Here is a 110488-nt window from a genome sequence, read left to right as displayed (position 1 = left end):
CTGAACAACCTCAGCAACCAAACGATTCGAGAACTTCACCACGGCAATCGACACCCTTCAATAATCAGGTGTTGCGATCACCGCATGATTCGAAGGGCTCAGAACAACCACAAATGCGAGTCAGTTGGGGGAGGAGCCGGGGCTGGCCAGGGTTACCCGGTTCCTGCCCGAGGCTTTCGCCGCATACAGCGCCAGGTCCGCTTCCTTGAGGAGTTGTTCCGTTCCGGCAGGGTGTTCATGGCTGTGCGCGGCGACCCCCGCGCTGATGGTCAGCACGCCGTCCGGATCACCCGAGTGTTCGATGTCCAGCGCGTGCACGGCCGAGCGGACACGCTCCATGACACCTTCGGCACCGGAAGCGCTCTGCCGGCGCAGGACCAGCAGGAACTCTTCCCCGCCGAACCGGTACACGCCATCGCTCTCCCGCACCTCCGCGGCAAGCGTGGCCGCGATGGCCACCAGTGCGGCGTCTCCAGCCTGGTGACCGTAAATGTCGTTGTAGCTCTTGAAGTTGTCCACGTCCACCATGGCCAGGCAGTACTCCTGCCCGTAGCGGTCGCTGAGGCTGTGAAGCTCTGCCAGGTCCTCAGTGAGCTTCAGCCTGTTGTGAAGCTTGGTGAGCGGATCGGTGCGGGCCTGCTCGGTCAACGCGGAGCGGTACCGGGCCAGATCGGCGTGCAGGGTAGTGATCCGTTGCGCAGCGAGCAGGCGGATGCGCAGGTTGAACGGGTCCAGCGGTTTGGTGACGTAATCGTCCGCGCCCGCTTCCATGCCTGCCAGCACATCGTCCCGGGAACCATGGGAAGTGACCAGAATCAGGTACGTGTACGAGTCGCCTTCGGAGGAACGGATGGTCCTGCACAGGTCCAGTCCGTTCATGCCCGGCATCATGAGGTCCGTGACCACCGCTTCGGGACGGTGCAGTTGGTACAGCTCCCAGGCTTGGTCCCCGTCCAGCGCCACGATGCACTCATGGCCGGATTGCTCCACCGCGGCTTTGGTGATGAGGCGGGAAATCTGGTCGTCATCGGCGATCAGGACTTTCATGGGGCTCCCAACAAGGTCCGCTCGAGTGCGTGGTCAACCCGGGCGAGTTCGTCTTTCAACTGTTCAATCAGCGGCGTGGCATCGGCTTTCAACCCCGGGCGGTCCTCCCGGCCCAGCCGCTCCAGGTCCTTGGCCAGACCGGCGGCGCCAACAGCTCCAATGTTGCCCGCCGCTCCCGACAGCTTGTGCGCCGCCAGTTGCAGGGCCTTGCCGTCGCCAGTGGACAGTGCATTGCTGAGGTGGGCAAGGGAGCGTTCGGCTTCGTCGCGGAAGGCCGTGACGGCTGCCGGCAGCAGGCTGGGGCCGAGTTCGCGCAGCAGTTGCAGCCGCTCGGCGTCCAAGGGCGCGGGACCGTCCAGTAGCGCGGAAACGTCCGACGTCGGTGCTGCCGCAGTCGAGGGTGGTTCGCCCGCCGATTGCTGCGGCGCGGCATCCGGAAGGTGTCCGGCACGCACGGCCGGTTGCACGGGGTCCCGACCATCCGGCGTCGTACGTTCTCCTGAAGCGGCGCTGGCAGGCGCGGCCGGGACCCACTTCGCCAGGACCGCGCCCAGCTTGTCCACATCCACCGGCTTGCTGACGTAATCGTCCATGCCGGCGGCGAAGCAGCGCTCGCGGTCTTCGTCCAAGGCCCCAGCGGTCATGGCGATGATCGGGATCCTGTAAGCGCCTGCGTCGCGGGCCCGGATGGTGCGGGTTGCTTCGAAGCCGTCCATCACGGGCATGTGGCAGTCCATCAACACCGCAGCGTATTTTCCGGTGAGGGTGGCAGCGACAGCTTGCGAGCCGTCGTCCACGATTTCCACGTCATAGCCCAGACGGTTCGCCATGCCCCGGGCCACCAACTGGTTCACTTCGTTGTCCTCGGCTACCAGGAGCGTGCCGAGCCGTGGGAGGGCTGGCACGGGGATTTGGGGTGCGACTGGTTCGGCAGCCGTGCGTGGACTCGTCTTAGTGGCCATGAGCCTCAACAACCGGTTGTAGAACTCGGAGCTGCGCACAGGCTTGGTGAGGTACTCCCGGATCCCGGCGGAAGTGAGGTCTGCCTTGTCAACGGCCATGGTGGAGGTGAGGAGGATGATCCCCGGCGACGGTGTTCCGTTGCTTTCGGCCTTGATCCGGCGGGCGAGCTCCAGGCCATCGGTGTCCGGCATGCACATGTCCACCACGGCGAGGTCATAGGGGGTGTGCGCGGTGGCGGCTGCGTGGTATTCGTCCAGCGCGCTCCGGGCATCGGGGAAGGCGACCGGCACCATGCCCCAACTGGCGAGCTGGTTCTCCAGGACCAGCCGGTTGGTGGCGTTGTCGTCCACTACCAGGACCTTCCGGCCGGAGAGCGATGCAGGGAGGGCTACGGTGTCCGGGGAAACCGGACCGACGGGCAGGTCCAGCACAAACCAGAACCTGCTTCCCACGCCGACGCGGCTGTCGAGCCCGATGTCGCCGCCCATGGCTTCGGTGAGCTTTCGGGAAATGGCGAGGCCCAGTCCGGTCCCGCCGTAGCGCCGCGTGGTGGACGCGTCTGCCTGGGCGAAGGAGTCGAAGAGACGCCGGTGGTCTTCCGGCCGGATGCCGATCCCCGTATCACGCACCTCGAAGCGCAGTTTGGCGTCTTCACCATCCTGTTCAAGGACCGCCACCTGGATTTCCACCTCTCCGCTGGAGGTGAACTTGACCGCGTTGGAGGACAGGTTCAGCAGGATCTGGCGAATGCGTCCGGAGTCGCCCATGAGCCGCGCTGGAACGTCAGGGTGGCAATAGGAAATGAGTTCGAGGTCCTTGCTCTGCGCTGCCTCGGCCACCAGTCCGGCGACTTCGTCCACCAAGGCACGCGGATCGAAGGAGGCGATGTCCAGGTCCACTTTCCCGGCCTCCAGCTTGGAGAAGTCCAGGATGTCGTTGATCAGGGTCAGGAGCACTTCGCCGGCGCCCTTCACGCCCTGGGCGTATTGGCGCTGGGCCTCGCTGAGCTCCGTGTCCATCATGAGGGAGGTCAGGCCGATCACGGCGTTGAGCGGAGTACGGATCTCGTGGCTCATGGTGGCCAGGAACTCCGACTTGAGCCGGCTGGCCTCGAGCGCGGCTTCGCGGGCGTCCAGGAGTTCGGCCTCTGCCGCCCTGCGCTCGGTGATGTCCCTGGAAATGGTTGCTACACCGCGGATCCCATCTGGGCCGCGGACGGGGGACATGGTGATGGAGACGGGGATGGTTTTACCGTCCCGGCGAGTGCGCTTGGTTTCGTAATTCTGGATGGTGCCGGAGGCTGCGGTGAGGGCGATGGCGTCGCGTTCCTCCACCAGCAGTTCTCCGGGGATGAAGAAGGTGCTGTTCCGGCCGATGGCCTCCGACGACGGGTAGCCGTAGATCCGTTCGGCGCCCGGATTCCAGCTGGTGATGATCCCATCGGTGGTCTTGCCAACAATCGCATCGCCCGAGGAATTGACGATCGCACCCAGGCCCTCGAGTTCGGCCGTGCGTTCGGCGACTTTCGTCTCCAGCTCGCGGGTCAGCGTGACATTTTCGACGACGATCAGCACCTGCCGCACGATGACGAACGCGACCACCACCAAGCCTGTCACCAGCAGGATCGGGTCGGTGCCGATGGGGCGGCTGCGCGAGAAGAACACAGCGCTGAAGACGGGGAGGTAGGGGAGGAGTTCCAGCATCGCAGCATAGGCCCGGCCGTCCTTGCGCTGCCGGTCTGCTTCCGGGACCAGCGGGCTCAGTGCTACCAAGAGGAACGCAATCACCCAGCCAAACGCCAAAGGAGAACCGGTGACCCCCGTAATGCCTTCAAGGGTGAAGCGGACGTAGGTCAGGTCGGTGATGGCAAGGATCCAGAAGCCGATACCCAGGCACAACCACGGCAGGCGGCGGCCCCGGGCGGCGCGCATGGTCAGGACAATGACCACCGACACCATCAACACGTCAGCCATCGGGTACGCCATCTGCGTCATGTGGGCAAAGGCGTCCTGGTTCGATTCCTGTGCAAGGGGGCCCAGCACCGAACTCCACGCAATGAAGAACGTGGCGCTGGCAACCACGCCCGCGTCCAGGACGGTCCGCCGCAAGGACAGCCTCAGTCCTTGCCCCCGGAGCAGCAGGACCAGCCCGATGGCCGTTGGCACGGCGTACCAGACGAACCCGATGTCCGCGAAGGAGGGGAAAGGGTACTGGTGGTCGAGGGTGATCCCATTGACCGTCCATACGGCTTGTCCCGCGCTCCACACAGCAAGCCCGGCCACCACGAACCAGCGGCCCACTGCGTTGCCCCGCCGCTTGAAGGCGGCCCGCGCGTGCGTGGCGAGTGCGGTGAGCACAGCCAAAAGGATGGCCAGATCGCCGGCGAGTTGCGCCGTCGTGCTTCCAATTCCGCTTCCCAGACCGACGGCGAGCAACACGGCGCAGACGCCCGCAGCCATCAGGAACAGCGGCAAACCATGCCAACCGGTTGGGCGTGCCGGACCAACCCCAAGCTTCACTTCTGCCACTGAACCCCTGCCTTCAACCGTGGCCCCACCAAAAGCGAACAGCGCCTCTTGCCCTCGCGCTGATGCGAGCATACGTGAAACCAACCTGAGTATCAGCACCTATCGGCATCAGTCGTCATGCCGATAGGTGCTCAACACTATTTAGGTGAAGCGGTGGCGAGAAGTTTCGCCAGTTCCTCGTTGGAGAGCTTCGTCCAGGCCGTGTCCGAGGAGCCCTGCAGGGCGGCCTCCGGGCTCTGGGCCTGGACCCACCACTTGGCCTCGAAGACCTTCTGGTCGAACATGACCCGGTCGCCCTTCCGGTAAACCGTGGCGGACGACCATTCCGGATAGGTCCCAGCCGGGGCAGTTACTTCCGGTTGGGGCTTGTCTCCGGGAAGGACCGGGCCGATCAACGTCCATGGTGCAGCTGCCCCGTTGGCCACGGGGTTGTTGGGCACATCGTTCTTGGTCCACCACTTGGCCTCGTAGACATTGCCTTGCCAGACGATGCGGTCCGATTTGGAGTACGTGGCGATGGGCGACCAGATCGGGTACGGGCTCGTGGCGGGATCGTCAACCACTGCGCTCGCCGTGCCGGTGTCCGTATGAACCGCTGCGGAGGCCGGGGCACCCTTCTCCGAAATGTCGGCACCAAGGACGGCGGAGAAGAGGGCGCCACCTTGGGAGACACCGCTGCACGCATCGGAGACCACGGAGATGGTGGGGTAGTTGGGGCCGCACTCGGCGTCGCGGTTCAGGGACCACATGGACATGCGGCCCACGCCCTTGTTCTCGGCGAAGTCGTGCAGGCCCTGGGCATCGGCCAGGGTGAAGACGTCGGCTACAACATCGTTCTGGCCGATCATGGGGGTCAGGCCGATCTTCCGCCACAGGGTCTGGGCGCCGAGGTCCTGGTTGGCGGCCTTGAACACGTCGCTCAACTGGGCGTGCGTTGCCTCGGCCGCGGCAATGGAAGCCTGGAGCATCGACTGGCCGGGAACGCGGCTGTCTCCGTAGTCCATGGTCATGATGTTCACGCCGGCCAGGTCAACGCCGGCATCCAGCATCTGCTTCACTGCGGCCGTTCCTTCGGCGGTCAGTCCGCTGGGTGCCACGGGAAGGGTGAGCCACACGGCCAGGCCCTTGTCCGAGGCCTTCTCCTTCTGCAGCTCCCCCACGGACTTGGCCAGCCGCGCCAACGCCGCCTTGTCTGACAGGGCGGCACCCTCGATGTCCAGGTCGATCGAGGTCAGTTCGTACCGGTCCACCACGCTGGCGTAGGCAGCTTTGAGCTTGATCTCGTCGGTGCAGGCAGTGGAAAGTTCCTTATTGGTCAAGCCGCCGAAAGAGACGCTGACGTTGCCGCCGGACTGGCGCAGCCTGGCGATGCGGCGGTCCAGGTCCAACTGTGAAGCTGCCGCGTCCAGGCTGTAGAAGGTGCCCCACGACGGGGTGCAACCGTCCTTGGCGTCGGCCACGATGAAGGACAGGACCACGGATTTGGCGTTGGCATTGACAGGCTGTTCAAACGCGTACCGCGGGGTGGCCGTGACGTCCACGTATCCGGCGAATACAGAGGGTGAGGCTGCCGCTGCCCGGGTGTCCGTGTAACTGCGCCATGAAACAACTCCAGCAGTTACGAGTCCTCCCAGGAGGAGCAACAGAACGGAAAGCCTCACAATGGAGAGCTTCCGCCCCGGGAAATATTTCGACATGGAACACCCAAACGTTGAGGGGAATTTTGAGGTGGAGCAGGTACAAACGTGGTGCGGAGCTGCCGAATAAGACCGGCACTGTCAACCCTTAGAGACAGGAAATAACAGATGCCCAACGTCGATTACTATAAGGGCAATCGACGTGACTTGGGGCATAGAAGGCGCACGTCGAACCGGACAACGGGCCCAACGTCCCGTAATGCAGTCTGATGGGGAAACATGACAGACCAGCTGGTTGATTCACCTGATCTTGCGCGAAATTCGGCGGAAACGCCGGAAGAAGCAGCGGAAGGCAAGGGACGCAAGAGGCAGTGGGGATCCGAACGCAGGTCGGAGCCGCTCGCTATCGTGCACCCGACGCCGTCGTCACGGAAGATCGTCCTGGGCCGTTTGGCTATTTTGGTTACGATCGCCTCGTGGATTTATTACGTGGTTTCCACCATCATCCGGCAGTTCGTGGATAACCCGAACTCCGGATTCCGTTTTGGTCTGGAATCGGTTTCTTACCTTGTTGTAGTTACTTTCTTGACCTTTTCTGCCCTCATGTACCTCCTGGCGCGCCAAGGGGCACTTTACCGATTCAAGGAGCACCGCCGGGTACCGCGGGGTGAATTGGATAATCATTTCACCGACTATTCGGAGGGCATTACCGTTCTGGTGCCTTCTTACGCCGAAGAGCCGGGGGTGGTCCGTGGAACTCTCTGGTCCGCGGCATTGCAGGAATTCCCCGATCTGAGCGTTGTCCTGCTCCTGGACGATCCCCCCAGCCCCACGGACCCGGCAAAGATCCAGCGGCTGGATCAGACGCGGGCCCTGGCAGGCCAGATCCAGAAAGCCATGTCCGGGCCGGCGCAACGCGCAAACAAGGGTTTGGAAGGTTTCCGTGCGGCCTACGGCCACTCACCCGCCACCTCCGACGCCCCGTCTGCCACCACCAAAGAACTCCAGTTGCTGATCGCCGAGTACGAGGCCGCCGTGGAGTGGCTGGAGGCCATGGCGGAAGCAGAGTCCGTCCAGGACCACGTGGACGAATTCTTTGTTGATCTGGTGATCATGGGCCTGGCCCGGGAACTCCGGCTCGTGTTGCTGGCGCTGGAGGCGGCGAAGGCCCAAAAGACGGCGCCGAGCCCGGAGCGCATGGAGCAGTTGTACCTGCGCCTTACCTGGATCTTCAACGTCCGCATGGACACGTTCGAGCGGAAGGCCTACGCCAGCCTGTCGCACGAGGCCAACAAGGCCATGAACCTGAACGCGTACATCTCCCTCATGGGCAAGCGGTGGCGGAAGGACCAGACGGACGGAAGCGTGGTGCTGCGGCCCACCACCACCGAGCGCGAAGATGACCTGGTGGTGCCGGACAGCACTTACCTGTTGACCCTCGACGCCGATTCCCTCCTTCTCCGCGACTACTGCCTGCGGTTGGTGTACTTCCTGGAATCGGCCGGCAACGAGCGCGTAGCGGTTACCCAGACCCCGTACTCCTCGTTCCGCGGCGCACCTACCCGCATCGAGCGCATCGCCGGAGCCACCACGGACATTCAGCACATCCTGCACCAGGGCATGTCCTACTACGGAGCCACTTTCTGGGTGGGAGCCAACGCGATCATCCGCAAGTGTGCCTTGGAAGACATCGTTGAAGTGGAAACCGTGGGCGGGTTCGAGGTCCGGACCTACATCCAGGACCGGACGGTCATTGAGGACACCGAGTCCAGCATCGACCTGGGAACCCATGGCTGGACCCTGGTGAACTACCCCGAACGCCTGAGCTACAGCGCCACCCCACCGGATTTCGGTTCGTTGGTGGTGCAGCGGCGGCGGTGGGCCAACGGCGGCCTCCTGATTCTGCCCAAGTTGTGGAACCAGCTGTCCCAGCGACGCATGCAGCGCCAAAGGATCCTCATCCGCGAGGTGCTCCTGCGCGTGAACTACATGGCCTCCATCACCTGGGCCAGCTTCGGACTTTTGTTCCTGCTCGCATACCCCTACGACAGCAGGCTCCTGAGCCCGGCCGTGTTCATCGCGGCCTTGCCCTACTTCCTGTGCATGGGTTCGGACCTGCGGGACTGTGGCCACCGGTTCAGTGACATTTTCCGGATCTACGGCTTCAACCTCATCCTCCTTCCGGTGAACCTGGCCGGCGTCCTCAAGTCCCTCCAGCAGGGCCTGACCGGTGACAAGATTCCGTTCGTCCGCACCCCCAAGGTCAAGGACCGGACCGCCGCACCGGCCATTTATGTGCTGATTCCGTACGCAATCGTCGCATTCTCCGTACTCACCATCTGGCGGGACGTGCAGCAGCAAAACTGGGGCAACGTGGCGTTCGCCACCCTGAATGCCGTGCTGGCCATGAGCTGCATCCAGGCCTACATCGGCATTTGGAACTCCGTGGTGGACATCGCCCTGGGCGCCGTCAACTGGCTCTACGTCACGCCCAAGACCAAGGCGCCGCAGGTGTCCCTCGTGGTTCCCAAGACCGCGGAGGAAGTGGACTGGAAGTCGATCCTGTACCACGGTGACCGCAGGCTCAACCGGGACCTGCGCGGCGGCACCGACCGCCGTCGTCGAATCTCGCTCCGCTAGAGCACTCTGCTGAGGCGCCTAACCCAGGCGCTCCGCTGAAGCACCGTAAACCCGGGTCCGGCACACTGCCGGGCCCGGGTTCTTGCGTATCTGGCTCGAGATTTTGCTGCATCATTCCGCAGGGCGAACCTCGCAGGCCGGGAATGGCGGGCCCGGCCCGCGGCGTGCCGGGAATGATCCAGCAGAATGTCCTGCCCGCGCTGAATCGAAGCCAAAAGGTTGACTGCAATCACCCGCTCCGCATATTCTGAACGAACGGTCGGTAATTTATTAGGAGCAACCATGGCATCGCAGAATCTGCAGTCTGTGCCCGCTGAGCTGTCCCCGGAGGAACAGGAGCGGGAGGCAGCCGGTCAGGCGTACTTTGATCGCATCATCTCGGAAGACTCGCGCATCGAGCCGCGCGACTGGATGCCGGCGGCTTACCGCAAGACTTTGCTGCGCCAGATCTCGCAGCACGCGCACTCGGAAATCATCGGCATGCAGCCGGAAGCCAACTGGATCACCAGGGCACCGAGTCTGAAGCGCAAGTCCATCCTCATGGCGAAGGTCCAGGACGAGGCGGGCCACGGCCTGTACTTGTACTCCGCAGCAGAGACGCTGGGGCAGTCCCGGGACCAGATGATGGAAGACCTCATCGCCGGCAAGGCCCGGTACTCGTCCATCTTCAACTACCCCACCATTTCCTGGGCGGACATGGGGGCCATCGGCTGGCTGGTTGATGGCGCGGCCATCTGCAACCAGGTGCCCTTGTGCCGTGCCTCGTACGGTCCTTACGGCCGCGCAATGGTGCGCATCTGCAAGGAAGAGTCCTTCCATCAGCGGCAGGGCTTCGAGATCCTGCTGGAACTGTCCAACGGCACGCCTGCGCAGAAGCAGATGGCCCAGGACGCCGTGAACCGCTGGTACGCGCCGTCGCTCATGATGTTCGGCCCGCCGGATGACGATTCACCCAACTCCAAGCAGTCCATGGCGTGGAACATCAAGCGGTTCAGCAACGACGAGCTGCGCAGCCGGTTCGTCGGCATGATGGTGGAGCAGGTGAAGGTCCTGGGCCTTACCCTCCCGGACAAGGACGTCCGCTTCAACGAAGAGACCAAGAAGTGGGAGCACGGACCCCTGGACTGGAACGAGTTCAAGGAAGTCCTGGCCGGCCGCGGTCCCTGCAACTCGCAGCGCATCGAGCGCCGCCGTGAAGCACACGAAGACGGTGCCTGGGTTCGGGAAGCCGCCGCAGCCTACGCCCGCAAGCAAGCAGAGAAAGTGAACGCAGCATAATGGCTCCTCACGGAAACCCCGAAGCACCGGCCAGCGCCGCCGGCGAAGTCGCCAGCGAGGCGCCCAAGGTTGCAACAAGCACGACGGCGGCACCGGCCACCTCCGGCGCGGCGCACGAAACACCGTGGTCCCTGTGGGAGGTCTTTGTCCGCTCCAGCCGTGGCTTGTCCCACGTCCACGCCGGCTCCTTGCACGCCCCGGATGCGGCCATGGCCCTCCGGAATGCCCGTGACCTGTACACCCGACGCAACGAAGGCGTGTCCATCTGGGTTGTCCCGGCCGAGGCCATCGCTTCCAGTGATCCGGACTCCAAGGGCGCGTTCTTCGAGTCGCCCCAGGGCAAGGATTACCGCCACGCGACGTATTACACCAAGAGCGAAGGCGTGAAGCACCTGTGACTTCCCACGAAACGAACACTGACTTCGCGATCGACGGCCACGGCGACATTTCCGTGGGCGTGCACGGCGCCGGTGCCTCCGGTGACGGCTCGGCCAGCGCCACCCGCATCACGCCGGGAAATGCGCTGCGCCCCGAGGACATCGCCCTTGAAATCCGCCGCGGCGAGGTGAAGCCCAGCGAAGACGTTGCCGAGTTCGCCCTGCGGATCGGCGACGACGGACTGATCCTCGCCCAGCGCCTGGGCCACTGGATTTCCCGTGCCCCTGAGCTGGAGGAGGACATTGCCCTTGGCAACATCGCGCTGGACCAGTTGGGGCATGCCCGCTCCTTCCTGACCTACGCCGGTGCAGCCTGGGACAAGTCCGAGGACGACCTCGCCTACTTCCGCCGCGAGCACGAGTTCCGTTCGGCGCACCTGTTCGAGCAGCCCAACGGCGACTTCGCTGTGACCATTGCGCGGCAATTCATTGTCAGCTTCTACCAGTTCGAGCTGTACACCGCGCTTATGGCGTCCACGGATCCCACCATCGCAGCCATCGCGGCGAAGGCCGTGAAGGAAGTGGATTACCACCGCGACCACAGTGCCCAGTGGGTGCTGCGCCTGGCCGGCGGTACGGACGAGTCCCGTGCACGCATGATCCAGGGCTTCAAGCTCGTGTGGCCGTACGTGGACGAACTTTTCGAGGACGACGAGCTCACCACCCGCCTGGCCGAGGCCGGGGTAACGGTGCAGCCGTCCAGCCTGCGCGAGGCCTTCGATCGGCTCACCGGCGAAATCATGGCCGAAGCCGGGCTCGAGGTTCCCGGCACACCGCAGTCCCTGGGCGGCGGACGTCGCGGCAAGCACTCAGAACACTTGGGCTACGTCCTTGCCGAAATGCAGGTCCTGGCCCGTGAACACCCCGGCGCGAGCTGGTGACCAGCATGATGACGCCGTCACGAACACAGTCAAGGACTGAAGAGCAGCGGGCCTGGGATATCGCGTCCACGGTCTGCGACCCGGAAATCCCCGTGCTCACCATCGAGGACCTGGGGATCCTGCGCGGCGTACGGGTCACCGAAGCACCTCACGCTGAAGGCAACCACGACGGCGGGACCGCACGTCCCGCCGTCGAGGTCACCATCACGCCCACCTACTCGGGTTGCCCGGCGATGGACGCGATCGGCGATGACTTGCGGACCGCGTTCCGCAACGCCGGGTATGCGAGCGTGCACGTGAACCTGGTGCTCTCGCCGGCGTGGACCACGGACTGGATGACAGAATCCGGCAAGGCCAAGCTGGAGGAGTACGGCATCGCCCCGCCTTCCGGCCGCGCCGCTGCTGGTGGCCACTCCGGCCCCGTCCGGTTGAGCCTCGCCGTGAAATGCCCGCAGTGTTCGTCGCTGAACACCAAGGAGCTCACCCGTTTTGGTTCCACGTCCTGCAAGGCGCTGTTCGTCTGCCAGGACTGCAAGGAACCGTTCGACTACTTCAAAGTCCTCTAAGGAATTCCATGACCACCGAAACCCAGACGGCCAGCCGCCGTCGTGCGTCTTTCCACAACCTGACCGTCGCGGAAGTCCGGCGCCTCACGGACGATGCCATCGAGGTCACGTTCGGTGTGCCCGCGGAGCTGGCCGGGCAGTACGACTACCTTCCGGGCCAGTACGTTGCCTTGCGCACCACGCTGCCGGATGAGAACGGGGAGCCGCACGAGGTCCGCCGCAGCTACTCGATCTGCGCAGAGCCGCGCAGCTTTGAGGACGGCAGCAGCGAGATCCGGGTGGCCATCAAGAAGGACCTGGGCGGCATCTTCTCCACGTGGGCCAATGCCGAGCTGAAGGCCGGTGACGTGCTGGATGTCATGAGCCCGCAGGGTGCGTTCATCTCCCGGCACGGCAAGGATGGTGCGGCCGTGCAGCACAACGTGATGAACTCCATGAACCACCCTGAGGAGCTTGCCGGTGACGCCGGGAGCTTCGTGGCCATTGCCGCTGGATCCGGCATTACCCCGGTTATCGCGATCGCCCGGACGCTGCTTGCCGCTAACCCGGAGACCCGCTTCGACCTGATCTACGCCAACAAGGCCGCCATGGACGTGATGTTCCTGGAGGAGCTCGCGGACCTGAAGGACAAGTACCCGTCGCGCCTGGCCCTGCACCATGTGTTGTCCCGCGAGCAGCGGATTGCCCCGCTCATGACCGGCCGCATTGACGCGGAGAAACTGCAGTCGCTGCTCTCTTCCGCCATTCACGCGGAGGACGTGGACGAATGGTTCCTGTGCGGTCCGTTCGAGCTGGTGCAGCTGTGCCGTGACACGCTCGCTGCCCGTGGCGTTGAGCCGGAGCACGTGCGGTTTGAGCTGTTTACCACCGGCCGCCCGGACCGTCCCGAGGGCCACGCCGGCCGTCCCGTGGTGGAGGACGAGACGCAGGAAACGTTCAAGATCACGTTCAAACTGGACGGCCTCACCGGCGACGTCGCGAGCCCGACGCACGCGCGCGAATCGATCCTCAACGCCGCCCTCCGGGTCCGCCCCGACGTGCCGTTCGCGTGTGCCGGCGGCGTGTGCGGCACCTGCCGCGCCAAGCTGGTCACCGGTACCGTGACCATGGACGAGAACTATGCCCTGGAACAGGACGAGCTGGACAAGGGCTACGTCCTCACCTGCCAGGCCCACCCCACCAGCGAAGAAGTGACCGTCGACTTCGACGTCTAAGGAGTCCCCATGATCGAGCTCTCCCTTGAAAACGGCATTGCCGAAATTGTCCTCAATGCCCCGGAAAAGCTGAACTCGCTCAACGAGGACGCACTGGTTGAGTTGGGCAAGGCGTACGACGACGCTGCTGCCGCCGCCTCCCGCGGTGACGTGCGGGCGCTGCTCCTTCGCGGAGAAGGGCGTGCGTTCTGCGCCGGCCGCGACATTGCCGGAGTCACGCCCGAAACGGACGATGCCCAGGCGTACCTGGGGGGACTGGTTGAGCCGATGCTGAAGAAGATGGCGGCGTTCCCCGCGCCCACGTTTGCCGCTGCACACGGTGCCTGCCTGGGTGTTGGCCTCGGCCTTCTGTTGGCTACCGACGTGGTGTACGTGGCGGAAAATGCCAAGTTCGGCTCGCCGTTTGCCAAGCTCGGGGCCACGCTCGATTCCGGTGGGCACTGGTACTTCACGGAGCGCCTGGGCATGCACCGCACGCTGGACCTGATCTACACGGCGGACCTCATCTCGGGCTCGGAAGCCGTGGCGCAGGGGCTGTTCAGCCGGGCGATGCCGGCTGAATCCTTGCTTTCGGAGACCCGCGCGATCGTTTCACGGGTAGCTTCCGGAGCTACCCAGGCTTTCGTTGCCTCCAAGGAGCTCGTGGCACACATCCGCGACCAGCGGCTGGGACTGTGGGAGTCCATGGCCGAGGAGAATACCGAGCAAGCACGCCTGTGCAAGACCGACGACTACGCCGAGGGTTTCCGGGCGTTCCAGGAGAAGCGGGCCCCGATTTTCAAGGGATAGCCCGCTGGGGCCTAGGTGAATTCCTTCAGGAGCTTGTAGCCGGCCACTTTGCCCTCCAGGGAAATGACGGCGATCCCGTTGTCAGTGGTGTCGACGTCGGTGAGGGCGCCGTAAGTGAATGATGGGACGGCGGTTCCGCCCTTCGTGCAGGGGAAAGCGGTAAAGCCGCCCGCGGCGGTGGCGCTCTTATAGGGCGCGTTCGGAGGCACGTCGAAGTCAGTTTCCTTCAGGCAGACAAAGACGTCCTCGAACGTAGTCTTGCTTCGGAATTTTCCCGTGCGGGTGTCTATAAGGTTCGAATCCCAGAAAGTGCCTGCCATTACCTGGTCGCCGCGGTTTACCGATGGAAGCATGCCGTGGCTGTACCAGTTAACGTCCACAGGTTTCGACTCCCACTTTGAATCACCTGTTTGGGGGTCGTAGCCAACTACCTTGCCGCGGGAGCCGCGGTAATTGCCGGAGGGGTAGTCCACGAACCCTTCTGTGTACTCGCAACGAATAGGGAACGCATCGCCTCCTTCGAACTTGGTGGCCGCCGTTCCCATGGACCTGGCACACATGACATGCGATCCGGGCGAACTCCAGAGGACACGGCCGCTGGATGCACGGAACCCGACAGTCTTGAAGGCATCGCGCAGGTCGATGCTAAGAGTGGTCTCCCAGAGTTTGGCTGCATCTTTGTCCGTGGGGTTGTAGCCCAGGGAACCAACATAGAGGTCCAACTTTTCCGAGTAGGTGAAGTACCAGCCCAGATCCGTGGTGGCACCTTTTCCGAAGATTTTCTCAACGTCCAGTTGCCACAAGACTTCGCCGTAGGAAACGCGGGCCAGCGATTCGGTTGCGCCTGTCACCACCGAGTACAACCCCTTGCCCACTGGACGGAAGTTGCCCGTAAGTGGATTGATGTCAGGACCGGAGAGGTCCTCGCCCGATGTGAGATCGATCCAATGCTCCACTGACAGCGACGCATCATCCAAGGAGATAAAGCACAAATCCACGTGGTCATCGCAGGCAAACGGGGGTGTGGTAGCCAGTTCTGCCCGACCACGGAAAAGCTCCTTGCCCGTCTTCAGGTCCACGGCCACTGGAGTTGTCCACCAGGAGGTGCCGCCGTTATCAGCAGGGGGAGTTGCAGCTTGGAGAAAAATCGCTGCGGTTTGTCCTGCCTCGGTTTTGGTGAGGGCAGGTTCCAGAGGGATGGCAGGTGCCCCGATACCGGGATGCACGGGTTGTTTCCAGAGCTCCTTGCCAGTGGAAACAGCGATGGCGTGCGCCTCCACTCCACCGGAAACCTTGGCGTAAACCAATGCGACGCCATCGGAAACCACAGGCTGCCCGAGAGGTTCGAGCGGAAGCTCCCAGGCCGCCGTCGTGGTTTCGGTGTTCCGCGCATCAGGCGCCTTGGTTGGGGCCGGTGAGGTGGGTGTTGCCTTCGGCATTCCCGGCAAGGGGAGGGCAACGCAGGAGGACAGCAACAGTGCTCCCACAGCGGCCAGACCCACGCCGAGGAGCTTAAAACGCTTACGCCCACGGGCGGTGGAGGCGGATGACATCATGGTTCCCCCAAGGAACGTTTGAGGTTCAGCACCTGTTGGGTGTTTGTTCCAAACCAGAGAGTGCCAACTGGACGTGGCTGAGATAGAGGATAGCTGACATCGGCGGCGGTGTTACTGTTGCGACGGCGCGGAGTCGCGTCCGGAACATTCATGGGGGTTCAGTGACCAACGAGACGAGCGATTCGGTCCACGGCCGGCAACCAACGCAACCCGTGGGAGCGCCGCCGCTCCAGGCCCAAGGTTTCGCGCCGCCGTCGTACCCGCCGCCGATGCCGCAGTACTACCAGCCGCAGCAGCCCTTTCCCTACCAGGCGTATCCGGCGCCTGTACCGCCGTCGTACGCTGTGCCAGGCCCAGGCCCAGGCCCAGGCCCCGGCCCTGTGCCCGCACCGGCGCCTTACCCTTCGAGAGCGCGCGGGGCGTTTGGCCCGTCATTCTGGTTTACGGGCTCACTCCTGGCCATTGTTGCTTTGGTCGGCGCAGTGCTGGGCAGCGGCGAGGCCATCCTGGTTTTGCTAGGCGTGGCGGCGGTGATCACCGGACTCTACGCGCTCGTGTTCAAGAGGGCTTCCTGGGCCGGGCTCCCCGGCAGGAGAGCCGCAGCCGCTGTCGCCATAGCCGGTGCAGTGTCGCTAGTCCTGGGCGGCATCGCCGCTGGTGTTGAAACGTGGAAGGGCTCGACGCCGGTCGCCGCACCCGCCGCTGCGGGCACCATTGTGGAGGGCGTGTGGCTGGTAGGAGAAGACGTGGCGCCAGGCGAGTACAAGACGGTCAACGAAGTCACGGATGGGTGCTACTGGCGGATTACCAGGCCCGGCGGAGGAAGTGACGGCACCATGGGCGCCGTCACCAGTGGACACCCTGTGGTGAAACTGAGCAAGGGGCAGAGGTTCACCACCCACGGCTGCGGTACCTGGGCCAGGCAGTAGGCCGTCCAGCCAGTACGCAGGGTTCTCCCAGGTGGGGCCACCTACCATGGACCACATGACTTCTGCCCGTGACGTACGCTCTGCTGCCTTGGTGATCAATGCGGCGTCACGTCGTGGCGCCGCTGCCACTGACGCCGCCGTCGCTGCGATGCGGCAGGCAGGCTTGCCGCTTTCCTCGGTGCACGCGGTGACCTCCGGCGCGGAGCTGGGGGCAGCACTTGAACGGGTGATCGCGGAGCAGCACGACCTTGTGGTGGTCGGTGGCGGGGATGGCACGGTCAGCTTCGCGGCGGGGCTCTTGGCCGGCACGGAGATCGCCCTCGGTGTCCTTCCGCTCGGCACGGCGAACGACCTTGCCCGGACGCTCGAGATTCCCAGCGGCCTTGCCGAGGCGTGCGCCGTGGTGGCCGAAGGCAAGGTGGTGGACATCGACCTGGGCAGGGCCAACGGCAAGGTGGTGGACATCGACCTGGGCAGGGCCAACGGCAAGCCGTTTCTCAACGTCGCCTCAGTGGGCCTCTCTGTGGGTGTTACCGAGGCCCTGAGCCCACGCTTGAAGAAACACATTGGCCCTCTCGCCTATGGCGTCGCCACAGTACAGGCGTACGCCCGCCACCAACCGTTCCAGGCGCGCCTGGAGTTCCCGGACGGGGACCACCAAACCCTGGAGCTTGAGGACCTGCTCCAGGTGGCCGTGGGAAACGGCCGGCACTACGGGGGCGGGAACACCGTCTCGCCCATGGCCGGAATCGACGACCACACCCTGGACATCTACGCAATCCTCGCCGCGCCGCTCCGGGAGCACGTCAAGATCGCGCGCCTGCTGAAGGATGGGAGTTTCATTGAGCACGATCGCGTGTACCACCTGGAAACCCGAAACGTCCGGCTGGTCACCGAGCCGGCGTTGTCAGTGAACCTCGACGGCGAGATCGCCACCGAAACGCCCACGGACTTCAGTGTGCAGCGGAACGCAGTCCACGTCGTGGTGCCGCAGGGGAGCACGAGTGCCACGTTCGATGGTCCTGTGAAGTGACTCGCCGCGGATCGGAGAGCCCCGACGGAGTCTACGAGGCACTCATACTCATCGACATCAGCTCGGATGCGAACTCACTTCCGGACACCGTGAATGGCTTGCCTTGCCCGAAGACATCAATTGCTAAGAGCCATTCCTCAACTGTCATGCCACCGGTGACGTCAACAGTGTCTTGGGTCTTTCCTTCAGCGGGAATCGCGGATGGTGGAGACTTTCGGTTGACTCGAAAGGACGTTACGTTGACCCGGTCGTCCAGGATGGTCACGAGCGTGAGCGCCTGTTCGTGCAGTTGCTCCATGCGATGAATGGTGACGACTGCGGACTCGGAGGGGTCGGCGACAACCACGGAGTACTCACCTTGGGAGTCAACAGGCATGACTTCGCTGGCGGCGTCGTAAAACTTCGGGGTGCGCATCAGGGCAGAAAACCGGGCCGCGATGTGTGCGCGACTCTTCAGTATTTCCTTGCTCGCCATGCTTCTCTCCACAGTTCCCATCCAACGAGGACAAATCCATTCGCAGACAACATTGTCGGCCAAAGCCCGCGATCGAGAGTCACAGTGCTTCTTGGCTATCCAATGGGTTCGCTGGCCCGCGGACAGAAGTTCACGACCATGGCTGCGGTCTGGATCAAGCAGTAGCCCTGCCTCGACAAACTAGGCTGGTCGACTGACCGCAATCGAAGAATATCCGCTGGGTGGTTCAGAGGATCGAGGTCATCACGTTCCAGCCTGTGCCGACCTTGGTTGCAGTTGGCCACGAGCGGGTTCCATCTCCCCTGTAAAGCCAAAGCTCACCTGCGGCATTTCGCGCGAGGATATCGGCGCGGCCGTCGCCGTTGAAATCTCCGGGTCCCACCAAGGAGTTCATCGTGTTCCAGCCCTGGCCTATTTGCGTTCTGGGCTGCCAATCGGACCCGCTTCGAAGGTACAGCCACAGCGCGCTGTTGCCGTCCCGAGCTACAAGTTCCGGGGTGCCGTCTTTGTTGAAGTCGCCGACAGCACTAATCTCGGACATCGCATTCCAGCCGAACCCGACGTACTTGCGGGCGAGCCAGCCGCCCTTGCCGTCTCCGGGGTAAATCCAAAGCCAGCCTTCACTTGAGCGGGCTAGAACGTCGGAGAATCCATCGCCTGTGAAGTCCTCAACACCTTCGATGGCCGTCATACCCTGCCACCCGCTGCCTACCTGCACACGGGGAAGCCAACCCCCTGAGCCATTCCCGGGGTAGAGCCACAATCTCCCGGCCTCGTCGCGTGCCATGAGGTCGGGATCGCCATCGCCGTTGAAATCACCGGGAGACGTCAAGAGGTTCATGACGTTCCAGCCCTGACCCACCTGAAGCCGGGCAAGCCATCCACTGGAACCATCTCCAGGGTAGAGCCAGAGGATTCCTGTGTTCTCCCGGGCCAGGACGTCCGCGTTACCGTCGCCGTTGAAGTCGTTCCGGGAGGGGATGTGTCTATTTCCCTCAATCACCTTCACTTGGTGAGATTGGGATGCCAAGGTGTACACCTTGCCGTTTGTGGGGTTGACTAAGGCTGAATCCCATTGCGGGGTGTAGATCGCAACGGTGCTGTTGTCCCGGCCATTGATGACAACGGTCCCCCACCCGGTCAAGGAAGCATAGATTTTGTTGTTGGCCGGATTCACTACGATCTTCTTCACCTGAGAAGCCGTGCTCATTTGGGCTGACTCCGTCAATGTTGCACCGTCCAACACGCGGATCAAACCGTCGGCGCCGTTCCCGGTTGAACCGATGTACAGCTTGTCGGTGGCGGGGTCGAGCGCGAATGCGTCTATGCGGCCGACCCAGGGTACCGAAGTGGTAATCACGTCCCGTGCGCCATCGATCACCTTGATGGTGGCAGAGCTGTCGCTCGTTGTGACAGCGTAGACCTTGTTCTTTGTGGGGTTCACAGCCAGGTCAAGAGTGCCCGCACCGACAGGAACGATAGCCTTTACGTTGCCGCTGGAGTCTATGACTTCGACTGAATCGTCGGACAACGCGTACGCCTTATTTGTGGTCGCATTGATGGCGATGTCCTTGACCGAAGACGACTTCGGCACGATAACCGCGGTGTTGGTGGCGCCGTCGATAATCCTAATTCCGTCGTTGGTGCTGACGTAAACCTTATTGGTTGTCTCGTTGACAACCAGCTTTGACGCTGCCGCGTCGAACGGGATTTCGTTGACGGTGCCTGAAACAGCATCTACCACGGACACGGAATTCACTTCCATGGTCTTATCGTGTCCTGAAACAAAGATCTTGTTCGTAGCGGAGCTGACGGCCAGGTTACCTGGAATTTGACGAATGCCCAGCGTGGTTTGTGTGCCGTCCGGGCCGATGCCTATGACGGTGCCATTTGAGTTGACATAGAGCGTGTCCGTCGCTGTGTTCAATGCCATTGCGTGAACGTCACCGTCGAAGGGAAACTGGCCAACCACGGCGTCTGCGTTTGCCGGTCCTGTATTTCCCAGCCCTAAAGCCAGCGACAGCCCGGTAACGGCGACACCGGCCATGGTCCTGCGTCGCCCTCGCCCTTGGAAGCCGCCAAGCGCGCGAGAAGCGGACGAAAAAGTGATCATTGAGTCCCCCAGAAGTTGTGACGCCTAGTACGCCTGTATCGGGCAGTCTATAGCGGAAACGCCAACGGCCAGCCCCCGAGTTTAGATCCAGACTGGCCGCCGTCGGTCGTGCAGTGGCGCTCAGAGGATAGCGGTCATTCCGTTCCAGCCCGAGCCCACCTTTGCAGCCCTTGGCCAGGCCCATCCACCGTTGCCAGCGTAAAGCCAGAGTTCGCCTGCGGCGTTGCGGGCAAGGATGTCCGCCCGCCCGTCGCCGTTGAAATCACCTGGTCCCACCAGGGAATCCATGACGTTCCACCCTTGGCCGATCATCTGTCGGGGGAGCCAGCTGCCGTACCCGTTGGATGGGTACAGCCACAGCGTGCCCGCACTGTCGCGGGCCACGAGGTCTGTGACGCCGTCATTGTTGAAGTCACCGGCACCGGTGATCTCGGACATCCCGTTCCAGCCGGAACCCACCCACGTTCGGGGCAGCCAGCCGCCCTTGCCATCACCGTGGTAAACCCATAGGGCACCGTCCCGGGCCCGCGCGATGACGTCCGGGAATCCGTCGCCACGGAAATCGATGGCTTCGATTGCGCTCATGCCTTCCCAGCCACTGCCCACTTGCACGCGAGGCAGCCAGCCGCCCGAACCATTTCCGGGATACAGCCACAAGACGCCCGCACCATCGCGAGCCAGGACATCGGCCTTGCCGTCGCCGTTGAAGTCACCCGGAGCAACAAGTGCTGTCATGATGTTCCAGCCCTGACCTACTTGTGTGCGGGGCAGCCAGCCGCCCGAGCCGTTGCCCGGGTACAGCCAGAGCACCCCGGAAGCATCTCTGGCCAGGATGTCGGTCTTACGATCCCCGTTGAAGTCATTCTTGAGAGGCTGGTCGAGTTGCCCGTCAATGACGGCCACCGAATCAGATGCCACGTTGACCACGTAGACCTTATTAGTGGACGGGTTGACAGCTGCCGCGTTGGGGTCCATCCCGGTGTAGACAGCCGTGCTGCTGTTGTCACTGCCGTCGATCACGGCAGTTCCCCTGCCATTCATGGTTGCGTAGACCTTGTTCTTCGATGGGTTGACCACGATGGTCCGAACACTGGTTGCAGTGGCCACGTTGGCGTCTCGCTCATGCTGGCGCCGTCCACAACCCTGATGGATCCTTCCAAGGACCGTGTGTCAGCCTGGACGTAGATCTTGTCGGTGGACGGATTGACGGCCAACTGGCTGATCAGGCTGTTGAACCCCACGGATCCCGATAGCGTATCGCTGCTGCCATCGATGGACAGCACGCTGTTTTTGCTGGCAGCTTAGATCTTGTTGAGTTTGGCATTGACCGCGATGGAAAGAATTCCGCTGGTGCCTGTGGGCGAGGTGACTTTGCCGCTGCCATCTATGACCTTTACGGTTCCGGCAGAGCGCACATAAGCCTTGTTCGTTGTGGTGTTGACGTCAATTTCCTGGACGCCTGCCGTTATTGGGACAGCGGTGCTTGTGTTGCTGGCGCCGTCGATAATGGTGAGCCCGTTATCAGTACCGACGAAAACTTTATTGGTCTTATCGTTGACGGCGATGGCGGATGTGCTGCCACCAATCGGGACCACGGTAGTGGCTTGCGAAACGCCGTCGATGACCACGACTGAATCTGCGTCGCTGGCGTAGATCTTGTTTGTCACTGAGTTGACGGCCAGACGCGAGGAATAGTCTCCGGGACTGTAGACCTTGCCGCCTCCAACTCCGCCGCCACGGACACTGAAAATGCCCTCCACCGTGGACACATACGCCGTGTCTGTAGCGGTGTTGACGGCTATCGACCCAGGATTCTCACCAACAGGGGAGGTTTTTATCACAGAGTCCGCCGTTGCCGGAGCAGAGGTGCTTCCCAATATCACCGTCAGCGCCAACCCGGCGGTGACTGAAGCGGCCGCTGCCGGTCGTCGTCGTATTTTTACTGCGCCAAGCGCGCGCGGACGAGTGTTGTGCGAACTCATTGAATCCCCCAAAAGAAGTGGCGTTTGCTACGCCCGTGGAAGCAGTCTACAGCGGGCAGCGTGGCAGCTAGGCTGGTCGAATGACCACCGCCGAGGACTCCGCCACCCGCCGCGCGCAGAGGTGGCTGCAGGCAGCCTTCGCCGCCTACCTGGTGGCTTTGGCCTTCGTGGTCTTCCTGCCGTCGAAGGAAGCCAGTACGGTCACGGGTTTCGTCGGGATCATCGCCGGTTGGCTTGCGGCGGTGGGACTGCCCCTCAAGGAAGCGGCTGTCGCCGTCGAGTTCGTCTCCAACATCGTCATGTTCGTCCCGTTCGGAGGACTGGTCCGGCTCCTCTGGCCAAGGCGTTGGAACTGGTGGCGCATCCTGCTGCTGGGAGCCGCGACGTCCACGTTTATCGAGCTCACGCAGCTGTTGGTTCCGGGGCGGGTGACGGCGTTGTCGGACGTCATCGCCAACACGGCCGGCGCAGTGATCGGCGCTGCTGTGGCGGGCTGGTGGCTGCGCCGGAGCGCCTAGAGGTGCTTGCCCAGGATCGCCACAACGTCGTCGCAGTACCCTGCGATGCGGTGGCCCACCTCGCGGTGCACTGCCTCGGTGGCGTTGATGGGGTCCGGGATATCGTCGGCGACGACCAGCACGGCGGCTGACCGGACGGCCGCGGTTCGCCGCACCAAAAGCGCGACGGCGGAATCGGCACCGCTGCCGGTCACGGCCGCCCAACTGGGCGCCGCGGGCTGGCTCATGGTGACAGGCAGCGTCTGCGCCGCCCTCACGAATTCGGCCATGGTGAAGGTCCGCTGGGCTGCGCCGGGGAACCTTTTGACCAGTTCGTCACGCTGCTTCCGGGTCATGGTCAGGACCAGGTTGGCGGCCGCTACGGATTCGTCCGTGATCTGTTCTCCCACCGAGCCGTCGGGGTTGCCGCCGTACTCCCTGGACAGGTCAGCGGGCAAAGGCTCCATGGGGGCGCCGACCGCAGCGTGCAGGCCTGCGCTGGCCACGGAGAAGTTCCCGATTCCGGCCTTGGCCAGCCGGGCACGGATCAGCTGTTCTGCGAGCGGTGAGCGGCAAATGTTGCCGGTGCAGACTGTCAGGATTGACGACGGCGGCTGGGCACCGGCGTTGGACGGCATCACAGTGCGGGGGTGCTTTCGCGACGGCGGCCGCGGCGCTGGCCTTCGAGGGGCACATGATCCGTTGGAGCCACCGGCTGTGACTCGGAGGCCGGAACGTGGGTGGTATTGGGGGACTCGCTGCCTGTTTCTTTGCGGTTGTAGTACGTGTAGTACTGGTAGCCGTAGTCTTCGCCCTTTGAGGACTTCCGGGAGACGCCGTTGATGATGAGGCCCAGCGGGCGTCCTTTGACGCGATCCAGGTTCTGCAGCGCCCTCTTGAGCTGGTCGTAGGTGGTCTTGCCCGCCCGGCTGACCACAATGGCACCATCTGTCCGGGCTGTGAGGATCGCAGCGTCCGTAACCGGCAGGAGCGGCGGGGCGTCCACCAGGACAATGGCGTGCTTGGCGATGTCCTCAAGCAGGGTGTGCATGACGTTGGACCCGAGCAGTTCGCTGGGGTTGGGCGGGACGGAGCCGGCGCCGAGCACGAACAAGTCACCGCTCTCGCCCCACGGCTGCAGGACGTCGTTGAGCGTTGCGCGTCCAATGAGCACGTCGGTGAGGCCGACGTTGGTGAGGAGTCCGAAAGTCTTGGCCAACTTGGGCCGGCGGAGATCACCGTCCACCACAACCACGCGTTGGCCGGACGCCGCGATGGTCTGCGCAAGGTTGGCGATGACGGTGGTCTTTCCTTCGCCGGGAAGCGCGGAGGTGACCACAATGATGCGCGGGGGATTGTCCACGTCCATGAACTGCAGGTTGGTTCGCAGTTCACGGATGGCCTCGGCTACGGCGTAGTCCTGGTGGTTCTTATTCTCCAGGTCGTTGCCACCCTGGGACAACACGATGCGGTTGGAACCGTCGAAGTTCTTGTGGAAGGGGACCGTGCCGATCACGGCAACGCCGGTTTCGGATTCCAAGCGCACGGCCGAGCGGACGCGGCGGTCGAAAACGTTCCGCAGCAGCGCGTAGCCGATGGCCAGGAGCAGGCCGGCGACCAGGCCGATAGCCAAGGCCAACCTTGTATTCGGGGAGGACGGCGAGGTAGGAAGCTGCGCGGCATCCAGCGAACGGAAACTCACTATGGACGTTTCGGTGCTGTTGGTGCCGCCCTTTTCGAGCTGGTCCACCTGCTTGCCCACGGCGCTGACCCAGGCTTCGGCGAGGTCGCGGGCTGCCGTGGGGCTGTTGGCTTGGGCTGTGAACTTCAGGGTGGCGGTGTCTTGGGGGTTTTGCGCGGAAACCCGGGCGATCAACTTTTCCGGAGTGGTGTCCTGGAGGTTGAGATCCTGGATGACAGTCTCGGCTACTGACCGCGACTTCGCTACGTCGAGGTAGGACTTGGCGCGGGACTTGGAGTACGTTTCGCCTGCCATGGCCGTTCCGAGGTCCTTATTGACGCCTACCGAAATGATTCCGCTGGCGTCAGCGCTGTAGACCTTGGCTTGGGTCAGGGTCCAGCCGAAGGCAGCAATTCCACCCAGGATGGTGATCGCGATAACGGAAATCCAATGCGCCCGGAGGACCTTCCAATAGTCCGTCAGCTCCATGAAAAATGTCCCCCTGATGTTGTGTGCCCTCGACACAATAAAGAACGCGGTTCTTGAACTGCGCCACGGATATCGTAACGTGCAGTTCTATAGGGGCGACTCACCAGTGGGTGGGATGGGGGATTTATGACAATGCAGGATACTGACTTTCTCGAACGGGACGCAGCGGATACCGGACTCAATCGGGTAACGTCAAGGGACCATCAAGAGTGCATATTCGGTGCCGTTTCCCTTGGCTGGATTTCCGGCGATCTGGAGCTGCTTGATCCAAGCGATTCGCCGGACAACGTGAATATCTATTTCGTCACTTCCGGGGTTGTCCGCGATCCAAACGACGGCACCATGATCCCGGGTGAAGGAACGGTGGTCATAGTGCCCGGCGGTCTGGAATTGGCGTCGCCCTTCGTGGGGGAGGGCGAGGTCAAACGGATCTCCATCCAGCGGGCTGCGGCTGAAACATTCGTGCCGCATGCGTTGGACGGCCTGACCGTTGCCCGGGTGAAGTCCAGGCTGGATGCCGCGGCCGAGGCTTTCGTTGGTGCCATCCTGGAGCAGCCGTCCCGGGAAAGTTCGGCCATCGAGTCTTATGCAACCGAGCAGATCCTGTTGGAACTGACGGGAAGCCTGCTGCTGGACCACTGCGGGGTCAGATGGAGTTCCACGTCAGTGACGTCGGTGTTGAGGGACCAGGCCATGGCCGTTATCGCCCAGCGCTGCGCGGACAGGGAGTTCAATCCGGACGCCGTGGCCAGGGCGGTGCAGTCTTCGTTGCGGCGGGTGCAGGCCGCCTTTGCTGAGGTAGGAAACTCCATTGCTGCTGAGATCCGGAGGCAACGCGGCAGGCTGGCCCGCACCCTGCTCACCGACACCCGGTATGACGTTCTCAGCGTCCAACAGATCGCAGAGCAGACCGGTTTCGGAACCACCGCGGCCCTGCGCAGGGCTTTGGACGAGCTTTACGGCTGTGGACCGAAGGACTTGCGGGACAAACGCGGCGCCGAGGAAATTGCGGTCGCAAAATGACGTGTTTCGGTCCGCGTCAGGGGACGTTCCGTGCATACCTTAAGCCATTTAGCGCCAATCTCTTCAGCAATGCCCGATCTGTCATTTGGCACGAAAATGCCTCGGTAGTCTCTATGCCTGATGGGGGAACTCGGCACTCGCTGAATTCCAACCGATGGTTTTCATCCCGAGTTGAAAGAAGAACTGATGAGCGACGAAGTTACCGTTTCCAAGCCGCATAGCCGGCGTGCTGTCGTTAAGGGTGCAGCATGGTCTGTTCCGGTAATTGCGGCCGCTGTTGCAGCACCGGCCGCGGTGGCTTCCGTGAATGACCTGACCCTGGCATTTACGGCTTCCTCAACATCCCTGCTCAGCCTCAACCTGCTCGACGGCGGCGGTACGCTGACGGCGACAGCGTTGGTCACTGTTCCCACCCAGGTTTCGGTGAGCAACGGTCCGGGTGCTGTCACCGGTGAAACCGCCACAGTTACTGTCGCGGTGGGTCGTCCCGCCGGCATCAACATCCCTGTTGGCCGGGCGCGTGGCTTCGGTGTTGCCGCCTTCAACGGAACGGCTACCACTGCCGGCCAGCGTACAGCCACGTACCAGAGCGCACCGATCATCGGTCAGTACGGTTTCCCCGCCACCACATGGACTGGCACCACCACGGTTACCGTTGCCAGCAATGGCACCCTGAACCTCCCGATCGTGTGGGGCCTGGCAGGTGTCAGTACCGGCGTCTCCATCAGCGCTCTTGCTTCGTTCCCGGTGACCATTACCGTCGTCGTGGCCGGACGCACCCTCACCGCCACCAGCACCATCTCCGTTCCGGTTGGGGCGGGCATTCTCTAAAGCCACCGCACGGAACATTCTTCTGGCAAAACGCGTCAGCCGCTCCGGCTGACGCGTTTTGCGCGTTGTTGAGTCGAATAATGTATTTGAGGGCCCGGGATGTGGAAGCGCTCCCTTGAAGGGCCCGGCGAGGACAGGTGGGGGACATGCAGGGCAGTGACATTCTGGTGGATGCCTTGGGCGGACTGGTCAGGATCCGTCTTGACTTCGCCGACCATGAATTCGACGAGGACCGGTTCCGGGAGTTCACCGGGCCATGGCGGGACGCTGCGCCCAGCAGCAGCGAGCCGGCAGGCGACGTCGTGCGTCCCGTCGCGGAGATGGTGTGGCGTTTCCCTGACGAAAACGGTCTAGCGGGCTCCATTGCGGAACTGTCCACTTACGCCACCCTTGCCGCGATTGAGGCCAGGCGCGGCACGTTGTTGATGCTGCACGCTGCCGGGATCGCCGATGAATCCGGAAGGGTTGCCGCATTCATTGGACCGTCGGGGCGGGGTAAGACCACGTTGGCCCGTGCATTGGGCGCCGCTTACGGATACGTGACCGACGAAACCGTGGGAATTGAAGCCAACGGAACGGTGCATCCTTACCGGAAGCCTTTGTCCGTGATCCGGCCGGAGCGGGATTACAAGGAGCAGATTGCGCCGTCAGTCCTCGGACTCATGGACCTCCCCGCCGGGATGTTGAACCTTGGCGCCCTGGTCCTGGTGTCCCGTGTCGAGGACCTGGAGGGGCCTCCCGTGATCAGCTCGCTGGGGCTTTGCCATGCACTCGCGGCGATAGTCCCGGAAGTCAGTTATCTGGCTGACCTGGATAGGCCATTGCAAATGGTGGCGGGTCTCGTGGACAGGTGCGGTGCGTTCAAGCAGGTCACTTACAAGGATGCTGCGCAGGTGCTCCCACTGGTTCCCGAACTTCTGGCCAGGGAAGAGCCAGAGTTTTGGGATGTGGTCCTTCCCAGCAATGCGCTGGACGGCGTCCGGAGCCCCTACGGTGATGAAGTTTTCGTTCCCGCCTTGGTGGTTGACGCGGTGGAAACAGGGGGACAGACTGCCATTTTGGATATTAACCGCATGGTTCATGTCCTTGATGGAGTAGGGCCTGTTGTCTGGCGGTCGGTGTGCGATGGCCTCGATTTCGCGGGCTTGGTCCGGGAAATCGACGAGCTTTTCGGTGCGCCACCGGAGCAGCCGCTGGAGGACGCCATTGTGGGGATTCTGGGAGAGCTGGCGGATGTGGGGCTCTTGGTCCGCACATCTGCAGCACGCTCATGACCACCGAAACTTCCCTACCCGCCCGCCGTCGTCGTTTGTTCCGCTCGCCTTGGGTACACGCCATACTGGCTCTTCTGCTCGTGGCACTGGTCCAGGGCTTCTTCGTCAAGATTTACCAAGTGCCCTCTGGATCCATGGAACAAACCCTCAACATCGGAGACCGGGTGGTAGTGAACCGTTTGGCGCCCGAGCCGCAGCGGGGGGATGTGGTGATCTTTCGCCAGCCCGCATCGTGGGGACCGGCACCTGAGCGAGGGGTCCTCCGATCGGCCGTAGGCTGGTTTGGTGAACTGACAGGGATTGGGCCAAGCAACACTGAGTACCTCGTCAAACGGGTCATCGGGCTCCCAGGAGACACCGTCGAGTGCTGCGATGCCAGCGGCCGGTTAAAGGTTAATGGCGATGCCATTGACGAGCCCTACGTCTTCCAGGACTTTGCCTTCGACGCCGGGACCTTGGATTGTTCGACGGCGGTGGCTTCACCGCGATGCTTCGCGACGATACGCCTGGGCCAGGACCAATACCTTGTCCTGGGTGATCATCGATCGCAGTCGGCGGATTCCCTGGCGGCCTGCCGTGGCCTGGCTGCCGCCGAGGAGTGTGTCCGGACGGTACGCCGGGAAGACATTACGGGACGCGTGGAGTGGTTCTTGTTCCCCTTCGACAAGTGGTCGCGCAATGGATCCCTGTCCAGCAGTTCGTCCCGCTGACGCTAAGACGCTGCGAGGGAGCGCGCCACTGATCTGTACTTGGCGTACAGCAGGAGCCCAGTGGTGGTTTCAACCAAGGTAAGGCCGAGGAACAGCACCACCAGCGAGTCACTTGCCAGCAGGAGGACAACGCTGACTGCGAGATACAACAGGGAAGAAACCACCCGGATCCAGAACACCTGCCCCACCATGCCCGCCCGGCGCAAATACGTAAACGGCAGCGTGCCCGGGATGCTCACAAGCTTCCAAAGGCAAGCAAGCGCCAATGCGCTGAACGTGACCACAGCCCATGAGGAACCGAACAGGGCCTGGAACAAGCCCAGTAAATCCAGAACCAGAATTAAGCCGATCGCCAGGACGCTTAGCCCGGACATGCCCAGGGTCAGATTCCTCGAGTGCGCTCCCAGGAGCCTCGTTCGCATGTAGCCAAGGATGGGCTGGAGCGCTCCCAACACGGTAATGGTCGCTTTGAGCGCAACGGCCTCTTCTTGTCGCTGGAGTAGGTATACCGTGGCCACGATGCCCAGGGGGACAAGGGCTACCATGGCTGTTTCCAGGGTGATCCATGCGGTGGGGGCGAAGCGCGGCCGTCCGGATACTTTCCAAGGAGTCCTGAACGCACGGACCAGGATGGCTACCATAATCGCTGCACCCAACACTGGGATAGCCGCAGCGGATCCCTGCTGGGATAGCAGCAGTGCGGCGCCAGAGCCTAGAACAAGGGCGCTTGCCGTCGAGGCTTCCATGGCCCACCCCGCAGTGAAGGCCGCATGCATCCTGCCGATCTGGAGAGCCACCATGGCTGCCGGCAACGCCACCGCGAGAACCAGGATGTAACCCGGGAAGACGATCATTGCTGCACACCCGGCCACGCCCAACACTGTGGCCCACAGAGGGATATATGTCTTGTCTGTCAGGTTGGCATCTGCCATTCGCGGCTCCAGCAACCCGGCTGCCACCACTCCCGCACAAAAGGAACCCACGCTCAGAATCACTGCGAGGTTGGCTTGTGCATCGAGGTCCAGCAACCGTGCCGCCACAGCCTGGAAGGCCGCGGGGACTATTGCTGTGACGGCGCCGGAAGCCACCATGACGAGCGACTGCCACGCGGAGTGCCGAGTTGCAGCCTTGGTGGCGGTTGCAGTCATACCCGAACGCTCCGGGCTGCGACCTTAAGGCTTTCGCTTAGCGCGGCATATACACCGCTCGTCGAGGCGGCCGCGCTGTTCACAGCGGCATCGTAGGCTTGGCGGGTATGCGCGCTGTTCAGCAGCCTCTGGAGCTGTAGGTGTACTGCGTCCGGTTCAAAGCTAAATGCATTGTGGACGTACTCCCGCAGGCCCAGGTCTTCGAAAGCGGCGAAACCCTTGCGCTCGTAGGACAGATGGATAACGTAGTGTCCGGCCTGCAATGCCATCAGCGCGGCATGCAGGCGGACGGCCACCACAACCCGCTTCGGTGTCCCGGCTTCCAAAAGGTCTTCGCGGCGCAGAATCTCCCGGGGATGCAGGCTCTGCATGGGCACGAGGTCCTGATTGCCGCCCGTTTGGCTCTGTACGTAACCGTCGAACGTACCGATCAGCCCGGCGAGTTCTGTGATGGGGGTGGGGAGGCCACCGCGGAGGTTGCGTACCGAATACACGGGTGTGGCTTCCACGGAATGGCTGTTCCGTGCGGGGACGCGGAGCACAGCCATGTCCGGCGCGCGTTGGATCACCGGGGTAAGTCCCAGTTCGGCGACCGTGCGATCGTCCCGTGCCCACACCCGGCTTATCTTGCCGAGATGGCGCCGGAACCACGGAGCACTGCCGAGCCGCAGGGGACCGATGCTTTGCGGAAGGTACACCACCTTGTGGCCATGGCGGCTGGCCGCGCGCAGCTGGACACCGTGGACCAAAAGCGCCTTGGCGAGTTCGATGCAGTTCCCGCCGCGGAGATATCCGCCACCCACACCCACAACCAGGTCGAAGTCCCTCATGCTGCGCAAAGTAGCAAGGTAATCGCGATCATAGCCGCGTCGGGCGGGTTTGCTCCCACGCAGCGTCACACCGGGAAGATCGAAGCTGTCCGGATCGGAGGCGCAGAGCGTGAGCTGCAATTCCTCGCCAGGGAAGGTCTCGGTGAGGAGCTCGATCGCCTCGGTAACCAGCATCCCGTCGCCGATATTGTGGGCGCTGTACGCATGGAGAATCAGGACTTTCACTGCTGCAACACCCTTTCGTAAACCGCGGTGTGGGCGTCGACGCTCGCATCCCAGGTGAATTGACGGACCCATTCCAGGCCAGTGCGGCGAACGTCATCCAGGGCAGTAGAGCTTCCCAGTGCATCGGCGATGCCCCGGGCAATCGATTCGGCGTCGGTGCCCTCGAACAGGAGGGAAGGCCCGGCTACTTCCTTCAACGATCCGCGGTCCGAACAAATGACCGGGGTGCCGGCGGCTAGGGCCTCGAGGACCGGGAACCCGAATCCTTCATACAGGCTTGGAAAGGCGAACAGCGCGGCGTGCTGCATGAGTGCCACCCTTTCGTCGTCGTCAACGAAACCGAGGTGTTCCACGCCTGCCGCAGCGATCGCAGCCATGGACTCTTCAGCGTTCCACGCGGGCTTTCCCGCGATGACCAGTTTCGCCCCGAGTGCCTTCAGCGGCGACAGGGAGAATGCCTCAACCAGTGCCACCAGGTTCTTTCGAGGCTCGACATTTCCCAGATACAGCACGTACGGAGTGTTGCGAAGGTGCTGGAGTCTGTCACCCAGCTCGCGGGGCGCGGAGAAGTAGTCCGTGTCGATACCGTGCGGGATGGTGGTGATCCGCAACGGGTCGACGCCAAATACCTCGGCCACATCATTTGCGCTGGAGTTGGAAACAGTAATCACTGCATCCGTGGAGGCGATGGCCCGCTGCACCCGCGTGCGCCAGATTTTCTCTTGCCGGGGTGATCGTGCGGTGGTGATCCAACGGCTGGCGACGCCATGGACAGTTACCACCGAAGGTGCACGGGTGGGAAGGAGCGGACCGGTGTCTGCGCTGTAGTGCAGCACGGAACCAGGAACTGCCGGCAAGGTCAGTCCTTCCCAAGTCTCACTGATGGCGGTCAGCGCGGCCCGCTTGCTGGAGCGAAGCTGCCCGATATGGATCCCCCGAAGTTCCAGGCCTTTGGCAATCTCACGCGCATAGGTGGTGTTGCCACCCACGTGGCGGGACAAGATGCGGGAAGGGAATGACACCCTTTTCAGTGTGCTCAACGGTCGGAGCCTTTCAGGTCATACAAGTCGCGCAGGGCTGTGTGCAGGGTTGTCCGGTTCATGCGTGCCAGAAGTTGACGGTTGGCATCATGGGCGCGGTCACGTGTTTCGGCATCACCCAGGATGGCGTCCACCAGGTCGGCCACTCCGCGCGGATCGCTTGCCTGCAGCAGTCCGGAGCCCTCCAGGGCATTGATGGACCGTGCTGCCACGGGTACGCCCTGGGCGGCAGCATCGAGGATGCTGAGCGGAAAGCCTTCATATGCGGCCGTGTGGACGTACACATCACTGGATGCGAGGGCCTCGGCAACTCCGGTGGAATCGAGCCATCCAGTCACTTCAATCCCGGAGTCCTCCAGCGGTTTGCGCATTTCCGGCTCGCCGTCGCCGATCCACCGCATCCGTATCCCTGGTCTACGTGAGCCCAGCAGTGCCGCAACGTCCTGGAAGAAGGCGGGGTCCTTTTGTCGCGCAATCCTTCCCACCATGGAGACGGTGGGTATGCCCGCAGAGGTCTTGTCGGGTGCAGACACGGCCACGGTAGGCAGATTCGGAATAGCGATGCACGTAGCATCGGGGTCCAGCGCGCGCACCAAGCGTTCCTCGTGGGCAGTGAGCGTGCCGAACTTCCAGGTCCGACGGGAAAGATATCGCTCCACGCCCTGGTAAAGAATGCGCTGAAAGGATGAGGTGTGGGGGTCGTCATGCTTGAAGCAATGCGGTTCGTAGACCACCGGCGCCGCCAGACGCTTGATGCGCGCATAGAGGCCGGAAAAGCTTGAGTGGGCGTGGACCACGTGCGGCGAAGCGGAATCAACTGTTGCCCGGACCTTGGCGATTCTCCTCAACAGTCCCGTCCCAAGGTCATGATGCGCGACGGCCAACCCGGACCAGACCGGAGCAGGAATCCCCGCTTGGAAAGGAGACAAAACGTGGTGATCGAATTCTGCGGGGCTGTTCTCAATGTAACTTCGGACGGCTTTGGGAACTCCGCCGTCAACCCGGTCAACCACGTGCAGGACTCTGGTCAGCCTCAAGCCCCAATCACCCGCCTGCTAAATCCGCCTTCATTAAGGGAGCATGAACGGTGTGGCACAAGCATAAAGAAGCTGATCGCCATGTTCCCCCATTCATTGGCGCGTCAGTTGAACACTGCCTGGCACAACCCAATGTTGAGCAAATTGTTTACTTGCTACGAGCCGTGGCGGCGTGAGTCCGATTTCAGACTAAGATCAAGAGTAACTGATCTTCCTGCCTCTGAGGTTTTGTGTGGATTGTTTACTCGTAAGGCAACTGTCAATTATTTGCTGTAGCTTCTTATGGGAGAATTTTTAGGCCGGTTAGGCATTCGTCCGCCTGAGAGGCCATTTCTGCGGATGTCCAAGGGGAGGGCAGCAAATGACAAGCTGGGTGGCTACTTCCTATGGCGCCTTGGACCTCCGAAGTTGGCATGAAAACCAAACGGACGTGGAAATAATGCTGTTGGCCACCCAGCCCTCCGAGCCCATGGGGCTTGCCGGCGGGCCCGCTGGATTGTGGCACCGGCTGGTGGCGGCGGCTGTTCCAGACTCTGACTTGAATGCCGATGACCGGGCCTTGGTTCGTGAGTTTGAGGCCGCGGGTATCGCCTCCCGTGATGTGGCACATCCGGCGCGGGTCCATCAACTGAACGTTCCGTGGTTGTCCTCACCGGTCCACGAAATGGTTTATTCGCTGGTGGGCAGCATTGCCCGCGACCACGGAATCGACGCCGTCTGCATCAAAGGACCCATGCTCCACAGACAGGGCCTGCGGGAGCGGGAACACTCCAGCGACGTGGATGTGTGGGTTGATCCGGCACGATTGGAGCAGTTGTGCAGTGTGCTGGAATCGTGGGGTTGGAACGGTAAAGCAGACCAATGGACCGGCCTGACGTTCAACCACTCCGTGGCGTTGGAACCCAGACCATGGGGCTGCGAAATTGATGTCCATCGACACGTACCCGGATGCTCTGAATCTGACCCCGTTGTGTTCGCACGGCTATTGCGAGGCAGCGTGAAAACTGACTTCGCGGGGGTTCCGGTCCTGACGCCGGACCTCCCAACGCACGCGGTCATCTTTGCACTGCACGACTTGCGGCCTGAATCCAGGCACAGCAAAGCGTCGGGTCATGCAGAGGAATTGGCTGAAATCCTGCGACTGGGTGGCAGGCCGGCCCTTGAATTTTCCCAGGACGTCAGGGCTACTGCTGTCTTGGAACCCAGCCTGCGCCTGGCCTTTCCCGAGGTCTCCTTTGCAGTGGATCATGAGCCCCCTTTGAATTGGAGGTGGCGCGAAAGCAAGGGCTGGTGGCGGGCTTACATGATGATTTTCAGGTCCCTTCAGCCACGGGAACGCCTACGGTTCATCAAACGGGCGGTCTGGCCCCAAGCCGACGTCCTGGCGGCGTCGGAGGCGCGCGCCGGGCGTTCCACCATGAGTCTTGTTGGGGCTCGGTTCAGACGGTTTGGCAAGCTGCTTCGCAGGTAGTCTGCGGGCGCTGACGTTGTGGGAGCTGAAACAGAATGTTGAAGGGGGAGCAAGTGTTCGGGAGCAGTAGGCCATGAGCGCGCTGAAGATGACCGAGAAGCCGACGGCGGGCATGGCTCGGCCTGCCCTGCTGTCAGGCCGGTGGTTCGAGCGGTTCATGCTGCTCAGCGTGGTCTTCATGCCATTCCAGTACGCGCTGACATTGCCTGTGGGCTTTCCCCTGAAGATCAGCGAGATCCTGGGCGTTCTGGGGATAGCGGTGTTTGTCCTGGGTCCCCGGAAGACCGCACGACGGCGGGACCTGGCGAGCGTCGCCGTCGCACTTTTGGCTCTTGCCACCCTGTTCTCGGCGCTGGTCAACTTCACGCCCGACGCCGGTGGTCTCCGCGAGGTTGGGTACGAACGTGGCTTTGCGACGGACCTTCTCCTGTACACGGGTTACGCCCTGCTCGCGCTCTCTTATTGGTCTGTGCTTCGCCGCATTGACCGGACAAAAATCGTCAGGGCTATCACGTTGTCGATCTGGCTCTGCGGTGTGGCCGTCCTGCTCCAGTGGGTCTCCTCCATCACAGGTTCCACGGACCTCATCCGGGTGCTGGGGTTCCGTACCTTCGGCGTGGACGGGTCGGTGGAGACGCTCCGTTCGGGACCGTTCCTGGAGGGCCAGCATCTGGGCTTCTTCGCGGGTACGGCAATTTTGGTTGCATTGTATAACCGCAGTTATGCTGCGGCAGTTGTTGCCGGCCTATCAATTTTGTATTCGCAGTCCACTACGGCGTATGCCGGAATTGCGGTAGGTCTGGCTGTGATCGTAGTGATCAAATTCTCCAAGGTCGCCATTCCTTTGATGGCGGTGGGTTTGGTGGGCGTCCTTGCCCTGCTCTTTTCCGAAAGTTTACGTACCACCTTTGGACGTCAGCTGGCCAAACTTGGTTTCACGGAATTTGCGCCCGATTACCAGTTTGCCACCACGTCATTGAACCTGCGGAACGTCAAGACGGAGATCTCTTTCGACATGAGCGCAGATAATCCATTGTTCGGAGTAGGTCCGGGAAGGTACGGGGCCTACTTCGATCAATATGTGAGTGGACGCCAGTTGCCATGGATCTACTCAACGGATCAAACGAGGCCCATCGCGGAGAATGCCTATGCCCATGTTGCTGCGGAGTTGGGTATTTTTGCCCTGATGGCTTTTGCGGTGCTGGTCCTGTTCCTCATCTGGCGGAACCGTCGGCCGGCATCCCTGTTGCTGATGGTCGCCTTCTTCGTGGCACTTGGTGTGTCCACCCAGTCGTCGTGGACGTTCCTTCCCATCTGGATGTTCTTTGGTCTCCTGGCAGCCGATGACTCACCGTCATCCCCGCAGCCCCCCGGGGTCCCAGTGACCCAGGCTTAGTAAGCGCCGTCTTTTCCGACAACAGCTTTGGCCGTCCGGAAGAGGATCACGAGGTCTTGTGCCAGGGACCAGTTCTCCACGTAGTAGAGGTCCAGCCGGATCGATTCCTCCAGTGAGAGGTCATTGCGCCCGCTTACCTGCCAAAGGCCAGTCATACCTGGCTGGACCAGGAGTCGGCGGACGGAAGCGAAGTCATACATTTCCACTTCGCGGGCAACCTGCGGACGGGGACCCACCAGGCTCATGGTGCCGTTCAGGACGTTGATCAGCTGGGGGAGTTCGTCAATGGAGTACCGACGGATCCATGCACCGAGTCGGGTTACCCGGGGATCGTCCTTCATCTTGAAGAAGATGACACTTTCCTGGCTTTGTGCCTGGAAGGCTTCAAGCAAAGTCTCGGCGTCGCTCCGCATGGAACGGAACTTGATCATACGGAATGATTGGCCGCCCTTGCCTATACGTTCCTGGTAGAACAAGGCCGAGCCTGGGCTGTCCAACTTCACCATGATGGCAATGATTGTCATTGGCAGAGCCAGCAGGATGAGCAGGATGGATGAAAGGCAGATGTCCAGGGCGCGCTTGGCGAAGGCCTTCATGCCACTGAGCTTTGGTGTGGTGACATGGATCAATGGAAGCCCGGCTACGGGCTGCATATGGATTCGAGGCCCTGAGATGTCCGTCAGCGCAGGTGCCATGATCATTCCGACATCGCGAGCGGACAAAGCCCAGCCGAGTTGGCGGAGAAAAGCCGGGTCCAGCTTCGCGCCACCGCACACAGCCACAGTGTCCGCACCCGACTCCGCGATCGAGTCAATCACCATGTCTACATCCGGCGCCGAGCCGAGGACGCGCACGTCATCCCTGACGGGCAGCCCGGACTCGGTGAGCAGCGCAGCCACGGGCTTGTAACCGGAGACGATGTGTTGGTTCAGTTTCTCCGAAAGGTGGTTGACGTTGTTCGGGGCCCCAATGAGGAGCACATGGTGGAGGTTCTGTCCCGTGAGGCGGCTTTTGTGCAATGCGCGTCGCTGGGCATACCTCACTGCGAGGATGAGTGCCACGCCCAGAGGCAGGGCCACGGAAACATACCCTCGGGCCGTTTGCAGCTGGAAGACGTAGGAGACCACAGCCAGTGCTCCGAAGAGCCACAAGGATGAGACGGCAACGCGTTTGTATTCCTCTGTGCCGGTGCCCAGGACTTTCCGGTCCCGGGTGCCTCCGAACTCCAGAACAGCGGTCCAAGTGATGACCAGAACTATGGAGAGTGTGAAATAGGACAATTCCGTGTCCCCGCCAGCGACCGTGACGTCCTCCGTTCCGAAGCGGAGCAGGTGGGCACCTGCCACGGCAACGACCACGCAGACGAGATCGAGAATCCTCATTTTGATGCTTTGGGCCCGCAGCCACGTAGAGCCCGCAACGGACTCGACTTCGATGGTCCGCGTGGGAGAGAAGAGCGTGGTCATGACGTCAGCTCGTGAGCTGCGAATGGGCCGGGACTGCATGTCCGGAGCGTGCAGCTCTGGAACTCAACGACACAACGAATCTATTCACGAATCAGCCCCCATAGCTGCCCCTACCGCCCTTGCGGGCGCCGAACGTAAATTAGCAGTATCAACGTCACCTTTCGAGTGACTTGACACTTCAAGCTCCATCGTAAATGGACTTTACTTACATCTCAAACCGACAAACGACACATGGCAAAAAGGTAGCCGGTGTGATATGTCAGTAATACAAAGGTGTCTTATGGGATTCATTTTGTGCAGATTCTGATAATTTGCGCGTATTACCAAGGCGTCTGATGGCTCTGTTTTGCGCAGAAAAAGATAATTTCCGCGCAAATAGGTCACTGCCCCAAGAACTCCCTCACGGCGGGGAGGCCAGCTGAGGCCAGGGCCGTCAGGGCGCGCTGGATGTTGGCTTCCAAGGCGATATCCGCCAGTTCGTTTGTCCCGCTCCCCTGCGTTCCGGCAGCATCGCCAGGACCCTGAAGCAGAATCGACCTATTCGCTGCTGTGGCTGCATCAATGCAGGCCAGCAGGGACACCATGGAGCGCCTGTGCTCTTCCAGCAGTTCCTGCCACAGCCCTGATGGCGCAACGGTGACCACGGCGGGAAGCGTCTGCTCGTTGGGCTCGTTCCACTCTGAAAACAGCGAGGAGGCTTCAACGCCCCGGGCCAGTGAATCGAATCTCAGGTTCTCGATGACTTTTTCGAGTTCTGCGGCGGTGAAACTCAGGCGATGCCAATTTCCTGCTTCCAGATGCAGCAGCTGTGTTTCCAGGACAAAAAGCAGGTAATCGAGTTGCCTTCGCTCGCGCCACAGCCGTGCCGATAGCTCATCCGCCCCCAACGGTTCCCCCATCTAAATTTTCCTGCCAGAAGTAAGTTTTCCGCAGGTTATTTATTTGTTCTGCCAATGAGCGTACACCGACAAACGGAGAATGCTTTTTAGTTGTCAAGAAATATAGCGCACAAATTGGTGATGCCTACTCGACCGGGTAGTTTGCCTATCTTTTCTGCCGGGCGGGATAAGTAGCCCGGAGCCACCATTGACTGGAAGCAACCAAGCCGAACCCGCGGAGTCGCTGTTGCACTGGGGAAGCTACTGATGCAAGCGCCCCTTGGCGGCGTAGGGTGGCCCCATGGAGTCCGAAATCAGGGCTGTAGCTTTGCGCACGGGGATCCGCGTGCCGTGTTTCGTTCAAGGGTCTGTAGGAAAAACGAACGACTACGGTGCCGCGCCGCTGCTCCTGTTGCACGCGTGGGGCGAATCCTGGCGGAGTTTCATGAGGCTGATTGCTGCGCTTCCCTTGACGGTGATTGTTGCCCCCGATCTACGAGGGCACGGTGGTGCCGACAAGCCGGACGAGGGCTATTCACTATTGAGGTTGTTGACGACGTGGCCGCTCTGTGTGAGTGCCTCGGGGTGAAGCGTGCCCATGTCCTGGGTTCCTCGAGCGGGGGATACGTGGCCCAGCAGTTGGCCGCGACGCATCCCGACCTGGTGCTCTCCTTGGTGCTGGTGGGTGCTCCCTTGAGTTTGCAGACGCGTCCTGCCTTCGCTGACGAGGTTGAGCAGCTGGCTGATCCAGTCTCCGAGAAATGGGTGCGTGACTCGCTGGCCTGGTACCGGCTGCTCCACGCCGTAGCTCCGGACTACATCGATGACAGGGTCCGGGACGGCCTGGCCATGCCGGCGGCCATCTGGAAAGCCTCGTTACGAGGTCTCTACGAAGCCGTGCCGCCCACGGAGGCTGGCTCGATCTCGGCGCAGACTCTCATCATTTGGGGCGCGCACGACCACCTGCAGCCCCGCTCGCACCAGGAGACCCTCGCAGCACGGATTCCTGGCGCACGGTTCACCATCTATCAGGGGACAGGGCACCTCGTCTTGTGGGAATGCCCGGAGCGCGTGGCAGCTGACGCGGGGGCTTTTGTAGGCGAGGTAACTCAAACGGCCGGTAATTAAAGTCAAACCCCGGCTGCCGCAGCTAAGCGGTAACCGGGGTTGAACGGGTAAATTCGGTCAGGCGTCAGTTGCCTTTTTGAAGGGAATGAGCCGTGACGTAGGTACTCAGCTGGTCCTTGGACAGTGCCGCAGCGATGTCCGAGATGGCTTGCGTGTCTGCCATAACGATTGATTGGCCGTCCGCGGATGTGCCGGTGCCGAGCGTCGGAAGCGTGAACATCACAGTGTCATTGACTTTCAGGTCTTTTAGACTCACTGCAAGACTTCCGATTGCCGCCGCGTCGAAGCTCTTGTCCACGCTGACGAACGGGGACACCGCAGACACCATATTGTTCACGGTCACCGGGTTGGTGAGGGTGTCGCGGGCAATGATTTTACTCAGCATGGACTTGAGGTAGGCCTGCTGATTCCGCACACGCTGGTAGTCACCGTCACTGAACGATTTGCGCTCCCGCACGAATGCCAAGGCTTCATCGCCATTGAACGTCTGTTTGCCGGCTGCATAGTAGTGCCCCTTCATGGGCCCGCCGTTGGGAGAGAATGGAATCTTCACATCCACTTCGACTCCGCCGAGCGCATCCGTCAGGCCCTTGAAGCCCTCGAAGTCGATCATCGCAACATGGTCGATGCGTTGGTTGAAGAGGGATTCCACGGTCTGGACTACCAGTGGCACTCCGCCATAGGCAAGAGCGGCGTTGATCTTGGACTCGCCCTTCCCCGGTATGTTGACCCAGAGGTCTCGCATCAAAGAGACAGCGTAGACGTTCTTGCGGTCTGCAGGAATGTGCACCAGCATCAGAGTGTCCGAACGCTGGTCCGTGGCCGCGTTGGTTTCCAGGTCCACCTGGTCCGTTCCGCGGCTGTCGCTGCCCATGACCAGAATGTTCATGGCGGCAGTGCCGTTGACCGGCTCCGCCTTTTGAGGACGAGTGGATTCCTCGGGAAAGGCGGCGTCAATTTTGCTGGACCCGTTGTTGAAGGTCTGGGCCAAGTTGAAGAGGTAGAGGCCGCACACCAGACCAACTACAACAACCACGGCGGCAAAGCCAAGGAGTACGTTCCGGGCGGTCTTCTTGCCACTCTTTTGGCGTCTGGGACGGGACTCGGTCGAGGAAGTTTCGGTGTCAGTCGGCAGCGTCATGGGTTCCTAGGTGTCGGCGTCAGCAGGGACGATTCTATCAATTCGATGGTGCGGACCGGTTCAACGGTGCGCTATCCGGACTTGGGGCGACCTGTGTCACTGCTAGTGCCCCACTCATTGGATACCGAAACGGCATAGGAATCGTCTCCAGTCCGTTGCTTGAGATTCGTTGTGATGGTGATTGTTTCCAGACGTGGATTTCCGGTTTGGGGTTCCCCAGAAGATGCCTCAACAGTGTCGGGCTCGCCGGAAATCCGTTGGTCGGCTTCGCCACTGCCGGTCAACTCTAATGTGTAGGTACTTCCCGATAGGTTGAATCCCTCCATCCTCAGCTCGCCTGTGGCCGCGTCGTAGCTGGAGTCCGTGACGAGCGGCGAGCCCAGTCCCTGTAACAAGGTGTCCCTGAGTGGTGGGTTCGCGCCGCTGCAAGTGAAGTAGGGATCCCACATATAGGAGATGATCTTCTGGGCGCTTCCCAATTGTTGGAGCTGAGTGCCGATTCGGTCGGCGGTAGTTTGTCCCCTGAGACTCTTATCGCAGGGGTTAGCCTTTGTGGCCGGAGCCATGCCTTCCATGTTGGCCCACAGGTCTGCACCTGTTCCCACAATTCCCTGTGCTGCGGCCTTGAAATAATCCCTATTGGGAGCCACATACTTCTCTGCCCACGTTCCGTTGCCGACGATGCTGGCTGCAAACTCGTCGACTGGGCTCCCCGCTTCGGCGGCGGAGTAGGCCGCACCCTTTCCTGTTCCCATGCCGTCCTGTATGGCGATAGAGAGGTGAAGGCCTCCGGACGTCTGCGCGATCTTGCGTATCCCATTCTTGGCGTTCTCGGGGGTGATATTTGCGGAGTCTTTTCGAGCCTCAATGTAGGGACTCACAATCGCTGAGCGACCGGGCAGGATCCGATGTATCGCCTCGTTCTGCATCTTGTACAAAGACAGCACCGGTTCAAAAAACGGGTTGTCTGTAACGGGCATTTCGAGGTGGTGGTAGAACCCTGTGAGCCCGTCGGCGTTATTGGCCTGGGCCTGGTAGCGCAGGAACCGATCCGTGAAGGCTGTGAAGGTATTGAGGAAGCTGGTGTCCGGCAGGTACTCGAAATCAGTCCGCTTTGCCGGGGCCGGCATGCCAGCGTAGAACTTCATACCCAGTTTGGAAGCTGCCGATGCCAACGAAACAGTGCGGTCCGTGGCAGAGAGCGGGCTGCCGCCTGCCACGATGATGTCGTACCTACCGTCTTTGGCTGTACAGCCGGTGTCGTTGCTTGGAAAGACCATAATTGTGTAGGACTTTCCTTGGTTCTCAACGTAGCGGTCGCGGGGGCACTTCAAAGCAGCCTTGCCCCACTGGCCTCCGTCCGAGTACGTGAAGTAACGATTGATCTTGAGTCCAGCGCCGATAACGGAGGCGCAATCGTCGCCGTCGATCTTACAGTCTGTTGGCAGAGAGTCCGCTGAAGCCGGAACTATGGAGGTGCCGAAGGTGATGACCGTATCGCCGCCAGAGGCCTTGATCTCCTCCAAGTTCCGAAGGTTCTTGGCATCTGTGGCACTCGAGGAAATGAAGAAGCCGCTGATCGGGTACCTAGGCAGTTCGGGCGCCGCCTGTGTTCTGTCCGGGGAAGGGATAACCGCGGGGCCATAGTTCAAAACGATCAAGAGCGCGGCTACGGCCACGAATGCGATCGCAGACCGGAAGGGAAATCGGTCCTTGTGTGAACGCGCCGTGGAGCCCGGGATTTCGCTGGGGATCGGCATGGAGTCCTTCGTGTCGACAACAGCGGAACTGACATATGAGAGGCAAGAAAGCCCTGGCATAGGTATCTATCAACGGCCGGGCAGTCGACCGAGGCCCAAGCGGACCCTTATCCATACGATAAACTAACCCACGGCGCTTCCCTGCGTGGAACGGTTCTCAGGCCGTTTTGTCCACGGTGGCGAGTAGCAGTCGGGCGCCGGGGCAATCTCATCTTTTACTACAGGGGGAACATTGGGCACCGGAATCAGGCGTGTTCAAGCTGCGGTACTGGCTTTGGTGCTCGGCATTCTCGGGTTCCTTGGAACCCAACCTGCGCTGGCTACCGAAACAGACCCGGTGCCCGCGCCAACAGATTCGCCGAGCCCATCACCGCAGCCATCTTTCCCCGAAATCGTTCTTCCGACGCTCCCGGGCCCGGGTCCAGTGGAACCTGAACCGTTGCCCACCACAGACCCCGTGGTGACGACTCCGGCTCCCGTTGAGCCTCAACCCGTTACGACAGTTCCAGCTCCGGTAGTGCCTCCCGTCAGCGACCCCGTACCGTCGGCGCCCGCTGTCGTGGAGCAGCAGTTGCCAACTACACCGGCCAACGAGTACTACGTGGGAGAAGAACAGCCGGAACTCCCGGTTGAAGAAGCCAGTTCTGCTCCCGCAGCGCCCTCGCCTGCACCGACGCCCCCGCCCTCCAATGCGGCCGAAGCCCCGGTCGTTGCCAGCGCTGATGTAACTGGTCCGCTCAAGGCTGCGCTGGCTCCCGTCGCCGAAAACAACCCCATTGTCCAAGGCTTAACCGTTCTGGTCCTGCTCCTCCTCGGCACAGCATACTTCCGTGCTCTGCGTTCCAAGGGGATTCGCCGACCCCGTCTCAATGACAAGTAGCTTATGAATACCTCCCTCCCCGGGGATAGTGCTGGGACGGACCCAACCTCGGCACCGTTTCGCCTCATGTTGCTCTCGCACTCCTACTGGCCCGAACACAGCCCACCCCAACGCCGGTGGTCTTCCCTGACACGAGAGTTCCAAACTGCCGGTTGGGAAGTTGATGTTGTCACGCCCGTCGCCCACTACCCGAATGGCCGACGTGACTTGCCACGCCGTGAGGCTGGCTATGCGTTCACCACCCAGACCGGGCCGCACGGCGAACGGATCCGGCGCGTTCCTTATCTGCGGCATATGGGCCGATCGGCAGTGGCCCGGCTCATTGATCAGCTGTATTCGGCGATCATGTCCGTGCCGTCAGGGCTCGCGGGTCCGAAGCCGGATGCGATCATTGCGACTGCGCCCAGTCTTCCGACCTTGGCTGCGGGCTTTGTGCTCTCCCGCCTGCGCCGAGTCCCTCTGATCGTGGAGATGAGGGATGCCTGGCCCGACCTTGCCAGAGATGCGCGCTTGGTCCAGGGCCGGGTCAAGAGCCTGGCGGAACACGCCGTGGAATTCGTCCAGCACAGGGCAGATCTGGTGATTACTGTCACTGAGGGTTTTGCGGAGACGCTGCGGGACCGGGGGGTGCGAAACGTTGCCACCGTGAGCAACGGATTAGACCTGCGAGCAGTGCCGTTCCTTGAACCACCTGCGCTGGAACGCGATGGATTTCATGCTCTCTACCTTGGCAATCATGGCAAGAGCCAAAAACTCGACATTGCAATTCGTGCGAGTGCACTCCTTGGAGAAGGCTTCCATCTGACGTTGGTGGGCCAAGGAACAACCAGACCCCAACTGGTCAAACTGGCGCGGGAGCTCAACGCGCCCGTGACGTTTTTCCCCTCCGTCCACGGATCAGCCGTGCTTGAAAAGTATCGCGATGCTGATACCTGCATTGTCTCGTTGCGCGATGACTGGAAGTCCTTCGAAACCACCATCCCGTCCAAGACGTATGAAGTGCTTGCTGTGGGCCGTCACGTGACAGCGATTGTACGGGGCGAGGCCAAACGAATCATCCTCGACGCAAAGGGCGGCGATGTTGTTGCCGCCAATCCGGAAGCCGTCGCGGAATTGTGGCGTGAGCTCGCACGGGACCGTTCGCGACTGGCTGCTGGTCAAAGCGGACGGGAATGGGTCCAAAAGCACGCGGACTACGCCGAACTGGCCAACCAGTACATGTCCAAAATTGCAAGCCTTGTTGGTCGGGACGCGGTTACGCGGCTCGGGGACGAGGTCTCATGATTCCAGTGCTGAAGAATGTGATTCTGGCAGCCAATACCGTGGCCGAGCACTTGACGGAGGCCCCGTTCGTGCTGGCGCTCCAGGTCTTGAGGCGTCTGCCTTCCACGATTGTGCGTCCGGTGGCCCGGAGTTTGTCGGCGGCCGCACCAGGTTCCAGCCTTCCGGTCTTCATGTTCGCCAGTCACGCCGCTGGGGACGAGGCCGCTTTGGTTCGTCGGTTTAAGAACGCCCTGGACCGACCGGGATCCCCGGACCATTATCGGAAGGCGGCCGAAGTCGCATTGGCCGCAGGACAGGCCGGATGGGCTGATGCGTTCTTGGCAAACGCGAAGGCAAGCAAGCACTTCCCGGCGACTTCAGCGCGTCGTCAGTGGTATGACGGTGACATGGAGGGCGCCGTCGCGCTCCTGGAAAGCGAAAGCAAGACCCACGCCAAACTACGTGTGAGGCTTGAATCCGAGCTGCGGGTTTTCCAAGGCTGGCGACCCTCGCTGGGCAAGGTGGAGATCAAGCCGGAGCCCCGCCGTGTCCTTCACCTGCTGACAAACTCTGTTCCTCACACGGCCAGTGGCTACGCTCGACGCAGCCACTCGATCCTGACGGCACAGCAAGAGGCAGGATGGGAAGCTCTGGCGGTCACCCGCTTGGGGTACCCCGTCCAAATCGGTGTCCTCGCCGCCCAGGGGACGGATGTCGTCGACGGCGTTCCCTACCAGCGTTTACTGCCGGACAATATGGCAAGGACCATGGACCGCAGGCTGCAGCAGCAGGCGGAGGCGCTGCTGCAGGTTGCACGTGAGTTCCGTCCAAGCGTCATCCACACCACAACGCATTTCGTGAACGGCCTTGTGGCCCGCGAAGTTGCCAATGCGCTGGGCATTCCATGGGTCTATGAAGTCCGGGGACAACTTGCTGACACTTGGGCTTCGACCAGGGGACCGGAAGCACGGAACAGCGAACGCTACAGGCTCTTCGTGGAGCGTGAGGCCGAACTCGTGCGGAGCGCCGACATGGTGGTGACCCTTGGCGAGTCCATGAAACAGAACATCCGCGCCGCCGGTGTTCCTGCGGATCGAATACTTATTGCTCCGAACGCGGTAGGTGGGGACTATCTTCGCGAGCCCATGACGCAACGGGACGCACGGCAGTCTGTGGGCCTCGATCCAGAGGGGCTCTATATCGGCACTGTCAGCAGCCTGGTTGATTACGAGGGACTCGATGACCTCGTCACAGCATTTGCGCTGCTTGCGCCACGGGTGCCAGAGTTGAGGCTGGTTGTAGTTGGGGACGGGACAGCAGCTCCGGCCCTTCAAGACCAAGTGCGACGGTTGGGACTGTCTGGGCGCACCATTTTCACGGGACGGGTTCCATCGGACCAAGCACGCATCCATCACCAAGCGTTGGACGTTTTTGTTGTGCCCCGAAAGGACCTGGCAGTCACGCGTTCAGTGACACCGCTGAAACCGGTGGAGGCACTGGCTTCTGCCCGGCCGGTTGTTGCCAGCCGCTTGGATGCCTTGCGCGAGATAGTGGACGACGGCGTCAACGGCCGCCTGACCGAAGCGGGAAATCCGTCAGAGTTGGCCGAAACCCTGAGAAGCCTGCTTGAAGACAGCGAGCTTCGGCTTCGACTGGGGGCAGCAGGCAGGCAGGACGTGCTGGCCACGAGAACGTGGAAGGCGAACGCGGAAGCTTACGTTCGGGCATACGAGACTTTGGCGACTAACTATATGAGGAGGGCCAGCTGATGTCGGCGAAAAAGACCAAGCTTCCGCCGCCGGCGGCAATTCAGCGTATGTCCGTGGATATTCGCAAGCTGTCCCGTGTTGGATCGCGGCCCGGTTTCCTGGACTACCTGGTTCAGCTGTGGGATTATCGGCAGTTCATTTTTTACGACGCTCGGGCGCGGGTGCAGAGCGGCACGCGCAAGGATCGCCTGGGAAGCGCATGGCTGCTCCTCAATCCGGTTTTCAACGGTTTGACGTACTACGTTATTTTCGGCTTGTTGCTACAGACAAGCCATGGGATCGAAAACTTCATCGGCTACCTGGTGATCGGTGTGTTCCTGTTCCACTACAGTGCAGGTGCCATCACTTCGGGGGCACGCTCCATCCGAAACGGTAAGTCCGTGGTCCAGGCGTTCAATTTTCCCCGGGCTGCACTGCCACTTGGTGCCAATATCCGTGAAATGCTTTCCGCGGTGCCTTTGATCCTTGGGATGCTGTTGTTGATCGTCATCGTTCCTCCAGCGGAGAACATCAGCCTGCTTTGGTTCCTGCTGGTACCTGCGATTCTCCTTCAGGGAATTTTCAACCTGGGAATTGGCATGATCTTGGCCAGGATCATCTCCAGGGTCCACGATGTGACGCATCTCCTGCCGTTCTTTATTCGGGCGTGGATGTATGGGTCGGCGGTCTTTTATTCGTATGAACGGTTCGTTAAGGATCCGACCTTGATTGCCATCTTGAAATTCAATCCTCTTTACAACGTCATCGACATAGCGCGCAGCTGCCTGCTTTATGACCGAGTGCCCTCCTGGGAGTCATGGGCCACGTTGGGGGTCGTAGCTCTCGGTGCACTGTTGGTTGGCTTCATCTTCTTCTGGCAAGGGGAGGAGACTTATGGGCGCGATTGATACCGCAACATTCCTGGACGGACCCCCGTGCGTGGTGATCGATAAAGTGCGGATGACTTACAGGGTGCCGACTTCGGAGGGCAAAACCCCTAATGGCAGGGGCCTGCGTAACCGGGTCCGGCAGATCTTCGAGCGGCCCAACCTTGTGACCGTTAGTGCCCTTAAGGAAATCTCGCTCGTGGTGGAACGTGGCGAATCGGTGGGTATCATCGGCCGAAACGGTTCCGGCAAGAGCACCATCATGAAACTCATCAGCGGCCAGGTAGCGCCGACGCAAGGGGCTGTATATGCCTCGAGTACGCCCGTGTTGCTGGGCGTTAACGCGGCCTTGGTGCCGGAGCTCTCAGGCGACCAAAACGTGGTCCTGGGCTGTCTCGCCATGGGCATGAGCATGGAGGAGATAGACGCGCAGTTCGCCAACATTGTCACTGTATCTGGGCTTGATTCGGCCATCTATCTCCCTATGAAGTCCTATTCCTCCGGAATGGCTTCACGGCTCCGGTTTGCGATTGCCGCAGCAGTGAATCCAGAGATCCTTTTGGTGGACGAAGCGCTGAACACAGGCGATGCCCAGTTCAACAACCGGAGCAAGGCACGCATGGATGAACTGCGGGCCCAGGCCGGTTGTGTATTCATTGTCAGCCACGGCCTGGACACTATCCGCGATATGTGCAGCCGGGCGATCTGGCTGGACAAGGGCGAACTCATAATGGATGGACTGCCGGACGAGACAGCTGCTGTTTACAAGGACTTTTCGTCGAATCTTTCCCGCGGCAACAATTTGACAGCATCGCGGATCAAGGATGAAGCACGGGCAAATCTTGTTGCCACACGTGTGTTGGAGCGGGCCAGTGGGCGCCGCATGGAAGGGCGTTGAGTTTCTTTGATCGATAGCATCCGTAAGGCCGTTTGGCACTTCAGGCAGGGGGGTGCCGCCCAGGTCCTGGAGTGGCGGAGAAGGCAAAAAATCGAAAGACGCCTCAACGGAGGCAGCGGCAGGGGTGCGTCCCCGGCCCGCTCCGGGGGAAATGGAGCTCCCCCTGTCTTTGCACCCCACCGGGTTCCGGACAGAGGTCCGCGGCGGGACGATCTGACCGTTGGCGTCATTCTGGACGATTTCTCGATCGCGTCGTTCTCGTTTGAATGGAACCTGCTGCAGTTGCGGAAGGACACGTGGCGTCAGCAGCTCGAAGTGACCAATATCGACTTCCTTTTCGTGGAGTCTGCCTGGAGCGGAAACCAAGGCTCCTGGAAGTACCAGCTCATGGGAACCTCCGGCCCCAAACAGGACTTCCTGGACCTCATGGCTTGGTGCCGTGACCAAGGAATCCCGACGGTATTCTGGAACAAGGAAGACCCGCCCCATTACGACGACTTTCTTCCGGCTGCCCGGGAGTTCGATGTCGTCTTCACCAGCGACTCAGACCGCATTCCGTCCTACCGCGAGGACCTGGGGCATGACCGCGTGGCGGCGCTCCCCTTTGGTGCACAACCGGCCATTCACAATCCCATCCGGGTGGGTCAGGGGCACCACGCACGCGGGGTCGCATTTGCAGGTATGTATTTTGCTCACAAGTATCCCGAACGCCGGCAACAAATGGATGTACTGCTGTCTGCGGCACGCGATGCCTCGGCACAGTCGGGACCGAAACTAGAAATCTTTTCCCGCCAATTGGGCGGCGATTCGAACTACCAGTTTCCGGTGCCGTTCAACGAACATGTGGTCGGCACCCTTGACTATGCCAAGATGTTGACCGCATACCGGGCCTACAAAGTGTTCCTCAATGTCAACTCCGTGGTGGATTCTCCCAGCATGTGCGCCCGGAGGATATTCGAGATTACCGCCTCTGGCACGCCTGTAGTTTCAACTCCCAGTGCAGCAATCAGCCATTTTTTTGATGCGGATCAGGTTTTCGTTGCCGGCTCGCGCCAGCAGGCAGAGAGCCAGATCCGTATGCTCGCCCGTAGCTCGGAACTCAATGACAGGGTGGTCCACCGCGGGCAGAGGCGGATCTGGAGCGAACACACGTACGCCCACCGCGCCGAGTCCGTGGTGGCCTCGGTTCTCCCTGACCGTGTCCAGCCGCTTGAGGTGCCCACCGTCAGCGCGCTGGTCCCCACAATCCGTCCGCATCAACTGGAACATGTCTTCTCGACGGTTGGCAGCCAAGCAGATGTCGATGTGGAACTGGTCCTGCTGACACATGGCTTTGAGGTGCCGGAAAGCGAAGTGAATGAACTCGCAGCGAAGCACGGAGTAAGCCGCTTCACGTTGTTGACAGCGTCCAGGGATGTCACCCTCGGTGAGTGCCTCAATTTGTGCGTTGCCGCATCAACGAGTGAAGTCCTGACCAAGATGGACGACGACGACTACTACGGTCCAAGGTATTTGGTGGACCTCCTGTATGCCCTCGACTATTCGAAGGCGGATGTTGTCGGCAAGCAAGCACATTACATGTACTTTGCGGCGACCAACGCGACCATGCTGAGGATTCCGCATATGGAACACCGCGCAACGCGGTTTGTTATGGGTCCCACCATAACCGCTCGCCGGGAAGTATTCGAAGCACATCCTTTCGAAGCGCTGAACAGGGGAGAGGACACTGCCTTCCTCAGGGCCGTTTCCACTGCAGGCGGTTCGATCTACTCGGGAGACCGATTCAATTTTTGCCAGTACCGAAAAGGTGACGGACACACTTGGGATGTCTCTGACGAGGAGCTGGCCGCTACTGGCGAAATAAAATTCTTTGGGGACCCCAAAGAACACATCACTGTTTAACTAAAAGGGGAAAATAATGACAAGCATCAAGACTGTGGCCGTTATCGGCCTTGGGTACATCGGTTTGCCGACTGCGGCGATCCTTGCCACCAACGGCATTGACGTTGTGGGCGTCGACGTAAACCAAAACACCGTTGACGCCGTGAACCGCGGAGAAGTTCCTTTTGTGGAGCCTGATCTCGGAGTGCACGTTGCCGGCGCCGTGAGCCAGGGACACCTGCGCGCCACAACCGAAACTCCCGCGGCAGAGGCCTACATCGTCGCTGTCCCAACCCCGTTCCGTGCGGACCACTCGGCAGACCTGAGCTACATCGAAGCCGCCGCGCGTGGTATCGCACCCCAGTTGAAGGGTGACGAACTGGTCATCCTTGAGTCCACCTCGCCGCCGCGCGCAACCCGTCACCTGGCCGACTACATCCTGGCCCTCCGCCCCGACCTGTCGGTTGACGGCGCCAACGGGGCACCCGTTATCCATTTCGCCCACTGCCCGGAGCGAGTTCTCCCTGGCCGCGTCATGATCGAACTTGTCACGAACGACCGCATCGTTGGCGGCGTGACGCCGATTGCTGCTGAACTGGCCAAGGACCTGTATGCAGTGTTCTGCCAGGGTGAAATCCTCGTTACGGACGATGTTACGGCCGAGATGGCAAAGCTGGTGGAGAACTCCTACCGTGATGTCAACATCGCCTTTGCCAACGAGCTGTCTATCATCAGCGACAAGCTCGGGATTGACGTGTGGGAACTGATCCGGCTCGCCAACCACCACCCGCGTGTCAACATCCTGCAGCCGGGCCCCGGCGTAGGCGGACACTGCATCGCCGTGGACCCGTGGTTCATCGTGGCCGCTGCTCCGGAGGAGGCCCAGCTCATTCGTCAGGCCCGAGTGACCAACGACTCCAAGCCGGAATGGGTTGTGGCAAAGGCTCGCAAGGCCGCCGAAGAAGCCGGCGCTACACCCGTCATTGCTACGCTGGGTCTGGCCTTCAAAGCGAACATCGATGACCTCCGTGAGTCGCCGTCAATCGGCATCGCCGCTGACCTCGCCGAACAACTCCCCACTGCCAAACTCCTTGTTGTGGAACCTCACGTGGAGGTCCTCCCGGCTGCCCTTCGTGACCGGGCGAACGTCCAACTCGTGGCCACCGAGGAGGCTATCGCCAAGGCGGACGTCATTGTGGTCCTGGTGGACCATGACGAATTCAAGGCCATCTCTCCTGCGGCCTACGCGGGCAAGACTGTGATTGACTCCCGGGGTATCTGGGGTCCTGACGCAGTTGCAGAGACGGCCGCTGCAGTCCCCGTCGCAAACTAACAGCACATCGGCTACCACAGAGGAAGATTCACTACTTTCATGGACCATAAGATCCCGGATATTGAGCAGGTCCGGCATGGCATCAGCCTCGCGGCCCTGGCCCACGATGCCCAGATCACGAAGCTCCAGGCTGAGCTGCGCGACGCGTATCAGCAGGAAGTCGAGATGGCCTCTGTGGTAGCCGAAAGGCGGCAGTTCAGCCAGGAACTGTTCACAGCCCGCCTCAAGCTGGACATGTATCGCCAGAAATTTGCCACCAGTGAGGCGGAACTGACCAGCGCACGAAAGCTGCTGGCTGAGCGCGATGAACAGGTGAACGATCTCTCGCGCACCCTGGCAGACGCGCAGAAGAAGCTCAGTGCGCTGTCCGAGTCCATGTTGGGCGCACTGCAACTGAAGTATTGGCGCCGACGCCGGCGCCTCGGACGGGGGAAGTCCTAATGGGGGAACCGGTGAATCGTCAGAAAGATCGCCTCTGGCGCGCCAAAAAGCGGCTGGAAGAGCTGGAATATTGCCATACGGCAGCAGATTCACGGCAGGGCTTCTACAGTTCAAGCTATTATGTGGATTCTGTGCTGGCAGGCAACCCTGTCATGCCCTCCACAACAAAAAAGAAGTACTTGGCCCGCCGAAGTGCGTCGCATCTCCAAAGCTACATCGAGGACCTTCGTCCCATGCTGGATGCTGTCCCGGAGTCCTTGGGCTCGAGGAGCCTCCGCGCGCATCCGGTTGACGTAGCAATCATCGCGGACGAATTCCTCTACAAGAGCTTCGACTCAACGGCGCGTCTTGCCTACGTGACCCCGAAAAATTACCAGGAAGTGGCCCACAGGGCCGGGCTGTTGCTGATTGCAAGCACGTGGCGGGGACTCGGCGGTGAATGGAAGGGGCTCGCCACACCGGAATCGAAAAAGCGGAAGTTTTTGCTCGAAGAGGTCGTCCCCTACTTCAGGGCCAACGGCATGCCCGTTGCTTTCTATTCAAAAGAGGATCCGCCGAACTACAGCCAATTCCTCAGCATCGCCCAGTCCGCCGACCATGTTTTCACCTGCGCCGCGGAAAGCGTTGCAGATTATGCGCGGGATTGCCCTGATGCTGATTCGATCCGCGTTCTGAGTTTCGGGGTCAACCCCCACCACCATTCACCAGTCTTCTCACGCAGGCACCGACTCCCCGATGTCCTCTTCGCCGGTTCGTGGCATACCCAGCGGTATCAGCAACGCAGGTCCGCTGCGAAGAACATCTTCGACGGCGTCCTTGAATCATCACGGAACCTCGTGATCATCGACCGAAACTGGTCTTTGGAGAACAGCCGCTACTTCTTTCCGGAAGAGTACCTACCGAATGTCGTGCCAAGCATCCAGCACGATCTGCTTTTGAAGCTCCAGCGGATGTCCGACTTCAATATCAACCTGAATTCGGTCATTTCCAGTTCTTCCATGTATGCGAACAGGGTGGTCGAGCTGCAAGCCATGGGGTCCATGGTGTTGTCGAACTACAACTTGGGGGTCAACAACAGGTTTCCCAACGTTCTCACTGCCCAGACGAGTGAGGATGTGCGCGCCACTCTCGACGGAATGTCGAAGAGGGACTTGTACGGAGTCCAGATGGAGGGTCTGCGCCGCGCTTTCTCGGACCACCTTGCGCACGACCGGATGGCCGAGATTCTTCAGACTGCGGGGGTGATGGGCGCGGCCTCTGCAATTCGCGTGTGCGCGGTCCTCGATTCACACTCGGCGGCGCTCGAGGAGACCGTACAGCGGCAGACACTCAAGAACGTGGAGATCCTGACTCAACAGGAATTGCAGGCACGACGCCCTGAATTTGACGTCACGGTCCCCCTCTCGGATCGGTTCACCTATGCACCTACATATCTTGAGGATTTGGTCAACGGCTTCAAATACGCAGACGTCGATTTCGTGATGAAGTCAGTGCAGCAGGCGGGCGTGCCTGGCCTGGTTCCCGAGCATGAGACTTTCTCCACGATGCCCGATCCTTCAGTGGGAGCCGTATGGCTCGACTCTGATGCCGGCGACGCCTATATGGAGGGTGCGCTGATAGAGGGCAACGGGTATGCGCTTGATCCCTTGGGGATAGCCCGACGTGAAGATTCGCTGACGCTGGCGGATACTGAAACGCTGCCACAACCCGAAGTAGTGCTTTCCGTCGTCGTACCGGTGCATAACAACGGCCCATTCCTCCTCAACAAGTGCGTTAGATCCTTGGAGCGGTCTTCGATCTTTTCCCGGATGGAGGTCATCCTGGTTGACGACGGCTCCACTGACCTTCGGACTCAGCAGATACTTGACGAGCTGGCGGAACGCCATAGCCAAATCACAGTTTTCCGGTTTGGGGATACCGGCTCGGGGAGTGCGTCCAGGCCAAGGAACAAGGGCCTGGAACTCGCAACGGCACCTTGGGTGACCTACCTGGATCCGGACAACGAAGCGATCTGCGATGGTTACGCCAAGCTTGTGCGACTTGCTGAGGACGGATCGCTGGATATGGCCGTTGGCGACATGATCAGGTATTCGGACGGCATCAGGACCTTCCGCAATTCACGGAAGCTCAGTCAAAAAATGAATGTCACGCCTGAACGGGCACAAGAATCGTCCGACAGTCTCCTGACGCGCCTGGACTTTTATCCCATGAGCATTCAAGCCGCTGTCATGAACACTGCTTGGTTGAAGGACCAGGGCCTGGAGCAGCCGGTAGGCGCGCTCGGCCAGGACTCGTTCTTCTTCCAACAGATGGTTCACTATGCACGCAAGATCGATGTGCTGGAAGTACCCATCCACATCTACTACGGTGCGGTGCAGAATTCCGTGGTGAACTCGCTTGGCCCTCGGTTCTTCCGGAAGTACCTCCCACTCGAGGCGGCCAGGGCTGCCTGGCTTGAGGAAGTGGGGCTGATGGCAGACTACAAAGCGACGCGCGCCCAAACCTATATGAAGCATTGGTTCGTCCGGAAACTGAAGCTGGTCCCAGAGTCGGACGTCGCAGAATGCGTTGAGCTCATCCAGCAGTTGGGGCGCCTCTACGAGCCGATAACGTGGGAGGACGCGGAAGTCGTGGCAATAATGGCCGGCGACACCTCGCTGCTCCACAGTGAGCCGGCCAACGTGCCGCTGGGCACTAACTGATCCGGTTAAAGCTGAATCTGTTCGTAAAGACCTGGTGGCGGGTTCTGTCCGCCGCCAAGCAGAGCGACCAAACGCCCTCGCGCGTACCGTCTTCGACGGAACGCCATCCCCGTAGGGGCTCTTCGGACTCGCGCGTGGCGCCTTGGACCTGGAGGCCGTTATCCGGCTCCAGTTCAAGGCTCCATTCGCCCCCCGGCAATATCCAGGAAGGGCCCATGCCTCGGGATTCCTTTGTGAATTCAAGCGCACCGGCGATGTTGTACCAGACCTGAAAGTCACGCTTGACCGTATCCATGGACTGGACGTCATCGGTGACCGTTAGACTCACTCCTGGCACCAGCTCGATGGTGCGGCGGTGGATCCATCCTCCATGGTCCATGGTGCCGCGCAGGACAAACAGGCCCTCCTTTTGCTCACACCTGTCCAGTCCGGATCCTGGAGCAGTTCGACGGCGGTCGTGGTTCTGGTGGTTGGCGGCGACGGTGTTGTGGGCCGGCGTGGACTCGACGTACTGCCGGAAAGGATCGGCATAATAGAAGCCCTCGGCGCGCAACGGTGAATCTGTGGGCAACTGGGCGCCGTAGCCATAGCGGCCGCCCTCGACCAGTATTTCCTGGCCGTGGTCGTACCAAACGAAATTTAGATCGTCGGCATGTTTATGTGCGCGGCCATGAAAAGCTGCAGTGAAGGCGAGGTAGGTGGCTTCGGACTTTGGACCCCGCCCTTGGGGCTGGGGCGACCTGACGAAGGCGTAACCTGTTTCCGGAAACACACCGAGCTCATCCGGGTTGGCTTTTCCAGTGGAACCACCTGACATCAGGAAGTTCGTTTCAGGGCTGAGGGTAGGAGGATGGCTTGCGCCAACCATTTGCACTTGAGGGGTGTCGCCCAGAGGGACGAGCGAACCGTTCGGCTGGATCATCCAGCCAAGCAGATCTGCAGCTTTCCTAAGACGACCGGTCAGTTCCGAATCCGCTATGAGGCCGTTGTCTACGGCCAGCTGGAACGAGTACATGAGCATCCGGTGGTATTCAGGGGAGTGCTCGCTATGACCGCCATCGGTAAGGAACTGGGTGCGGATCATGATGGCCAGGCGGTCGCGTCCTTCCTCCGCCATTCCCAGCATCCCCGGCACGGCCTCGAGGGTCCTGCCCAGTACCGTCTGTCCGATCGCTACAAAGTAGCCGTGGTTGGTGCGGGGGTTGAATGAGCTGTCCAACGCGAACTCGCCCCTGTGCCGGTCCACGGCATGGAGGAGCGAACGGAAATCCGTGTCGGTTATGCCGTTCCTGGCACCCAGATAGATAAGACCTGCCAGGCGAAGGGCACGTTGACCGAGGGCCATGTTGTACCAAACGATGGCGTTGGTTGTCTCCTGCTCGCAATACCTCTCAGACCAGGAGACGGCACGGTCAAGGCACCATTGCAGGTACTCCCGTTCACCCGTCCGAATGAATTCCTGGATGGGTTTGTCCATGAACTTCCAGCCGTGCAGTTGGGAACCCCAACTCCTGTCTTCTGCACAGAGGGCGTCCCAAGCGAGTGGCAAGGAGAGGTCCAGCCTGTCGTAGTCGCCGGCCTTCCATCCGTCCCTGGTGACCACCTCAGCGGAATCACTTACCAGGCTGTCAAACCACACACCGCTGGACAAGTCCGGCCGGTGGCTGGCAACGATCCATTGCCGGAGCGTTTCAAGGTCACCGTCCGCCAAATGCTGGAACAGGGCGTCAGACGCGGATTGCATTCGCAGCGAGGTTTGCATACTCGTGATTGTAGACAGCGGCGTTGGCTTCCCACGAACGGCTTTCACGGACCCATGCTGCGCCGTCCGCGGACATCTGGCTACGCGTTTCCGGGTGGGACACCAGGTCCGCAAGCACATCCGCCAGCGAGGTGCTGTTTCCGGCTTGGAAGAGCGCAGCGGAGCCGCTGGCTTCGGCAATTTCTTTCAGTGCATCGACATTTGACATGACAATGGCACGTCCTGTGGCAAAGGCTTCGAACGGCTTGAGCGGCGTTACGAGCTGGCAAACTGCGGCCGCCGTGCGAGGCACAACGAAGATGTCGATGAGACCGTAGTAGTCCAGGATGTCGTCGTGGGGAACACGCCCGGTGAAGAGGGCGTCATCGAGTCCCAGAGACTTGGCTGTGTCCTTGAGGGAGTCCAGGACTGGCCCGTCACCTACCACGAGAAGCCGTACCGGAACGTCCAGGCGTTGGCGCAATTGGCTGAACGCCTCGATAAGTACTGGTACACCCTCGTACTCGACCAAGGAGGAGATGTATCCAATGACGATCTCGTCACTTTGGATACCGAGCTTGGCAGCCAAACCGGCGTTGCGCGTTTGAATCGGGAACTGCTCGCCACTGACTGCGTTCGGCACTACGGACGTTTTGTCCTCAGGGCAGCCTTCCGCTGTGATGCGGCGCTTCATGACCTCGGCGAGGGTGAAGACATGGTCCGCGGCATCCCTGCAGTCATGCTCGCGCTCCCGACGCCATGCGTAGGTGTCCGGGCTGCCCCAGCGTTCGCTGAACGCCTCGATGTCTTCGATGCCGTTCGCCTGAGCCATGCGGGAGAGCCAGGATTCTTCCCAGAAGCCGCGGGATTCGTAGATCACAGGGATTCCGAAGTAGTCACCGACTGCCCTCGCGGACAGGGCGTTGAAGAAGTCCGAATGCGCGTGCAGCACAGCAGGGCGTACCTCGGCCACCACCCGTGCGAGTTCCTCAACGTTGGAACTGAGCCAGGTTGTCAAAGCCGTGTTCACGCGAATGGGACCGGTGGGCATGTGGTAGGAGACGCCATCGAGATCTACATGTGCGGCCGCATCATTGTTCACGGCATCGCCCACTTGATTGCACACGTGCACTTCCAAACCTGACTTGATTTGTGCCAAGGCCGTGTAGTGCGTCCGCAGCGTATAGCCGGACTGCGTGGTTGGCAGAACCTTTCCCACTACGTGGAGGACACGGTTCGGGGTGGGCTCGAAGAGTTCAAAGGGTCCCAGTACCTGCGGCTTGAAAGTGCCTGAGTAGATTTTGACTTCTTCATCCCGCAGTTCGATGGCACTGGCCAACTTTTCATTGGGATTCCTGTCAAACACCACCCGCAGTACGTTCTGGCTCTTAATGGTGTAACCGAGCTTGCGCAATTCATTGGCAAGGCCGCGAAGAGCAGCAGTATTGATCTTCTCGAAAAGGGACTGATCGTCCAGCATCTCGTAGACAGCAAGTGGTCTGGTGTTGTACTGGGCCTCTGCAAGTTTCTTGAGTTCAGAGGCAGTGAAGGAGCCCCAGTTGTCGCCGTCAATCGCCGCGAGCTCGAACTGCCGGAGCAGGTGGCGCTTTTCCAGTTTCCTGACTTTTTCTTCGTGGTCAGACTTGAGGTCTTCGACGAGTTTCAGGAGGCGTTCACGTTCGGCCTCTGCTTCCGCATCGTCGTCTTCAGCGTTCGGTGCGGACGCCGTTGACTGCGAGTTCTGGAACAGTTCGGACAGCTGCTCTGTAGAAGCATCCTGGGTCTCTTTCAGCTCCGTCAATTGCCGTTGCAAAGTCAGCATGTACTTCTTGATCGAAGCCTGTGACTCGCGTTGCAGACGCCGGTTTTCCTTCATCCTCGCTATGAAGGTGGTGGCTGCAATGCTCGAGGCCACGATTCCCACCACATACAAGATAATGATGCTTACGGCGTTCGCAGACGAATCCGCATGTGGCAACAACGCCAAGAGGGAGCCGATGAAAACGGCGCCTACACCCGCCACAGCGGAAAGGCCAATAGCTTTATCGGAACTGAGTGTTCTTTTAGTCTGCAACTTTTTTCCTAGTCAACAAGAATCTGGTCAGTGTGATGTGTTGCATTAACTGCTGCATGAACTTGCACTTGCCTGGAAGCGGTCCAGGGCTGCGGTACGGAACTGGGCATACAGTTCAGCGGTTGCGGCCACGTGGCCGGCACCCCACTCGACTTCCACAAACTCGATCCGGTCTTTTTGCCCGCTGTGTTCGGAATCCAGCATTAGCCGGAATGGATCACGATGCTTCGAGACGTGATGCGTGTCACCGAGGTTCTGAACGTACAGAACCCTGGGAAGGTCGTTGAGCATGGCGTACGTCTCCACCACGGAAGTGGAGAGTCTGAACGACCGTGCCTCTTCTGTGCTGGCGTCGGATTTCAAGCACGTGGACAAGGCCACGTCGGCGCTCGTCCGGAAGTATTCCTTGACGTCTGTTTGAGGGTTGAACACCAAAGCCACTGAATCCGGCAGATAGGCCGCGACTTGAAGCGCAGTGAATCCGCCACCGGAACTACCGGACAGCAGAATGCGCTTGGCTCCGGTTTCGTGCTGCAGTTTGCGAATGCACTCGGCCATGAAGCGATGGACGTTGGTACTGCCGTCTCCGAGGTACCACGACAGAGTCATGTTCTTGTTGAGGTCCAGTGCCGGATCTTGGAAAACAGCGTAATTCCCTCCTTCCATGAGCTCGGAAGTGAGCCCTTGGAAAAATGGCAGCGTGGTCTTGGTCCTGTTGATTGCCCCGTGGAATCTGACGGACAACAGATCGGAATCTCCTCGACCCACGGCGAAGGGCAGTACCAAGCCCCCCAAGTTGGCAGAGTAGATCTTCGACGTTTCGCCGTGCCCGAATCCGATCTCTTCCGGAGTGCGGATTGTCCGGATTTGGCGTCCGTAGGTCTTGGAGCGAAGGTCTAGCCCGTCCCAGGCAACAAGTGGCTCCCGCATGACGCCAAGTGCGCTGTTGTTCAGGCCGATGACTTCGGTGAGGTCATTGGAGAGGAGGTCGACGATGCCGGTCCGCAACCCTTGATCGTCGCCCGAGCCGTCGATTGCGTCGAGGACGAGATCCAACAGAATGCTCAACGCCTCAAGACGGGCTTTTCGAACATCAGGCTGATGGGTTATCCAGGACTTGAGCGACCCCCAGTACCTGGTGCTGAAGGTGCCGTTGGCTGGTTTGGGGGCTGACCACTGAACTTCCGCCTCTCGGCAAAGCTCCATGGTCTTGAGCCAGGCCGACCTGATGTCCTCCAGTTCGGAGGAATTGCTGCCGTCCTCACCTAGGGTTACAGATACGCGCTCTTCCTCGACGGCCAAGTTGAACTGGTACCGCCCTGACATGACACTCAGTGCCATGCGGCCGCCGGTAGCATCGAGTTTCTTGACGGAGAAGCTTCCCGATTGGGGGGCGGCAAGAATAGTGATGAATCTGAACCTCTGCCCGGACTGCGTTGCAGAGACTACGGTGCCCGGGGTTTTCTCCATCCACTTCCTGGCCATCCAGCCATCGAAGGGTTCCTCCGAACCCTTGATCGTTGAAATGGCGGGAAGGTTGCCTTTCCAGAGGATGAACGACTGTTTGCCTTCTCGTTCCAACCGGATGCCTCCGGGAATCTCTTCCAACGCCGTCTCGGCATCAAGGTGCCAGCGCTGCTTGGCCGTCACATCCTCCGTGCTGAAAACGTTGTCAACAACGACGAAGAAGTCGCCTCCACGGCAGTAGATGACACGCCTCTTCAGCGTGACGCCCTCGTAGCCGGAATCAGTGAACGTGAAGTCATCGATTTCATCGCTGGTTGAGGACCGCGTCAGCACAACTTTGGACTTGGGGTTGTAGGCCTTGCCCTCGATATCCACCACGTTGTGGCCCAGACGGGACAAGCAGAACTCGCGCATTGCGTCTTTTTTGTAGGCGTACTTTCCAGCATCTACCAACCAGGGCTGCCCATTTGAGTGCAGCGTCAGGGACGCCCCATCCTGGTGACCATGAACCCGGTCTGCCTTACCGAAGGAAAGGGAATAGAACGTTTCCTTGTCGAAAGCCCGTTCGTGGTCACCCCATCCGCTCCGGCCGAAAACATAGCCTTGGTTGTAGATCTTTGTAAGCTCCGCAGGGGGTTGGCCAGTGGCACCCTCGGACTTGACGTAGTCGAGCTCAGGTGAGGACAGGGCGCCAGGAGTGGTGGCTTCGGTGTCGCCGATAAGTTCAAACGTGCCGTCGGGCTTGGTGGCGTGGGCGAGCTCCAAGTAGGCAAGCTCCAGCCTGGCCGCGGATTCGGGCCTCTGGATACCTTCTGCGTCGAGTCGCTTGAATGCTTGTTCCCACCACAAAAGGTTGTTCTTGTGGTAGCCGATGGCACCTTCCACATTGACGCCCTGCTCGTCATAGTTTTGTTCGAACAGGGACGCCAGCCTCTCGACGGCCAGTTCCGTCCAGTCCACCTCGCCGAAGACTGAACCGACAACAAACAGGGCTTGATGCTGATGTAAAGCGTGGTTCGAATGACCAAGATGCTTTGCATCGGCAAGCCAAGATCCATGCTCATGGATTGAATCGGCGAGCCACAGGTCCTCGCCCTCGGCAACCAGGGGCAACCCAAACGTCAGTACCATTGCCCGCAGGGCTTCAACCATGTCAGACCATGCGTAGCTGACCAGATTGCCGTCAGCATCCCTCAGTTTCGGATCCATTGGAGGATTGGCACTGATCCAGGATTTGCAGGTCTTCAGCCAGAATTCTCGAGCCACTGGGTCGCCATCCAGCGCTACTCGCCTGACAGGTTCCAGCCAACGCAACATGTGAAGCTGTGCTTGCCAGTTTCTTTGCCCAAACGGGTCGGTCTTCCAGTCGATATCATCTTTGAAGTCCCACGTAGGGTGCGGCCGCATCGTGAGCTTGCCGTTGAGGATTTCGTCAGCCTGCTGGCGGTCCGCGGGCCGTGGCCTGAACATCTCACCGAACGTCTGACGACGGACAGCTTCGAGGTCTACTGTATGCCTGGTCATTCGAATCCTTACGCCAAAGTTGGGCTACCTGCCCCTGCATGGCCACGTCCGGGCATTATCTTAGATGGTCGCCGGTGGCACAGCTTGTCACACGTTGTGCTGTGGAGAGCGCGGACGAAGGGCTACCCACTCTCAATGAACCTGAACGGTCTTGGCTGGTGCTCCAGCCAAGACCGTTCTCGCTAGCTTACGAATTCCGGAATGCGTGAACCCGTTCCGAGAAGTTGCGCTACCGCTGCAACCGTTCGTTCAGCGGCCTTTCCATCACCATAGGGGTTCACGGCATTGGCCATCGCGTCAAACGCATCTTGCTGGTTCAACAGGCGGTCTACTTCCTTAACGATCGTCTCTTCGTCTGTACCGATCAAGGAGACGGTTCCGGCCACGACGGCCTCGGGACGTTCAGTGTTGTCCCGCATTACCAGGACAGGCTTGCCGAGGCTCGGAGCCTCTTCCTGCACTCCACCGGAGTCGGTCAGCACGATGTGGGCCAAGGACAACATGCGGGTGAACTCGCCGTAGGCCAGGGGTTCTGTCACGACAACGTTCGGCTTACCTTCGAGCGCGGGCAGCACGGCCTCACGAACCACGGGATTTTTGTGGGCGGGCAGCACGATAACAAGGTCCGGTTCGGCCTCTGCAATGCGTGCCAAGGCCCGGCCGACGCCGCGCATGGCGTCACCCTGGTTTTCGCGGCGGTGTGTGGTAACCAACAGGATGCGGCGGCCGCTGGCGGCAAGTTCTTCCAGCTGCGGGTCGCTGAACGGAAGTTGCTTGTCGACTGTAGTCAAAAGAGCATCGATCACAGAGTTGCCGGTGACGACAATGTCGTCTTCTGCAATGCCTTCAGCCAGCAGGTTGGCTTTGCTGGTGCTGGTTGGTGCCAAGTGAAGGCTGGCAATCTGGCTGGTGATCTTGCGGTTTGCTTCTTCCGGGAATGGCGAGAAAAGGTCGCCACTGCGCAGGCCGGCTTCCACGTGTACAACTGGAATGCCGTGGTAGAAAGCTGCGATGGCACCGGCGGTGGACGTTGTGGTGTCACCCTGGACGATGACGGCATCCGGCTTCTTTTCGGCGAACAGCTTGTCCAAGCCGTCGATGGTCCGGGTCATGATGGCTGAGAGGGACTGGCGCTGCTGCAGGATATTCAGGTCGTGGTCCGGCTCGATACCGAAGAGTTCGTTGACCTGGTCCAGCATCTCGCGGTGCTGGCCAGTGACCGTTACGACGCAGTCAAAGTCGGTGGATTCTTGGAAGGCGCTGACGATGGGAGCCATCTTGATGGCTTCCGGACGGGTGCCGAAAATCGGCATGACGCTGGGCATGGAGTTCCCCCGAGGCTGGCGATGAGTGACCAGCCGATGCTATCGCACCACCAATCGAGGACCTCAATTGTGTAGTGTCCGGGGTACTGCGTCAGCGGGCAAACATCAAGGTCAGCGCCAGAACCGGAATGGTAATGGAGACGAGGATCACAGCGAGTAAAGCAATCAGGCGCTTCTGCCGAAGGCTGGCCTTGCGGAAGCCGTAGCTTCTGATCGTCAATGGGCTGGACGGTGCGGACGCGGCTGGAGCCGGCACCACGGCGGGGGTGACGGGTGCCGCAGCGCCGGTGGCGAGGGTGGCCGGAGCCACCTTCCTGGGTCTGTCAGGACTTCCATATCCGGCGATGGATGAGATCCGCACCTCGGCCCTGAACCGGCGCTTGCGCAAGTGTCGCGGCGCAGGCGAAAGGGCCGCCTTTTGGCGGACTGGGTCCGTCACGTTTCACTCCTCGCTGCGTCCAGATGAAGCATGGCCACAACCAATTCTTGCACTGGAGTGGGCTCTTGCGACATTTTTGGCCCACCGTAACGTTACGCAAAGCTTTCAGCTTCCCGGTAGCGACGCGCAGGAAGGCGGACACGGAACCCGCGGCCGCCCTCCTGTGCGTTCAGCTAGCCGCGGTCTGAATACAGCGCATCGTTCTTCTGTCCGGAGCCGTTGGTCACATCAATGAAGTAGTTCTTTCCGGACCCAAGCGAGGTGGCTCCGAGCTTGGCCACAACGGATTCCAAGCGAGGATTAATGCCCAGCTGCTGCCCATATGTCGAGTTGTAGCTGGACGCCGCTACAGTTTTGTCGAAGACACGGCCGGCCGTGTCGGTCCACTTCACCTGGACTGTGCCGCCACTCAGGTTTTGTCCGGTGACGAGTACGTCTCCATTTCCGTAGAAGATTGAGTCGGTGATCACGGGAGTCATGCTGCTGGCCTTCAGCCGATCTAGCATAGGCGCCCAAGTCCCCGAGCAGGTGAAGTAGGGGTCCCACATGAAGGAGATGACCTTTACAGGGGCATTGCCCAGTTGCTGCAACTGTTTGTCCATCCGGGACTTGGTTGTTTGCCCGCGGAGGCTGTTGTCACAAGGGTTTTGCGACGTTGACGGAGCCATGCCTTCCAAATTGGCCCACAACTCCGCTCCGGTGCCATCAACTCCTTCGGCCAGCGCTGCGAAGTAGTCGCGGGTGGGGGCGATGTACTTACTGCCCCAGGAGCCGCTACCGACGATCGATGCCGCATACTGGTCCACGCTGTTTCCGCTTTCGCTGCCGAAGAAAGAGCCGCCTTTGCCTGTTCCCATGCCGTCCTGAACGGCGATGGAAAGATGTACATTGCCTGCGGTGTCAGCGATGTTCTCCACTGCGTTCCGTGCTTGGTCCACAGTGACGCGTCCGGAGAAGGCTGCCCGGGAGTCGATGTACGGGCTGACAAGGGCTGAACGACTCGGCTGGTATTGGGCGATCCGCGAATTCTGAATTCGATAGACGGTGAGGACGGCGTCCCAAACGGCGCCGTCGCTGAGCGGCATTTCAGTGTGATGATAGAAACCAGCCAGGCCGGGAACGTTATTAACTTTCCCTTGGTAGAGCAGGAAACGCGCCGTGAAAAGTGAGAACGTGGCTTGGTAGGAAAGATCCGGGAGGTACGTAAGGTCCGTCCGCTTTACCGGAGCCGGCAGGCCGGCGTAATACTTCATTCCCAGGCTCGTGGCGGCCTTGCCCAGCGAAACCGAGATGGAAGAGGTTGTGCCGTTGATGACCACAACGTCGTATTTTCCGCTCGGGGATGTGCACCCACTTCCCTCCGCAGGCAATACCAGGATGGTGTAGACGGTGCTGCCGCTGGTGACGGTTTTGTCGCGTGCACACAGCAGCGCCGGCGAACCCCAGGCGCTTCCATCAGAGTAGGTAAAGTACCTGTTCACTGTGACACCAGAGGCTGCGGCCTTTGCACAGTTAACCCCTGAGATAACGCAGGCGGCCGGAATTGAAGACAATGTGGCGGGTTTCAAGAGGGAACCAAAGGTGATGACGGTATCTCCGCCTACGGATTTAATGTCTGTAAGCTTTTTGGTGTTTGTGGCGTCACTCGTGCTGCCGTAGATGAAGTAGCCACTGATGGGAAAAACGGGCGCTGTTGCTGCGTGCGCGGCAGATCCACTAAGGGAACCCGTCAGCAGGCCAAAGGCGGCCAGAATACTGATGAGTAGTAGGCGGGTTCTGGGTGGAACGGTTAGGAGCGTCTCGGCTCTAAATGTTGGCACAACTGATCCTTGGGCTCGTAGGGCTGAGACCTTGGACCTATGGCAAAAGGATGGCTTGCGGCAGCATCAAACTCAATGGTTTGACAGTATTCTTCAAGTAGAAAGAATTTTGTGAGCTGGACGGTTAATAATTGATGGCAAATTTCCGTAAATTGTCAGTGTTGTTACTGATCAAGTCACGGGCTGAAGAAGGTCAGGAATGGCATTCCGGCTGCATCCACACATCAATCAACCCACCGGTCTCAACCACAAACCGATCCAGCCAAGCCCCCGCTGAGAGCTCAGGCTCGGAACCCACCATTTGTACCTCAACTGATGTGCATTGCCGCATCAAAGTGCCCGCCCGCATCAGGTGGTAGTCCGACGTGACCACGGTGACGGACTCCCAACCATGTTTGGCGGCCAGGGAGGCAACCGCATCGGCTTCCCCGCGAGTGTTCAGGGGATCAGGCCGGAAACAGACCAGGTCTGGGTCATCGCCGCCACTTTCGCTGCACAAAGCGTCACCCTCAACGTTGCCGGACAGTCCCGTCGTCGAAACAACCAGAACCGGAATGTCCAGCGATTTCTGTAGGTCCTGCGCGACCGGAAGGCGTTCTCGGCTCATTCCGCCGAGCACCACTATCGCGTCGGTGTGGTGCGGTGTGGCCTGGGGAGGAAGCGCGAAGAACTGGATGGCCAGGAGAATCCACAGGGCGAATGCCGCCACACATGCAATGAGCGACCGCAAAGCGACGCGCGTCATGAAGGCGGTTTTGGTGGGCACGGAGACAGTTTATGGTCCCAATCTGGACGTTCCGGACAAGGTCCCTGCACCAAAGCTGACTACCGCGTATCAACATCCTCAAATACCAGGAAAGTCTGGGTATCCAGCACGCCTACCATTGATTGAAGTTGGTCGAAGATCACACGGCGGAGATGGATGTTGTCAGTAGCCCGCACCAACAGGATGACGTCGAAGTCCCCGCCCACCAACGCGATGTGGTGCACCTCGGGGATGGAGCGAAGCTGTTCCTTCAATTCCCGCCATGAGTGCTGCTGAACCTTCAGGGTCACGTAGGCCGAGGAGCGGAGGCCGGCCTTGATCGGATCCACCAAGGCGGTGAATTTGGTGAGCACCCCTTCGCCGGTCAGGCGAGCCAAGCGGGAATAGGCATGGGCGCGGCTGATGTGCACGTTCTCCGCCACTTGGGTGATGGACATACGGCCGTCCGTGGTGAGTTCGCGAATGATGTCGCGGTCAACACTGTCCAGGGGGACTGCGGTCTGCTCGGCTTCGGTCTCGCTCACAGCAGGCTCCAATTCGTCTACAGCGCCGGTAGTTACCCAGCTCACAATGGCAATTCGTCTCTCAGAATAGCCATATTCAACAAGCTCTTCCATGATTTCCCGCAATGCTGGATACGAAACATCCACCGGGAAGATACTGGAAGCACATAGTGGCTAGAGAAGGACGGACCAATGACGATCCATGCAGACCACTCTGCGCCGGAAACGGCAGCGGAGGACCAGGCTGCTGACGTTCGGAGAAAATTCGGCATCAGCGTAGAGGACTACATGCTGCCCGCCCGTCACCAGATCCAGATGGTGAACCCGGACGGCACCCTCCGCTCAAAGGAGAAGCAGGGCACCGAACCGGGCCATGAATACCCGACACCAGATGATGCGGAACTTCTGAAAGCCTACGAGCGACTGGTCATCGGACGGCGCGTCAATGACCAGAACTCCGCGTTGGTCCGGCAGGGCCGTATGGCCGTCTATCCGTCAAGCCACGGCCAGGAAGCGTGCCAGGTCGCGGCGGCCATGTGCCTTAGTGAAGGGGACTGGCTTTTCCCGACGTATCGAGACGCCGTAGCTGTTATGACCAGGGGCGTTGACCCTGTTGAGGTAATGACCATCTTCCGCGGGGATTGGCATGGCGGCTATGACCCCAAGGAGCACAACGTCGGCATCCAGTGCACACCGTTGACCACACAGTTGTTGCACGCTGTCGGCGTTGCCCACGCTGCGAAGCTTCGCGGCGAAGACACTGTGGTCATGGCCATGTGCGGTGACGGCGCCACCAGCGAAGGTGACTTTCACGAGGCCCTCAACTTCGCAGCTGTCTTCCACCTGCCCGTCATCTTTTTTGTGCAGAACAACAAGTACGCCATCTCCGTACCGCTCAGCCACCAGTCGGTGGCGCCATCCCTCGCGCACAAGGCTGTTGGCTATGGCATGGCAGGGGAGCGCGTTGATGGCAACGATCTTGTAGCCCTGCTCGCTGTCATGGACCGTGCCGTCAAACTTGCCCGGGAAGGTTCGGGTCCCCTGCTGATCGAGGCCCATACCTACCGCATGCAGGCCCACACCAACGCCGACGACGCCACCCGCTACCGCCCGGACAGCGAAGTCGCCGAATGGCAGGCGAAGGATCCGCTGACCCGCATGAAGGAGTACCTCACGGACAAGGGCCTCTTGAGCGAGGAAACGAACGCGAAGATCGCCGATCACGCTGAAGCCGTGGCCACCCAACTCAGGGAAGGGCTGGGCGAGGACGTTCCCGTGGAACCGCAGAACCTGTTCAAATACGTCTTCGCCAAGCAGACCCCGCAGCTGAAAGAGCAGTCTGAACTGCTCGCCGGTGAACTCGCACGTGAGGAAGGCGCAAAATGACCGTCACCACTTCCGTTAACGGCAACGTCAGCGCCGCCACGGCCAGTGCTGCTGCTTCGGCCGCAGCAACCGCAGAAGCCACGGGGCCCCAGTCCATCACTATGGCCAAGGCACTGAACACGGCAATGTCAGATGCCATGCGGGCAGATGACTCGGTGCTGGTCTTCGGCGAAGACGTCGGCATGCTCGGCGGCGTCTTCCGCATCACTGACGGACTCATGGCCGAGTTTGGCGAACAGCGCTGCTTTGATACTCCACTCGCCGAGTCCGGCATCGTGGGAATGGCCGTTGGTATGGCCATCAACGGAATGCGTCCGGTAATCGAGATGCAGTTTGACGCCTTCGCCTACCCGGCCTTCGAACAAATCGTCAGCCACGTGGCCAAGATGCACAACCGCACCAAGGGCAAGCTCAAAATGCCCATGGTCATCCGTGTTCCCTACGCCGGCGGAATTGGGGGAGTGGAGCACCATTGCGATTCCTCTGAGTCGTACTATGCCCACACCGCCGGCCTGAAGGTCTATACCCCCGCGACAGTTGCCGATGGCTACCGCATGCTCCGGGAGGCCATCGACTCCGATGACCCGGTCATGTTCATGGAACCCAAGAAGCTCTACTGGTCGAAGGACCAGGTGGACCTGGCCGCGTTACGCGCAGAGCACGACGCCGGCACCTCCACTGAGGGCCGCGCCGCCGTCGCGCGTCCCGGGAAGGATGCGACGCTCATCGCCTACGGCCCGTCCGTGCCTACCGCGCTCGCAGCCGCAGCGGCTGCCGCGGAAGAAGGCCGTTCCCTCGAGGTCATCGATGTCCGCACCATTGTCCCCTTCGACGACGAAACCGTCTGCGCGTCCGTGCGCAAGACGGGACGCGCCGTCGTGATTGCCGAAGCGCATGGCTTTGCGTCTGTGTCCTCCGAAATTGTGGCACGCGTCCAGGAGCGCGCCTTCCACTACCTGGCTGCACCGATCCGCCGCGTGACAGGCTTCGATGTTCCGTTCCCGTCTCCAAAGTTGGAGCACTACTACTTGCCCAGCGTCGACCGTATCCTCGACGCCGTCGACGACCTTCAATGGGAGGACTGACCATGAGCTCAGATATGCAGGTATTCCTTCTGCCGGACCTGGGGGAAGGCCTCACCGAGGCCGAACTCGTGAACTGGCTCGTCGCCGTCGGCGATGAAATCAAAGTCGACCAGCCCATCGCCGAAGTCGAAACAGCCAAGTCCATGGTGGAGGTGCCATCGCCTTATGCGGGCACGGTCGCAGAACTGCACGGCCAGGCCGGTGCAACGCTCGACGTCGGCAAGCCGCTGATCTCGATCGCTCGCGCGGGTGCCGCTCCGGTTGCGTCCGAGGCTCCTGCTGCTGTCGAAGACGCAGTGTCGACTGGTGTGGCGGCTTCGCCCGAGGTCTCGGCGGCCGCCGAAACCTACCGGACGGAGGAGAAGGCTGGTTCCGGCAACGTCCTCATCGGCTACGGGACCCCTGGCGGAGCGACCGCTGGCCGGACGCGACCGCGGAAGGGGAGTGTCGCCGTCGTCGAATCCGCTGTTCAGGAGGCCTCGGTGGCTCCGCTGGAACCCGCTCTGGCCGGCACGAGGATCCCCGGAAAGCTCAGCGCCGTCATCTCGCCGCTCGTGCGGAAGATGGCCCGGGATCACGGCGTCTCCTTGGACTCCATTGAGGGTTCGGGTACCAGCGGCCTGATCATGCGCAAGGACGTGGAAGCGGCCATTGCCACGCCCGAGGCCCCTGCCGCGCCCGCGCCGACCCGTGCGCCAGAGGCCCAGCCCGCTGTGGAGGGCGATGTCGATTCCCGGACCGGACTGGCGGTGGCTGCCCGCACGGCTGTGCGTGGCGTCCGCAAAGCAGTCGCTGCGAACATGGCCAAGAGCCGTTCGGAGATCCCGGAAGCCACTGTATGGGTGGATGTTGACGCAACAGCATTGCTTGAAATGCGGGCTGAACTGAAAAAGCGCGCGCCACACGAAACTCCCGGGCTCCTGGCCTTCATTGCCCGTTTTGTCACTGCTGGGTTAAAAAAATATCCGGCACTTAACACGCGCTTCGAAACGGTGGCCGACGGTTCGCAGGAGATCGTGGGCTTCGACGGAGTCAATCTTGGCTTTGCAGCGCAAACGGACCGCGGCCTGGTGGTTCCGTCGGTACGCAACGCTCATCAGTTGAGCGCCCGCGAACTGGACGCAGAGATCCGGCGGCTGACCGCCGTCGCCCGCGATGGCAAGGCGACCCCGGCAGAACTGGGCTCGGGCACCTTCACATTGAACAACTACGGCGTTTTTGGCGTGGACGGCTCAGCGGCAATCATCAACTACCCCGAGGTGGCGATGCTGGGCGTTGGCCGCATCATCGATAAGCCGTGGGTGGTGGATGGTGAGCTCGCGGTCCGCAAGGTCACCGAGCTGACGTTGGCCTTCGATCACCGGGTTTGCGACGGGGAAACGGCAGCGGGCTTCCTCCGGTATGTGGCGGACTGCATGGAAAATCCGGGTGGTGCGCTGGCGGATATGTGAGGCACCAGCGAAACTGGGTCCCGGCCGCTTGGTCGGGACCCATCCATTTAATCTACAGACTCGTCATAAACCGGTGACGCTTATAACGCAAGTCAAGTCTCGGTTTAGAATCTCGTGGGGGTCAGCTGGTGGTCTCCAATTGCCCGCGATCGACCCCGCCGTGGTTCGTTCGCGCTTTCCCGGGGGATACCGAATCATGGTCAAAAAGTACGCTCAGCAATCGTTGCGGTTCGTTGGCATCGCCACAGCCGCTGTCCTCATCGGTGGTGGGTTTGCCGCCCAGCCAGCCCTGGCCGATGACCGGAACATACTTCCCAGCGCGCCCCAAGCTCTGCGGTCGACGCCCGAATCCAGCACTGACCAGTTCATTGTTGGTATTAAGGACAACTCGGTCCAGGCGGCACGCGCGGCAGTCGAGGAGGCAGCGGACAACGCCGCCTCAAAATTGGGAGTATCTGCACAAACCGTCCGCGACGTTGCCACTGGCGGGCACGTGGTCAAGCTCGACGAGGCGCTTTCTGCGGCGGATGCCGAGAAGTTCGCTCAATCGTTGCGCCTGGACACGAACGTCGCCTACGCCGAGCCTGACGCGGTGATGCACATCGCCTCGACGCCCAATGACACCTTGTTCAATGACCAGTGGGACTTGTGGGAGAGCCAAGGTGGCATGCGTATGCCTTTCGCCTGGGACTACACACACGGTGAGGGCGTGGTAGTGGCAGTTGTGGACACCGGTATTACCCGCCACCCTGACCTGGACGCCAACGTGCTTCCAGGGTACGACATGATCTATACGGCGGTAGACGGCCGCGATGGCGACGGCCGGGATCCCGATCCGACTGACATGGGGGACTGGGCACCTGCCGGTGAATGCGCCGTGGGAAGTCCGGCTGAAAATTCCTCTTGGCACGGCACCCACGTGGCCGGCACCATCGCCGCGGTCGGTAACAACGGCCGCGGCGTCAGCGGTGTGGCTCCTGGAGCGAAGATCCTCCCCGTCCGGGCAATGACCTTCTGTGGTGGCTACACGTCCGACATTGCCGATTCCATCATCTGGGCTGCCGGTGGCGTGGTGAGCGGTGTGCCGGTCAATCCCAACCCGGCCAAGGTCATCAACCTGAGCCTTGGCGGAGTCAAAGCCTGCTCCGCCACGTACCAGAACGCCATCAATTTCGCCCACAACGCTGGCGCTGCGGTGGTGGTGGCCGCTGGAAACTCCAACCAACCGGCAGCTGATGTCAGTCCAGCGAACTGCCAGAACGTCATCACGGTTGCTGCCAGCACCCGTGCAGGTGCCCGCGCCTACTACTCCAACTACGGCAGCACCGTGGATGTCACTGCCCCAGGCGGCGACATGAGAACTGATCCGACTAACGGTGTCCTGTCCACCTTCAACACGGGAACCACCGCTCCGGCTGACCCCGCGTATGCGTGGGCGCAGGGAACATCCATGGCCGCTCCGCACGTTTCTGGGTTGGCGGCCCTGTTGTTCGCCGCTGAAGGAAGTTCACTGAGCCCCGATACTTTGGAGCAGCAACTGAAGGACACCTCCAGGCAGCTTCCGGGAGGGTGCGCGGCAGGATGCGGTGCCGGACTGGTCGATGCCACGGCAGCACTGATCGCCTATGGAGGCAACATGCCGGTGGCACCGTCCCCGGTGGTCTTCCGTGATTTTGATGGGACCTCAAAGGACACGTTCCAGGTGCCGGCTGTGAAGGGTGTTGAGTACTTGGTTGGCGGCGTTGTAGTTGACGCCGGAACATACCCGGCTACCGGAACGGTGACGGTTACGGCCCGGGCCGCCAAGGACTACGTCTTGGCTGCGGGGGCAACTACCAAGTGGAGCTACACGTTCAAGTCCACCCGGATCAAGATCACGGACTTCAATGGGGACGGCAAGTCGGACGTCTTGGCGCGTGACACCAACGGTGCTCTCTGGCTCTATCCGGGTAATGGTTCAGGCGGTTGGCTTCCCGCCAAACAGGTCGGTTCCGGCTGGAACGTGATGACAGCCATCGAATCCGTAGGCGATTTCAATGGGGACGGCAAAGCCGACGTCATTGCCCGTGATAGCAAGGGCGTGCTCTGGTTGTACCCGGGTAACGGGACAGGTGGCTGGCTTGCGGCCAAACAGATCGGTTCGGGCTGGACTGTCATGACCGCGATCGAGACTCCGGGTGATTTCAATGGGGACGGCAAAGCCGACGTCATAGCCCGTGACGGGAACGGCGTCTTGTGGCTGTACCCAGGTAACGGAACCGGTGGTTGGCTCGCGGCCAAGCAAATCGGGTCCGGCTGGAACGTCATGACGGCCATTGACGGTACTGGTGACTTCGACGGTGACGGAAAAGCCGATGTTTTGGCACGGAACTCGTCCGGAGGGCTGATGCTGTATCCGGGCAACGGACAAGGCGGCTGGCTGGCAGCGAAGCAGATCGGTTGGGGCTGGGGCGGCATGACTGCGATCGAAGGTCCGGGTGACTTTGACGGTGATGGTCCAGTGGACATCCTTGCCCGCAATGGGGCCGGAGGCCTGGTTTTGTACCCAGGCAACGGTTCGGGAGGTTTCCTTCCCGCCCGGCAGGTTGGTTCGGGCTGGAACGTCATGAGCATCATCCTGTAACTGAGTTCACAGGGCCTGGTTAGCAAGTCCCGCTAATCACGCTCTGTCCGTATACATCAACCAAGAGGCCACGATCGGGAGATCGTGGCCTTTTCGTTTGATCTACGTCACTCTTCTGGATTTTTGCGCCACGATCCTTCACCTTTACAGACGATTTCCTTGGTCAAGCTGCCCACATTGGCAGGCCCCTTGCAATGGCCCAGTCATTGCAGAGGCCCAGTGGGTCTTGCCCGTTTGAGGTACCAACGCATCGACTGAAGGAAATCATGTTTAGAAGAATCGCCGCAGCTTTTGCTGCGACAACCATGCTTGCCGCGGGGGTGTTCGCAGCGCAACTGGGCATGCCAATTACCGCAAACGCGTCAGCCCCGCCAGCGGCTGCATCATCATTTGACGCCAAACCCTGCACCGGGCAAACGGACTATGAACCAAATCCTGACACCACGGTAACTGGGACAAACCTGGACGCCTACAACCAGGGATTGGTCGTGGAGTTGTACAACATCCACGGAGAGCCTCCTGGTGACAGCATCTCTACACTGCCGCCCCTATGTGGCGTGCGCTATGCATCCGAGGCCGAGGGTGGCCCGGTCGGCGGAGGTCCCGTAAGCGCTTGGATGTTCTGCACTGATTACGTTCTGCACTCTTGCTTCGACGGACGCGCCCTGGACGTGCATCCCGAAAAGAACGCGAACATGACCGACACTCAGCGTCGGGTCTTCGCTTACATCGTCCAGAACGGGTACCAGTTCAACGACGGATCCATCAACCAGTTCGTCACGGCGGACGGCGACGTTGATGACCGCTTCAGTCTGCAGCAGTTGGCATGGTGCGTCAAAGACTACAACGACCTGGGGGCTCGCGTTCAGAAAGCGTGTGACAACGGTGGGTTGAGCCCGGACAAGATCGACCAGACATTCGCGTTCCTCACGCAGCCGTACGTTCCGGCACTGACTATCACCCCCGCAGCTCAGACGATGACGGCTGGCCAGCAGGCGCAGGTCACGCTATCCACGAATGTGGCGCAGACGCCCATTGAGCTGACAACCAACGGAGCCATTGAGCTCTGCGCTGGCGAGTCTGATGCGAATCTCAGTGGCAATATGCTCACCGTCAACACCCCGTCGTCGCCCGGCAGCACGGTTGATGTGGACCTTTGTACGACGAGCACAGTGTCTGGAACCGTCGACATTTCCGCGTCAGTTATTCCGGCGACGGAAGACAGTCTGAACTGGTACCACAATGGAGACTCGGACTGCCAGGTATTCGCCGTATTTGCGCGCGTTGACGCACAAACCATCAGTGCGTCCGCCGAAATTACCTATGACGTGCCCCCTACGCCGAGCCCGTCGGAGACGCCTACGCCGTCGGAAACTCCGTCGGAGACCCCGTCCCCGTCGGAGACCCCGTCGCCGTCGGAGACCCCGTCGCCGTCGGAGACCCCGTCGCCGTCGGAGACCCCGTCGCCGTCGGAGACCCCGTCCCCGTCGGAGACCCCGACCCCGTCTGAGACGCCTACGCCGTCGGCAACTCCGTCGGAGACCCCGTCGCCGTCGGAGACGCCGAGCCCGTCGGAGACCCCGTCCCCGTCGGAGACCCCGTCCCCGTCGGAGACCCCGTCCCCGTCGGCGACCCCGTCCCCGTCGGCGACCCCGTCCCCGTCGGAGACGCCTACGCCGTCCCCTTGCGAGACGCCGAGCCCGTCGGAAACGGCATCGCCGAGCCCGTCGGCGACTGCGTCTCCCGGCGAGACGCCTGAACCGTGCGAGACGCCTTCGCCGAGCAACCCGGTGATTGCTCCTCCCACTACGGGTACGCCGACTACGGACGCCCCGGTCACTGGTTCCCCCGTAACTCGCGGTCCAGAAATGGAGACTCCAGCCACCAGTGCTCCGGCAACCGATGCACCCACGACAGATGCTCCGGGTGGCGACCTCGCCTCCACGGGCTCGCACCTGACTCCGTACATCGCAGCCGCAGCAGCGCTCCTGGTCTTCGGCATCATTTTGATGATGATCACCCGCAGGAGAGCGGCCTCCCGGCAACACTAATCACCTGTCAGTCGATTAGTTCTGCCTGAACGTGTGGCCCGGAAGCAACAGCTTCCGGGCCACACGTTCCCTCGGACAAGGCCATCGCCACGGTACTCGTTCCGCTACCTCCCAGCTTCCCGTGGGTAGAATCGAGGCCTGAACATCGCCGGATTGCACTGGATACGGAGAACTCATTGTCAGCATGGCTAGAACTTGGTCCGGACCACTACGTCCTTGAAACCGAGGGTTCCTTACTCAACACCGGACTTGTAGTGGGCACTGAGCTCGCCATGGTTATCGACACTGGGTGCGGTCCGCGCCAAGGCCGCGAGATCCTCGCTGCCGTCCGCGAGAAAACCCAGCTTCCGCTGGTGGTGGTGAACACCCACGCGCACTACGACCACTTCTTCGGAAACGCTGTTTTCGCGGACGACGGCGTCACGGAGTTTTGGGCGCACGCCAACTGCGCCGAAACCATCGAGAAGGACGGTGACCTGCAGCGTCGCTTCGTCACCACCAACGAGCCGGAGATGGCAGCGGGGGAGGGCGACGCCGTCGAAATCGTTGTCCCTAATGCGATCGTGCGCGATCAGCCGGTTCTCGTAGACCTGGGCGGCGTCACTGCTACCTTGTTCTACTTGGGCCGTGCGCATACGGACGGTGACCTCCTGGTGGGTACCAACTCCACGCTGTTCGTTGGTGACTTGGTTGAACAGGGAGCACATCCTTCCTTCGAATACTCGTACCCCGAGGAGTGGGCAGACGTTCTCCGCCACATCTCGGCTCTGCGCCACCGGTACGAGCACCTTGTTCCCGGCCACGGCAAACCTGCCAGCGACGAATTCGTCAAGACCATGGCGAACACCATGACCACGGCCGTCCGGCAAGCCACGCAGTCTATTCGCGATATGCCGGCGGATGCCACGAAGGCCATCCCCGTACTGCCCTACGGGCCGGAGCAATCGCGCTGGTTCATCAAGCGGCTGCAGGAGACGCAGGCGCAGCAGGGCAAGACTGCGGGCGCGTCCTTGGGCGTGCCGGACTTTGGACCCGAGAAGACCGGCTTCTACCCCTCATAAAACAAAGGGTCCTTATAGAAAGTTCATCTCGACCCCTCCAAACCATGGACTATTGCGTTAGCCCAGTCCTAGGATGAAAGCGACCATCGGTTTGCGACTACCTGGGGGGTGTCGAGATGAAGGCCATACGCGTGTTTCCGCGCGGTACTCGGATTCTCCGCTCCGTCATGATCGCAGGGGCCGGCACCGCAGTTTGGATGGCTCTCTCGGCGGCCGCCGCCACCGCAGATTCCGGCAACCAGGACAACCACTCGTTGCTTGGTGGAATAACAAGTTCTGTTGCTTCCACCAGCGGTTCGTTGACCGCCCAGACCAATTCGACGCTGGGTGCTACAACCGAGGCTGATAAGGAAACCCGAGCCACCGTTACGAAAGTCGTGGCGCCGAAGGCTCCCGCCGCCACTGTTCAGATTCCGTTGCCGGCGATTCCGCTTCCTGCGCCAATCAAAGCGATCGTGCCCGCATCGACCGTCACGGTGGATGTTCCGGCGGTTACACCGGTTATCCAGCAAGTTGCAGCTTCCACTGACAAGGTTGTATCCACAGTCCCGGTTGTTGCTGAAGTTGCTCCAAGCGGCACCGTGGGCGGAGTCGTGGACGCAATCGCGACGCCGGTTGCTGAAACTGTGGACCACAAAGTCGAGACGGTAATCCCTCCGGTGAACGAAGCTATTAAGCCCGTCGCCTTGGAACCCGTCACCAACATCACCAAGCCGATCGTGCAGCCCATCGTCGATATCGTTGACCCCATCCTTCCTCCGGTGAACGGAACGGTGCCTCCCGTAGCGGGGCCCGGCACGGGAGTGCCCTCGCTCCCAGGCGGAGAAGCTCCGGTAGTCCTCGCGGAACCGGACGCCGGCACCTTGCCGCCATCCGCCGTCGTGAGCTCGCCGGAAGCCGCCACTCCTGCAGCGTCGGCAGAGAAGGCAGAGGAGTCCTGGCTGGCTGCGGAGGTTAGTTCCGAGTTCCGGCCTTCCGGGCCTCTGCAACTGAACGCGGCCCAACTAAGCCGTACCGTGGGCACCGTTGCGGGTACCACCACCAGCACGGATGACGAGACGCCCCTCGAACTTCCGGGTGACCCTGAGGGCGCCCCGTTGAATTCGAACGGAAGCGGCTCCGGAAGCTCACAGAACGGTCCGCCGAGCCCCGCGGCTGCCTACTTGGGTGGCGAAGTAGTCATTCCTTCAGGCTCTATCTCTGGCCTCGCATCGGTCAGCACTGAACAACATCCAAAGCCGGTGTCATTCGATCCCGGCTCATCTCCTGATTAATTTCCCACCATCGCCGCAACACCATCTGCGGCAGACGGTCATTGGACGCTCCGTACCCCGGACGTCACTAGGAATAAGACCTTCAGGAGAAGATCATCATGAATTCGACAGTACGCAAGTGCCTTCTCGGCACATGCTTTGCCGGTGGGCTGCTTGCCCTCGGCGCGACGGCGGCCAACGCCGCAGACACCACCAGCGGTAAGGACGGACTGTTGTCCGGGACGCAAGTGGTGGCACCAGTAACAGCACCAGTCACCCTCGACTCCACATCGCTGGGCGTCTTGGGAGACTCTGCCGCAAGTTCAACGGCGCCCGCGGCCACCCCGGCCGCAGCTCGGCCGACTACCTCCGGTACCAGCGGCTCGAACGCCGTCGGGTCCGGAACGCAAGTAGTCGCACCGGTTTCGGCGCCGCTAAACCTGGGCTCGTCCTCAGTGGGTCTGCTGGGGGGCTCCACTGCGACGGGCCCAGCCAATTCTGCCGCACCGGCTGCAGCTTCATCGGCAGCTCCTGCGGCAAGTACGAGTGGGTCGGAAGGAATCGCGTCCGGTACCCAAGTGGTTGCACCGGTGACAGTCCCCGTGACTGTCGGTTCCACATCGGCGGGTCTGTTGGGGGACTCATCGGCGTCATCCGCGCCAGCTGCAACTACGACTGCGCCGGCCCAACAGCCCGCGCAGGCAACAACGTCGGGGGGAGACAGTATCGCATCCGGCGCTCAGGTAGCGGCTCCGATTTCGGTCCCTGTTAACATCGGAGCCGCTGCCGCGGGAGTTGGGGGAGACTCGACCTCTACTTCGACGGCTCCCGCTGCCACCGGTTCGGGTTCTGGGGCTGCGGCTGCTGGTACTTCGGGTTCGGATGGTGTTGCGTCTGGAACCCAGGTTGTTGCTCCGATTACGGCTCCTGTGAATGTGGGTGCTGTTTCGGGTGGTGTGCTTGGTGATTCTGCGGCGACGACCGGTGGGTCTTCCGCTGGTGGTCCCGTTGTTGGTTCACCGGCTGGTGCCAGCACGAGTGGTTCGGATGGTGTTGCGTCTGGAACCCAGGTTGTTGCTCCGATTACGGCTCCTGTGAATGTGGGTGCTGTTTCGGGCGGTGTGCTCGGTGATTCAGCGGCGACGACCGGATCTACGGCGGGCACTGTTCCTGGCGGTTCGGGTGCTGGGGCTCCGGCTGCTGGTACTTCCGGTTCGGATGGTGTTGCGTCCGGTACCCAGGTTGTCGCTCCGATTTCGGCGCCCGTCAATGTGGGTGCTGTTTCGGGTGGTGTGCTTGGTGATTCTGCGGCGACGACTGGCGGGTCTTCCGCTGGTGGTCCCGTTGCTGGTTCGCCAGCAGGAGCCAGCACGAATGGTTCTGATGGTGTGGCTTCCGGGACGCAGGTTGTCGCTCTGATTACGGCTCCGGTGAATGTGGGTGCCGTTTCGGGCGGTGTGCTTGGTGATTCCGTAGCTATGACTCCTGGTACTTCGACAGGATCAGGCACTATAGGCACAGCCGCCGGGGGAGCGACTTCCGGTGACGGTGGGCTTCTCTCCGGAACTCAATTGATCCTTCCTATTACAGCTCCGGTCACGATCGGTTCGACTTCCGTCGCCATCGGTGGAGGTTCTGTAGGCACGGTTACCCCTCCGGTTGTGAACCCGCCTGTGGTGACTCCTCCGGTTGTGAACCCGCCTGTGGTGACTCCTCCGGTTGTGAACCCGCCTGTGGTGACTCCTCCGGTTGTAAACCCTCCCGCAGTAAACCCTCCTATGACCGGTGGACCAAGCACTGGCGGAGTGGATACTGGCGTTAGCGGTCCAAGCACTGGAATCGGCAGCACCGGAGTCACTGCCGGTCTCAGCGCTAACCAGTCCGGCGGCGTCGAAGTTGCCATGAGCGGCACCCAAGGCGCAATGGCAGCGGGAGCTGCTGCCACTGTCGGTAGCTCAGCAGCCCTGGCAAGTACGGGACTGAATCAGAGCTTCCTGCTCTGGGCAGTCGGACTGGTCCTCTTGGGCCTTGTCCTTGCGGCCAGCAGCCGACGCAAGGCAGCTGCTACCCGCCGCTAAAGCGGGGTGCAACCCGTAGTTGTTGCGGTTCCGGTCTCCGGAACCGCAACAACGCCCGGGAGACCGCTTGGGCAGTCCTAGGATGAAAGGGATGACAAGCACCCAAGCAGACCAAAACTTCAGCCTCCGCAGCATTGCACTTCCCGCCTTCGGGCCGGCATTGCTGTTTTGTATCGGTGAAGGAGCGGTCCTGCCGGTCATAGCGCTCTCGGCGCGCGACCTGGGAGCTTCTGTAGCTGTCTCCGCTTTGATCGTCACGTTGATGGGTGTGGGATCGTGGCTCTTCAACATTCCAGCCTCGATCATCACCATCAAGTTTGGTGAGCGCTGGGCGATCGTCGGAGCTGGCACGGCCGGTGCCCTGGCTCTCGGAGCCGCAGCATTCGCACCGCAATGGGAACATGGCATTTGGCTGCTGGCGGCGGCGATGACTGTGGTCGGCATGAGCTCGAGCGTTTTCAACCTTGCCCGGCAGAAGTACCTCACTGAGGCCGTGCCCGTAATTTATAGGGCCCGAGCGCTTTCGACGCTCGGCGGTGTGACCAGAATAGGCATCTTCATTGGCCCATTCATTGGCGCTGGCGTCATGCAGTTCGCCGGGATCAGCGGTGCTTACTGGGTGGGTTTCGTGGGGATGATGGCAGCTGCAGCCCTGTCGCTCACTATCCCGGACCTGATAGCGCCGAACACAGCCGACGGCGGTGCGGCCCCCGCTGCTTCCACGCTGCGACAGGTGGCGGCCTCCCACGCAGGTGTGTTCTTGTCGGTTGGCTTCGGCATCCTTCTGCTGAGCGCGTTGCGGGCATCCCGCCAAGTGGTTATCCCGCTGTGGGCGGACCACCTGGGTATGGACGCCACCCACGCCTCGCTGATCTATGGCTTGTCCGGAGCGATTGACATGCTGGTGTTCTACCCGGCGGGCAAGCTGATGGATCGGAAAGGCCGGCAATGGGTGGCCGTTCCCTCCACGTTGATCATGGGCATCGCCTTGGTGTTGATTCCGTTCACCGGCGGCTTCGTGTCATTGCTGTTGGCAGCGCTGTTGATCGGCTTTGGCAATGGCATCAGCTCCGGCCTGATCATGACGTTGGGTGCGGATTTCTCACCTGACAACGGAAGGAGCCACTTCCTGGGAATTTGGCGGTTCATTGCAGATTCCGGGGCCACCGGAGGACCGGTACTGCTTTCAGGATTGACTGCGGCGATTTCGTTGGCAGCCGGTGTTTGCGCGACAGGTGTGCTTGGCTTCGCCGCCGCGTTAGTGTTCGCCATCGCCATTCCGAGACTGAAGCATCGGCGGAACTACTAATTCAGAGTCTGATAGGGCCATATTCTGGACTGCACCCCTGGCCCCGCTAGACTACCGGGGTGTCGGAATCCAATGCACCAGAAACCCCTGCGCCATCCTCGTACTCAAACCTCGGTGAGTTCCTCGCGGCAGAGGAGCTTCCCTCCGGCCTGATCGAGATTGCACATCAAGGGTTGCCCATCGAGGTTTTGAACCTCCCCTCGGACTCTGACACAACGTTTGTTTGCTTCCACGGGGCTGCCGAGAAGGAAGTGCAGCTGCCCTGGTTCTTGGGGCAAGGAGTAACTGCTGGGCTACCCGTCAATCGTATTTTCGTCTCTGACCCGAGCCTTCGGAAGTCGAAGGACTTCAACTTGGCGTGGTACGCGGGGTCGAAAGAGCAGCCCGACCTGCAGGAGACCCTGGCAGACATCGTCCGCCGGATTGTCAGGGCAACAGGTGGCTACAACGTGGTGTTCTTTGGCAGCTCCGCTGGCGGTTACGCCAGTTTGGCACTGGCCAGGTTCTTCCCAACATCGCTGGCGCTCGCGGTCAACCCGCAGACATCCATTTCGCGGTTCTATCCAGGGGCGGTGGAACGCTACATGACACATGCGTGGGAGATGCCCGGGCACCAGATGGGCGAACTTCCCGGCACAGTGGCTCACGACCTGGTGCCTGTTTACTCGGCGGGCTTCGACCACACAGTTGCCCTGATCCAGAATGCCAAAGACTGGTTCCACATCCAGAACCATCAGCTTCCCTTTGTGGATGTTGCAGGTGACTCGGACAATCTCTACATGTTGATGGACCGGTGGGGGCCGGACACTGGCGACGGACACATCCCGCCTCCCAAGGAACTGTTGCGGGCATGCTTTGAATTCTTGGCAACGTGCCACGGCGATTGGAGCAAGGGATTGGCGGCCGCGGGATTCCAAGCGGGAACGACACGACGTCATGTTAAGCGGCGCGTTCTGGATACGGCACCCTCGAAGCAATCCGGCTGACTCGCAAAACACGTCAAAGCCCCCGCCATAAGGCGGGGGCTTTGTTGATCTCAGTAAGATCGTGGACTAGGTCAGTTCGCGGTCTTGGCCTGCTCAGGGCAAAACCCATTCGCCCGAATGGCTTCCACGACGCCAGCGGCCTCTGCGTCCACAATCGGGTCGTCGGCCCGGTTGAAGTATTTGACCACCGTAGCCACCAGAGCCTTGTCGCTTCCTCCTTGGAGGATTGCCGCGCAGACGTAACGGGAGTTGGCCGTGATTTCTTCCTGGGTGAGCTTAGGGGTCACTGGCGAAATCCGCTTCATGAGGTCCGCGCTTTGCTCGGCAGTCACTTTGGGAACGGTTGGCTTGGATTCCGTCGCTGTGGGCTCCGGTGCTGACTGTACGGGTGCAGCGCAACCCGCAAGTGTGAGGGCGATCAGTGATACTGCAAGGACACGTCTCATAACGCGGGGTGGGTCTCCTGTGTGGTCAGCGGAAGTCGGAGCAAATGCCCCGCATTCGAGACTACCCCAGGGCGTGAAAGAGGGCCTTGTTCCGGAGTCTGCCGCTCAGCGTGCAAGGGGAAGTTGTCCCTTGCAAGTAACCAGGCAGGACGATTGTTGCGAGCATCGAGAGTCCACAGCGCGCCTGGGGTAGCGTAGGCCCGGGGGTAAATTCAATGAATGGGGACGGCATGAATGCCACGGACATCTATGTGACCAACGAGTACGAGGTATCTCTACCTCCGCTAAGTACGGAGCGGAAATCGGTCTGGGACTACTACCGCTTGGAATTTCTGCCGAATGGGTATCCCGGCAGGCGAACTGACGGGACATTGTTCGCCCACCCAATATACGGACCCTACGTCATTGCTGATTATCTTATTCAGTATCGGCGGACAAAAGATCCAGGCTACCTTGATGCCGCCTGCAGAGTTGCTGACGCCGCCTTGGACCATATGGAATCCTTTCACGACGGCTTGGTCTTCATGTACAGCGAAGAAAAAGCAAAGGTTTCGAGCAAGAAGGGCACTTGGTACAGCGGCTTAACCCAGTCGCGCTATATCGATGTCTTTACGAAGCTGCTGACAAAGCCCGGTACCGAGCGATTCCGTGAGCCGTTGTCCGGCATCCTCTCCAGCCTGACAATTCCCGTTGAAAAGGGGGGAGTGGCGCGGACTACCAGCGATGGTGGACTGATCATAGAGGAGTACCCGGCCCTGTTTCCGGATTGCACGCTCAACGGGTGGACCACCGCAACCTGCATTATCAAAGACCTTGCCACTACTAGCGGCGACGAATTTGTGTGGGATATTTTTTCCAGATCTGTCCGCGGTATTGAGAGTTTGATATCGCTCTACGATGTTCCCGAACTGGCGACGTCGCGTTACAAACTCGAAGGTCATGCGATCTTGCGCTTGGTCGCATCGGACGCCAGCGTGGAGATCCGCGATTGCAGGGTCGAAATTCCAGGAACCGGAACGTTCGAGGCAAATGTGGGAGGGGATCCAGCAGGGGAAGTCCTCAAAGACGGATACGTTACTGTCAGCCCCGGACGGGCGGAGGTGCTTAAGGTCTCCTTGAGTCGGTTCTCCTGGCCAACACCGAACAGGGTCTTGCTGAGGGTATTTGCGCCGGAAAACGTACAGCTGACGGTTTCCCTGGGTGACGCGGAGTACAACCCTCTCGCGACTGTCCCCCGTGTCCGCTCATACCAAGTGCTTCGGGAATTTGCCGTGAACGAAGGGGAATCCCTCATCGAGTTGGAGATTCCGTGGACTGCGGCAGAAATGATTTCGCATCCCACGAATTTCGTCAAGAAGATTGCCGGTAGACAGGTTAATCAGTACCACTTCATCCACGTTGATACTTTGGCTAAAATCGTCGCGCAGACAGGCAGCGACGTTCTGCGTTACTACCATGATCGCTGGAAGCTCTACCCTTCCCGCTGGCCCGAGTTGCCGCCTTACCAGGATGACCGGCTCACGCTCGAGCGCTTCGATGTCAATAAGCACAAGTAGCTCCCCGCTGCACAAGCGCTCCGGCCACGCATGCAAAGCTGTCACGGGAAACACCTGCCTCCCCATGAGCATCAACGGGAACATCGGCGGACTCTGGTTGGTTGAGCCTGCCACCGCATATGGTCCACCATGTGTCATAGGACAGATTCAGCGTTGAAGGCGACGCTCGTGCCAAGAGCGTCCAGCGCGCGAATCCGTCGAAGACCCCGTCAAACGGGAAGAGCCAAGCTGCCGAAGCGGGCCCCATACAAATAGGGTATTTGTTCAGCCCAGCGGGTCCGAATGGGGCCCACGGTTGTGCTTCAGTCCAGGCCGCAAGACACCGACGACTGTGGCGTCGCCGCTGGGACGGCGACAGTACGGTGCAGCCTCGTGGAAGTAAGCGATTGCCAGCACAACTCTTGGCAGATCACGTGCGCCGCCAGGAACCATAGTTGGACTCGCGGCAGTCTCAGCAAGTCACCTAGGACACCCGCCGCCGTCGCAATCCCAAGCGGCACGCGTCTGTTCAATGGGGGCCGCCGATTGATTCCCTGTTACTGCGACGGCGGGTCCCCAGCCGCTTTCTCCGCCCAAGCTCGAGGCTGGTGATGCTGGCACGGCACGGCAGCTGTATTGACGCCACATACGACGCAGCATATGCGTCCGGCGATCAGCACACTCTCCATGTCAGGTTCTTCATAGCCAGTGCATTCGCAAAGCCAAAGCATGGACTCGCATGTGGGGCACTGCGATTCGCTGTATTCATGGATGTTCACGGATGGCACCGAGTCCTCGTCAATCGTGATTTCCCAGTGCCAAGTTCCTCGGGCCACGTGGACAAAAATCTTGCCTGTACTTTCGACCCGAGAATCCACGAGGCTGAGGTGTGTTGGGCTGTGGGGTCCGAAAACCGTAACCAAGCGTGGCCGAGTCGACTCAAATGATTCAGCAGTCAACAACGTTCCGGGTGAAAGAGTCCGCCACGCCGTACCTATCCAACCCATGAGTGATTGCTGTGTGGCGGGGAGGTTGGAGAGCGTAGCTGGCAGATCTCCAACCCAGTGCATACCGAATTCCTTACTTCCGGCACTCAGAAGGAATCCGTTCTCGGAGGCTTGCGCGGAGGTTTCTGGCTCCACGTGCCAGCGCTGATCTATGCGGATAGGCGTCTCGGAAACTGCATGATCGGCAATGACCCAGCAGTTGGCGTCAACTAAGTAGAGGACGCGGCGTGTGAGGGTCTTCGAACCATAGCCATGGTCGGCGAATGTGAAATCATGGTACCGGGACGTGGTGTTTTCCCGAACGAGTTCAACCTTGGCCCTATGGTCGTATTCGAGCCCGGTGATAGAAGCAACATTATGGGCATCTCGCGATCCCAAATGCAGTCGTTCGGACGAGTCCTTCTGATAGCTGTGGAATCCGGAGTCAACCAGCCACCGTTGTCCTGCGGCGTATACGTGCACGCTACCGCGATCGGCGTGGGAATGTGACCGGAGGTTCTTTCCGTGGCGGATAAGTGTATGCGATTCCTCTGCCAACGGACGCTCTTCGCCCCAGCCGCTTCTTGACAACACATAGCCCCGGTCGAGGATCAACGTGGTTTCCGCGGGCGCAGTGCCGATGGCCCCCGAGGATGCCAGGAAGTCCAGTGCCTCGGATTGGCCTCGAGCAACGCTTAACCGTCCGCCGTCGCCGATCTGTGGGATCTGCCCGTCCGGCAATGCAATGTGTGCCAAGGCTCTCGCCGCAGCTTCGAGACGTTCTGAGACATCCGCCGGAGGGGTAACGCCTTCCCTCATAGCTCTATCCCATGCCAACTTCCACCAAACCAGATTCAACTGGTGGTAAGGGGCTGAGCCTTCATCGTTGCCGCCCTGAGCGTCGAAGGCCGTAATGAACTGGTCTCTAAGCCTGGAGACTGCCGTCTCCACTCCGGTAACGTCCCGCAGCGTGGCCGCCACAACAAGTAGCCCGATGTGTTGATGTAGGCCGTGGTTCTTTCCAACTATGTGCGCGGGATCCATGAGCCAATCGCGGTGGTACTCAAGGAGCTCGACAAACCATTGGTCCGAAGCCGCTGCGAGTGGCGCTCCCAGGCTGAGCTGAAGAGCACGGTTGCCGTCTGCCATGTCCATCCATGCGAAGTCCGAAACGGCTCGGTCGGCGGGAATATTGGTCTCGCCCCAAGACCTGGCAATGCGCAGCCACTCAGCCCGTGCTTCTTCGTCGCCCGCAAGGGCAGCCCATCTAAGAGGGTTCAGCCAGCGAAGCGTGTGGTGTTGGAAACGCCAGTTCCTGTCGAAAAACGGGTCAGCTTTCCAATTTGTGTAGTCACCCTGCCAAGTGGAGTGCGGGCGTAGTTCGACTTTGCCGTTCAGGAGTTCTAAGACAACTGAATCCAGTTCCTTCGGCTTCGCATACATTGATCCGATCGACTGGCGCTCAGCAACACCCGTGTCAAGTTCAACGACGGAGCGTGCTGGTGGCCTGCTGGTACCGTTCGGCGCGATCGGCTGTTCGAGGCTGTCAGCCTGACACCCGGAAAGGTCAGATGAACCTGCGGTGTGTTCTGAAGTTGTGATGTTAGCGCTTCGCTCAGCGCTCTGAAGTGGCCCCATGCGGAGAGGTTATCCGGACCTCGAACGTTTCAATCAACTTGACTTGTAACGTGACTGTAATTGTCGTATAGGCCGTCCATTTGCAATATTCGCTAACTGGGTACGACAAAAGGAATAGCCTTCATGTATGGCTGCCACTGTGTTGTCAAGAGGCCTTCCGGGCTTGGCATGGGAGGCAGAGATTGCGGATTCCCCGGCAGACGTGCTCAATCGGTGGTCCTATGAGTCGCCAGAATCGGGCTGATATTTGTCATGCCTTTGTAACGGCTTCATAGACAGCCAGTCTGCCGATCGGGTCTGCGCCTGGGAACGAAGACGGTCAGCCCGGGGTTTGAAAGTACGGGCCTTACGTAGAAGTGCGCTGGGCGACGCAAACGCTTTGCGGGCGGGCGAGTCAGGCAGCTTGTAAGGGCCGAAGCCGGGAGGGAGAACTCATGGGCGCCGATGATTCATGCCCGCTGAATGCGACATTGCTCCTGAACACATTTGTTAGGTTCGGGTACGACCCTGCTCGGAGTAGACGGTGAGAACAAGGTGACGGAAGCCGTCGGCAGGCAGATCCGTGGGAGCAGGTCTCCTGAGGTCCGTTTATTACCGATAAAGCAACACTTACTGAAAACTGTGGCGGTCGAATCAGAGGCGGTAAGCGCTCAAATACTAAAGTTGGAAAGGTTCGCAGTCTGTGGGAGGAACAAAGCCGAGGGAACCCAGCGCTTCGTCCCAGGGTAGGGCCGCGACCGCTGTGATGGCCTTTGCAAAAACGTCCTTTGACGGGGGCGTGTGGCCTGGACCCCAATCGCCAGGGAGCAGCGCCAGAGAATTTGCTGGATGGAGCGCTCGAAGGAACGGTTTCATATGACGGGCGATATGAGAGGCGTCGTTGACGTTCTGCATGTAGGCAACACGAGTGGCGAGTGGCTTGCCATAGGTTTGAGTAACATCCTTGACAATGTGGGCTGGGAGCTCGCTGATGCGCTGGCCACTCCCAAAACAGACTTTTACGAATCGCTCAACAGCGGAAGCGTGGTAATTTGCGACGACGGTCTGCGGATTGGCAACCAGTGCCAGCGAGCCGGGGAAGCGGCTGGCGAAGTGGAGAGAGGCATAGCCGCCACCTGATGATCCAAAGAATACAAGTCTCTGTTTGCCCCACGCATTGGTGATGTGTCGGATGGACTCCTCGATTACCGACTGGAGCTCAGGCTGCTGCTGGTTTCCGAGGAACCATCCAAGGTTGAGCGAGCCGGAGAGGGCCAAGCTGGGATCTGAGACAAATATCCGGTTGGCTTTCGCGGCCGCAGACACTCCACCGCCACTCATTACCGGATATGAATGCTTCGGCGAGACGGCGCCATGGAAGAATATGATAGTGGTGTCGAAACCCCGATGCTGCACTCGTAGATCCACCGGCAGGCCGTTGTACCCAATGCTGTGGTAGCCGTCTTCCGGGTTCGCGCCCAGAAAATCGATGAGGTCACCGTGACTGTACTGGGGTATGTCATCTCCCAGGAACTTACGGATTCGAGCGGTCTCGGCGGGGGCGGTAGTCACCGCAGAGCCCTACCATCGGTGCCCGGCTGCTTCGGAATTGGTCCGAGGACTATCATCTGACGCCGACTTGGGATTCGAGCAAGAGCTCAGGGTCAGCATTCCTGCAAATGAAGCCGGCTTTGACGCAAATGCCCTGGCGTCCTAGGGGGAACCATGTAACCTCGCCGGATGTGCAGGACTCGTGTCCACCCGTGCAAGCCGGCCACCCGGCGTCGTGCGTTGACGCTTCCTAGCCGTCAGTTCGATTGCGGTCGGCCGTGCGCCCACTCACCAGCGCAACAGCCACGACCATCAACACCAACCCCCACGACGCATTCCAAACATCCAGCGCACTTCGCATCACAACGAACGGCGGAATGATCGCCAGCACCGTGGCGAGGCCAATGCGCCACATGGCTGGACGGGAAGCCCCCGGTGCCAGTGCCGTGCTGGCGAGTTCAAAGCGGACGAGGGGTGCGGATACTAATAGCACCAGGGCCCAAGCTGCCACATAGAAGCCTGGCCGGCTCAGCCACCATTCGGTGCTCGCAGGTTCGGGGAAGGGAAGCCGCAGTACAAGGGCCAGCCCGAACATCGCGATGATCAACGGCAAATGCCACAAGTAGATGGTCATGGCCCGGCTCCCCACAACAAACATGACCTTCTGGACCCACCCTTGCTGAACCGCACGCTGCAGCCAAGGGTACGCAGCCTTCACCAGCAGAACGTGCGCCAAGCCCACCAGCACCAGCGGGAACATCGGAGGGTTCTGGTTCGTCAGCATGTCTACCGGGTATGGTCCGTCGTTCGTGAGGGCCACCAAAGCGAGGTAACATGCAACCGCCGCCGCAATCAGTTTCCACCGCGAAAACCGATCAAAGAACCCGTCCGCATAGAAGAACCCCAGCTGCTGCAGCAAGCCCCACACGAACACCATGTTCAACAGCCCGATCGGGTTCGAGTCGAAGCCCCACGGGTTGCCTTCCAGCCCGAGTCGCAGGACATCGACGACGACGGCGCCCGTCGCCAATGCGGCGACGGTTCGGTACGGTGCAACCTTGTGGAATCGCGCCATCGTCGGGACCATGGCCTGGCAGATCAGGTACGCGGCAAGGAACCAGAGCTGCACTCCAGCGCCGGCGGCGATAACTTTCAGCAAATCGCCCGGGACGCCCGCCGCCGTCGCGATCCAGAGCGCCAAGGCGAGGAAGGCGTGCAGGGCGACCGTTGGCCGGACCAAACGAAGCACCCGGGCGCGGAGATAGTCGCCCGCGTCCCCTCCCTTGCGCTGCAGGCTGCGCCACGACGTGAGGGATGCGAAACCGCCAACAACGAAGAACAGGGGCATGACCTGCCCAAACCAGGTTCCCTGCGCAAACCAACTCAACGACGTCAGGGGATTCTCCACACCAATGCCGGCAGGGCCTACGCTGATGCCCATCATGAGCAGATGGACTGCAACCACGGCAAACATGCAGGCGACGCGGATGAAGTCCACCACAAGGTCCCGTGAAGCGGGCACCGCTGCCAAGCTGGCTGCGCCGTGGCCGGTCTGGGCTGAAGGCATGGGTCTCTCCTGACGATTAATCAAACGATTGGATTAATCGTATTCCAAGAGAGGCCCTGTCGCCATGGGGAGTTCTGATGCGGGCGCGCCGGAGAGTGAAAGCTGCCACCCGGCGTCGTGCGTTAACGCTTCCTGGCCGCCAGCCCGAAGAGCCACATCCCGCCCAAGGCGGAGAGGTATCCGGCGATCGCTATGAATGCGGTCCCGGCCCAGAAGTAGTCGGTAGTGCTGTCTGCGCTGAGGCCCGGCATTACCTGGAGCAGGGAGTAGGCAGCCACGGCTCCGGCCGCCAGCAGGGCAGCGAGTGTGAGGATAGCCCACAGCCTGGACGAGGCCCAGTGCTCGCCGTAGCCGCGCCACACATTCCAACTGTTGCCGGAGCGCAGAATCAGCCATCCGGCAGGGAGCATCACGATGCCGACGACGAGGAAGGCGGCAACCACGTCGGCAGGGCGGTGCCACTGGTTGATGAGCGTGGACACGCCCGTGGCGACGGCGAAGGTACTGCCCAAGAAGCCTGCGAGGGGCCGCCAGCGCGGCGAAACCATCAGGAACACTGCGGCCGCGGCGGAGGCTGCCAGGGTGGTGTGGCCGGACGGGAGCGAGTTCATCTCCAGCGTCTGGACGCCGCGGTCCGGACGGTCCGGGATGAGGAGTTTGAGGACTTGAGTGGCGATGTTGGCGGCGACGCAAGCGACGACGGCGATGCTCGCGGCTGTCCAGCGTCGGCGCGCGATGGTCACGAACAGCACCACGAGCGTGGCGATGATCAAGGAGGTGACGGGCAGGACGTCCAGGAATCCCGTGGAGGCTTTGCCTGCCGTGCCGCTGAGTTCGGTGGCTTCAACAAGGGCTGACTCGTCGATGAACTGGCCAGCGGTGGTGCGGACGAAGAAGTAGTACGTCGCTGCCAAGCCAACCATGCAGGCGAGGGTGATGAGGCAAAACAAAAAGCCCGTACCGGCGCCTGCTGGGCGCTCCTGGCGTGGCCGTTTGCTCGACCTCCCGCTGACGCGGAATTGCTGGGAACTCATTCTCTCTACCCTGCCACAATTCGCTGGATGCCTCATGTGAGTCCGCTGTGCCCGCGAGTCCCGAAAGTGAGATCCACGCAACATTCCTGTAACGCTTGACACGTGTTAGGTGACAGGTCTAGTGTTCCTAACACGTGTTAGGGAAGGAAATCTACAATGCCGGGAACCAACGGGGCTTTGCGTCAATTCACACGCAGAACCGCCCTCACAGCCCTCGGTGCTGGGATCGTCGGAGTAACGGCGGCGTCGTGGCCGCGACTGACCGGAACAGACATTCCAGGCCGGGGAGACAACAGCCTCAGCATCGCCATCATGGGCACCGCCGCAGACGCCGCAGCCCGCCAAAAGGTAGTGGACGCCTTTGCCAAGGTCCACCCCGAAATCAAAGTGAAGGTCCAGGCCATCCAGGCCGTGGACTGGAAGGACTTCTTCACCAAGATCCTCACCATGGTGGCAGCAGGCACGCCGCCGGATGTGGTCTACGTGGCCACCGAGGGCGCCCAGCTCTTCGCCGAGAAACTTGCCCATCCGTTGGACGAGTACCTCCGCCGGGACGCGGAGGACATGAAGGAGTACTTCCAGGACGTCCATCCGAGCCTGGTGGAAGCGTTCATGTACAAAGGCAGCCTGTTCCAGCTCCCCATCGACTGGAACGCCGCCAACATGTATTACAACGCCACGTCTCTGCGGCAGGCAGGCCTGGAGCGGCCGGCCGACAACTGGACGCACACGGACTTCCGCGCCACTCTGGCCGCGATGAAGAAGGCCAACCCCAAGGACTTCACGCCCTACTACTGGACCAACCGCCTCTTCGGTGGAGTTGTGCCCTGGCTCTACGCGAATGACACCAGCTTCCTCAAGGAAACCAAGTCCGGCGGCGGCGAATGGCTGTGGGACGGCTTCTACGCCAACGACCCCTCCCGCAGCCTCCGCTCCGGTGGGTATCAGTGGCTGGAACCCAACGCGGACGATCCCCGCGTCTTCGAATCCTTCGACTACCTCCGCGGACTGGTCAAGGACGGGCTGGGCGTACGCCCCGAGGAAGGCGGCGGCAGTTCGCTGATCGGCCTCTTCGCCTCCAACCGGATAGGTACGACGCCGGCCGGCGGCTATTGGGTGCAGGGCCTCCATGAGGCGGGGATGACTGAGGATGCGTTCGACGTGCAGTTCTTCCCCAAGTGGCGGACCCAGCGTCACCAGTTCGGCACCGCCGGGTACGCGATCATGAAGACCGCCAAGGACAAAGACGCCGCCTGGGAATGGGTGAAGTTCAGCTCCAGCCTCGAGGCAATGCAGATCGTTTTCCCCACGCCGAACACCACACCCGCGCGGCGTTCCATGGTGAACGAACAGCTCTACGCGGGGACCGGCCCACGCCATTGGAAGGTCTTCTACGACACCCTGGACAGGTTCCCCACCACAGGGCCCATCCCGGCGCCTCCCCAGCAGGCCGCCGTCGAAACCGCGCTCATGAAGAACGTGTCCCTTGCCGTCAGCGGCGACGAACGCCAACTCAAAGATGCGCTCAACTCCATGCAGCGTGACCTCGAACTGGCCCTGAGGAGGCAGCCATGAGTACCGTCACCCGTAACCCAGCGGGCACCGGCCGTGCTCCGTCCCACAAGGGTGGTCCGGCGTCCAGGCGCGGCCGCGTCCAACAGCGTTGGCTTCCGTGGGCGTTCCTGGCCCCCACCATCGTGGGCATGGGCATCTTCACCCTGTTGCCAATCGTTGCGTCCGTGGCCCTTGCGTTCCTCCGCTGGGACATCATCTCGGCGCCGACGTTCGTGGGTTTCGACAACTTTGCCGAAGTGGTCCAGGATCCCACGGTCCGGGTGTCGTTCCTGAACACCATCGTCTTCGTCATTGTGGCTGTGGCACTCCAGCTCGGCCTGGCCCTGGGCCTGGCCATCATGGTCCAGGAGAAGCTCCCCGCCTGGCTCAGGGTGTTCTTCCGTTCCGCGTTCTTCTTCCCGCTGATCCTGTCCGCTGCCTCGGTATCCATCTTCATGCGCTACCTCTTCAACGAGCAGTTCGGCGTGGTGAATTGGCTGCTGTCCCTGGTCGGCATCCCAGCGGTACCGTGGCTGACCACGCCAACCGGGTCTGCCGCCGTCGTGATTCTTGTGTATGTGTGGCAGAACTTCGGGTTCTCGTTCCTGCTGTTCATTGGTGGCCTGGCCTCCATTCCAGTGGAAACCTACGAGGCCGCGTCGATCGACGGTGCCACCGGATGGCGCAAGCATTGGTACGTCACGCTGCCGCTCCTGAGCCCCGCCACGCTGGTGGCCTCCGTCATGGCCATCATCAACGCACTCCAAGTGTTCGACCAGCCCTACGTGCTCACCCGCGGCGGCCCGGGCGACTCCACCAGAACCGCCGTCATGGTGATCTTCGAGTCGGCCTTCCAACGCCTCGAATTCGGGCAGGCCTCCGCGATCGGCGTGATCCTGACGCTCATCATCATGGCCATCACGGCCCTGCAGTTCCGGCTCAGCAAACGATTCGTCTTCTACCAGTAAGGCCCGCCATGACCACCATTTCTGACCGTGTGAAAACCACGGCACCCGTAGTAACGCGGAAGAAGCGCGACTGGTCAGTGGCCGCCCGGGTTGTGGCCCTGCTGATCGCCGCCGTCTTTGTCCTGGGGCCGGTTCTCTGGACGTTGTCCACCTCGCTGCGACCGCCATCGGAATCGTTCAAACTGCCGCCGTCGTTCCTGCCGCTGAACCCGGACTTCACCTCCTACGGCCAAGTGTTCAAGCAACTCAACATCATTGGACTGGTGGTGAATAGTGCCCTGGTGACCGGCCTGATCGCCGTGGGCCAGATGATCACCGCAGCTTTGGCCGGTTACGCCTTTGCGCACCTGAAGTTCCGCGGCCGTGGAGCGCTCTTCTCGATCGTGCTGGCCACCATGATGGTGCCGGCCCAGGTGACGATCGTTCCCGTGTTCATGCTCATCCGCGGCGTTGGACTCTCCGACACGCTGCTCGCGTTGATCCTCCCGGCCATCCCGACGGCGTTCGGCACCTTCCTGATGCGGCAATACTTCATGGGGCTCCCGGGTGAGCTCGCTGAAGCGGCCGCGATCGACGGCGCCTCGCCCTGGCGGACCTTCCGTTCCGTGTATGCGCCGCTGGCCATGCCCGGCCTGGCAATCGTGGGCATCCTGGCGTTCAACTTCCACTGGAACGAGTTCTTCAGGCCACTCATCATGACCATCTCGGAGCAGAACTTCACCCTGCCCCTGGGCCTGGTCTCCCTCCAAGGCAACCTCGGCACCGGAAGCATCTCCGTAGTCCTGGCCGGCGTTGTCCTCTCCATGATTCCCGCGCTGGTGGTGTTCATGTTCGGGCAGCGTGCCCTGCAGGACGGGCTCACCGCCGGTACGGGAAAGTAGTTTCCCTCTCTCTTCGAAAGGCATTTCCAATGACGGACCTTGCAGTTGTTTCCTCCCTGGCCCAGGCCGCTACGCACCCGGATCCCGCGTTCCCGCGCTTCCACCCGCGGCCTGCCCAAGGCTGGATCAACGATCCCAACGGCATCAGCTACATCAATGGCCGGTACCACGTGTTCTTCCAGTACAACCCGTCCTCTGCGCGGCACACCCAGATCCACTGGGGCCACGTGAGCACTGCTGACCTGGTGAACTGGGAAGAGCATCCCGTTGCCCTGGCACCGCAGCCAGGCGGGCCCGACTCTGCCGGCTGCTGGACGGGTGTGGTGACCCTTGATAATGACGTTCCGACGGCGGCCTACTCCGGTGTTCAGGACCACGGCGGGCATTCCCAGGTTGTTATTGCCCGGGGCTCCTCGGACCTGGTGACCTGGACGCAGGACGGGCACGTTGCTGCGTCGATGCCTGCTGATTCCTCCGTGACCGCCGTGCGCGATCCTTTCATCTTTACGTTCAACGGATCCCGCTACGCCATCCAAGGTGCCGGACTCGCTGATGGACGGGCCGCTTTGCTGCTGTACACCGTGGACTCGCTGGATGATTGGAAGTACCAGGGCATTTGGCTGACGTCGGCCGACCCCGTCGCCGCTGGGCACACGCCCGCCGAGATCTGGGAGTGCCCGCAACTGGTGGAGGTGCCTTCATCCTCGGGTTCGTCCTGGGTGATGATGTTCTCGCTCTGGCTCTCCGGCGACGACCACGAGCACGCCAATGGCGTCGGGCATCTGATCGGTTCACTTACCTCGGATCCCGAGTCCGGGCTGCCTGTGTTTACCGCCGTTTCGGGTGGGAAATCGGATCTGGGCCGCGACTTCTACGCACCCCAAATCGTCCAGCTTTCGTCTGGCTCTGAGCCGGCGGCTTTGCTGTGGGGCTGGGCCAACGAAGGTCCCGGCCGTGACGGTCGGCGGGGCCGCACCCAGGATGAAATCGACGACGCCGGGTGGTCGGGTGTGCTGACACATCCTCGCCTTTTGTCCGTGGTTGACGGGGCGTTGGTTGTTGCCCCTGCACCGGAAGTATCCGCGTACCGTGGGTCCTTGGTGGCATCCGATGCCTCGGGCCCGGTTGCCGTTCCTGCATTTGCGGAGGTGCTGGTGGCCGGCACTGCCGGGACAGTTGAGCTGGTCCTGGGCTCCGGTATTGCAGAGCAGGTGGTTTATAAGGGAGAGTTCGCCGCAGGGGAGGAGCTCCGGATCTTCGTTGATGCCTCGCTCGTGGAGGTTTACTCGTCCAATTCAGTGGCCACCACGCTGCGGGCCTACCCTGCTCCCGGTGAATCCTGGACGCTCAACGTTCCCGCCGGCGCGACGGCCGATGTCTGGGAGCTGTCCCTCCCGCGCTGATTCCCTCCCGTTGTGGGGCCTGCTCTATTTGCTTCGCCAAGGTTTGATGCGTAGAGCGGGCCCCGCAAGCTCGGCCAGGGAACCAGGGCGGCGTAGGCCCTGCCAAGGAGTTGAGGCTTAGAGCAGGCCCCGCAAAGTGGGTTTAGCGGGGTGCTGGGCCTGTCGACTCGCGCAACACCAGGCGGCAGGGGACCATCGTCTCCAAGGTGGGCGCCGCCGTCGTACTTTCGCTTCCCTCGATGGCACCCAACAGAGCCGACATGGCCGCCCGGCCAATCTCGCGCAAGGGGAGCGCCATGGTGGTGAGGGCCGGGACCATGGTGCTGGCAATGCGGTGCTCGTCGTCGTAGCCCATGACTGAGAGATCACGCGGAATGCTCAAACCCAGGCGGGCGGCGGCGAGGGCTACGCCGACGGCCAAGCGGTCGTTGGCGCACATGATGGCCGTGGGGCGTTCCGCGGGGGCAACGCCGTCGAGGAGGCGCATGGCCCAGTTGAAGCCGTCGTTGATGTCCCAGCCCGCATGGGTGATGAGAGCCTCCCTGACGCCGAGGCTGGCTCCGACGAATGCGTCGCGGTAGCCCTGGACACGCAGGGGAGCCGCCGGGTCCACTTCCGCGCCGGCCAGCAAGGCAATGTCCCGGTGGCCGAGCTCCAGCAAATGTTCGGTGGCTTCGCGTCCGCCGGTGACCTCGTCCGGGATGACGTGGTGGATCTGCGGCTCCGTACGGTTGTCGTAGCAATTGGCCAGCACAGACGGCACACGCTGCATGCCTGGAGGGACATCGAGCGGTTTGAGGCCTACCGTGACGTACATGAGTCCGTCCACTTGGCGGTCCAGCAGCGTCTCGATGGCGCTCGCATCCCGGGCGGCATCGCGTTCGGTATCCATCACCACCGTGACGAAGCCATGGCTGCGGGCAACATCGTCCGCGCCGCCGATGATGTTGCCGTCAAAGGGGCTGACCACCACTTCGTCGGACACGATCCCGATGACGCGGGAGCGCTGGTTCCGGAGGCTGAGTGCGATGGCGTTGGGGGAGTAGTTCAGCTCCTGCGCTGCCAACCGGATGCGGTCCTGGCTCTCCTTGGCCACGTTGCCGTCACCGCGCCCGTTGAGGACCAACGAAACGGCGCTTCGGGAAACCCCTGCCCGTTTTGCGACGTCGAGTGCGGTGGCCTTGCGGTTCATGGTGGTCCTTTCCTGCGGCTAGGCAGCAGTCTACCTAACGCGTGTGAGGGAAGGCTGGTGCCCGCTCTTAGGCGTTGATCGAGTAGCCGATTTGCGAATAGATCTGGTTGAAGAAGTTCGCCATCCAGATGCCAAACACGATGAACGACACCACGATGGTCCCGATCATGACCCAGATGGGAGCCAGGCCGCGGTCCAGGGCGACCTTGCGGACAATGACGGTCCGGCCAATCACGTAGACCAAGGGGCTCAGGAAACACCAGGCCCAGTGGAAGGGACGGATCACCCCTGATTTGGTGAGCCGTTGATAGTCGAGGAAGGCGCAAAGGATGGTCACAGCCCAGATGACGAAACTTGAGATCTGGAGGAGGAAATAGCCGGGGGAGTAGATGGACGTGGGGTCGAGCGTCGTTGCGCCCGAGCGGGTGGTGATGAAGCGGAACTCCGGCTGCCACGTCAGGAGGAGAAGGATGGAAACCAAGGGAATGAGCACGATCGCCCAGATGAACGGGTTGTAGACCGGCGTCTGGTTGCTGATCAGTACGCGTTGAAGCGGCATGAACTGAGGGTGCGCGGGGGCCAGGTGCGGCGTCCACTGCACGCCGTCCCACCAACGCATCTGCTGCGGATTGGAAGGGTCCGGATACCAGCCCGGAGGCGTCGTTGAACCGCTGTAGCCCTGAGTCATGAGTCCCCCCTGAATGAGTGTCGAATCAGAGGATATCGCGGTTGTGGCCTCTCTCTTAGCAAGCGGTCCTCCCCATCGCGGTGAAGTCGGTGTATGCATGGAACATGACCTTCTTCGAGGACCTTCCTGTACCGCCAGAACGTCCACGACATACGCAGCCCATACCGCCTGCCTGGGTAGGGCCGCCAACGGATGAATTGCCCGGAGTGGTGCCGGTCAGCGGGTTCGTGCACAGCAGCAACCGCATGGCGTTGGCGCTGAAATCCGTTGACGTCTACTCCACCGGTTGTGTTTTGGACCTGGTTTGGACAGTCCGGCGCGGAGACCAGACAGCAGGGGAATGGCGCGAAGCAATGGACAAAGCACTCACACCCCGCAGTCCTTTCCAACAAGGGCTGGACGGATTGTTGGTGGGCGTGGGATATCCGAACGGCCGGAAGGTCTTCGCTGGACTGGTGGAGCCCAGCCTGGGAGGCGGAATGGGCGGCGATGTCACGGGGCCGGTCCTCACACCACTGGGAGGTGGCGGGTCCGGCGGCAACGACGAATTCCTGCAGGGCACTTCACGGTACTGGTTATGGCCGCTGCCACTGGACGGAGAAACCGTCCTGGTGGCCAGATGGGACGGCCTGGGAATGCCCGAGAGCTCCGTGCCGCTGCCCGTCGAGTTGTTCGCCGACGCCGCCCGCGCAGCCAGGAAGTTCTGGGTGGAGTAGATTTCCACATAGCGCGGCTGGCCCCATCCGCGCCAGAAATGCCGCCGGTACAGTGGCACTATGCTCCCTTCGCTTGAAGAACTTCAGGACTCCGCCTACGTCGTTTCGTTGCCCATGCGGGTCAAATTCCGCGGCATCATGCAGCGCGAAACGCTGCTGCTGAAGGGCCCACGTGGTTGGGGCGAGTTCTGTCCGTTTCCGGAATACGACGACGACGAATCGTCCCGTTGGTTGGCCGCCAGCTTGGAAGCGGGCTGGCAAGGATTCCCGGTTCCGCTCAGGGACAGCATTCCGGTGAACGCCACCGTCCCAGCCGTCGCCGCGGATCGGGTGCCCGATGTGCTCGAGCGGTTTGGACGCGTTGATGCGGTCAAGATCAAGGTCGCTGAGCGGGGCCAGGAATTGTTCGACGACGTAGCTCGTGTGGTTGCCGTTCGGGAAGCCTTGCCGGACGCCGCCATCCGGGTGGACGCCAACGGAGGTTGGGACGTGGAGCAGGCCGTCGAGGCACTGAGCAAGCTGTCTGCGGTGGGACTTGAGTACGCCGAGCAACCCGTGCCCACCATTGAGGGACTGGCAGAAGTGCGGCGGCGGCTCTCGGCTGCCGGAACACCCGTGCTTATCGCGGCGGACGAGAGCGTCCGTAAAGAAGACGATCCTCTTCGCGTGGCCCGTGCTGGCGCAGCTGACCTCCTGGTGGTGAAAGTCGCGCCGCTTGGGGGAGTGGCGCGTGCCCTGGACATCGTGGCCCAAGCCGGCCTTCCCGCCGTCGTCAGTTCAGCCCTGGACACGTCCGTGGGAATCCGCGCCGGATTGGCGCTCGCCGCCTCGCTGCCGTCCCTGCCGTACGCGTGTGGCCTCGGAACTGTTTCGCTCTTCGCTGCGGACATCACTCGGGACCCGTTGGTAGCGGACGACGGCGCCATCCGGCTTCGTGAGGCAGCGGCCGATCCGGAGCTTCTTGAGCGGTATGCGGCACCCGCTGACCGGCGCGATTGGTGGTTGGAGCGGCTGGCCCGGGTTCACGCTGTCCTGGCCTCTGCCTGACGCGGTTTGTTCACCGTTCCGTAACCAGAGCGTCCTCTCGGCTTCGAATTGCGCTGAAAGGCTCGGCGGGAACCTCGTAACCATTCTGGAAGGTCCCCCATGTCTGAAACCACCGGACGCACGTTCCCGCTGCTCCCCATGCTTGGCCACACCAAGGGCAAGCGCAGCGCGGTGACCTGTGCGCTCAAGTGCGACAATGCCTGCGCAGGCGATGTCTGCAACACCAGCTCCAACGGCTACTTTCGCGATATCGCCTCCACGGCCATGTCCCGCCGCGCCGCCCTGGGCCTGGGCGCCGCAGGTGCGCTCGCCGTCGTTCTCGGTGGCGCTGTCACCGGCGCTGACTCTGCTGTTGCCGACTCCGGCAATGGCCTGTCCGATGCAGCCAAGAAGGGCTTCGACAAGTCCAAGCTGAAGTTCACCGCCATCAAGCCCGTTGACTCCGCTGTTGACGCGTTCAAGGTTCCCGAAGGCTTCGACTGGAACCCGATCATCCGCTGGGGCGACCCTCTGTTCAAAGACTCGCCGGCCTTCGACCTGAACAACCAGAGCGCAGCAGCCCAGGCCCGCCAGTTCGGCTACAACAACGACTACACGGACATGCTGCCGATCCCGAACTCCAAGGATCGCCGCGCGCTGCTCTTCACCAACCACGAGTACACCAACGAGAACATCATGCTGCCGGTGGGCTTCGATGCCGCCGAGGCCCGCGCCATCGGCCGTGCCGCCCACGGTCTGGCTGTTGTGGAGCTTGAGCGCAAGAACAAGAACAAGCCGTGGAGCTACGTCCAGGGCGCAGCCCTTAACCGCCGCTTCCTGACGGACACCGTCTACGAGCTGACCGGTCCCGCCGCCCGCACCAACCTGGTGAAGACCATCGACGACCCCGCCGGCCGTTGGATCAAGGGAACCCTGGGCAACTGCTCCGGCGGTACCACCCCGTGGGGCACCATCCTCTCCGGTGAAGAGAACTTCAACGGCTACTTTGCCGCGCCGGGCACCAGCGACGGCGACAAGCGTTACGGCCTGTCCGCCAAGGCAACCACCCGTCAATGGGAACTCGACGAGCCTCGCTTCGACACCCGCAACTCCGGCTACGCCAACGAGTCCAACCGATTCGGCTGGATTGTGGAGGTAGACCCGTTCGACCCCACGTCCACCCCGAAGAAGCACTCCGCAATGGGCCGCTTCAAGCACGAGGGCGCCAACGTGATCGTCGCTCCCAACGGCCGCGTTGTGGCGTACATGGGCGACGACGAGCGCTTCGACTACCTCTACAAGTTCGTCTCCAAGGGCAAGTACCAGGCTGGCGACTCTGCCGCTGCCCGGAGGAACAACATGAACCTTCTTTCCGAAGGCGACCTGTACGTTGCCCGCTTCACCGGCGATTCCCCGGCCGCCGAGATCGATGGCACCGGCAAGCTCCCCGCTGACGGCGCCTTCGACGGTTCCGGCGAATGGTTGCCGCTGGTGGTCAACGGCCAATCCGCGGTCCCGGGCATGTCCGTAGCCGAGGTCCTGGTCTACACCCGCCTGGCAGCGGACAAGGTTGGCCCCACCAAGATGGACCGCTGCGAAGACGTCCAGCCGAACCTGCTCACCGGCAAGGTCTACGTGGCCTGCACCAACAACTCCGATCGTGGCAAGGCCGGCAAGGAAGGCGCCACGGAGGTCAACCCCCGCACCCTGAACCGCGATGGCCACATTGTGGAGATCACCGAGGCTCCGGGCCAGACCGGTACCAAGTTCAACTGGACCCTCCTGCTGGTGGCCGGCGATCCCGCCAAGAACACCTCCACCTATTTCTCCGGCTTCCCGGCGGACAAGGTCTCCCCGATCTCCTGCCCTGACAATGTGGCTTTCGACTCCGTGGGCAACCTCTGGATCTCCACCGACGGTGCCCCGTCCACCATCGGCTACAACGACGGTCTCTTCAAGGTCACACTGGAAGGTCCGGAGCGTGGCAAGGTGGAGCAGTTCCTTGCCGTCCCGCGTGACGCCGAAACCTGTGGCCCGATCATCCACGACGAGGAGCGCACAGTGTTCGTCGCCGTCCAGCACCCGGGTGAAGAGGGCACGTTTGAGGCCCCGCACTCGTACTTCCCGGACTACGTCGGCGCGGGATCCCGCCCGGCTGCCGGCTCCGTGCGTGCGCCCCGCCCGGCGATCGTCCAGGTGTTCCGCAAGTAGGCCAGTTCCGCGTAGGCGCTTCTCCAGCCCCCAGCCGGGGTGGAGGAGCGTTTCCGTTTAAGGGGTGTTTGGTGAGAGAGCGTCGGTGATTTCCGACGCTCTCTCACCGAATGGCCGTTTTCGGTGATCGCTCTCTCACCGTTCGGCCGCTTTCGGGCCGAGGGGCGCCCATAGACTGGGACGGTGACTTCCCAGGACTCTCTGACATCCATTGGCGCCGCCCGGGTTGCGGTATCCGCCCTGCTCGACGGCGGTGTGCGGCACGTGGTGGTGGCGCCCGGTTCGCGGTCGGCGCCTATGGCCTACGCCTTGGCGGAGGCAGAGGCTACGGGCAGGGTGATCCTCCACGTCCGGATCGACGAACGCGATGCCGGTTTCACGGCCCTTGGCCTGGCCCTGGCAACCGAAGCGCCAGCCGCCGTCGTCACTACGTCCGGGACCGCCGTCGGGAACCTGCTTCCGGCAGTGATGGAAGCCAATCACGCGGCGGTTCCGCTGATCGTTGTTTCGGCCGACCGGCCCGAGGAGCTGCACGGCACCGGGGCGAACCAGACCACCATCCAACTGGACCTTTTCGGCGATCACGTGAGGTTCGCCGTCGACGTCGCCGCCGGGGACAACCCGCAGCGGGCCGTCACCACGGCGCTTTACGCGGCCACCGGTGCGCTGGAAGACACGCCGCCCGGGCCCGTCCAGGTGAACCTCGCCTTCCGGGACCCTCTGGTGCCGGAACCCGACGACGCCCTGCCGCCCGCCGCGGGCCATGGCCCCTTCCATTACGACGCCGGTCCGCAGGCACTTGATCTTCCAGCAGCACCCAGCGACCTTCCGGAAAGAAACACCGTGGTCCTCGCGGGCCACGATGCCGGGCCGGTAGCGGAAGCCTTCGCCCGGGCCCAGGGCTTGCCGTTGCTTGCGGAACCTTCGTCGAACGCCCGCTTTGGCCCGAATGCAATCGGCCCGTACCGGTTGCTGCTCGAGCACTTCGGCCCCGGCTCTCCGACGCCCATTGACCGCGTTGTCCTGTTCGGCCGTCCCACGTTGTCCCGTCCGGTCAGCGCACTGTTGGCCCGTGAAGGCATCGAGTCCGTGATCTACCAGCCCGTTCCCGTGGCGTGGTACGACGAAGGCCGCCGCAGGGAAACGCCGATCGAAACCCTGCCGGAACTAGCGGAGTTCGCGGGCCGTGGGTCAGCCGAGTGGCTCGACTCCTGGCTCCTCGCGGGCGCCGCCGCCCAGCACTCGCTCGACGGCGTGCTGGCCGGCGAATCCGCTGCCAACGGACCGTCGGTCGGCGCAACGGTGTGGGAACATGCCCGCGGCAAGCTGGTGCTCGGTTCCTCCAACGGCATTCGCGATGTAGACCTGGCCGGGCAACCCCACCCCGATCCTCTTGCCACGGTTTACGCCAACCGCGGCCTCGCCGGCATCGACGGCACCCTCGCTACGGCTACCGGCATCGCCCTTGGCAGCGGCCGCGAAACCACGGTTCTGCTCGGTGACCTGACCTTCCTGCACGACGTCGGCGGTCTGCTCCTCGGCCACGGCGAACCCACCCCGGACCTGCGGATCGTGGTGCTCAACGATGCCGGGGGAGCCATCTTCGGCCTCCTCGAACACGGTGTGGTGGAAGACTCAGGCGCCTACGGCACCGCCGTCGAACGCCTCTTCGGAACCCCGCACTCAGTGGACATCGCGGCACTCGCGGCGGCGTACGGCGTCGGGCACAGCGCGGTAAGTACGACGGCGGCACTGGCCGAAGCGCTCAAGGCACCGCTCAAGGGACGCACCATTGTGGAAGTGCGCGTGGACCGGGCGGGCCTGCGGGGACTCCATGCGCGGATCAAGGAAGCCATCCACGCAGCGGTGGGCAAGGTCCTCACGGCAGGCTAGGAATCGACCGCGCCCGTTTCCGCCGTCCGCGCCCGTAACCTCGGGGGCGCGAGGCGCGAAAGGGTGCGCCGCGGGCGAGGCAGGGGTGCGCCGGGCGGGAGTGGGTGCGTCAGGAACGATCGCAGGGTACGCCGGGGGGGAAGCTGGGGTGCGCCGGGCGGGAGTGGGTGCGTCAGGAACGATCGCAGGGTACGCCGCGGGGGAAGCAGGGCTGCGCCGGGCGGGAATTGGCGCGCTAAGAAACACGGAGGGCGGCACCCGATTGCGGGTGCCGCCCTCCATGGTCGCTGAACGGGGGATTTAGTCCTCGACGACGTCGATGTGCGTCGGGTCCAGGACGCGGCGCAGGAATTCCTTGGTTCGCGGCTGTGTGGGGGCGCTGATGACCTGCTCGGCCACGCCTTCCTCCACTACAACGCCGCCGTCCATGAACACCACGCGGTCGGCCACTTCGCGGGCAAAGCCCATCTCGTGCGTGACCACCAGCATGGTCATGCCTTCCTGGGCCAGCTTGCGCATGACGGCCAGGACGTCGCCCACGGTTTCGGGGTCCAACGCGGACGTGGGCTCGTCGAAGAGCATCAGCTGCGGATCCATGGACAACGCCCGGGCGATGGCAACGCGCTGCTGCTGGCCACCGGAAAGCTGGTCCGGGAAGCGATCGGCAAGGTGCCCCAGGCCAACGCGTTCCAAATTGCGTCGGGCCACGTCGGCGGCCTCGGACTTGGACCGCTTGAGGACCTTGACCTGCGAGATGGTGCAGTTGTCCAGGACGCTCAGGTGCGGGAACAGGTTGAAGTGCTGGAACACCATTCCCACGCTCTGGCGCATGCGGTTGAGGTCGACATCCGGGTCCGTGGCCTCGAACTTGCCTACGTTGATGGTGCCGGCGTTTGGCTGCTCAAGCAGGTTGACGCAGCGCAGGAGCGTGGACTTGCCCGAACCCGAAGGACCGATCAGGCAGACCACCTGTCCGGGCTCGACGGTCAGGGAGATGCCCTTGAGGACCTCATTGTTGCCGTACGACTTGCGGAGGTCCTTGATGTCCACGCCCGCGGCGCGGACTGTTGCGGAGTTGGTCATGACTGTCCGTCCTATCGCTTGGTCCGCGCGGAGCGGCTTTCGAACTTCCGGGCAAGGAGGCTCAAGGGGATGGTGATCACGAGGTAGAACGCGCCGGCCACCAGCAGCGGGGTCAGGCCTGCGCCCAGGCTGGAGATGCCGTCGCGGCCGAATTTGGTGAGCTCGTACTGGGACGCAGTGAGGCCCAGGACGTAGATCAAGGACGAGTCCTTGGTGAGCAGGATGATCTCGTTGGTCAGCGGAGGCAGGACGATCTTGAAGGCCTGCGGGATCACGATCGAGACCATGGCCCGCCAGTGCGGCATGCCGAGGGAGCGGGCGGCTTCCATCTGTCCCTTGGGAACAGCCTGGAGGCCGGCGCGGAGGGTTTCGGCGATGTAGGCCGAAGCGACGATGCCCAAGGACACCATGACCACAATGTTGACGTCCCACTGCACACCGAAGGCCAGGGGCACGCCGTAGCCGAAGGCGATGAAGACCAGCAGGGCCGGAACACCGCGGAAGAACTCGATGTAGCCGGTGGCGATCCAGCGGTAAAGCGGGAAGGAGGAGAGCTTCATCAGGGCGAGCAGGAGGCCGCCAGAGAGGCCCACCACGAATGCCAGTGCAGTGTAGATGAGGGTGTTCTTGAGGCCAACCAGGAAGATTCCCGGGAACATGGGGCCGATCTTGGCGAAGTTGAAGACGCTGTTGCCAATGGTCTTCCAGTCCACGGCGATGATCACTGCGGCCACAGCCACAACGAAGATTCCGGCCTGGACGTAAAGACTGACTCTGGCTCGTTGACGTGCAGTCATTGCCATGGTGTTCTCACAATCATGTTGCGCAGCGGGGGCCCCGAACCGACTGCTTAACAGAGAGTTACGGGGCCCCGCTTGCGTGGATATCGGGAGACGGTTGCCTTACTTTGCGGCTTCGCCGAACCAGGTGGTCTTGAACTTTGCCAGCGTTCCGTCGTCCGTGAGGCGCTTCAGGGTGGCGTTCACGGAGTCGGCCATGGCGGTGTTGCCCTTCTTGATGGCAATGCCAAGCTTCTCGCCGGTTGCGTAGTCCTCGATGCGCTTGATCTTGGAGTCATCCTTGATGGCGTAGCCCAGGACGGACTGGTTGCCGACGGCGGCGTCGATGGTGCCGGCCTTGAGGGCCTGGACCAGGAGACCGGAGTCCTCGAACTGCTGGGCGTCGATTCCCTTGTCCTTGGCGTACTGGGCGCCGGTTGTGGCCTGCTGCACGCCCACCTTCTTGCCCTTGGCGCCGTCAAGGTTGCTGATGCCGGAAGCGGTGGAGGCCACCAGGGTCAGGTCGTCATCCATGTAGGGGCTGGAGAAGTCCATGACGTTCTTGCGGACATCGGTGATGGAGATGGAGGAGATGGAAACGTCGCAGCCAGTGAGGGCCGTGCGGGTTTCGATAGCCTCGAAGGAGCTGTCCACCACGTTGAGTTCGGCTTTGAGGTCCTTGGCAACTTCGGCCGCGATGTCCATGTCGAAGCCGACGTTCTTGCCATCCTTCTGGAACTCGAAAGGCTCGTAGGGGATGTCCGAGCAAACGGTCAGCTTGCCGGTGTTGATGAGCTGGGGGCCCGAACCTGAGGCGGCCGGAGTGGAGGAACCACCGCATGCGGTCAGGGCCAAAGCACCTGCTGCGAGCACGGCGGCCATCTTGGTACCGGACAGAACCGAACGGGAGATCTGCATATTTTTACCTTTTGTTGCAGTGGATGCTGGACTGAGTCGGTCTTTAGTGTAGTACCGAACGTGAGATGTGCATCACAGGAAACTAAGTTTCACTATTGGATAACCAGTTTAGCGAATATGCAAGGGGGGTTGGAGAGTCCCGGTCTGGAATCCCAGATTCAGCGGCGGATGCCGAGGGCTTCGAGCATCGGACGGAACTTGGCCCAGGTTTCGGCCAATTCAGCTTCGGGCTGTGAGCCTTCAACGATGCCGCAGCCCGCATACAGGCGCACGGTGTTGGCGTCCTCGATCACGGCTCCGCGCAGGGCGATGCCCCACTCGCCGTTGCCTGCCGCGTCCAGCCAGCCGACCGGACCTGCGTAAGGTCCTCGGTCCAGATGTTCCAGTTTCCTGATCAGTGCGCCGGCAACCAAGGTGGGTGTTCCGCACACGGCTGCGGTGGGGTGGAGGGCGTTGATCAAAGCGAGGCACGTAGGCACATGGCCTTCGATGTCCGCCAGTTCGGCCTTCACGTCCGAGGCCAGATGCCACACGTTCGGCAGTTCCAGGATGAAGGGTTCGCTGTGCGAGTTCATCGCTTCGGAGAACGGGGCCAGCTGCCGGGTCAGGGAATCGATGGCGATCTCGTGTTCGTGCCGCTGCTTCTCCGACCCGGCCAGCACGCGTTCGGCGTATTCCATGGGGGAGCCGTCGATGCCCTCGGCGTCCCTGCGGTCGAGGGTCCCGGCCAGCACGCGGGCCTGGGCTGTGCGGCCCTCCACCTGGATCAGCATCTCCGGGGTGGCGCCCACCAAACCGTCCACGCCGTACGTCCAGCATTCCCGGTACCGTGCCGCGAGTTGGCGAAGCACCTCCGCGGCGTTGACCCCTGCTGGAAGGGTGGCAACGACGTCGCGCGCCAGCACCAGCTTCTCCAGCTTGCCGGCGCGGATTTCCTCCACACCGTTGGTCACCGCTTCCATCCACGCTGCTTCGGTAAGCGACCCGTGCCCAAGCGAGCCACGCGAACCGTTGAGCGCATCAACCTCGGGTGAGTGCCCGACGTCGGAAGTTACGACGGCGGGTTCGTCACCGTAGGTGCCGGAGAGCCAGCGCTCCACGGTGGCCAGTACAGTCGCCTCGGTGAGGGGGCCGTCGTCGAACGTCAGCTGGGTGGCCCAGGCGCGGCCGTCGCGGATGCCGACCACGAGTTCCGGCAGGATCAGGCGTGAAACATGCGGCGAGGTCTTGGAAAAAGCGAAGGAGCCGAACGCCACCGGCCCCGTCCCCGGCAGCTCAACATGGTCGGTGATTTCGGCCTCAAGAATGAGGTGCCGCCACCAGATATCGGCCTCGAGGAAACGCTCCGGACCGGTGGTACTGAAGCGGGTCAGCTCCCCGTATCCCACCAGGCCAGCCTCGCGGCGGGACCAGCACAGAACGTCGTCCCGCACCAGAAACGACGGCAGCCCCCCGGAGGATGAATCGACATCGAGGGGGACTGTCAAAGTGCGGAGCGTGCTGGTCATGATGGAACAACAGTACTCCCGGGCGCAGGCAGAACCCGCCCCTTCTTCTACAGCGCAGCAAACTTGGCTGTTTGTCTGAGACAATTGACGGGTGAACCGAGCATCCTTGGAAAAGCGTCCGGACGAAGTTGCGACGATGTTTGACGATGTCGCCCCTAAATACGATGTTGTCAACGACGTCCTCTCCATGGGGCAGACGCGGCGGTGGCGCCGGATCGTGGTGGATGCCATGGACGTGAAGGCCGGGCAGCGCGTGCTGGACCTGGCTGCAGGAACCGGTACTTCCAGCGAGCCCTACGCCGACGCCGGTGTGGATGTTGTGGCCTGCGATTTCTCCCTGGGGATGCTCAAGGTTGGCAAGCGCCGCCGCCCGGACATCGACTTCATTGCCGGTGACGCCACCAATCTCCCGTTCGCGGACAACAGCTTTGATGCCTCCACCATCTCCTTCGGCCTGCGCAACGTCGTCGAACCCCGCAAGGCCCTCCAAGAGATGCTCCGCGTGACAAAGCCGGGTGGCCGCCTGGTCATTGCCGAGTTCTCCCAGCCGGTGGTTCCGCTGTGGCGCACCATGTACACCGAGTACCTCATGCGTGCCCTGCCGGCCATCGCCACCAAGGTTTCCTCCAACCCGGACGCCTACGTCTACCTCGCCGAATCCATCCGCGCCTGGCCGGACCAGGACCACCTGGCCCAGTGGCTTGCCGACGCAGGATGGACGGACATCACTTACCGCAACCTCAGTGGCGGAATCGTCGCAGTGCACCGTGCGCAGAAGCCCGCCGAACACCGTGAAAGCGTTCCCGTGGCCAAGCTGCGCCGCCAGATCAAACCGCGCCGGACGGGCGCACAGTCAGGCTGACTTAGGACACCGTGAAAGTACTGATAGTTGGCGCGGGCCCCGCAGGGTCCACCGCCGCGTATTACCTGGCCCAGGCTGGCATCGACGTTACGGTCCTGGAAAAGACCTCTTTCCCGCGCGAAAAAGTGTGCGGGGACGGGCTCACTCCAAGGGCTGTCCGGGAGATCCAGAAGCTTGGGTTGCCGCACTCCGTTGAGGACGGGTGGCGCCGGAACAAGGGCCTCCGGTTGATCGCCGGTGGCCGCACCATCGAGCTGCCCTGGCCCGAGGTCTCCGACTTTCCCACGTACGGACTCATTCGAACCCGCCTCGGCTTCGACGAATCCCTCGCCCGGCACGCGGAGGCGGCAGGCGCCGTCGTGCTTGAACGCCACAGCGTCACCACCGCACTGCAGGACGACGACGGCCGCGTCATCGGCGCGCGCGCCGCGATCCTTGACGAGTCCGGACGCAAGACGGGGGAAACGTGCGACTTCCTTGCCGACGTCGTGCTCGCCGCGGACGGCAACTCCACGCGGACCGCAGTCTCGCTGGGAATGCATAAGCGCGACGACCGGCCCCTCGGTGTGGCCGTGCGCACCTACTTCACCTCGCCCCGGCACAACGACGACTGGATGGAAGGCTGGCTGGAGCTGCCCGGCAAATCCGGCAAGCCGTTGCCCGGCTACGGTTGGGTGTTCGGCGTGGGCGACGGCACGTCCAACGTGGGCCTCGGCATCCTGAACTCCTCCAAGGAATTCGGCAAGCTCGACTACAAGCAGGTCCTTCGTGAGTGGACCGCCGCGATGCCGTCCGAATGGGGGTTCACCCCGGAGAACCAGGTGGGGGAGATCCGTGGCGCCGCGCTGCCCATGGGCTTCAACCGCACCCCGCACTACTCGCCCGGGCTGCTCTTGCTGGGCGACGCCGGCGGCATGGTGTCCCCGTTCAACGGCGAGGGCATCTCCTACGCCATGGAGTCGGCACGGTTTGCGGCGGAGTTCCTGATCGATGCTTCCTCCCGTACTGCCTCTGCCGGATGGAACACGCACGACGCCGATGTGCACCTTTCGCGGTACGCGGACTATGTGCGGGACCAGTGGGGTTCGCATTTCACGCTCGGACGGGCCTTTGCTTTCCTGATCGGCAAACCCGCCGTGATGAAACTCGCCCTGCGGACCGGCATGCCCATTCCCGTGCTGATGCGCTTTGTGGTCCGGCTGCTGGCCAACCTCACGGACTCCTCGGCGAAGGGCTTCGAAGACCGGGTGATCCGGGTCCTGGAAATGCTCGTTCCACCCACGTCCAACACTTCCTCCACCCGCCCGTTTGCAGCGGCAGGGTCCGACACCGCGGTTTCCGCACCAACTAGTTAGGGTTAACCCGTGACGAACTCTGCCGAACACAGCTGGACCCATGCCGGGCACGGCCTGCCGGACTCCAACGAGCCCGCCCCCAACACCACCGCGATCGCAACGGGCCTCCAGCTGCCCGCCGGCTTTGCCGCCATCGCAGGCGACGCCGAGCTCGGCCCCGCCATCACCACCAACCTTGCCCGCGTGGAGAAAAAGCTTCGCGAGGCCATCTCCAACTCGGATCCGCTGGCTGACGCAACGTCGCGCCACCTGGTGGAGGCCGGCGGCAAGCGCATCCGTCCCTTGCTGACCCTGCTGTGCGCCCACCTTGGCGATGCTTCCCGTCCCGAGGTTGTCCAGGCCGCCGTCGTGGTTGAACTGACGCACCTGGCCACGCTGTACCACGACGACGTCATGGACTCCGCGCCCTTCCGCCGGGGAGCCCCGACGGCCCACGAAGTATGGGGCAACTCCGTCGCGATCCTCACCGGCGACCTCATCTTTGCCCGCGCCTCCATCCTGGTGTCCGAGCTCGGTTCCCGCGCACTTGGCATCCAGGCCCGGACCTTCGAACGCCTGTGCCTCGGCCAGCTCCACGAGACCGTTGGTCCCCGCGAGGACGAGGACGCCGTGGACCACTACCTCTCCGTCATCGCGGACAAGACGGGGTCCTTGGTTGCGGCTTCGGGCCAGCTCGGAGCGATTTTCGCCGGTGCTGCTCCTGAGTATGAGGACGTCCTGGTTGAATACGGCGAAAAGGTTGGCGTTGCCTTCCAATTGGCTGACGACGTCATCGATGTCACCGGCGTGAAGGTCAAGTCCGGCAAGTCCCCGGGTACCGACCTTCGCGAAGGTGTGCCCACCCTTCCCGTGCTGCTGCTCCGCCGTGACGCTGCCGCTGGGGATGCCTCGGCCGTCGCTTTGCTTGAACTGGTGGATGGCGACCTGTCTTCCGACGCTGCCTTGGCTGAGGCTGTCGCCGGCCTCCGCGAACACCCCGTCACCGCCGAGTCCTGGAAGATCGCCCGCGAGTGGTCTGCCGAGGCCGTTGCCGCCCTGGCCCCGCTGCCGGAGGGTGTCGTGAAGTCCTCCCTGACCAACTTCGCCCACGCCGTGGTGGACCGGAGCAGCTAGCCTTTCTTCTGCGTTGAGGCAGGCCTCTGACCCTCCGGGGTTGGTGGCCTGCTTTTTTGTTGGTGTCGTGTGCCGTCGCGACCCGCTTTGGGTGGGCCGGTGGGTTGCGGGGCTCGGTTTTGCGGCGTGTCTTCGGCTGTCGGCGTCAAAGTTGGTCGTGGCGGCACACGACGACGGCGGTGCTCGGCTTTCGAGGCACATCACGACGGCGGTGCTCAGTTTCGGTGGCTTCCGTCTGTGCCGCTGCGACCCGCTTTGGGTGGGCGGGGGCTTTGAGGGGCCCGGTTTTGCGGCGTGTATTCGGCTGTCGGCGTCAAAGTTGGTCGTGGCGGCACACGACGACGGCGGTGCTCGGCTTTGGAGGGCACAGGGCGGAGGCACCTGGCTTTGGTGGCTTCCGTGGGTGCCGCTGCGACCTGCTTTGGGTGGGCCGGGGCTTTGAGGGGCTCGGTTTTGCGGCGTGTCTTCGGCTGTCGGCGTCAAAGTTGGTCGTGGCGGTACACCACGACGGCGGTGCTCGGCTTTGGAGGGCAC

At 61.6% G+C, this 110488-nt stretch carries 87 protein-coding genes; 50 read left to right on the top strand and 37 right to left on the bottom strand.

The window, feature by feature from the left end:
• Nucleotides 1–120: 120 nt before the first annotated feature.
• The 3 genes from ACIQTZ_RS07770 to ACIQTZ_RS07760 all read right to left on the bottom strand — a co-directional run bounded on the left by ACIQTZ_RS07770 (nucleotide 121) and on the right by ACIQTZ_RS07760 (nucleotide 6199).
• Nucleotides 121–1047 (bottom strand): diguanylate cyclase, encoded by a 927-nt coding sequence (locus ACIQTZ_RS07770; RefSeq protein WP_402979158.1) that lies wholly within the window; start codon nucleotides 1045–1047, stop codon nucleotides 121–123.
• Nucleotides 1044–4538 carry a response regulator gene (locus ACIQTZ_RS07765; protein ID WP_402979155.1) on the bottom strand — a complete coding sequence of 1165 codons (3495 nt, stop codon included), beginning with the start codon at nucleotides 4536–4538 and terminating at the stop codon, nucleotides 1044–1046. The genes ACIQTZ_RS07770 and ACIQTZ_RS07765 overlap by 4 nt, the downstream gene beginning before the upstream one ends.
• Before the next feature lie 137 nt (nucleotides 4539–4675).
• Nucleotides 4676–6199, bottom strand: coding sequence for a chitinase (locus tag ACIQTZ_RS07760; protein ID WP_402979152.1), 1524 nt, complete (start codon nucleotides 6197–6199; stop codon nucleotides 4676–4678).
• Between the two features lie 255 nt (nucleotides 6200–6454).
• On the opposite strand from ACIQTZ_RS07760, the gene ACIQTZ_RS07755 reads away from it, so the two are divergent.
• From ACIQTZ_RS07755 to ACIQTZ_RS07725, 7 genes are all read left to right on the top strand, one after another.
• The gene (locus ACIQTZ_RS07755; RefSeq protein ID WP_402979149.1) at nucleotides 6455–8815 is read left to right on the top strand and encodes a glycosyltransferase family 2 protein; all 2361 of its coding nucleotides are present in this window, start codon (nucleotides 6455–6457) and stop codon (nucleotides 8813–8815) included.
• A gap of 282 nt (nucleotides 8816–9097) precedes the next feature.
• Nucleotides 9098–10093 carry a 1,2-phenylacetyl-CoA epoxidase subunit PaaA gene (gene paaA / locus ACIQTZ_RS07750; RefSeq protein WP_400328527.1) on the top strand — a complete coding sequence of 332 codons (996 nt, stop codon included), beginning with the start codon at nucleotides 9098–9100 and terminating at the stop codon, nucleotides 10091–10093.
• Entirely contained in the window at nucleotides 10093–10491 is a 399-nt protein-coding gene (paaB, locus tag ACIQTZ_RS07745) for a 1,2-phenylacetyl-CoA epoxidase subunit PaaB (RefSeq protein ID WP_400328530.1), read from the top strand. The genes paaA and paaB overlap by 1 nt, the downstream gene beginning before the upstream one ends.
• Nucleotides 10488–11411 (top strand): 1,2-phenylacetyl-CoA epoxidase subunit PaaC, encoded by a 924-nt coding sequence (gene paaC, locus ACIQTZ_RS07740; protein ID WP_402948342.1) that lies wholly within the window; start codon nucleotides 10488–10490, stop codon nucleotides 11409–11411. Before paaB ends, paaC begins: the two co-directional genes overlap by 4 nt.
• Nucleotides 11412–11416: 5 nt before the next feature.
• Nucleotides 11417–11977 carry a 1,2-phenylacetyl-CoA epoxidase subunit PaaD gene (gene paaD, locus ACIQTZ_RS07735; protein WP_402979174.1) on the top strand — a complete coding sequence of 187 codons (561 nt, stop codon included), beginning with the start codon at nucleotides 11417–11419 and terminating at the stop codon, nucleotides 11975–11977.
• An 8-nt stretch (nucleotides 11978–11985) separates the two neighbouring features.
• Nucleotides 11986–13191 (top strand): 1,2-phenylacetyl-CoA epoxidase subunit PaaE, encoded by a 1206-nt coding sequence (gene paaE, locus ACIQTZ_RS07730; RefSeq protein WP_402979145.1) that lies wholly within the window; start codon nucleotides 11986–11988, stop codon nucleotides 13189–13191.
• A gap of 9 nt (nucleotides 13192–13200) precedes the next feature.
• Nucleotides 13201–13980, top strand: coding sequence for an enoyl-CoA hydratase/isomerase family protein (locus ACIQTZ_RS07725; RefSeq protein ID WP_402979142.1), 780 nt, complete (start codon nucleotides 13201–13203; stop codon nucleotides 13978–13980).
• Between the two features lie 11 nt (nucleotides 13981–13991).
• Here ACIQTZ_RS07725 and ACIQTZ_RS07720 read toward each other — a convergent pair whose 3' ends face one another.
• Entirely contained in the window at nucleotides 13992–15536 is a 1545-nt protein-coding gene (locus tag ACIQTZ_RS07720; RefSeq protein ID WP_402979139.1) for a hypothetical protein, read from the bottom strand.
• Between the two features lie 161 nt (nucleotides 15537–15697).
• Here ACIQTZ_RS07720 and ACIQTZ_RS07715 point away from each other — a divergent pair, with 161 nt between their 5' ends.
• Both ACIQTZ_RS07715 and ACIQTZ_RS07710 read left to right on the top strand, forming a co-directional pair.
• A complete protein-coding gene (locus ACIQTZ_RS07715) occupies nucleotides 15698–16465 on the top strand; it encodes a hypothetical protein (protein ID WP_402979136.1) in 768 nt (255 codons plus the stop codon).
• A 55-nt stretch (nucleotides 16466–16520) separates the two neighbouring features.
• Entirely contained in the window at nucleotides 16521–17498 is a 978-nt protein-coding gene (locus ACIQTZ_RS07710; RefSeq protein ID WP_402979133.1) for a YegS/Rv2252/BmrU family lipid kinase, read from the top strand.
• A gap of 31 nt (nucleotides 17499–17529) precedes the next feature.
• Here ACIQTZ_RS07710 and ACIQTZ_RS07705 read toward each other — a convergent pair whose 3' ends face one another.
• The 4 genes from ACIQTZ_RS07705 to ACIQTZ_RS07690 all read right to left on the bottom strand — a co-directional run bounded on the left by ACIQTZ_RS07705 (nucleotide 17530) and on the right by ACIQTZ_RS07690 (nucleotide 22068).
• Complete coding sequence (locus tag ACIQTZ_RS07705) at nucleotides 17530–17973, bottom strand: hypothetical protein (protein WP_402979130.1); 444 nt, start codon at nucleotides 17971–17973, stop codon at nucleotides 17530–17532.
• 226 nt (nucleotides 17974–18199) lie between these two features.
• Entirely contained in the window at nucleotides 18200–20020 is a 1821-nt protein-coding gene (locus ACIQTZ_RS07700; RefSeq protein WP_402979127.1) for an FG-GAP-like repeat-containing protein, read from the bottom strand.
• Between the two features lie 186 nt (nucleotides 20021–20206).
• Nucleotides 20207–21193: an FG-GAP-like repeat-containing protein gene (locus tag ACIQTZ_RS07695; protein ID WP_402979124.1), complete on the bottom strand. Its 987-nt coding sequence runs from the start codon at nucleotides 21191–21193 to the stop codon at nucleotides 20207–20209.
• 194 nt (nucleotides 21194–21387) lie between these two features.
• Entirely contained in the window at nucleotides 21388–22068 is a 681-nt protein-coding gene (locus tag ACIQTZ_RS07690; RefSeq protein WP_402979121.1) for a hypothetical protein, read from the bottom strand.
• An 80-nt stretch (nucleotides 22069–22148) separates the two neighbouring features.
• Here ACIQTZ_RS07690 and ACIQTZ_RS07685 point away from each other — a divergent pair, with 80 nt between their 5' ends.
• The gene (locus ACIQTZ_RS07685) at nucleotides 22149–22586 is read left to right on the top strand and encodes a VanZ family protein (protein WP_402979118.1); all 438 of its coding nucleotides are present in this window, start codon (nucleotides 22149–22151) and stop codon (nucleotides 22584–22586) included.
• Here ACIQTZ_RS07685 and ACIQTZ_RS07680 read toward each other — a convergent pair.
• Together ACIQTZ_RS07680 and ACIQTZ_RS07675 are read right to left on the bottom strand one after the other, a co-directional pair.
• Nucleotides 22583–23203, bottom strand: a complete 621-nt coding sequence (locus ACIQTZ_RS07680) for a low molecular weight phosphatase family protein (protein WP_402979172.1) — start codon at nucleotides 23201–23203, stop codon at nucleotides 22583–22585. The genes ACIQTZ_RS07685 and ACIQTZ_RS07680 overlap by 4 nt on opposite strands.
• Nucleotides 23203–24735, bottom strand: a complete 1533-nt coding sequence (locus ACIQTZ_RS07675; RefSeq protein WP_402979115.1) for a polysaccharide biosynthesis tyrosine autokinase — start codon at nucleotides 24733–24735, stop codon at nucleotides 23203–23205. Before ACIQTZ_RS07675 ends, ACIQTZ_RS07680 begins: the two co-directional genes overlap by 1 nt.
• Nucleotides 24736–24861: 126 nt before the next feature.
• Between ACIQTZ_RS07675 and ACIQTZ_RS07670 the strand changes: the two genes are divergently transcribed.
• The 4 genes from ACIQTZ_RS07670 (at nucleotide 24862) to lepB (ending at nucleotide 28573) form a co-directional block, all read left to right on the top strand.
• Nucleotides 24862–25758, top strand: coding sequence for a helix-turn-helix domain-containing protein (locus ACIQTZ_RS07670; protein WP_402979112.1), 897 nt, complete (start codon nucleotides 24862–24864; stop codon nucleotides 25756–25758).
• A gap of 186 nt (nucleotides 25759–25944) precedes the next feature.
• Nucleotides 25945–26589, top strand: coding sequence for a hypothetical protein (locus tag ACIQTZ_RS07665; RefSeq protein WP_402979109.1), 645 nt, complete (start codon nucleotides 25945–25947; stop codon nucleotides 26587–26589).
• Between the two features lie 146 nt (nucleotides 26590–26735).
• A complete protein-coding gene (locus ACIQTZ_RS07660; RefSeq protein ID WP_402979106.1) occupies nucleotides 26736–27863 on the top strand; it encodes a hypothetical protein in 1128 nt (375 codons plus the stop codon).
• Nucleotides 27860–28573: a signal peptidase I gene (gene lepB, locus ACIQTZ_RS07655; protein ID WP_402979103.1), complete on the top strand. Its 714-nt coding sequence runs from the start codon at nucleotides 27860–27862 to the stop codon at nucleotides 28571–28573. Before ACIQTZ_RS07660 ends, lepB begins: the two co-directional genes overlap by 4 nt.
• Before the next feature lie 2 nt (nucleotides 28574–28575).
• Here lepB and ACIQTZ_RS07650 read toward each other — a convergent pair whose 3' ends face one another.
• Genes ACIQTZ_RS07650 through ACIQTZ_RS07635 form a run of 4 tightly spaced genes read right to left on the bottom strand, consistent with a single transcriptional unit; the run spans nucleotide 28576 to nucleotide 32745 of the window.
• Nucleotides 28576–29721, bottom strand: coding sequence for a hypothetical protein (locus tag ACIQTZ_RS07650; protein WP_402979100.1), 1146 nt, complete (start codon nucleotides 29719–29721; stop codon nucleotides 28576–28578).
• Complete coding sequence (locus ACIQTZ_RS07645) at nucleotides 29718–30776, bottom strand: polysaccharide pyruvyl transferase family protein (RefSeq protein WP_402979097.1); 1059 nt, start codon at nucleotides 30774–30776, stop codon at nucleotides 29718–29720. The genes ACIQTZ_RS07650 and ACIQTZ_RS07645 overlap by 4 nt, the downstream gene beginning before the upstream one ends.
• Complete coding sequence (locus ACIQTZ_RS07640; protein WP_402979094.1) at nucleotides 30773–31798, bottom strand: glycosyltransferase family 4 protein; 1026 nt, start codon at nucleotides 31796–31798, stop codon at nucleotides 30773–30775. Before ACIQTZ_RS07640 ends, ACIQTZ_RS07645 begins: the two co-directional genes overlap by 4 nt.
• 14 nt (nucleotides 31799–31812) lie before the next feature.
• Nucleotides 31813–32745 (bottom strand): glycosyltransferase, encoded by a 933-nt coding sequence (locus tag ACIQTZ_RS07635; protein ID WP_402979091.1) that lies wholly within the window; start codon nucleotides 32743–32745, stop codon nucleotides 31813–31815.
• 3 nt (nucleotides 32746–32748) lie between these two features.
• Here ACIQTZ_RS07635 and ACIQTZ_RS07630 point away from each other — a divergent pair, with 3 nt between their 5' ends.
• The 3 genes from ACIQTZ_RS07630 to ACIQTZ_RS07620 all read left to right on the top strand — a co-directional run bounded on the left by ACIQTZ_RS07630 (nucleotide 32749) and on the right by ACIQTZ_RS07620 (nucleotide 35720).
• The gene (locus ACIQTZ_RS07630) at nucleotides 32749–33129 is read left to right on the top strand and encodes a hypothetical protein (RefSeq protein ID WP_402979088.1); all 381 of its coding nucleotides are present in this window, start codon (nucleotides 32749–32751) and stop codon (nucleotides 33127–33129) included.
• 163 nt (nucleotides 33130–33292) lie between these two features.
• Entirely contained in the window at nucleotides 33293–34324 is a 1032-nt protein-coding gene (locus ACIQTZ_RS07625) for a nucleotidyltransferase family protein (RefSeq protein WP_402979169.1), read from the top strand.
• Between the two features lie 73 nt (nucleotides 34325–34397).
• On the top strand, nucleotides 34398–35720 hold the full coding sequence (locus tag ACIQTZ_RS07620; protein ID WP_402979085.1) for an O-antigen ligase family protein: 1323 nt from the start codon (nucleotides 34398–34400) through the stop codon (nucleotides 35718–35720).
• Here ACIQTZ_RS07620 and ACIQTZ_RS07615 read toward each other — a convergent pair.
• Both ACIQTZ_RS07615 and ACIQTZ_RS07610 read right to left on the bottom strand, forming a co-directional pair.
• On the bottom strand, nucleotides 35717–37186 hold the full coding sequence (locus ACIQTZ_RS07615; RefSeq protein ID WP_402979082.1) for a sugar transferase: 1470 nt from the start codon (nucleotides 37184–37186) through the stop codon (nucleotides 35717–35719). The two genes, ACIQTZ_RS07620 and ACIQTZ_RS07615, sit on opposite strands and share 4 nt — an antisense overlap.
• A 380-nt stretch (nucleotides 37187–37566) precedes the next feature.
• Nucleotides 37567–38085 (bottom strand): hypothetical protein, encoded by a 519-nt coding sequence (locus ACIQTZ_RS07610; protein ID WP_402979079.1) that lies wholly within the window; start codon nucleotides 38083–38085, stop codon nucleotides 37567–37569.
• Between the two features lie 280 nt (nucleotides 38086–38365).
• Between ACIQTZ_RS07610 and ACIQTZ_RS07605 the strand changes: the two genes are divergently transcribed.
• Nucleotides 38366–38653: an alpha/beta fold hydrolase gene (locus ACIQTZ_RS07605; protein ID WP_402979076.1), complete on the top strand. Its 288-nt coding sequence runs from the start codon at nucleotides 38366–38368 to the stop codon at nucleotides 38651–38653.
• Complete coding sequence (locus tag ACIQTZ_RS07600) at nucleotides 38605–39192, top strand: alpha/beta fold hydrolase (RefSeq protein ID WP_402979167.1); 588 nt, start codon at nucleotides 38605–38607, stop codon at nucleotides 39190–39192. The genes ACIQTZ_RS07605 and ACIQTZ_RS07600 overlap by 49 nt, the downstream gene beginning before the upstream one ends.
• Nucleotides 39193–39256: 64 nt before the next feature.
• On the opposite strand, the gene ACIQTZ_RS07595 is transcribed toward ACIQTZ_RS07600, so the two are convergent.
• Both ACIQTZ_RS07595 and ACIQTZ_RS07590 read right to left on the bottom strand, forming a co-directional pair.
• Nucleotides 39257–40333 carry an LCP family protein gene (locus ACIQTZ_RS07595; RefSeq protein WP_402979073.1) on the bottom strand — a complete coding sequence of 359 codons (1077 nt, stop codon included), beginning with the start codon at nucleotides 40331–40333 and terminating at the stop codon, nucleotides 39257–39259.
• Nucleotides 40334–40404: 71 nt separating this feature from the next.
• Nucleotides 40405–42093 (bottom strand): hypothetical protein, encoded by a 1689-nt coding sequence (locus tag ACIQTZ_RS07590; protein ID WP_402979070.1) that lies wholly within the window; start codon nucleotides 42091–42093, stop codon nucleotides 40405–40407.
• Between the two features lie 439 nt (nucleotides 42094–42532).
• Between ACIQTZ_RS07590 and ACIQTZ_RS07585 the strand changes: the two genes are divergently transcribed.
• From ACIQTZ_RS07585 to ACIQTZ_RS07545, 9 genes are all read left to right on the top strand, one after another.
• Nucleotides 42533–42973 carry a hypothetical protein gene (locus ACIQTZ_RS07585; RefSeq protein WP_402979067.1) on the top strand — a complete coding sequence of 147 codons (441 nt, stop codon included), beginning with the start codon at nucleotides 42533–42535 and terminating at the stop codon, nucleotides 42971–42973.
• A gap of 66 nt (nucleotides 42974–43039) precedes the next feature.
• Nucleotides 43040–44257 carry a glycosyltransferase family 4 protein gene (locus ACIQTZ_RS07580; RefSeq protein ID WP_402979064.1) on the top strand — a complete coding sequence of 406 codons (1218 nt, stop codon included), beginning with the start codon at nucleotides 43040–43042 and terminating at the stop codon, nucleotides 44255–44257.
• Nucleotides 44254–46005: a glycosyltransferase family 4 protein gene (locus ACIQTZ_RS07575; RefSeq protein ID WP_402979061.1), complete on the top strand. Its 1752-nt coding sequence runs from the start codon at nucleotides 44254–44256 to the stop codon at nucleotides 46003–46005. The genes ACIQTZ_RS07580 and ACIQTZ_RS07575 overlap by 4 nt, the downstream gene beginning before the upstream one ends.
• Nucleotides 46005–46892 carry an ABC transporter permease gene (locus tag ACIQTZ_RS07570; protein WP_402979058.1) on the top strand — a complete coding sequence of 296 codons (888 nt, stop codon included), beginning with the start codon at nucleotides 46005–46007 and terminating at the stop codon, nucleotides 46890–46892. The genes ACIQTZ_RS07575 and ACIQTZ_RS07570 overlap by 1 nt, the downstream gene beginning before the upstream one ends.
• Nucleotides 46879–47769 carry an ABC transporter ATP-binding protein gene (locus ACIQTZ_RS07565; protein WP_402979055.1) on the top strand — a complete coding sequence of 297 codons (891 nt, stop codon included), beginning with the start codon at nucleotides 46879–46881 and terminating at the stop codon, nucleotides 47767–47769. Before ACIQTZ_RS07570 ends, ACIQTZ_RS07565 begins: the two co-directional genes overlap by 14 nt.
• Before the next feature lie 315 nt (nucleotides 47770–48084).
• A complete protein-coding gene (locus tag ACIQTZ_RS07560) occupies nucleotides 48085–49671 on the top strand; it encodes a glycosyltransferase (RefSeq protein ID WP_402979052.1) in 1587 nt (528 codons plus the stop codon).
• A gap of 16 nt (nucleotides 49672–49687) precedes the next feature.
• Entirely contained in the window at nucleotides 49688–50983 is a 1296-nt protein-coding gene (gene wecC / locus ACIQTZ_RS07555) for a UDP-N-acetyl-D-mannosamine dehydrogenase (protein WP_402979049.1), read from the top strand.
• A 39-nt stretch (nucleotides 50984–51022) separates the two neighbouring features.
• A complete protein-coding gene (locus ACIQTZ_RS07550) occupies nucleotides 51023–51424 on the top strand; it encodes a hypothetical protein (RefSeq protein WP_402979046.1) in 402 nt (133 codons plus the stop codon).
• On the top strand, nucleotides 51385–54126 hold the full coding sequence (locus tag ACIQTZ_RS07545; RefSeq protein WP_402979043.1) for a glycosyltransferase: 2742 nt from the start codon (nucleotides 51385–51387) through the stop codon (nucleotides 54124–54126). The genes ACIQTZ_RS07550 and ACIQTZ_RS07545 overlap by 40 nt, the downstream gene beginning before the upstream one ends.
• On the opposite strand, the gene ACIQTZ_RS07540 is transcribed toward ACIQTZ_RS07545, so the two are convergent.
• The 8 genes from ACIQTZ_RS07540 to ACIQTZ_RS07505 form a co-directional block, all read right to left on the bottom strand.
• Complete coding sequence (locus ACIQTZ_RS07540) at nucleotides 54119–55888, bottom strand: heparinase II/III family protein (RefSeq protein ID WP_402979040.1); 1770 nt, start codon at nucleotides 55886–55888, stop codon at nucleotides 54119–54121. The two genes, ACIQTZ_RS07545 and ACIQTZ_RS07540, sit on opposite strands and share 8 nt — an antisense overlap.
• A complete protein-coding gene (locus ACIQTZ_RS07535) occupies nucleotides 55854–57782 on the bottom strand; it encodes a glycosyltransferase (protein ID WP_402979037.1) in 1929 nt (642 codons plus the stop codon). Before ACIQTZ_RS07535 ends, ACIQTZ_RS07540 begins: the two co-directional genes overlap by 35 nt.
• A 204-nt stretch (nucleotides 57783–57986) precedes the next feature.
• A complete protein-coding gene (locus tag ACIQTZ_RS07530; RefSeq protein ID WP_402979034.1) occupies nucleotides 57987–60932 on the bottom strand; it encodes a heparinase II/III family protein in 2946 nt (981 codons plus the stop codon).
• Nucleotides 60933–61114: 182 nt separating this feature from the next.
• Entirely contained in the window at nucleotides 61115–62257 is a 1143-nt protein-coding gene (wecB, locus tag ACIQTZ_RS07525; RefSeq protein ID WP_402979031.1) for a non-hydrolyzing UDP-N-acetylglucosamine 2-epimerase, read from the bottom strand.
• Between the two features lie 91 nt (nucleotides 62258–62348).
• Nucleotides 62349–62696 (bottom strand): hypothetical protein, encoded by a 348-nt coding sequence (locus ACIQTZ_RS07520; protein WP_402979028.1) that lies wholly within the window; start codon nucleotides 62694–62696, stop codon nucleotides 62349–62351.
• Nucleotides 62697–62869: 173 nt separating this feature from the next.
• The gene (locus ACIQTZ_RS07515; RefSeq protein WP_402979025.1) at nucleotides 62870–64177 is read right to left on the bottom strand and encodes a hypothetical protein; all 1308 of its coding nucleotides are present in this window, start codon (nucleotides 64175–64177) and stop codon (nucleotides 62870–62872) included.
• A 532-nt stretch (nucleotides 64178–64709) separates the two neighbouring features.
• Complete coding sequence (locus ACIQTZ_RS07510) at nucleotides 64710–65282, bottom strand: YdcF family protein (protein ID WP_402979023.1); 573 nt, start codon at nucleotides 65280–65282, stop codon at nucleotides 64710–64712.
• A 59-nt stretch (nucleotides 65283–65341) separates the two neighbouring features.
• Nucleotides 65342–65806: an Lrp/AsnC family transcriptional regulator gene (locus tag ACIQTZ_RS07505; protein WP_402979021.1), complete on the bottom strand. Its 465-nt coding sequence runs from the start codon at nucleotides 65804–65806 to the stop codon at nucleotides 65342–65344.
• Nucleotides 65807–65977: 171 nt separating this feature from the next.
• Here ACIQTZ_RS07505 and pdhA point away from each other — a divergent pair, with 171 nt between their 5' ends.
• The 10 genes from pdhA to ACIQTZ_RS07455 all read left to right on the top strand — a co-directional run bounded on the left by pdhA (nucleotide 65978) and on the right by ACIQTZ_RS07455 (nucleotide 81068).
• Nucleotides 65978–67171, top strand: coding sequence for a pyruvate dehydrogenase (acetyl-transferring) E1 component subunit alpha (pdhA, locus tag ACIQTZ_RS07500; RefSeq protein WP_402979018.1), 1194 nt, complete (start codon nucleotides 65978–65980; stop codon nucleotides 67169–67171).
• The gene (locus ACIQTZ_RS07495; protein WP_402979015.1) at nucleotides 67168–68256 is read left to right on the top strand and encodes an alpha-ketoacid dehydrogenase subunit beta; all 1089 of its coding nucleotides are present in this window, start codon (nucleotides 67168–67170) and stop codon (nucleotides 68254–68256) included. Before pdhA ends, ACIQTZ_RS07495 begins: the two co-directional genes overlap by 4 nt.
• Nucleotides 68257–68258: 2 nt before the next feature.
• Nucleotides 68259–69707, top strand: a complete 1449-nt coding sequence (locus ACIQTZ_RS07490) for a dihydrolipoamide acetyltransferase family protein (RefSeq protein WP_402979012.1) — start codon at nucleotides 68259–68261, stop codon at nucleotides 69705–69707.
• 196 nt (nucleotides 69708–69903) lie between these two features.
• A complete protein-coding gene (locus tag ACIQTZ_RS07485) occupies nucleotides 69904–72330 on the top strand; it encodes a S8 family serine peptidase (RefSeq protein WP_402979009.1) in 2427 nt (808 codons plus the stop codon).
• Nucleotides 72331–73025: 695 nt separating this feature from the next.
• Nucleotides 73026–74381, top strand: coding sequence for a hypothetical protein (locus tag ACIQTZ_RS07480; protein WP_402979006.1), 1356 nt, complete (start codon nucleotides 73026–73028; stop codon nucleotides 74379–74381).
• A gap of 176 nt (nucleotides 74382–74557) precedes the next feature.
• Nucleotides 74558–75442 carry an MBL fold metallo-hydrolase gene (locus tag ACIQTZ_RS07475; protein WP_402979004.1) on the top strand — a complete coding sequence of 295 codons (885 nt, stop codon included), beginning with the start codon at nucleotides 74558–74560 and terminating at the stop codon, nucleotides 75440–75442.
• A gap of 116 nt (nucleotides 75443–75558) precedes the next feature.
• Complete coding sequence (locus tag ACIQTZ_RS07470) at nucleotides 75559–76716, top strand: hypothetical protein (RefSeq protein ID WP_402979001.1); 1158 nt, start codon at nucleotides 75559–75561, stop codon at nucleotides 76714–76716.
• 1784 nt (nucleotides 76717–78500) lie between these two features.
• Entirely contained in the window at nucleotides 78501–78773 is a 273-nt protein-coding gene (locus ACIQTZ_RS07465; RefSeq protein WP_402978998.1) for a hypothetical protein, read from the top strand.
• Nucleotides 78774–78864: 91 nt separating this feature from the next.
• Nucleotides 78865–80082 carry an MFS transporter gene (locus ACIQTZ_RS07460; RefSeq protein WP_402978995.1) on the top strand — a complete coding sequence of 406 codons (1218 nt, stop codon included), beginning with the start codon at nucleotides 78865–78867 and terminating at the stop codon, nucleotides 80080–80082.
• A gap of 59 nt (nucleotides 80083–80141) precedes the next feature.
• Nucleotides 80142–81068, top strand: a complete 927-nt coding sequence (locus ACIQTZ_RS07455) for a hypothetical protein (protein WP_402978992.1) — start codon at nucleotides 80142–80144, stop codon at nucleotides 81066–81068.
• Nucleotides 81069–81139: 71 nt separating this feature from the next.
• Here the strand turns inward: ACIQTZ_RS07455 and ACIQTZ_RS07450 are convergent, their stop codons facing one another.
• Nucleotides 81140–81400 carry a hypothetical protein gene (locus tag ACIQTZ_RS07450; protein ID WP_402978990.1) on the bottom strand — a complete coding sequence of 87 codons (261 nt, stop codon included), beginning with the start codon at nucleotides 81398–81400 and terminating at the stop codon, nucleotides 81140–81142.
• Between the two features lie 344 nt (nucleotides 81401–81744).
• On the opposite strand from ACIQTZ_RS07450, the gene ACIQTZ_RS07445 reads away from it, so the two are divergent.
• Complete coding sequence (locus tag ACIQTZ_RS07445) at nucleotides 81745–83070, top strand: D-glucuronyl C5-epimerase family protein (RefSeq protein WP_402978987.1); 1326 nt, start codon at nucleotides 81745–81747, stop codon at nucleotides 83068–83070.
• Between the two features lie 536 nt (nucleotides 83071–83606).
• On the opposite strand, the gene ACIQTZ_RS07440 is transcribed toward ACIQTZ_RS07445, so the two are convergent.
• The 4 genes from ACIQTZ_RS07440 to ACIQTZ_RS07425 form a co-directional block, all read right to left on the bottom strand.
• A complete protein-coding gene (locus ACIQTZ_RS07440; RefSeq protein WP_402978984.1) occupies nucleotides 83607–85673 on the bottom strand; it encodes a heparinase II/III family protein in 2067 nt (688 codons plus the stop codon).
• A gap of 657 nt (nucleotides 85674–86330) precedes the next feature.
• Nucleotides 86331–87224: a hypothetical protein gene (locus ACIQTZ_RS07435; protein WP_402978981.1), complete on the bottom strand. Its 894-nt coding sequence runs from the start codon at nucleotides 87222–87224 to the stop codon at nucleotides 86331–86333.
• A 229-nt stretch (nucleotides 87225–87453) separates the two neighbouring features.
• Nucleotides 87454–88770: an acyltransferase gene (locus ACIQTZ_RS07430; protein WP_402978978.1), complete on the bottom strand. Its 1317-nt coding sequence runs from the start codon at nucleotides 88768–88770 to the stop codon at nucleotides 87454–87456.
• Between the two features lie 122 nt (nucleotides 88771–88892).
• Nucleotides 88893–89804: a phosphatase PAP2 family protein gene (locus tag ACIQTZ_RS07425; protein ID WP_402978975.1), complete on the bottom strand. Its 912-nt coding sequence runs from the start codon at nucleotides 89802–89804 to the stop codon at nucleotides 88893–88895.
• 156 nt (nucleotides 89805–89960) lie between these two features.
• On the opposite strand from ACIQTZ_RS07425, the gene ACIQTZ_RS07420 reads away from it, so the two are divergent.
• Genes ACIQTZ_RS07420 through ACIQTZ_RS07405 form a run of 4 tightly spaced genes read left to right on the top strand, consistent with a single transcriptional unit; the run spans nucleotide 89961 to nucleotide 94610 of the window.
• Nucleotides 89961–91379: an extracellular solute-binding protein gene (locus tag ACIQTZ_RS07420; RefSeq protein ID WP_402978972.1), complete on the top strand. Its 1419-nt coding sequence runs from the start codon at nucleotides 89961–89963 to the stop codon at nucleotides 91377–91379.
• Entirely contained in the window at nucleotides 91376–92326 is a 951-nt protein-coding gene (locus tag ACIQTZ_RS07415) for a carbohydrate ABC transporter permease (RefSeq protein WP_402978969.1), read from the top strand. Before ACIQTZ_RS07420 ends, ACIQTZ_RS07415 begins: the two co-directional genes overlap by 4 nt.
• Before the next feature lie 8 nt (nucleotides 92327–92334).
• A complete protein-coding gene (locus ACIQTZ_RS07410) occupies nucleotides 92335–93207 on the top strand; it encodes a carbohydrate ABC transporter permease (protein WP_400328691.1) in 873 nt (290 codons plus the stop codon).
• 29 nt (nucleotides 93208–93236) lie between these two features.
• Entirely contained in the window at nucleotides 93237–94610 is a 1374-nt protein-coding gene (locus ACIQTZ_RS07405) for a glycoside hydrolase family 32 protein (RefSeq protein WP_402978966.1), read from the top strand.
• Between the two features lie 142 nt (nucleotides 94611–94752).
• Here ACIQTZ_RS07405 and ACIQTZ_RS07400 read toward each other — a convergent pair whose 3' ends face one another.
• Both ACIQTZ_RS07400 and ACIQTZ_RS07395 read right to left on the bottom strand, forming a co-directional pair.
• Nucleotides 94753–95802 (bottom strand): LacI family DNA-binding transcriptional regulator, encoded by a 1050-nt coding sequence (locus ACIQTZ_RS07400; RefSeq protein WP_402978963.1) that lies wholly within the window; start codon nucleotides 95800–95802, stop codon nucleotides 94753–94755.
• Between the two features lie 67 nt (nucleotides 95803–95869).
• Nucleotides 95870–96490 (bottom strand): DUF2510 domain-containing protein, encoded by a 621-nt coding sequence (locus ACIQTZ_RS07395; protein WP_400328703.1) that lies wholly within the window; start codon nucleotides 96488–96490, stop codon nucleotides 95870–95872.
• Between the two features lie 104 nt (nucleotides 96491–96594).
• On the opposite strand from ACIQTZ_RS07395, the gene ACIQTZ_RS07390 reads away from it, so the two are divergent.
• The 4 genes from ACIQTZ_RS07390 (at nucleotide 96595) to menD (ending at nucleotide 102336) form a co-directional block, all read left to right on the top strand.
• Entirely contained in the window at nucleotides 96595–97206 is a 612-nt protein-coding gene (locus tag ACIQTZ_RS07390; RefSeq protein ID WP_402978960.1) for a hypothetical protein, read from the top strand.
• A 60-nt stretch (nucleotides 97207–97266) separates the two neighbouring features.
• Entirely contained in the window at nucleotides 97267–98253 is a 987-nt protein-coding gene (locus tag ACIQTZ_RS07385) for an o-succinylbenzoate synthase (protein ID WP_402978957.1), read from the top strand.
• A gap of 99 nt (nucleotides 98254–98352) precedes the next feature.
• A complete protein-coding gene (locus ACIQTZ_RS07380) occupies nucleotides 98353–100443 on the top strand; it encodes a PhoX family protein (protein ID WP_402978954.1) in 2091 nt (696 codons plus the stop codon).
• A 183-nt stretch (nucleotides 100444–100626) separates the two neighbouring features.
• Nucleotides 100627–102336, top strand: coding sequence for a 2-succinyl-5-enolpyruvyl-6-hydroxy-3-cyclohexene-1-carboxylic-acid synthase (menD, locus tag ACIQTZ_RS07375; protein ID WP_402978951.1), 1710 nt, complete (start codon nucleotides 100627–100629; stop codon nucleotides 102334–102336).
• Between the two features lie 300 nt (nucleotides 102337–102636).
• On the opposite strand, the gene ACIQTZ_RS07370 is transcribed toward menD, so the two are convergent.
• The 4 genes from ACIQTZ_RS07370 to ACIQTZ_RS07355 form a co-directional block, all read right to left on the bottom strand.
• Nucleotides 102637–103419: an amino acid ABC transporter ATP-binding protein gene (locus ACIQTZ_RS07370; RefSeq protein WP_402978948.1), complete on the bottom strand. Its 783-nt coding sequence runs from the start codon at nucleotides 103417–103419 to the stop codon at nucleotides 102637–102639.
• An 11-nt stretch (nucleotides 103420–103430) separates the two neighbouring features.
• The gene (locus tag ACIQTZ_RS07365; RefSeq protein WP_397324438.1) at nucleotides 103431–104222 is read right to left on the bottom strand and encodes an amino acid ABC transporter permease; all 792 of its coding nucleotides are present in this window, start codon (nucleotides 104220–104222) and stop codon (nucleotides 103431–103433) included.
• Between the two features lie 99 nt (nucleotides 104223–104321).
• Nucleotides 104322–105116 (bottom strand): ABC transporter substrate-binding protein, encoded by a 795-nt coding sequence (locus ACIQTZ_RS07360; protein ID WP_402978945.1) that lies wholly within the window; start codon nucleotides 105114–105116, stop codon nucleotides 104322–104324.
• Between the two features lie 158 nt (nucleotides 105117–105274).
• A complete protein-coding gene (locus ACIQTZ_RS07355) occupies nucleotides 105275–106624 on the bottom strand; it encodes an isochorismate synthase MenF (RefSeq protein WP_402978942.1) in 1350 nt (449 codons plus the stop codon).
• Nucleotides 106625–106715: 91 nt separating this feature from the next.
• Between ACIQTZ_RS07355 and ACIQTZ_RS07350 the strand changes: the two genes are divergently transcribed.
• Genes ACIQTZ_RS07350 through ACIQTZ_RS07340 form a run of 3 tightly spaced genes read left to right on the top strand, consistent with a single transcriptional unit; the run spans nucleotide 106716 to nucleotide 109954 of the window.
• A complete protein-coding gene (locus ACIQTZ_RS07350) occupies nucleotides 106716–107486 on the top strand; it encodes a demethylmenaquinone methyltransferase (protein WP_402978939.1) in 771 nt (256 codons plus the stop codon).
• 11 nt (nucleotides 107487–107497) lie between these two features.
• Entirely contained in the window at nucleotides 107498–108841 is a 1344-nt protein-coding gene (locus ACIQTZ_RS07345; protein ID WP_402978936.1) for a geranylgeranyl reductase family protein, read from the top strand.
• Between the two features lie 9 nt (nucleotides 108842–108850).
• Complete coding sequence (locus ACIQTZ_RS07340) at nucleotides 108851–109954, top strand: polyprenyl synthetase family protein (RefSeq protein ID WP_402944913.1); 1104 nt, start codon at nucleotides 108851–108853, stop codon at nucleotides 109952–109954.
• Nucleotides 109955–110488 lie beyond the last annotated feature (534 nt).

Origin of the sequence: Paenarthrobacter sp. NPDC090520 (assembly GCF_044769205.1) — a bacterium.
Taxonomy (GTDB): domain Bacteria; phylum Actinomycetota; class Actinomycetes; order Actinomycetales; family Micrococcaceae; genus Arthrobacter.
Note: the sequence above shows the minus strand (reverse complement) of the source record. Positions and strands in the feature narration are given on the sequence as shown.

Bases quoted from the DNA above. Each gene is read 5' to 3' on its own strand.
- ACIQTZ_RS07770 (WP_402979158.1), bottom strand. From the start codon at position 1,047: ATGAAAGTCCTGATCGCCGATGACGACCAGATTTCCCGCCTCATCACC.
- ACIQTZ_RS07755 (WP_402979149.1), top strand. From the start codon at position 6,455: ATGACAGACCAGCTGGTTGATTCACCTGATCTTGCGCGAAATTCGGCG.
- paaA (WP_400328527.1), top strand. From the start codon at position 9,098: ATGGCATCGCAGAATCTGCAGTCTGTGCCCGCTGAGCTGTCCCCGGAG.
- paaB (WP_400328530.1), top strand. From the start codon at position 10,093: ATGGCTCCTCACGGAAACCCCGAAGCACCGGCCAGCGCCGCCGGCGAA.
- paaD (WP_402979174.1), top strand. From the start codon at position 11,417: ATGATGACGCCGTCACGAACACAGTCAAGGACTGAAGAGCAGCGGGCC.
- paaE (WP_402979145.1), top strand. From the start codon at position 11,986: ATGACCACCGAAACCCAGACGGCCAGCCGCCGTCGTGCGTCTTTCCAC.
- ACIQTZ_RS07725 (WP_402979142.1), top strand. From the start codon at position 13,201: ATGATCGAGCTCTCCCTTGAAAACGGCATTGCCGAAATTGTCCTCAAT.
- ACIQTZ_RS07720 (WP_402979139.1), bottom strand. From the start codon at position 15,536: ATGATGTCATCCGCCTCCACCGCCCGTGGGCGTAAGCGTTTTAAGCTC.
- ACIQTZ_RS07710 (WP_402979133.1), top strand. From the start codon at position 16,521: ATGACTTCTGCCCGTGACGTACGCTCTGCTGCCTTGGTGATCAATGCG.
- ACIQTZ_RS07705 (WP_402979130.1), bottom strand. From the start codon at position 17,973: ATGGCGAGCAAGGAAATACTGAAGAGTCGCGCACACATCGCGGCCCGG.
- ACIQTZ_RS07700 (WP_402979127.1), bottom strand. From the start codon at position 20,020: ATGGCCGGTGTCGCCGTTACCGGGCTGTCGCTGGCTTTAGGGCTGGGA.
- ACIQTZ_RS07690 (WP_402979121.1), bottom strand. From the start codon at position 22,068: ATGAGTTCGCACAACACTCGTCCGCGCGCGCTTGGCGCAGTAAAAATA.
- ACIQTZ_RS07685 (WP_402979118.1), top strand. From the start codon at position 22,149: ATGACCACCGCCGAGGACTCCGCCACCCGCCGCGCGCAGAGGTGGCTG.
- ACIQTZ_RS07680 (WP_402979172.1), bottom strand. From the start codon at position 23,203: ATGCCGTCCAACGCCGGTGCCCAGCCGCCGTCGTCAATCCTGACAGTC.
- ACIQTZ_RS07675 (WP_402979115.1), bottom strand. From the start codon at position 24,735: ATGGAGCTGACGGACTATTGGAAGGTCCTCCGGGCGCATTGGATTTCC.
- ACIQTZ_RS07670 (WP_402979112.1), top strand. From the start codon at position 24,862: ATGACAATGCAGGATACTGACTTTCTCGAACGGGACGCAGCGGATACC.
- ACIQTZ_RS07665 (WP_402979109.1), top strand. From the start codon at position 25,945: ATGAGCGACGAAGTTACCGTTTCCAAGCCGCATAGCCGGCGTGCTGTC.
- ACIQTZ_RS07660 (WP_402979106.1), top strand. From the start codon at position 26,736: ATGCAGGGCAGTGACATTCTGGTGGATGCCTTGGGCGGACTGGTCAGG.
- lepB (WP_402979103.1), top strand. From the start codon at position 27,860: ATGACCACCGAAACTTCCCTACCCGCCCGCCGTCGTCGTTTGTTCCGC.
- ACIQTZ_RS07650 (WP_402979100.1), bottom strand. From the start codon at position 29,721: ATGACTGCAACCGCCACCAAGGCTGCAACTCGGCACTCCGCGTGGCAG.
- ACIQTZ_RS07625 (WP_402979169.1), top strand. From the start codon at position 33,293: ATGCTGTTGGCCACCCAGCCCTCCGAGCCCATGGGGCTTGCCGGCGGG.
- ACIQTZ_RS07620 (WP_402979085.1), top strand. From the start codon at position 34,398: ATGAGCGCGCTGAAGATGACCGAGAAGCCGACGGCGGGCATGGCTCGG.
- ACIQTZ_RS07615 (WP_402979082.1), bottom strand. From the start codon at position 37,186: ATGACCACGCTCTTCTCTCCCACGCGGACCATCGAAGTCGAGTCCGTT.
- ACIQTZ_RS07610 (WP_402979079.1), bottom strand. From the start codon at position 38,085: ATGGGGGAACCGTTGGGGGCGGATGAGCTATCGGCACGGCTGTGGCGC.
- ACIQTZ_RS07605 (WP_402979076.1), top strand. From the start codon at position 38,366: ATGGAGTCCGAAATCAGGGCTGTAGCTTTGCGCACGGGGATCCGCGTG.
- ACIQTZ_RS07595 (WP_402979073.1), bottom strand. From the start codon at position 40,333: ATGACGCTGCCGACTGACACCGAAACTTCCTCGACCGAGTCCCGTCCC.
- ACIQTZ_RS07590 (WP_402979070.1), bottom strand. From the start codon at position 42,093: ATGCCGATCCCCAGCGAAATCCCGGGCTCCACGGCGCGTTCACACAAG.
- ACIQTZ_RS07580 (WP_402979064.1), top strand. From the start codon at position 43,040: ATGTTGCTCTCGCACTCCTACTGGCCCGAACACAGCCCACCCCAACGC.
- ACIQTZ_RS07575 (WP_402979061.1), top strand. From the start codon at position 44,254: ATGATTCCAGTGCTGAAGAATGTGATTCTGGCAGCCAATACCGTGGCC.
- ACIQTZ_RS07570 (WP_402979058.1), top strand. From the start codon at position 46,005: ATGTCGGCGAAAAAGACCAAGCTTCCGCCGCCGGCGGCAATTCAGCGT.
- ACIQTZ_RS07565 (WP_402979055.1), top strand. From the start codon at position 46,879: ATGGGCGCGATTGATACCGCAACATTCCTGGACGGACCCCCGTGCGTG.
- wecC (WP_402979049.1), top strand. From the start codon at position 49,688: ATGACAAGCATCAAGACTGTGGCCGTTATCGGCCTTGGGTACATCGGT.
- ACIQTZ_RS07550 (WP_402979046.1), top strand. From the start codon at position 51,023: ATGGACCATAAGATCCCGGATATTGAGCAGGTCCGGCATGGCATCAGC.
- ACIQTZ_RS07540 (WP_402979040.1), bottom strand. From the start codon at position 55,888: ATGCAAACCTCGCTGCGAATGCAATCCGCGTCTGACGCCCTGTTCCAG.
- ACIQTZ_RS07530 (WP_402979034.1), bottom strand. From the start codon at position 60,932: ATGACCAGGCATACAGTAGACCTCGAAGCTGTCCGTCGTCAGACGTTC.
- wecB (WP_402979031.1), bottom strand. From the start codon at position 62,257: ATGCCCAGCGTCATGCCGATTTTCGGCACCCGTCCGGAAGCCATCAAG.
- pdhA (WP_402979018.1), top strand. From the start codon at position 65,978: ATGACGATCCATGCAGACCACTCTGCGCCGGAAACGGCAGCGGAGGAC.
- ACIQTZ_RS07495 (WP_402979015.1), top strand. From the start codon at position 67,168: ATGACCGTCACCACTTCCGTTAACGGCAACGTCAGCGCCGCCACGGCC.
- ACIQTZ_RS07490 (WP_402979012.1), top strand. From the start codon at position 68,259: ATGAGCTCAGATATGCAGGTATTCCTTCTGCCGGACCTGGGGGAAGGC.
- ACIQTZ_RS07485 (WP_402979009.1), top strand. From the start codon at position 69,904: ATGGTCAAAAAGTACGCTCAGCAATCGTTGCGGTTCGTTGGCATCGCC.
- ACIQTZ_RS07480 (WP_402979006.1), top strand. From the start codon at position 73,026: ATGACCGACACTCAGCGTCGGGTCTTCGCTTACATCGTCCAGAACGGG.
- ACIQTZ_RS07470 (WP_402979001.1), top strand. From the start codon at position 75,559: ATGAAGGCCATACGCGTGTTTCCGCGCGGTACTCGGATTCTCCGCTCC.
- ACIQTZ_RS07460 (WP_402978995.1), top strand. From the start codon at position 78,865: ATGACAAGCACCCAAGCAGACCAAAACTTCAGCCTCCGCAGCATTGCA.
- ACIQTZ_RS07445 (WP_402978987.1), top strand. From the start codon at position 81,745: ATGAATGCCACGGACATCTATGTGACCAACGAGTACGAGGTATCTCTA.
- ACIQTZ_RS07440 (WP_402978984.1), bottom strand. From the start codon at position 85,673: ATGGGGCCACTTCAGAGCGCTGAGCGAAGCGCTAACATCACAACTTCA.
- ACIQTZ_RS07430 (WP_402978978.1), bottom strand. From the start codon at position 88,770: ATGCCTTCAGCCCAGACCGGCCACGGCGCAGCCAGCTTGGCAGCGGTG.
- ACIQTZ_RS07425 (WP_402978975.1), bottom strand. From the start codon at position 89,804: ATGAGTTCCCAGCAATTCCGCGTCAGCGGGAGGTCGAGCAAACGGCCA.
- ACIQTZ_RS07420 (WP_402978972.1), top strand. From the start codon at position 89,961: ATGCCGGGAACCAACGGGGCTTTGCGTCAATTCACACGCAGAACCGCC.
- ACIQTZ_RS07415 (WP_402978969.1), top strand. From the start codon at position 91,376: ATGAGTACCGTCACCCGTAACCCAGCGGGCACCGGCCGTGCTCCGTCC.
- ACIQTZ_RS07410 (WP_400328691.1), top strand. From the start codon at position 92,335: ATGACCACCATTTCTGACCGTGTGAAAACCACGGCACCCGTAGTAACG.
- ACIQTZ_RS07405 (WP_402978966.1), top strand. From the start codon at position 93,237: ATGACGGACCTTGCAGTTGTTTCCTCCCTGGCCCAGGCCGCTACGCAC.
- ACIQTZ_RS07400 (WP_402978963.1), bottom strand. From the start codon at position 95,802: ATGAACCGCAAGGCCACCGCACTCGACGTCGCAAAACGGGCAGGGGTT.
- ACIQTZ_RS07395 (WP_400328703.1), bottom strand. From the start codon at position 96,490: ATGACTCAGGGCTACAGCGGTTCAACGACGCCTCCGGGCTGGTATCCG.
- ACIQTZ_RS07390 (WP_402978960.1), top strand. From the start codon at position 96,595: ATGACCTTCTTCGAGGACCTTCCTGTACCGCCAGAACGTCCACGACAT.
- ACIQTZ_RS07385 (WP_402978957.1), top strand. From the start codon at position 97,267: ATGCTCCCTTCGCTTGAAGAACTTCAGGACTCCGCCTACGTCGTTTCG.
- ACIQTZ_RS07380 (WP_402978954.1), top strand. From the start codon at position 98,353: ATGTCTGAAACCACCGGACGCACGTTCCCGCTGCTCCCCATGCTTGGC.
- ACIQTZ_RS07370 (WP_402978948.1), bottom strand. From the start codon at position 103,419: ATGACCAACTCCGCAACAGTCCGCGCCGCGGGCGTGGACATCAAGGAC.
- ACIQTZ_RS07365 (WP_397324438.1), bottom strand. From the start codon at position 104,222: ATGGCAATGACTGCACGTCAACGAGCCAGAGTCAGTCTTTACGTCCAG.
- ACIQTZ_RS07360 (WP_402978945.1), bottom strand. From the start codon at position 105,116: ATGCAGATCTCCCGTTCGGTTCTGTCCGGTACCAAGATGGCCGCCGTG.
- ACIQTZ_RS07355 (WP_402978942.1), bottom strand. From the start codon at position 106,624: ATGACCAGCACGCTCCGCACTTTGACAGTCCCCCTCGATGTCGATTCA.